Origin of the sequence: Streptomyces sp. NPDC018026, assembly GCF_044327745.1 — a bacterium.
Classification (GTDB): domain Bacteria; phylum Actinomycetota; class Actinomycetes; order Streptomycetales; family Streptomycetaceae; genus Streptomyces; species Streptomyces rubrogriseus.
Window position 1 is genome coordinate 449502 of the sequence record NZ_JBIRFY010000003.1, and the last position, 113385, is coordinate 562886.

Annotated in this window: 104 protein-coding genes (2 of these 104 running past the window's edge); 55 read left to right on the plus strand and 49 right to left on the minus strand. The window is 72.8% G+C overall.

All coding sequences use genetic code 11. The annotated features are described in order from the left end of the window. Positions 1-82, minus strand: partial view of an amidase gene (locus ACH4D3_RS12165; RefSeq protein WP_398320107.1) — the 5' end (the start) only. Its footprint begins 1400 nt before the window's first position; 82 of the gene's 1482 nt are visible here — the first part of the coding sequence; the start codon lies at positions 80-82; its stop codon lies beyond the left edge, outside the window. Between the two features lie 133 nt (positions 83-215). Here ACH4D3_RS12165 and ACH4D3_RS12170 point away from each other — a divergent pair, with 133 nt between their 5' ends. Then, positions 216-803, plus strand: coding sequence for a TetR/AcrR family transcriptional regulator (locus tag ACH4D3_RS12170; RefSeq protein WP_398320110.1), 588 nt, complete (start codon positions 216-218; stop codon positions 801-803). Positions 804-857: 54 nt separating this feature from the next. Here ACH4D3_RS12170 and ACH4D3_RS12175 read toward each other — a convergent pair whose 3' ends face one another. After that, complete coding sequence (locus ACH4D3_RS12175; RefSeq protein WP_398320113.1) at positions 858-1796, minus strand: LysR family transcriptional regulator; 939 nt, start codon at positions 1794-1796, stop codon at positions 858-860. A 56-nt stretch (positions 1797-1852) separates the two neighbouring features. Between ACH4D3_RS12175 and ACH4D3_RS12180 the strand changes: the two genes are divergently transcribed. Continuing rightward, positions 1853-2737, plus strand: coding sequence for an endonuclease/exonuclease/phosphatase family protein (locus tag ACH4D3_RS12180; protein ID WP_398320116.1), 885 nt, complete (start codon positions 1853-1855; stop codon positions 2735-2737). A gap of 7 nt (positions 2738-2744) precedes the next feature. Here ACH4D3_RS12180 and ACH4D3_RS12185 read toward each other — a convergent pair whose 3' ends face one another. Both ACH4D3_RS12185 and ACH4D3_RS12190 read right to left on the minus strand, forming a co-directional pair. After that, complete coding sequence (locus tag ACH4D3_RS12185) at positions 2745-4157, minus strand: M1 family metallopeptidase (protein WP_398320119.1); 1413 nt, start codon at positions 4155-4157, stop codon at positions 2745-2747. 53 nt (positions 4158-4210) lie between these two features. Next, positions 4211-5017 (minus strand): hypothetical protein, encoded by an 807-nt coding sequence (locus ACH4D3_RS12190; protein ID WP_398320122.1) that lies wholly within the window; start codon positions 5015-5017, stop codon positions 4211-4213. Positions 5018-5085: 68 nt separating this feature from the next. On the opposite strand from ACH4D3_RS12190, the gene ACH4D3_RS12195 reads away from it, so the two are divergent. Then, positions 5086-6207 carry an ABC transporter substrate-binding protein gene (locus ACH4D3_RS12195; RefSeq protein WP_398320125.1) on the plus strand — a complete coding sequence of 374 codons (1122 nt, stop codon included), beginning with the start codon at positions 5086-5088 and terminating at the stop codon, positions 6205-6207. Between the two features lie 23 nt (positions 6208-6230). Here ACH4D3_RS12195 and ACH4D3_RS12200 read toward each other — a convergent pair whose 3' ends face one another. Next, positions 6231-7349: a serine hydrolase domain-containing protein gene (locus ACH4D3_RS12200; RefSeq protein WP_398320128.1), complete on the minus strand. Its 1119-nt coding sequence runs from the start codon at positions 7347-7349 to the stop codon at positions 6231-6233. A gap of 205 nt (positions 7350-7554) precedes the next feature. Between ACH4D3_RS12200 and ACH4D3_RS12205 the strand changes: the two genes are divergently transcribed. Next, on the plus strand, positions 7555-7929 hold the full coding sequence (locus tag ACH4D3_RS12205; protein WP_398320131.1) for a VOC family protein: 375 nt from the start codon (positions 7555-7557) through the stop codon (positions 7927-7929). A 51-nt stretch (positions 7930-7980) separates the two neighbouring features. Here ACH4D3_RS12205 and ACH4D3_RS12210 read toward each other — a convergent pair whose 3' ends face one another. Continuing rightward, complete coding sequence (locus ACH4D3_RS12210; RefSeq protein ID WP_398320134.1) at positions 7981-8667, minus strand: alpha/beta fold hydrolase; 687 nt, start codon at positions 8665-8667, stop codon at positions 7981-7983. A 114-nt stretch (positions 8668-8781) separates the two neighbouring features. On the opposite strand from ACH4D3_RS12210, the gene ACH4D3_RS12215 reads away from it, so the two are divergent. Then, positions 8782-9768, plus strand: a complete 987-nt coding sequence (locus ACH4D3_RS12215; RefSeq protein WP_398320137.1) for a helix-turn-helix transcriptional regulator — start codon at positions 8782-8784, stop codon at positions 9766-9768. Between the two features lie 430 nt (positions 9769-10198). Here the strand turns inward: ACH4D3_RS12215 and ACH4D3_RS12220 are convergent, their stop codons facing one another. Next, on the minus strand, positions 10199-10609 hold the full coding sequence (locus tag ACH4D3_RS12220; RefSeq protein ID WP_356857506.1) for a cupin domain-containing protein: 411 nt from the start codon (positions 10607-10609) through the stop codon (positions 10199-10201). A gap of 82 nt (positions 10610-10691) precedes the next feature. Beyond that, the gene (locus tag ACH4D3_RS12225; RefSeq protein ID WP_398320140.1) at positions 10692-11186 is read right to left on the minus strand and encodes a cupin domain-containing protein; all 495 of its coding nucleotides are present in this window, start codon (positions 11184-11186) and stop codon (positions 10692-10694) included. Positions 11187-11319: 133 nt separating this feature from the next. Between ACH4D3_RS12225 and ACH4D3_RS12230 the strand changes: the two genes are divergently transcribed. Then, positions 11320-12006, plus strand: coding sequence for a 2-phosphosulfolactate phosphatase (locus ACH4D3_RS12230; protein ID WP_398320143.1), 687 nt, complete (start codon positions 11320-11322; stop codon positions 12004-12006). A 2-nt stretch (positions 12007-12008) separates the two neighbouring features. Here the strand turns inward: ACH4D3_RS12230 and ACH4D3_RS12235 are convergent, their stop codons facing one another. The 3 genes from ACH4D3_RS12235 to ACH4D3_RS12245 all read right to left on the minus strand — a co-directional run bounded on the left by ACH4D3_RS12235 (position 12009) and on the right by ACH4D3_RS12245 (position 15833). Further along, positions 12009-12659: a YceI family protein gene (locus ACH4D3_RS12235; RefSeq protein ID WP_398320146.1), complete on the minus strand. Its 651-nt coding sequence runs from the start codon at positions 12657-12659 to the stop codon at positions 12009-12011. Positions 12660-12811: 152 nt separating this feature from the next. Continuing rightward, the gene (locus ACH4D3_RS12240) at positions 12812-15226 is read right to left on the minus strand and encodes an SCO7613 C-terminal domain-containing membrane protein (protein ID WP_398320149.1); all 2415 of its coding nucleotides are present in this window, start codon (positions 15224-15226) and stop codon (positions 12812-12814) included. Positions 15227-15311: 85 nt separating this feature from the next. After that, positions 15312-15833: an ATP-binding protein gene (locus ACH4D3_RS12245; RefSeq protein ID WP_398320152.1), complete on the minus strand. Its 522-nt coding sequence runs from the start codon at positions 15831-15833 to the stop codon at positions 15312-15314. A 99-nt stretch (positions 15834-15932) separates the two neighbouring features. Here ACH4D3_RS12245 and ACH4D3_RS12250 point away from each other — a divergent pair, with 99 nt between their 5' ends. The 6 genes from ACH4D3_RS12250 (at position 15933) to ACH4D3_RS12275 (ending at position 19629) form a co-directional block, all read left to right on the plus strand. Beyond that, a complete protein-coding gene (locus tag ACH4D3_RS12250; protein ID WP_398320155.1) occupies positions 15933-16805 on the plus strand; it encodes a helix-turn-helix domain-containing protein in 873 nt (290 codons plus the stop codon). After that, positions 16802-17071, plus strand: a complete 270-nt coding sequence (locus ACH4D3_RS12255) for a DUF397 domain-containing protein (RefSeq protein ID WP_398320158.1) — start codon at positions 16802-16804, stop codon at positions 17069-17071. The genes ACH4D3_RS12250 and ACH4D3_RS12255 overlap by 4 nt, the downstream gene beginning before the upstream one ends. Next, the gene (locus tag ACH4D3_RS12260) at positions 17068-17883 is read left to right on the plus strand and encodes an SAM-dependent methyltransferase (RefSeq protein ID WP_398320161.1); all 816 of its coding nucleotides are present in this window, start codon (positions 17068-17070) and stop codon (positions 17881-17883) included. The genes ACH4D3_RS12255 and ACH4D3_RS12260 overlap by 4 nt, the downstream gene beginning before the upstream one ends. Before the next feature lie 41 nt (positions 17884-17924). Further along, positions 17925-18683: an IclR family transcriptional regulator gene (locus ACH4D3_RS12265; RefSeq protein WP_398320164.1), complete on the plus strand. Its 759-nt coding sequence runs from the start codon at positions 17925-17927 to the stop codon at positions 18681-18683. 88 nt (positions 18684-18771) lie between these two features. Then, on the plus strand, positions 18772-19176 hold the full coding sequence (locus ACH4D3_RS12270) for an STAS domain-containing protein (protein WP_398320167.1): 405 nt from the start codon (positions 18772-18774) through the stop codon (positions 19174-19176). 93 nt (positions 19177-19269) lie between these two features. Continuing rightward, positions 19270-19629, plus strand: a complete 360-nt coding sequence (locus tag ACH4D3_RS12275; protein ID WP_398320170.1) for a DUF488 domain-containing protein — start codon at positions 19270-19272, stop codon at positions 19627-19629. Between the two features lie 147 nt (positions 19630-19776). Here the strand turns inward: ACH4D3_RS12275 and pntB are convergent, their stop codons facing one another. From pntB to ACH4D3_RS12300, 5 genes are all read right to left on the minus strand, one after another. Next, entirely contained in the window at positions 19777-21237 is a 1461-nt protein-coding gene (gene pntB / locus ACH4D3_RS12280; protein ID WP_398320173.1) for a Re/Si-specific NAD(P)(+) transhydrogenase subunit beta, read from the minus strand. Beyond that, a complete protein-coding gene (locus ACH4D3_RS12285; protein ID WP_398320176.1) occupies positions 21234-22808 on the minus strand; it encodes a Re/Si-specific NAD(P)(+) transhydrogenase subunit alpha in 1575 nt (524 codons plus the stop codon). Before ACH4D3_RS12285 ends, pntB begins: the two co-directional genes overlap by 4 nt. Positions 22809-22902: 94 nt before the next feature. After that, complete coding sequence (locus tag ACH4D3_RS12290; RefSeq protein WP_398320179.1) at positions 22903-23466, minus strand: TetR/AcrR family transcriptional regulator; 564 nt, start codon at positions 23464-23466, stop codon at positions 22903-22905. A gap of 45 nt (positions 23467-23511) precedes the next feature. Then, positions 23512-24903, minus strand: a complete 1392-nt coding sequence (locus tag ACH4D3_RS12295) for an amidase (RefSeq protein WP_398320182.1) — start codon at positions 24901-24903, stop codon at positions 23512-23514. After that, on the minus strand, positions 24890-25099 hold the full coding sequence (locus ACH4D3_RS12300; protein ID WP_398320185.1) for a hypothetical protein: 210 nt from the start codon (positions 25097-25099) through the stop codon (positions 24890-24892). The genes ACH4D3_RS12295 and ACH4D3_RS12300 overlap by 14 nt, the downstream gene beginning before the upstream one ends. Before the next feature lie 168 nt (positions 25100-25267). On the opposite strand from ACH4D3_RS12300, the gene ACH4D3_RS12305 reads away from it, so the two are divergent. Then, entirely contained in the window at positions 25268-26245 is a 978-nt protein-coding gene (locus ACH4D3_RS12305; RefSeq protein WP_398320188.1) for an MBL fold metallo-hydrolase, read from the plus strand. Here the strand turns inward: ACH4D3_RS12305 and ACH4D3_RS12310 are convergent. Next, the gene (locus tag ACH4D3_RS12310; protein ID WP_398320191.1) at positions 26217-26912 is read right to left on the minus strand and encodes a TetR/AcrR family transcriptional regulator; all 696 of its coding nucleotides are present in this window, start codon (positions 26910-26912) and stop codon (positions 26217-26219) included. The two genes, ACH4D3_RS12305 and ACH4D3_RS12310, sit on opposite strands and share 29 nt — an antisense overlap. Positions 26913-26965: 53 nt before the next feature. Here ACH4D3_RS12310 and ACH4D3_RS12315 point away from each other — a divergent pair, with 53 nt between their 5' ends. Further along, positions 26966-28105 (plus strand): FAD-dependent oxidoreductase, encoded by a 1140-nt coding sequence (locus tag ACH4D3_RS12315; protein WP_398320194.1) that lies wholly within the window; start codon positions 26966-26968, stop codon positions 28103-28105. 39 nt (positions 28106-28144) lie between these two features. Here the strand turns inward: ACH4D3_RS12315 and ACH4D3_RS12320 are convergent, their stop codons facing one another. After that, positions 28145-29635 (minus strand): FAD-dependent monooxygenase, encoded by a 1491-nt coding sequence (locus ACH4D3_RS12320; RefSeq protein WP_398320197.1) that lies wholly within the window; start codon positions 29633-29635, stop codon positions 28145-28147. A gap of 281 nt (positions 29636-29916) precedes the next feature. Here ACH4D3_RS12320 and ACH4D3_RS12325 point away from each other — a divergent pair, with 281 nt between their 5' ends. The 4 genes from ACH4D3_RS12325 (at position 29917) to ACH4D3_RS12340 (ending at position 33832) form a co-directional block, all read left to right on the plus strand. Continuing rightward, positions 29917-30498, plus strand: coding sequence for a dihydrofolate reductase family protein (locus tag ACH4D3_RS12325; protein WP_398320200.1), 582 nt, complete (start codon positions 29917-29919; stop codon positions 30496-30498). Between the two features lie 153 nt (positions 30499-30651). Then, complete coding sequence (locus ACH4D3_RS12330) at positions 30652-31788, plus strand: PQQ-dependent sugar dehydrogenase (RefSeq protein WP_398321100.1); 1137 nt, start codon at positions 30652-30654, stop codon at positions 31786-31788. 52 nt (positions 31789-31840) lie between these two features. Next, positions 31841-33082 (plus strand): D-mannonate dehydratase ManD, encoded by a 1242-nt coding sequence (gene manD, locus ACH4D3_RS12335; protein WP_398320203.1) that lies wholly within the window; start codon positions 31841-31843, stop codon positions 33080-33082. Between the two features lie 75 nt (positions 33083-33157). Then, positions 33158-33832: a histidine phosphatase family protein gene (locus ACH4D3_RS12340; protein ID WP_398320206.1), complete on the plus strand. Its 675-nt coding sequence runs from the start codon at positions 33158-33160 to the stop codon at positions 33830-33832. Here ACH4D3_RS12340 and ACH4D3_RS12345 read toward each other — a convergent pair. Further along, positions 33816-35714 carry a LamG-like jellyroll fold domain-containing protein gene (locus tag ACH4D3_RS12345; protein WP_398320209.1) on the minus strand — a complete coding sequence of 633 codons (1899 nt, stop codon included), beginning with the start codon at positions 35712-35714 and terminating at the stop codon, positions 33816-33818. The two genes, ACH4D3_RS12340 and ACH4D3_RS12345, sit on opposite strands and share 17 nt — an antisense overlap. A 243-nt stretch (positions 35715-35957) precedes the next feature. On the opposite strand from ACH4D3_RS12345, the gene ACH4D3_RS12350 reads away from it, so the two are divergent. After that, positions 35958-36791: a PIG-L family deacetylase gene (locus tag ACH4D3_RS12350; protein ID WP_398320212.1), complete on the plus strand. Its 834-nt coding sequence runs from the start codon at positions 35958-35960 to the stop codon at positions 36789-36791. Between the two features lie 73 nt (positions 36792-36864). On the opposite strand, the gene ACH4D3_RS12355 is transcribed toward ACH4D3_RS12350, so the two are convergent. Then, a complete protein-coding gene (locus tag ACH4D3_RS12355) occupies positions 36865-37794 on the minus strand; it encodes an endo-beta-N-acetylglucosaminidase H (protein WP_398320215.1) in 930 nt (309 codons plus the stop codon). Positions 37795-37909: 115 nt separating this feature from the next. On the opposite strand from ACH4D3_RS12355, the gene ACH4D3_RS12360 reads away from it, so the two are divergent. Beyond that, positions 37910-39733: an SMI1/KNR4 family protein gene (locus ACH4D3_RS12360; protein ID WP_398320218.1), complete on the plus strand. Its 1824-nt coding sequence runs from the start codon at positions 37910-37912 to the stop codon at positions 39731-39733. A gap of 22 nt (positions 39734-39755) precedes the next feature. Here the strand turns inward: ACH4D3_RS12360 and ACH4D3_RS12365 are convergent, their stop codons facing one another. From ACH4D3_RS12365 to ACH4D3_RS12375, 3 genes are all read right to left on the minus strand, one after another. Further along, positions 39756-40307, minus strand: coding sequence for a snapalysin family zinc-dependent metalloprotease (locus ACH4D3_RS12365; RefSeq protein WP_398320221.1), 552 nt, complete (start codon positions 40305-40307; stop codon positions 39756-39758). Between the two features lie 170 nt (positions 40308-40477). Then, positions 40478-41863 (minus strand): cellulase family glycosylhydrolase, encoded by a 1386-nt coding sequence (locus ACH4D3_RS12370; RefSeq protein ID WP_398320224.1) that lies wholly within the window; start codon positions 41861-41863, stop codon positions 40478-40480. A gap of 149 nt (positions 41864-42012) precedes the next feature. Continuing rightward, positions 42013-42477, minus strand: coding sequence for an SRPBCC family protein (locus ACH4D3_RS12375; RefSeq protein ID WP_398320227.1), 465 nt, complete (start codon positions 42475-42477; stop codon positions 42013-42015). A gap of 46 nt (positions 42478-42523) precedes the next feature. On the opposite strand from ACH4D3_RS12375, the gene ACH4D3_RS12380 reads away from it, so the two are divergent. Beyond that, positions 42524-43162 carry a TetR/AcrR family transcriptional regulator gene (locus ACH4D3_RS12380; RefSeq protein WP_398320230.1) on the plus strand — a complete coding sequence of 213 codons (639 nt, stop codon included), beginning with the start codon at positions 42524-42526 and terminating at the stop codon, positions 43160-43162. 135 nt (positions 43163-43297) lie between these two features. Here ACH4D3_RS12380 and eno read toward each other — a convergent pair whose 3' ends face one another. After that, positions 43298-44602, minus strand: coding sequence for a phosphopyruvate hydratase (eno, locus tag ACH4D3_RS12385; protein ID WP_398320233.1), 1305 nt, complete (start codon positions 44600-44602; stop codon positions 43298-43300). A 187-nt stretch (positions 44603-44789) separates the two neighbouring features. On the opposite strand from eno, the gene ACH4D3_RS12390 reads away from it, so the two are divergent. Then, a complete protein-coding gene (locus ACH4D3_RS12390) occupies positions 44790-45212 on the plus strand; it encodes a MarR family winged helix-turn-helix transcriptional regulator (RefSeq protein ID WP_398320236.1) in 423 nt (140 codons plus the stop codon). 19 nt (positions 45213-45231) lie between these two features. Here the strand turns inward: ACH4D3_RS12390 and ACH4D3_RS12395 are convergent, their stop codons facing one another. Continuing rightward, positions 45232-46215, minus strand: coding sequence for a LysR family transcriptional regulator (locus ACH4D3_RS12395; RefSeq protein ID WP_398320239.1), 984 nt, complete (start codon positions 46213-46215; stop codon positions 45232-45234). Positions 46216-46309: 94 nt separating this feature from the next. Here ACH4D3_RS12395 and ACH4D3_RS12400 point away from each other — a divergent pair, with 94 nt between their 5' ends. Continuing rightward, entirely contained in the window at positions 46310-47539 is a 1230-nt protein-coding gene (locus ACH4D3_RS12400; protein ID WP_398320242.1) for a nuclear transport factor 2 family protein, read from the plus strand. Positions 47540-47744: 205 nt separating this feature from the next. Here ACH4D3_RS12400 and ACH4D3_RS12405 read toward each other — a convergent pair whose 3' ends face one another. Beyond that, positions 47745-49973 carry a 2Fe-2S iron-sulfur cluster-binding protein gene (locus tag ACH4D3_RS12405; RefSeq protein WP_398320245.1) on the minus strand — a complete coding sequence of 743 codons (2229 nt, stop codon included), beginning with the start codon at positions 49971-49973 and terminating at the stop codon, positions 47745-47747. Positions 49974-49984: 11 nt separating this feature from the next. Beyond that, a complete protein-coding gene (locus ACH4D3_RS12410) occupies positions 49985-50749 on the minus strand; it encodes a siderophore-interacting protein (RefSeq protein WP_398320248.1) in 765 nt (254 codons plus the stop codon). A gap of 147 nt (positions 50750-50896) precedes the next feature. On the opposite strand from ACH4D3_RS12410, the gene ACH4D3_RS12415 reads away from it, so the two are divergent. After that, positions 50897-51517 (plus strand): TetR/AcrR family transcriptional regulator, encoded by a 621-nt coding sequence (locus ACH4D3_RS12415; protein WP_398320251.1) that lies wholly within the window; start codon positions 50897-50899, stop codon positions 51515-51517. Here ACH4D3_RS12415 and ACH4D3_RS12420 read toward each other — a convergent pair. Beyond that, the gene (locus tag ACH4D3_RS12420) at positions 51489-52181 is read right to left on the minus strand and encodes a response regulator (protein WP_398321103.1); all 693 of its coding nucleotides are present in this window, start codon (positions 52179-52181) and stop codon (positions 51489-51491) included. The genes ACH4D3_RS12415 and ACH4D3_RS12420 overlap by 29 nt on opposite strands. A gap of 81 nt (positions 52182-52262) precedes the next feature. Next, on the minus strand, positions 52263-53456 hold the full coding sequence (locus ACH4D3_RS12425; RefSeq protein WP_398320254.1) for a sensor histidine kinase: 1194 nt from the start codon (positions 53454-53456) through the stop codon (positions 52263-52265). A 187-nt stretch (positions 53457-53643) separates the two neighbouring features. Between ACH4D3_RS12425 and ACH4D3_RS12430 the strand changes: the two genes are divergently transcribed. Then, positions 53644-55116, plus strand: coding sequence for an alpha/beta hydrolase (locus ACH4D3_RS12430; protein ID WP_398320257.1), 1473 nt, complete (start codon positions 53644-53646; stop codon positions 55114-55116). A gap of 155 nt (positions 55117-55271) precedes the next feature. On the opposite strand, the gene ACH4D3_RS12435 is transcribed toward ACH4D3_RS12430, so the two are convergent. Further along, positions 55272-55994 (minus strand): VOC family protein, encoded by a 723-nt coding sequence (locus tag ACH4D3_RS12435; RefSeq protein WP_398320260.1) that lies wholly within the window; start codon positions 55992-55994, stop codon positions 55272-55274. A gap of 287 nt (positions 55995-56281) precedes the next feature. On the opposite strand from ACH4D3_RS12435, the gene ACH4D3_RS12440 reads away from it, so the two are divergent. From ACH4D3_RS12440 to ACH4D3_RS12450, 3 genes are read left to right on the plus strand one after another with little or no spacing between them, the layout of a single operon-like run. Then, positions 56282-57139 (plus strand): aldo/keto reductase, encoded by an 858-nt coding sequence (locus tag ACH4D3_RS12440; protein ID WP_398320263.1) that lies wholly within the window; start codon positions 56282-56284, stop codon positions 57137-57139. 44 nt (positions 57140-57183) lie between these two features. Beyond that, on the plus strand, positions 57184-58116 hold the full coding sequence (locus ACH4D3_RS12445; protein WP_398320266.1) for an aldo/keto reductase family oxidoreductase: 933 nt from the start codon (positions 57184-57186) through the stop codon (positions 58114-58116). A gap of 46 nt (positions 58117-58162) precedes the next feature. Continuing rightward, complete coding sequence (locus tag ACH4D3_RS12450; protein WP_398320269.1) at positions 58163-58672, plus strand: 2'-5' RNA ligase family protein; 510 nt, start codon at positions 58163-58165, stop codon at positions 58670-58672. A 48-nt stretch (positions 58673-58720) separates the two neighbouring features. Here the strand turns inward: ACH4D3_RS12450 and ACH4D3_RS12455 are convergent, their stop codons facing one another. Further along, positions 58721-59155 (minus strand): VOC family protein, encoded by a 435-nt coding sequence (locus ACH4D3_RS12455; protein WP_398320272.1) that lies wholly within the window; start codon positions 59153-59155, stop codon positions 58721-58723. A gap of 173 nt (positions 59156-59328) precedes the next feature. On the opposite strand from ACH4D3_RS12455, the gene ACH4D3_RS12460 reads away from it, so the two are divergent. Together ACH4D3_RS12460 and ACH4D3_RS12465 are read left to right on the plus strand one after the other, a co-directional pair. Next, the gene (locus ACH4D3_RS12460) at positions 59329-61086 is read left to right on the plus strand and encodes a lysyl oxidase family protein (RefSeq protein ID WP_398320275.1); all 1758 of its coding nucleotides are present in this window, start codon (positions 59329-59331) and stop codon (positions 61084-61086) included. 53 nt (positions 61087-61139) lie between these two features. Then, positions 61140-61316, plus strand: a complete 177-nt coding sequence (locus ACH4D3_RS12465; protein WP_398320278.1) for a hypothetical protein — start codon at positions 61140-61142, stop codon at positions 61314-61316. A gap of 12 nt (positions 61317-61328) precedes the next feature. On the opposite strand, the gene ACH4D3_RS12470 is transcribed toward ACH4D3_RS12465, so the two are convergent. Together ACH4D3_RS12470 and ACH4D3_RS12475 are read right to left on the minus strand one after the other, a co-directional pair. Then, a complete protein-coding gene (locus ACH4D3_RS12470) occupies positions 61329-62450 on the minus strand; it encodes an FAD-dependent oxidoreductase (RefSeq protein ID WP_398320281.1) in 1122 nt (373 codons plus the stop codon). Positions 62451-62612: 162 nt separating this feature from the next. Continuing rightward, the gene (locus tag ACH4D3_RS12475; protein WP_398320284.1) at positions 62613-63596 is read right to left on the minus strand and encodes an alpha/beta fold hydrolase; all 984 of its coding nucleotides are present in this window, start codon (positions 63594-63596) and stop codon (positions 62613-62615) included. 241 nt (positions 63597-63837) lie between these two features. Between ACH4D3_RS12475 and ACH4D3_RS12480 the strand changes: the two genes are divergently transcribed. Both ACH4D3_RS12480 and ACH4D3_RS12485 read left to right on the plus strand, forming a co-directional pair. Further along, on the plus strand, positions 63838-64443 hold the full coding sequence (locus ACH4D3_RS12480) for a dihydrofolate reductase family protein (RefSeq protein WP_398320287.1): 606 nt from the start codon (positions 63838-63840) through the stop codon (positions 64441-64443). Between the two features lie 236 nt (positions 64444-64679). Next, positions 64680-65861 (plus strand): Cmx/CmrA family chloramphenicol efflux MFS transporter, encoded by a 1182-nt coding sequence (locus ACH4D3_RS12485; protein ID WP_398320290.1) that lies wholly within the window; start codon positions 64680-64682, stop codon positions 65859-65861. Between the two features lie 16 nt (positions 65862-65877). On the opposite strand, the gene ACH4D3_RS12490 is transcribed toward ACH4D3_RS12485, so the two are convergent. Both ACH4D3_RS12490 and ACH4D3_RS12495 read right to left on the minus strand, forming a co-directional pair. Next, entirely contained in the window at positions 65878-66162 is a 285-nt protein-coding gene (locus ACH4D3_RS12490; protein ID WP_398320293.1) for an MGMT family protein, read from the minus strand. Further along, complete coding sequence (locus ACH4D3_RS12495) at positions 66159-66695, minus strand: DUF488 family protein (protein ID WP_398320296.1); 537 nt, start codon at positions 66693-66695, stop codon at positions 66159-66161. Before ACH4D3_RS12495 ends, ACH4D3_RS12490 begins: the two co-directional genes overlap by 4 nt. A 307-nt stretch (positions 66696-67002) precedes the next feature. On the opposite strand from ACH4D3_RS12495, the gene ACH4D3_RS12500 reads away from it, so the two are divergent. Then, positions 67003-67950 (plus strand): NADP-dependent oxidoreductase, encoded by a 948-nt coding sequence (locus tag ACH4D3_RS12500; protein WP_398320299.1) that lies wholly within the window; start codon positions 67003-67005, stop codon positions 67948-67950. A gap of 5 nt (positions 67951-67955) precedes the next feature. Next, positions 67956-68552 (plus strand): HD domain-containing protein, encoded by a 597-nt coding sequence (locus ACH4D3_RS12505; protein WP_398320302.1) that lies wholly within the window; start codon positions 67956-67958, stop codon positions 68550-68552. A gap of 47 nt (positions 68553-68599) precedes the next feature. On the opposite strand, the gene ACH4D3_RS12510 is transcribed toward ACH4D3_RS12505, so the two are convergent. The 4 genes from ACH4D3_RS12510 to folE are packed head-to-tail and all read right to left on the minus strand — an operon-like array spanning position 68600 to position 72134. Continuing rightward, entirely contained in the window at positions 68600-69343 is a 744-nt protein-coding gene (locus ACH4D3_RS12510; RefSeq protein WP_398320305.1) for a pyrimidine reductase family protein, read from the minus strand. Continuing rightward, on the minus strand, positions 69343-70218 hold the full coding sequence (folP, locus tag ACH4D3_RS12515; RefSeq protein WP_398320308.1) for a dihydropteroate synthase: 876 nt from the start codon (positions 70216-70218) through the stop codon (positions 69343-69345). Before folP ends, ACH4D3_RS12510 begins: the two co-directional genes overlap by 1 nt. Before the next feature lie 38 nt (positions 70219-70256). After that, on the minus strand, positions 70257-71504 hold the full coding sequence (locus tag ACH4D3_RS12520; RefSeq protein WP_398320311.1) for an NAD(P)/FAD-dependent oxidoreductase: 1248 nt from the start codon (positions 71502-71504) through the stop codon (positions 70257-70259). A 33-nt stretch (positions 71505-71537) separates the two neighbouring features. After that, positions 71538-72134 (minus strand): GTP cyclohydrolase I FolE, encoded by a 597-nt coding sequence (gene folE, locus ACH4D3_RS12525; protein WP_398320314.1) that lies wholly within the window; start codon positions 72132-72134, stop codon positions 71538-71540. 119 nt (positions 72135-72253) lie between these two features. On the opposite strand from folE, the gene ACH4D3_RS12530 reads away from it, so the two are divergent. From ACH4D3_RS12530 to ACH4D3_RS12540, 3 genes are all read left to right on the plus strand, one after another. Further along, complete coding sequence (locus ACH4D3_RS12530; protein ID WP_398320317.1) at positions 72254-72919, plus strand: helix-turn-helix transcriptional regulator; 666 nt, start codon at positions 72254-72256, stop codon at positions 72917-72919. A gap of 139 nt (positions 72920-73058) precedes the next feature. Beyond that, positions 73059-73757 carry a DUF2249 domain-containing protein gene (locus ACH4D3_RS12535; protein WP_398320320.1) on the plus strand — a complete coding sequence of 233 codons (699 nt, stop codon included), beginning with the start codon at positions 73059-73061 and terminating at the stop codon, positions 73755-73757. 51 nt (positions 73758-73808) lie between these two features. After that, on the plus strand, positions 73809-74519 hold the full coding sequence (locus ACH4D3_RS12540) for a helix-turn-helix transcriptional regulator (protein ID WP_398320323.1): 711 nt from the start codon (positions 73809-73811) through the stop codon (positions 74517-74519). A gap of 65 nt (positions 74520-74584) precedes the next feature. Here the strand turns inward: ACH4D3_RS12540 and ACH4D3_RS12545 are convergent, their stop codons facing one another. The 4 genes from ACH4D3_RS12545 to ACH4D3_RS12560 form a co-directional block, all read right to left on the minus strand. After that, a complete protein-coding gene (locus ACH4D3_RS12545) occupies positions 74585-76300 on the minus strand; it encodes a SulP family inorganic anion transporter (RefSeq protein WP_398320326.1) in 1716 nt (571 codons plus the stop codon). A gap of 104 nt (positions 76301-76404) precedes the next feature. Beyond that, positions 76405-77436, minus strand: coding sequence for an NAD(P)/FAD-dependent oxidoreductase (locus ACH4D3_RS12550; RefSeq protein ID WP_398320329.1), 1032 nt, complete (start codon positions 77434-77436; stop codon positions 76405-76407). Next, entirely contained in the window at positions 77433-77948 is a 516-nt protein-coding gene (locus tag ACH4D3_RS12555) for an isoprenylcysteine carboxyl methyltransferase family protein (protein WP_398320332.1), read from the minus strand. Before ACH4D3_RS12555 ends, ACH4D3_RS12550 begins: the two co-directional genes overlap by 4 nt. Positions 77949-77957: 9 nt before the next feature. Further along, on the minus strand, positions 77958-79130 hold the full coding sequence (locus ACH4D3_RS12560) for a type III polyketide synthase (RefSeq protein WP_398320335.1): 1173 nt from the start codon (positions 79128-79130) through the stop codon (positions 77958-77960). 36 nt (positions 79131-79166) lie between these two features. Between ACH4D3_RS12560 and ACH4D3_RS12565 the strand changes: the two genes are divergently transcribed. Together ACH4D3_RS12565 and ACH4D3_RS12570 are read left to right on the plus strand one after the other, a co-directional pair. Beyond that, complete coding sequence (locus ACH4D3_RS12565) at positions 79167-80027, plus strand: UbiA family prenyltransferase (RefSeq protein WP_398320337.1); 861 nt, start codon at positions 79167-79169, stop codon at positions 80025-80027. Positions 80028-80136: 109 nt separating this feature from the next. Beyond that, positions 80137-80418, plus strand: a complete 282-nt coding sequence (locus ACH4D3_RS12570; protein WP_398320340.1) for a hypothetical protein — start codon at positions 80137-80139, stop codon at positions 80416-80418. Here ACH4D3_RS12570 and ACH4D3_RS12575 read toward each other — a convergent pair. The 4 genes from ACH4D3_RS12575 to ACH4D3_RS12590 are packed head-to-tail and all read right to left on the minus strand — an operon-like array spanning position 80409 to position 84244. Further along, entirely contained in the window at positions 80409-80867 is a 459-nt protein-coding gene (locus ACH4D3_RS12575; protein WP_398320343.1) for a MaoC family dehydratase, read from the minus strand. The two genes, ACH4D3_RS12570 and ACH4D3_RS12575, sit on opposite strands and share 10 nt — an antisense overlap. Continuing rightward, entirely contained in the window at positions 80864-82432 is a 1569-nt protein-coding gene (locus tag ACH4D3_RS12580) for a long-chain fatty acid--CoA ligase (protein ID WP_398320346.1), read from the minus strand. The genes ACH4D3_RS12575 and ACH4D3_RS12580 overlap by 4 nt, the downstream gene beginning before the upstream one ends. 11 nt (positions 82433-82443) lie before the next feature. Beyond that, a complete protein-coding gene (locus tag ACH4D3_RS12585; protein WP_398320349.1) occupies positions 82444-83331 on the minus strand; it encodes an amidohydrolase family protein in 888 nt (295 codons plus the stop codon). Position 83332: 1 nt separating this feature from the next. Then, positions 83333-84244, minus strand: coding sequence for an SDR family oxidoreductase (locus ACH4D3_RS12590; RefSeq protein ID WP_398320352.1), 912 nt, complete (start codon positions 84242-84244; stop codon positions 83333-83335). 184 nt (positions 84245-84428) lie between these two features. Between ACH4D3_RS12590 and ACH4D3_RS12595 the strand changes: the two genes are divergently transcribed. Then, the gene (locus ACH4D3_RS12595) at positions 84429-84899 is read left to right on the plus strand and encodes a MarR family winged helix-turn-helix transcriptional regulator (protein WP_398320354.1); all 471 of its coding nucleotides are present in this window, start codon (positions 84429-84431) and stop codon (positions 84897-84899) included. Between the two features lie 7 nt (positions 84900-84906). On the opposite strand, the gene ACH4D3_RS12600 is transcribed toward ACH4D3_RS12595, so the two are convergent. Further along, positions 84907-85911, minus strand: a complete 1005-nt coding sequence (locus ACH4D3_RS12600) for a PaaX family transcriptional regulator C-terminal domain-containing protein (protein WP_398320356.1) — start codon at positions 85909-85911, stop codon at positions 84907-84909. Between the two features lie 137 nt (positions 85912-86048). On the opposite strand from ACH4D3_RS12600, the gene ACH4D3_RS12605 reads away from it, so the two are divergent. From ACH4D3_RS12605 to ACH4D3_RS12660, 12 genes are all read left to right on the plus strand, one after another. Then, positions 86049-86972, plus strand: coding sequence for a transporter substrate-binding domain-containing protein (locus ACH4D3_RS12605; protein WP_398320359.1), 924 nt, complete (start codon positions 86049-86051; stop codon positions 86970-86972). 3 nt (positions 86973-86975) lie between these two features. Further along, positions 86976-87905, plus strand: a complete 930-nt coding sequence (locus tag ACH4D3_RS12610) for an amino acid ABC transporter permease (protein ID WP_398320362.1) — start codon at positions 86976-86978, stop codon at positions 87903-87905. Continuing rightward, complete coding sequence (locus ACH4D3_RS12615) at positions 87902-88702, plus strand: amino acid ABC transporter ATP-binding protein (RefSeq protein ID WP_398320365.1); 801 nt, start codon at positions 87902-87904, stop codon at positions 88700-88702. The genes ACH4D3_RS12610 and ACH4D3_RS12615 overlap by 4 nt, the downstream gene beginning before the upstream one ends. Then, on the plus strand, positions 88699-89841 hold the full coding sequence (locus ACH4D3_RS12620; RefSeq protein ID WP_398320368.1) for a CapA family protein: 1143 nt from the start codon (positions 88699-88701) through the stop codon (positions 89839-89841). Before ACH4D3_RS12615 ends, ACH4D3_RS12620 begins: the two co-directional genes overlap by 4 nt. Then, positions 89838-91076 (plus strand): CaiB/BaiF CoA transferase family protein, encoded by a 1239-nt coding sequence (locus ACH4D3_RS12625; RefSeq protein ID WP_398320371.1) that lies wholly within the window; start codon positions 89838-89840, stop codon positions 91074-91076. The genes ACH4D3_RS12620 and ACH4D3_RS12625 overlap by 4 nt, the downstream gene beginning before the upstream one ends. A gap of 59 nt (positions 91077-91135) precedes the next feature. Continuing rightward, complete coding sequence (locus ACH4D3_RS12630; protein ID WP_398320374.1) at positions 91136-92287, plus strand: 2-hydroxyacyl-CoA dehydratase subunit D; 1152 nt, start codon at positions 91136-91138, stop codon at positions 92285-92287. Beyond that, on the plus strand, positions 92284-93537 hold the full coding sequence (locus ACH4D3_RS12635) for a 2-hydroxyacyl-CoA dehydratase (protein ID WP_398320377.1): 1254 nt from the start codon (positions 92284-92286) through the stop codon (positions 93535-93537). Before ACH4D3_RS12630 ends, ACH4D3_RS12635 begins: the two co-directional genes overlap by 4 nt. Before the next feature lie 282 nt (positions 93538-93819). After that, positions 93820-94041: a ferredoxin gene (locus tag ACH4D3_RS12640; RefSeq protein WP_398320380.1), complete on the plus strand. Its 222-nt coding sequence runs from the start codon at positions 93820-93822 to the stop codon at positions 94039-94041. Between the two features lie 112 nt (positions 94042-94153). Continuing rightward, a complete protein-coding gene (locus ACH4D3_RS12645; protein ID WP_398320383.1) occupies positions 94154-95740 on the plus strand; it encodes an ABC transporter substrate-binding protein in 1587 nt (528 codons plus the stop codon). Then, entirely contained in the window at positions 95737-96687 is a 951-nt protein-coding gene (locus ACH4D3_RS12650; RefSeq protein WP_398320386.1) for an ABC transporter permease, read from the plus strand. Before ACH4D3_RS12645 ends, ACH4D3_RS12650 begins: the two co-directional genes overlap by 4 nt. Then, positions 96684-97538 carry an ABC transporter permease subunit gene (locus ACH4D3_RS12655; protein ID WP_398320389.1) on the plus strand — a complete coding sequence of 285 codons (855 nt, stop codon included), beginning with the start codon at positions 96684-96686 and terminating at the stop codon, positions 97536-97538. The genes ACH4D3_RS12650 and ACH4D3_RS12655 overlap by 4 nt, the downstream gene beginning before the upstream one ends. Then, the gene (locus tag ACH4D3_RS12660) at positions 97535-99145 is read left to right on the plus strand and encodes an ABC transporter ATP-binding protein (protein WP_398320392.1); all 1611 of its coding nucleotides are present in this window, start codon (positions 97535-97537) and stop codon (positions 99143-99145) included. Before ACH4D3_RS12655 ends, ACH4D3_RS12660 begins: the two co-directional genes overlap by 4 nt. A gap of 62 nt (positions 99146-99207) precedes the next feature. Here ACH4D3_RS12660 and ACH4D3_RS12665 read toward each other — a convergent pair whose 3' ends face one another. Continuing rightward, the gene (locus tag ACH4D3_RS12665) at positions 99208-100881 is read right to left on the minus strand and encodes a (2,3-dihydroxybenzoyl)adenylate synthase (RefSeq protein ID WP_398320395.1); all 1674 of its coding nucleotides are present in this window, start codon (positions 100879-100881) and stop codon (positions 99208-99210) included. Between the two features lie 127 nt (positions 100882-101008). On the opposite strand from ACH4D3_RS12665, the gene ACH4D3_RS12670 reads away from it, so the two are divergent. The 3 genes in view from ACH4D3_RS12670 to ACH4D3_RS12680 are tightly spaced (at most 32 nt apart) and all read left to right on the plus strand, a layout consistent with a single transcriptional unit that may run on beyond the window. Further along, positions 101009-107782: an amino acid adenylation domain-containing protein gene (locus ACH4D3_RS12670; protein ID WP_398320398.1), complete on the plus strand. Its 6774-nt coding sequence runs from the start codon at positions 101009-101011 to the stop codon at positions 107780-107782. After that, on the plus strand, positions 107779-113310 hold the full coding sequence (locus ACH4D3_RS12675) for an amino acid adenylation domain-containing protein (RefSeq protein ID WP_398320401.1): 5532 nt from the start codon (positions 107779-107781) through the stop codon (positions 113308-113310). Before ACH4D3_RS12670 ends, ACH4D3_RS12675 begins: the two co-directional genes overlap by 4 nt. Positions 113311-113342: 32 nt before the next feature. Continuing rightward, positions 113343-113385 carry the beginning of a saccharopine dehydrogenase NADP-binding domain-containing protein gene (locus tag ACH4D3_RS12680; RefSeq protein ID WP_398321106.1) on the plus strand. The gene runs 1109 nt beyond the window's last position, so only the first 43 of its 1152 coding nucleotides appear in the window; it begins with the start codon at positions 113343-113345; its stop codon lies off the right edge, out of view.

Sequence of the window (113385 nt, forward strand, 5' to 3'; positions counted from 1 at the left end):
CCTCGGCGGGGGTCACCTCGCCCCTGGCCACCAGTTCCGCGAGCCCCACCGCGTCGTGGCGCACGTACTCGGACACTCTCACTGTCACTCCTGGGAACGTGGGAATACCGTTGAGTCCCATGTGATACCGAGCGGTATCGAGTGGGACGGACTGGTACCGTAACAGAGGAGTGAAGGACCCCACCGACCGGAACACCGGACACCACGGAGCAGGCATGACATCGACCGCCGCCAGGCCGGGCAGAGTGGCGAAGCTGCCGCCCCGCGAGCGCATCCTCGACGCGGCCGAGGAGCTCTTCCAGAGCGAGGGCATCCGAGGCGTGGGAGTCCAGGCGATCGCCGAGCGGGCCGAGACCACCAAGATGGCGATCTACCGGCACTTCGAGACCAAGGACGCGCTCGTCGCCGAATGGCTGCGGATCCTGGCCGCCGAGTACCAGGCGGCCTTCGACCGCGTCGAGGCCGAACATCCCGGCCGCCCCCGGGAGCAGATCCTGGGCCTCGCCCGCTTCATCGCCGACGGGCTGCCGGGGCTCTCGCACCGGGGCTGCCCCTTCATCAACTCCCTCGCCGAACTGCCCGACCGCGCCCACCCCGCGCGACAGGTGGTCGAGGAGCACAAGGCCCGCCAGACCCGCAGGCTGGTCGGCATGTGTGCCGAGGCGGGGATGCCCGACCCCGAACAGGCCGCGGCCCAGATCACCTTCGTCCTCGAAGGGGCACAGGTCAGCACGCAGAACGGCAGCATCGACCGGGCGGGGGAGCGGTTGCTGCGCATCGTCGAGGCGATCGTCGGCCGGTAGTACGGGGCCCGGCCGGATCGCGTCGGTGCCGCGGGCGCCTCTGGCCGGTGGGCTCTACTCCGGCCGGCCCGTCGCCCAGGAGGGCAGCCAGGTGTCCTCGGGCAGCGGGGCCAGGTTCGCGAAGTGGTTGACGACCGCCCGGAGCCCCGGGTGCGGATTCTCCCGGGGAAGCAGGAGCGAGAGCGGGTAGGCGAGCGTCGGACCCGCGATCGGGATGCGGCGCAGATCGTGACCGGCCGGCCAGATGTACCGGTCGCGCGAGCCCACGAGGGTGGCCACGTCGTCGGAGTCGGCGAGGATGTCGAGGAGTACCTCGTTGCCGAAGTTGGGGCCCGCGGCGTCCACCCGGAGGCCGAACCCGGCGGTGAGCTGATCGTAGAAGTCCGCCCACTCGCTGCCCGGGGCGATACCGGGCACCCAGATCCGGTGCCCGCGCAGCCGGGCCGGCGTCACGGTGCGTGCGGAGGCGAGCGGGTGTCTCGGGCCGACGACGAGTTCCAGCGGGGAGTGGAACGCGTGGATCATCCGCACCTCGGGCGGCAGCGCCGCCGGGTCGGTGACCGAGCGGAAGGAGGCGTCGACGTCGCCCGCCCGCACGGCGGCCACCGCCAGCCGCGGGTCGTCGACCTTGAGCGTCACCACGTCGAGTGCGGTTCCGGGATGTGAGCGCCAGTAGTCGTGCAGGACGACGGCCTGCGCGGACCGCAGGCCGAGGACGTCGATCCGCAGCGCCCGCGAGCCTCGTCGGATCGCGGTGACGGCGCGGTCGGCGTTCGCGACGATGTTCCGGGCGTGCGGCAGGAAGGCCTGCCCGTCGAGCGTCAGCTCGACCCCTCGGGGCGTGCGGGTGAACAGCCGGACGTCCAGTGCCCGCTCCAGGGCCGCGATCCGTTTCGAGACGGCCTGCTGCGTCACACCGAGTTCGTCGGCCGCGTGCCGCAGCTGTCCCAGCTCGGCCGCGCGGACGAACGATCGCACCGCCTCGGTATCCATGGGGCGAGCATAGGGCTGCCCGCCGGGGCCCGCCCCGCCGTGCCATAACCTCGTCCGTGGGAACGGCGGTTGCCGTGTGTGTCCACACCGAGGAGGCGGCGGTGCTCAAATGGGGCGGCTCGCGATTGCTCGTCTGCGCGGTGGCGCTGGCCTGCGTCGCACTGGTGGGGCCCAGCGCCCCCGGCGGTGCCCTGTCCGGCAGGTCGCTGCCCGTCGAAGCCGTCAAGGACATCGTGCCCGACCGGGTCATGACGTGGAACCTGTGCAACCCCTGCGACGCGAGCAACCTCGACCGGGCCGCCGAGATAGCCGCGCAGGCGCCCCAGGTCATCGGCATGCAGGAAGCCTGCGCCCGTGACGTCGACAGGATCCGGGACTACCTGGAGGCCTTCCACGGGCTCGTCTACCACGTCGCACACGGATCGGTCCTGCAGAACTGGGGCCGCTGCGGGGGAGCACCGTGGAACCCCGGGGGCTTCGGCCAGGCCATCCTCTCGGCGGCACCGATCACGGACGCCGTCAACGTCGAGTACCCCGACGGCGGCTCCGAGGACCGCGGATACCTCGCGGTCACCACCGAGGTGGGCGGCCGGTCCGTCCGGGTGTTCAACACGCACCTCGCCCAGCGCCGTCAGGAGGAGTTCAGGACGGACCAGGTCCGCGTACTCGCCGAGGAGGTCGCCCGGCACGAACGCGCCATAGTCGTCGGCGACTTCAACGCCGTACCGGAAGCCTCCGAACTCGACCCGATGTGGTCCCTGGCCACGGACACCGACCCGGAGTGCCACCCCGCGCCCGTCGGCACCTGCGAGCCGACCACGGACTGGCAGAGCAAGTTCGACTACGTCTTCCTGCGCGGCATCGCCCCGCGCGAGCACCGCGTGGTCGGCACGGAGCACTCGGACCACGACATGCTCTACGCCGACCTGGACGTCACCTGAGGCCCCGTCACCGGATGCGGTGGCTCTCCCAGAAGGGGCCGAGGTCCTCGTCCGTCATGGACTGGGCGGCCCGCTTGAAGTCCTCGGTGGTGGAGACGCCGTACCAGTGGTCCCGGGCGTAGCGCTTGAGGAGCCGGGCCATGGTGTCGGCGCCGAGGGTGCGTTCCAGGTCGGCCAGCGCGCAGGGCCCGGCCGTGTAGAGAAGGTGGTACTCGCCGCGGTGCCGCGACCAGTAGTCCATTGAGGCGGTCAGTTCGGAGTTCTCGTCCGGCCAGTAGACGTCCGACCAGCAGTCGCGGGTCTCCAGTCCGTAGAAGCGGAAGTTGGCGTACTGGGCGAAGCTCTCGTCCAGCCACGGCGCGGCGTACTCGTCGTTGCCGACGATGCCGTACCACCACTGGTGCGCCAACTCGTGGACGACGGCGTTGCCCTCCTCGGTGGTGCCGAGCAGGACGAGGCCGGGATACTCCATACCGCCACCGAACCCGCCGGTCATCACGAGATCGACCTCGCCGTAGGGATAGCGGCCGAACTCGCGGCCGAACCGGTCGACGGCGGCGACGGCTTCCGCGCGGCCGAGGCGGACGCCCGCGGCAGGGGCGTCGGGCGCCCAGAACGACTTCACGCGCACACCCCCGGGCGTGGTTTGGGCCGCCGTGCGGAACGGTCCCGCGGCCCAGGCGAAGTCCCGGACGCGCTCCGCGAGACTGAGGGTCACCGAACGTCCCGGTGCTCCCGGGCGGGTCCTGGTGCGGCCCGTCGCGGGCACCGCCATGTCCGACGGGTGGTCGAGGCGCACCCTGAAGTCACCGGCGAGGGCGTAGAAGCTCTCGCCGACCGCCACGTACGGGTCGAGGTGCCATCCCTCGGCGTCGTGCACGGCGAGTACCGGCAGGGCGTTGCCGAGGAAGCGGAAGGCGCCCTCGCGGCCGAAGCGGGCATTGCGGTCCGGCACCGTAATGGACACGTCGAAGGCCACGGACGCCCGCTCTCCGTGCGCGAGGGGCTTCGGCAGAGCGATGCGCACAGCCGTGCAGCCCACCGTGAGCGGGTCCGCCGTGCCACCGCGCAGACCCGACACGACGACGGGCGAGGGCACACCGGGCACGCCGGGCGTGCCGCACCCGTCCTCGCCGTTGCCCCACAGGCGCAGGTACACCTCGCGCAGCGGCCGGTCGGACGCGTTGCGGAAGGACACCCGCTGCCGTCCCGTCCAGCGGCCGCCGTCCGCGTCGGAGCGCAGGTCCACGTCGTAGCGGGCGCGGTCGGGTGTCGCCGCGGACCCGTCGGCCCCGGCTGCCGCACCGGACTCACCCACCAGCGTGCCCACCGCCAGGAGGAGCACCAGCAACACCACGAACGGACGACGACCGGCCCGGTGCGACCACGGGGCGGGCAGGGACGTGCCAAGCGGTGACATGACAGCGGATACTGCCACAACTCCCCGTCGACCGACCCGACTTCGCCGAAGCCTCAGTCCCGCCGAGCCCCTTGGGCGAGACCGGCCCCGATGGCCATGGCGGTGAACGCTATCGTGTCCTCGGCCCGGCGTTCGGGCTCCGCGTCGTAGGCGGACGGAGCGCCGGTGGACTCGCGCACCCGCAGGGCCTCCCGGACGATCGGGTGCCAGCGCGCGTCGAACGCGGTCAGGGCGTACCGGCCCGCGCCGCTCTTGGAGGTGAGGGAACCCGTCGCGAGCAGGTGATGCAGGCGGCTGACCCCGAGCACGCACCACTCCACGGCGTCCGGCTCGGCGGCCTCCGCCGGACTCCCGACCAACTCCCGGTGCACGTGCGACCAGTAGCTCGACAGGTTGTCGTGGCTGAAGGCGCGCAGCGCGGCGTCGTCGACGTACACCTCGGACTCGGTGAGCACCGGGCCGCGGACCGTCACCCCGTGCCGGACCAGCTCGTGCCAGGTGACGGGGTTGATGCCGAACCGCCCGGCCTCCTCGTAGACCCCCATCCGGGTGCAGGGCAGGTCGGGACAGCGCTCCGGTGGTCCGGCCAGGTCCTCGCGCACCGCGTGGAAACCGTCGAAGAAGGGGCGGGGGTGCTCCCGTCGCACGGTCTCGTGTGCCGCCGCCAGCGCCGCCAGCGCGGCCCGGTCCGGGCGCCCGGCCAGCACGCTCACGAAGTCGACGTCACTTCGGTCGGGGAAGAACTCGCCGAAACCGAGCGAGCCGCACAGGTACAGCCCCCGGACCAGACCCGGCGCAGAGGCGTCGATCGCGGACAGGAACGCGGACGTGGTCCGGTGGACCTCCGGGGGCAGCGGCATGCCGGCCAACCTAACCAGGGGCTCGCGGAACGCATAATCGGTTGCCGTCGGCGCACGGGGTGGATGCAATGACCGCCATGGTCACCCAACACCCCCTGCCGGGGCGGGACGAGACGAACGGGCACGTCCGGATCGGCGCTCTCGTGCCGCTGACCCGGCCCGGCTGGGACGAGGCGGGCCGGCACCTGCTGGCCGGAATGGAACTGGCCGTACGCGAAGTCAACGACGCCGGCGGCATCATGGGCCGACCGGTGGAGCTGGTGGTGCGGGACACCGCGGCCGATCCCCGGCGGGCCGCGGCGGCCGTGGAGGAACTGGCCGGTCTCGGCGTGGCCGCGCTGGCCGGGGAGTACCACAGCGTCGTCGCGCGTGCCGCCGCCGCCAGGGCCGATGCCCTGGGCGTGCCGTTCCTGTGCGCGTCGGCCGTGCTCGACGCGCTCACCGAACAGCCGACGCCGTGGGTCGCGCGCCTCGCCCCGGCGCAGTCCCACGGCTGGCGGATCTACGCGGACTTCCTCCTCGCCGCGGGCCACCGCCGCATCGCCGTGGCCATCGACCCGAGCAGCGTCTACTGGGCGTGCGGCGCCCGCATCCTGCGGGACCATCTCGCGCCGCACGGCGCCACCGTCGTCGACATCGACGTGCGCGGGTCGACCGCCGCGTCCGTGTGCGACACACTCGTCGACCGGCACGCGACCGCGCTCCTCCTCCTGGTCGGTCACCCTGAGCCGGCCGTGTCGATCGTCCGCTCCGTGCGCCGGGACCGGCGCCTTGCCGGGATCACGATCGGTGCCCCGGCCGGGCAGCCGGAGTTCACCGGATGGGCGACGTCGCTGGGCGCGGACGGCGCCGCGGTTCCCTTCCTGCGCTACCTGCCCGACCGCCTGGGCCCGCTCGGCGAACGGGTCGGAACGGCCCTGCGCGAGCGGCTGGCCGAAGCGCCCTCCTTCGTCGCCTTCGAGGGCTACGACACGGTGGCGGTCCTCGCCGGCCTGCTGCGCTCGCACGGCCTGGACCGGGCGTGGACCCCCGAATCCTGGGCGAGCGTCTCGACCGAGGGCACCCGGGGGCGGATCCGGTTCTCCCGGACGCCGGACATCGGCGTGTGGCAATGGGTCTGGGCGCCGGTGCAGGTCGTGGACCGGGATCCGGCGGAACCCGGCCGCCTGCGGGTCCTGCACACGGGCTGACGCCCCGGACCGGCGTGCTCCGGTCAGCCGTACATCGCCACGCGGTGGAAGGCCGCGAGCGCGTCGTCGATGGGATGGGGCCGCGGCCTGCCCGCCGGGTCGAGGGCGTGCCACCGCTGGAGGTTCACCGCGAGGGCCATCCGCCGCCTGCCGTCGGCGCTGATCACGGCCAGCGCCCCGGCGCCCCAGGCCGTGCCGCCGTGGCCCCAGAAGGTGTCCCGACCGGGCTCCTGTGTCGGGTGCAGGCCGAGACCGTACTCGATCGTCCGCCCTTCCTGGGAGACGACCGGCACGGTACGCCGCATCTGCGCCAGCGACGACGGGCTCACGATCTCGCCGGCCAGCAGCATCCCGAAGAAGCGGTTGAGGTCCGAGACGGTGGATATCAGCGACGCCGAGGGCCCCACCCACGACATGTCGTAAACGCTGTAGTCGCGCGGCGGGTCGATCATGCCGAACCAGGACTCGTAGAGGCGCGAGTGCGGCTCGCCCACGTACGGCCCGGTGGGCAGCTCGGTGTCCCGGAGTCCGGCGCGCTCGATGACGTTCCGCGTGATGCAGCGCTCGGCGCTGGTGCCGGTCACCTCCTCCAGGAGCCTGCCCAGCAGCAGGTAGTTGGTGTTCGAGTACAGGCCCGGAGTGCCGCCCGGGGGGCCGACGGCGGGTGCGGCGACACCGAGTGCGATCAGTTCGGCGGGATCGAAACGGGTGAACCGGTGGTCGTCCAGGCTCTGCGGCCCGGTGTCCGCGACGGCGGGGAACGCCTTGAGGGACGGGTAGGCGTGGGGCAGGTACTCGGCGAGACCGCTGGTGTGGTTCATCAGCATGCGGACCGTGACGGCCTCGCCGCGTCCGTCGGGAAGGAGCCCCGGAAGGTACCGGCCGATCGGCGCGTCGAGGCCGATGCGCCCCTGCTCCACCTGCTGCAGGACCGCGGCGGCGGTGAAGGTCTTCGTGATGCTGCCGACCCGGTGGCGCATGCCTGCGGTGACCGGACGGCCGGTGTCGAGATCGGCGACTCCGGCGGCGCCCCGCCAGACCTGGTCGCCGTCCCGCACCTCGGCGAACAGGCCCGGCATGCCGGCGCGGTGGACGTTCTCGACGGCTGCGTTCAGTACCTCGGGATCCAGTGCGTCACTCATGGCAGGTGTCCTCTCCCCGGTTCCTCGGCGGCTCTTCGGCATGCCCTTGAACCCATTATGCACGCGGTGCGTGCAACACCGAGTGCACAGGTGAGGGAGAACGACTCGGTACGGCGCGCCGCCGCGCATGCCCGCCGCCGCCCCGGGTAGGACAATCCGGTACGAGCGCGTAACGCGAGGGCCCGAAGAGCGAGGAGTGTCGGACGTGATTCGAAAGCTGCAGGCGGTCGCGCTGGACTGCGCGGATCCGGTACGGCTCGCGTCGTTCTACGCGGAGCTGCTCGGCGGGCGGGTGGTCGCGGATCCGGACGACTCCGACTGGCTGGAGGTGCACGGCTTCGAGGGGACACCGCTGGCCTTCCAGCGGGCGGACGGCTACCGGGCGCCCGAATGGCCCGGCCAGGACCGTCCCCAGCAGCTCCATCTGGACTTCGACGTCGACGACCTCGAAGGCGAGGAGAAGCGGGCCCTCGCGCTCGGCGCGACCGTGCTGGAGCGGACCGACCAGCTCCGTCCGGGCGCCAACTGGCGGGTCTACGCGGATCCGGCCGGTCATCCGTTCTGCCTCTGCCTCCACTGAGCCCGGACCCTCGCCCGCCGGGGCGTGGCGGCCGTCGGCTCCCTTCGGCCGTCAGCTCCCCCCGGCCGCCGCGGCCAGGATCCGGGCCAGCTCGGCCGGCTTGGTGATCATGGGCCAGTGGCCCGAGTCGATGTCCGCGAAGTCGACGTGCTTGGCCCGGGCGAGTTCCGGAACGTCGCCCGCGCCGATCCACTCCCGCGCCTGCGCGGGCGTGAACTCGGGGCACACGACCACGACCGGCACGTCGTAGCGGCGCTCGTCGGACAGCCGCACCACGCCGCGGGCCACGGCCTCGGGCACCGGGATCGCTGCCGCCGCCAGCTCGCGCCGCGCCGCCTCGTCGAGGTCGGCGGCATCGGGCCCCTGGAAGGGCTCCCAGCCCGGAAAGGGCATCACACCGTCCCTGACCTCGAAGAAGTCCGCGTACGGCCGGCCGTCGGGGGTCGGGATGCCGCCGATGAGCGCGACCTTGGCCAGCCGCTCCGGCCGCCGGTCGGCCGCCAGCCAGGCCAGCGCACAGGCCGCGGAGTGCCCCACCACCATGGGCTTGCCGGGCGCCGCGTCCACCGCGGCCAGCACCGCTGCCACCTGATCGTCGAGCGTGGCGTTCGCCGCACCGTCTCCCTGCCCCGGGAGCGTGAGCGGCACCGGACGGTGGCCGAGCGACTCCAGCGTGGAGGCGACGCCCGCCCACACGGATCCGTTCAGCCACAGGCCGCCGATGAGCACGATGTCCATGATCGGTTCCCTTCGTGTGCGTGACCTCACCGTAGGAGGAGATCCGGACGTTCCACTGCCGGTTTCCTCAGCGTGCCCACTCCTGGCGTCCGCGGCGCGGACTAGCCTGTTCCCGTGCCCAACGACCCCGGTCCCACCGCGCGAGCGCTGCGTGCCCTGGAGATCCTCCGGACCCGCCCCACCACGACGGCCGGTGAACTCGCCGTGCGGCTGGGTGTGACGGAGCGAGCGGCGCGCCGGTACGTCGGGATCCTCAAGGAGGCGGGCATCCCCGTGGAGTCGGCCCGCGGACCGCACGGCGGATACCGGCTGGGACGCGGGACGAGGCTGCCGCCCGTGCACTTCACACAGGCCGAGGCCCTCGGCCTGGTCATGGCGGCACTCGGCGGCCGGCCCGCGGTGGCCGACGCCGACGACCTCGTCGGTACCGCGCTGGGCAAGGTCGTCAAGGCGCTGCCGGAGAGCGTCGGCCGGCAGGCGGCACTGCTGCGGGAGTACGCGGCCGCCGCCCCCGACCCGCTGGCGGCCCACCCGGATCCGGCCGTCACCAGTTCCCTCGTCGAGGCCGTCGCGCACCGGCGCCGCGTGCTGCTCGCCTACCGCAGCGAGGCCGGCAACGCATGGGAGGAGGAGGCGGACCCCTGGTCCCTGGTCGTCCGCCACGGGCGCTGGTACCTGCTGTGCCACTCCCACCGCGCCGACGCCGTCCGCACCTACCGGGTCGACCGGATCGGCGAGGTCCAAAGCACCGGCCACCGATTCGACGCCCCGGTGGACTTCGACCCGGTGGCGGTGCTGGAGGAGAACCTGGGCACCGGATGGCAGTTCGCCACCCGCGTGGTCTTCGACGCACCGCCGGCCGAGGTCGCCCCCTGGATCCGCCCGCCCATGGGACGGCTCGAACCCCTGGGAGACGGCTGCGTCCTGGTCGGCAGCACCCGCAACCCGGACATGTACGCGCAGGAGTGGCTCGCGAGAGTGCCGTTCGCCTTCCGCATCGAGGGCGGAGACGAACTGCGGGCCGCGGCCGCCGCCCTCGCGGCGCGCTTCAGCACCGCGGTGACGGACCACCGGCCCGGCTCCAGGCCGCCAACCGGATGAAGGCCGACGGGGCGGAGCCGGTATCCGGTCGCCGGACCGCATGCGGCTGAACCGCCGGTTTCAGGCGGTTGAACCTTCTCGGCCGACGCGAAGTGGGGGCACGGCGACGGAACGGCGGGCGACGATCTCCGGCTTCCTCATCACCTGGCTGCTCCTGCGGGAACTCGCCACCACCGGCCGGGTGCCGCTCCGTACCTTCCACGCCCGCCGGGCACCGCGGCCGCTCCCCGCCTCGTCCCCGGTCCACGACGCGCGGCCGGGCCGTGCGCGCCGCCGCATCCGCCACGGGCACCGCCGTCATCGACCGCACCCCCTGGGTCTGCGCCCCGCGCACCGGCAGTTGCCCCGTGGTGGTCGCCGACACCGCGGTCCACCGCGACGACAGCCACCCCTCGGAGGGGTACGCCGAGGCACTCGCCCAGGTCACCCATCACGGCCGGGCGACCCGCAGGTGCCGTCGGGCAGCCAGCTCCTCCTCGCCCACCACGGTCAGCACCGGGCTGCCCGGCGCCGCGAACATGGTCACCACCAGCTGCGACTGCGCGTCCGAGAGGTTGTTGGCGCCCTGGTAGTGGATCACGTCACCTCCGGGCTCGAAGACGGCGTCACCGGCCTTGAGCACGCGGGGCGCCTCCCCCTCCAGCTCGAAGAGGATCTCGCCCTCGGTCACGTAGCCGAAGAGCGGTCCCGGGTGCCGGTGCGGCGGCGCGCCCGGGTCTCCGGGCGCGAGCGTGACCCGGACGGTCCTGGCCTCGGCACCGGCCGGAATCCCGGCCGTCGCGTCCGGCAGGCTCGCGACGATCTCGACGCCCGGGGGCAAGTGGTTGTGCTGGGAGTCCATGCGATCCTCCTGAAGGGAACGGTTCACAGTCATGACCGGACAGCCGCCTCGTTGGTGACAGTCCCGCGCGGGCGGCCGGTCCCTATTCGACGAAGTACGAGTCGTGCCTGTCGAAGAACGCGGCACGCTCCTCCTCCGAGGAGTGCGCCAACTGCGACACCTGCTCGAAGTACTCCTCGCGCGGCGCACCGGGAGTGAACAGCAGGAGCATGTCCGCCGGGGCGTCCGAGTCGTTGCGGAAGGCGTGCAGGCCGCCCTGCGGAACGTGCAGGAAGTCGCCCTTGCGCGCGTCGACCCACCGCACGCCGTCGAAGACGCGCACCGTGCCGTCCAGGATGTAGAACGACTCCGAGATCCGCTTGTGGAAGTGCGTCTTCGGCCCGCCCGCCCGCGGCGCCATCTCCACCCGGTACAGCCCGAACTCGCCCCGGGTGGTCCCGGTGGTCGCCAGGTAGTGCGTGGCGTTTCCGCCGCTGCCGCTCTCCCCGAGGTTCGGCGGTGTGGTCGCCGGCCGGAAGACGGCACTGACCTCGCCGTCCTCTCCCCAGTACTTCTGCTCCGGATACGGGTAGGACATGGTGGTTCCTTTCCTGGGGCGGGCACACGGTGACGTCCCGGCACGGATGCCGGCGAACGGTCCTCCGTAGCATCAGACCGACCGGCTCCCGCGGGTGTGACAATGCTGCCGGGTCTGCGCGATCATGACCGGAATGGACACTCGTTTCGTTGGCATACCCGAGGTGGTCGAGACTCCGTCCGTGGCGGTCGTCGTCGACGTCATGCGCGCGTTCACCGTGGCCGCGTGGGCCTTCGCCCAAGGGGCGGAAAAGATCGTCCTCGCCGAGTCGCTGGACGAAGCCCTGGCCCTCAAGGAGCGCGACCCGGACCGGGTGGCACTCAGGGACGGGCCGCTCACACCCGGGTTCGACCTGGTCAACTCACCGGGCCTGTTGCGCTCCACCGACCTCGCGGGACGGACCGTGGTGCAGAAGACCACGGCGGGGACCGTCGGCGCCCTCGCGGTCAAAGACGCGTCGCTGGTGCTGTGCGCCGGCTTCGTGGTCGCGGAGGCGACGGCCCGGGTGCTCGGGGCACGCGGCGCCGAGCAGGTCACGTTCGTGGTCACCGGCGAGGACGGCCGGGCCGACGAGGACCTGGCGTGTGCCCAGTACATCGCGGGCAGGGCCACCGGAGACGGTGCGGACGCCGCCGGGTTCCTTCGCCGTGCCGCCCAGTCGCGCGCCGCCGCCGAACTGGCCGAGGGCGTGCGTCAGGGCGTCCATCCCGATGACGTCGCCCTCTGCCTCGAACTCGACCGGTTTCCGTTCGCCATGGTCGCGGCACCGGAGGACTCGCTCATGGTCCTGCGTCCGTGCGCCGCGCCCCGGCCGTCGTAGGTTCAGGAGGAGCGGATCGCGGAGATGTCGAACTGCAGACGGACCTTCTCGCTGACCATGCTGCCGCCCGCCTCGAGTCGCTGGTTGTAGACCAGGCCCCAGTCCCGGCGGTCGATGGTGGTGGTCCCGTCGAAACCCGCCCGCTCGTAGCCGAACGGATCAACGACCGAGCCGAGGTAGTCCAGTTGGAGCTCGACGGGGCGGGTGGTGTCCCGGATGGTGAGGTCTCCCGTCATGCGGAAGCTCTCCGCGGACTCCTGGGTGGTGGAGGTGGAGCGGAAGCTCATCTCGGGGTGGCGCCGGGCGTCGAAGAAGTCCTTGCCGACGAGGTGGGCGTCCCGTTGTTCCACGCCGGTGTCGACGCTGGCCACGCGGATGACGAGGTCGGCGCGGGACTCCTCGGGGCGGGCTCCGTCGAAGTAGAGCGTGCTGTCGTAGTCGGTGAACGCCCCGCGGACCGTGGTGACCATCGCGTGCCGCACGGAGAATCCGATCCGGCTGTGCGGGCGGTCGATGGTCCATCGCCCGGTCAGCGCGCGAAGGGCCGGGTCGAGCGTGGCGACCGCCGTCGCGGACCGCGCGGCGAACGGGTCCCGCCCGGCGGCCGCCGGCTGCTCGACGGTGGCGGTCTGGCGGCGGCTGAAGATACCCATGAGTCGGCCCTTTCGAATTCGATCACCTCGTGTTACCACGAAGCCGATCAATGGCCCACGGCGAGATGGGTGACCTCGTCCGGGTTCCATGACCCCGACCGCAAAGCTGCACGGGTTGGACACGTGGCCCCTCGCTCGTGCACACGCCGGGTCTAGCCGAGCCGCCCCAGTGCCTCCCTCAGGCGCCGGGCGTCCCGCAGCCGTTGCTCGTAGGTGGCGCCGAGGACCAGCAGCACGAGACCGGCGAGGGCGGGAGGGACCCAGCGGGGGAGCGCGCCGACGACCTGGGTGAGGTACGGGGCCAGTTCGTGCAGCGCCACCAGCGCGAGTACACCCGCGCCGAGAACCAGCGGCGCCTGGAGCCGGTACCGGGCGCCCGCCAGCGTCACCGCGAGCGCGGCGACGCCGAGCGCCAGCGGACGCAGCCAGTGCTGGTCGTTCCAGGCGGCGAGCAGACTCGGCACCAGGGTGACGGCCAGCCCGGAGCCGTACGCCGTCCACGACGACACCGCGACAGCACGGCGCCGCCGCAGAAGTCCGACCACCAGCACGGGTCCGGTCACCGGCAGGGTGTAGGCCTCCACAGTGGCGACGTCCCACGCCGCCAGGCGCACCCAGGTGGCCAGCAGGAACAGCGCCGCCGCCGCCCAACCGGCCGCCCGCCGCTCGGGGCGCAGCGCGGTGGCCGCCGTGATGGCACCGCACAGGGAGAGCACCAGGGCCAGCATCGGCGGCTCCGGCACGGCGAGCGCGACGGCGAGCAGCCCCGCGCCTGCACCCGCGGCCTCGACCGGGACGGTGGCGCGCGACCCGCCGGTTCGCGAAGCGACCAGGGCGGCGACGGCGGGTACGACGAGGACCAGCAGCGCCGTGTGGTGCGGCGGTCGGCCCGCGGACGCGCCGATCGCGCAGGCCAGCGCCGTGGCGTGGCAGAGGGCTGCGGGCGCGGTGAAGGGAGCGGTCCCCGGGCGGAGCCCGGCGGCGGCGAACAGGACCGTCAGCGTCCCGAGTACGGCGATCGTCGCGGGCTCGGAGGCCAGCGAGACGAGGGCGAGAGCGACCGAGGTGACGAGCGCCGACAGCAGGGCCGTCAGGGCCGGCGGCGACAGCCGCGTGCCGGTGCGGCCGGACCGCACCGCGAAGCCCAGGGCCGCCGCCACCACGACCGCGTGCACCGCCAGACCGGCCGCGTACGGCAGTCGGAGCACGACCGGTAGGACGAGGACGGCCGCCCAGCCGAGGACCAGCGCCACCACCGTGACCGCCGGGCGCCGGGCCGTGCGGCGCCCGGCCACCACCAGCACCGCGGCCACCACGGCGAGGACCAGCGGCGCGGTGCCCGCGTACGGCGGCCGGGGCAGGCCCGCGAACACGGCGTCCCGGAAATCCTGCGGCGCACCGGACCAGGGCCGCGCGTCCCGGACCGCCGGACCGAGCAGGCACCCGGCGACCAGGGGGAGCGTCCACAGCACCGCGAAGCCCTGAACCGCAGCCGAAGCACGCACCAGGCCCTGCCGCAAGGGCTGGTGAAGGGGAGTTCGCTCCACCGCCAGCAGGGCGATCGCGCAGGCCAGGCACCCCGGCACCGTCCATTCGCCGGGCACCGTCACCCGCAGCACCCCACCGGCCCCGGCGACCACGCACAGGCCGACCGCCAAGGCGGCGCCCCTGGAGATCTCCGGTCGGGGAGCGAAGCGGCCGGCCACCAGCGCGAGCACCGCCGCCACCAGCAGGAGCGCCGCCGCCCGTGCGGCCGGGCCCGGGCCGGACGCGCTCCAGCAGAGCCATCCCGCCGACAGCACACCGGCGGCGCCGGTGCCCAGTGCACCGGTGACGGCGACGATCCGCACCGGCAGCGGCGCGGCGCGCAGTGCGACGGCGGTGCCGCCGGCGGCGGTCGCCAGGGAAACCGCAGTGAGCGGGTACGGACCCGCTCCGACGGCGATCGCCCACAGGAGCAGGGGCAGATGGGCGGTCGCCACGGCGAGCGGAAGGGGATGCCGGAGCCCGAGGCGCACGCCGTACACGGCCCACAGCGCCGCCAGGGCGGCGGACGCGGTGGCCGTGTACCCGACACCGTCCGTGCCGGTGAACGCCACCTCGTGCAGCGCGTAGGCGTCGAGGACGGTCAGGGCGGTCCCGAGAGCGGCCACGGCCTCGGCCGTCGACCTCAGCCCGCGCCGCAGCAGCGCCACCGGCACACCGAGCGCCCCCACGGTCAGCGCACCGAGTACCAGAGCGCGTCCCGCGATCCCCAGATGACCCCAGCTGACGAGGGTGAACGCGATAGCCGCGATCGTCAGCAGTACGCCGCCGAGCACCAGCAGCACGTTCTGCACACCGGGCGCGGTGGCCTCCGGACGGCGTGCGGCGCCACCGGTGCCGACGGGCGGCGGTCCCACCGGCGCGGTCCCGGGACCGAGGGCGGGCTGCCGGGCGGCGGCCGCGCGCAGCGTGTGGACCAGCCACGCACGGCGCCGCAGCAGGGCGGCGCGGCGCAGGTCGAGTTGCCGCAGCTCGGCGTCCAGGAACCGCAGCTCCTCGGCCGGGGGCGGAAGGTTCGTCATACCTCGGAGTGTGGTCCTCGCCACGTTCCGGGACATGAGCGCGCATACTCAGCTCGTACTCAGGAGCGGAGCGCCCCGTCGGGGGTCAGAACTCGATCCGCAGAACCGCCCAGACGGTGTTGCCCCCGGTGCGATCGGACCGGGCCGTCCCCCACGAGTCGGCGAGCTGCTGCACGATCAGCAGCCCCCGGCCGCTCTCGTCCTGCGGGCCGGAGCCGCAGCCGGCCGGGCCGGACGAGGTCCGCCCGTCGTCGTGCATCTCGATCCGCAACTGCTCGTGCGAGGTCAGCGACAGGCCGCACAGCATGCGGTCGCTGCCCGAGTGGAGCACGGCGTTGGTCGCCAGTTCCGAGACGAGGAGCACCGCGTCGGTGCACACGTCGCCGGGAAGCCGCCAGGTGCGAAGCTGCCGGCGGGCCGTGTCGCGCGCCGTCCGCACGCTGACCCGGAGCGAGGGGAGGTCGAACCAGTGCTCCAGGTCGGGGCGCGCCGGTGGTAACAGTCCGGGTGAAGGGCTCGTGTGGGGGGTCACGGTGATCGCCTTCCAGTGAGGACGGGCGCGATGCTCACGACCGCAACTATGCTCGCCGCCGAGTTCAGCCTGCAACCGAATCCCTGATAATTTCAGAAAGACCCGTTCAGTCTGGTGTCGTCATCAAGTCGCTGTCACAATGGCGCCGGTGACAGCCCATCAGGAGGTGGGGGCGTGAGTGAAGCTCGGTCCGGCGCGGGCACCAGCGCCCCGACGGTGCTGCGCATGATCCTGGGGCGCCGGCTCCACGACATGCGGCAGAGCGCGGGTGCCTCACTGGCCGACGCCGCCAAGGCACTTCGGGTGACCCCCCTGACGATCCGCCGGCTGGAGAAGGCCGAAGTCGCCCTCAAACCCCTGTACGTCGAGAAGCTCCTGCAGACCTACGGCACCGGACAGCAGGAGATCGACGAGTTCGTCGCGCTCGCCGAGCAGGCCAACAAACCGGGCTGGTGGCACGCCTACCGCGACGTGCTGCCCAACTGGTTCACCGCGTACGTCAGTCTGGAGACCGGCGCCGGCACCCTGCGCACCTACGAACCCCACTACGTCACGGGGCTGCTCCAGACCCCCGCCTACGCCCGCGGCGTCCTGGGCGGAGGCTTTCCGAACGGCTCCGAGGAGGAGTTGGAACGCCGCGTCGGCCTGCGGCTGCGCCGGCAGAGCCTGCTGGAGCGGGAGAACGCGCCCACCCTCTGGGTGGTCATGGAGGAAGCGGTCCTGCACCGGGTCGTCGGCGGTCCGGAAGTGATGCGCGAGCAGATCGACCGGCTCCTGGAGGCGTCCGAGCTGGACCACGTCAGCATCGACATCCTGCCCTTCGCCGTCGGCGCCCACGTCGGGGCCTGCGCCCCCTTCACCTACTTCCGGTTCGAGGAGCCGGAGCTGCCCGACGTCGTCTACAGCGAGATCCTCTCCGCGTCGATGTACCTGGACGAACGGGCCGACGTCGTCGCGCACCTGGAGGCGCACAACAGGATGTCGCTGCTCACCTCGACCCGGGCCAGCACGGCACTCCTGAACCGCATGCGCAAGGAGTACTCATGAGCACCACCGACCTCCCCGTCTACAACGGGATGCCCGCCCGCGACCTCGGCGAAAGCGGCTGGGAACGCCCGTGGAGCGGCCCCAACGGCGGCCAGTGCGTGGAGACCAAGCAACTCGCCGACGGCCGCATCGCCGTGCGTCAGTCGACGGACCCGGCCGGCCCCGCGCTCATCTACACGCGCGAGGAGATCGGCGCGTTCGTCCGAGGAGTCAAGCAGGGCATGGCCGACCACCTCACGGCCGGCCGCACGAAGGGAACGGCATGAGCGACACCCGGGCCGCACGGGGCCTCGACACCAGCAGGCCGCACTCGGCCCGCATGTACGACTTCTACCTCGGCGGCAAGGACCACTTCCCGGTCGACAAGCAGGCGGCCGAAGCGGTCGCCGAGGCCTACCCGGGCATCTTCACCTGCGCGCGGGAGAACCGCGCCTTCATGCACCGTGCCACCCGGGTACTGGCCCAGGAGCACGGCATCCGGCAGTGGCTGGACATCGGCACCGGCATCCCCACCGAGCCGAACGTGCACCAGGTGGCACAGTCCGTGGTCCCCGCGGCCCGCGTGGTCTACGCCGACAACGACCCGCTCGTCCTGAAGTACGCCGAGCGCCTCATGCGCAGCACCCCGCAGGGCCGCACCACCTACATCGAGGCCGACGTCAACGACCCCGACGCCCTGCTGAACGCGCCGGAGCTGGCAGACATACTCGACCTGTCCCGGCCGGTCGCCCTGTCGCTGAACGCGCTGATGCACTTCATCACCGACGCCCGCGACCCGTATCGCACCGTCGGCCGGCTGATGGCGGCACTCCCGGCGGGCAGTGCGCTCGCGCTGAGCCACTGCACGCCCGACTTCGACCCTCCCACCTGGGAGAAGGTCACCGACATCTACACCGGCGCGGGCACGCCGGTGCAGTTCCGCTCGCGGCAGGACGTCGCCCGCTTCTTCGACGGGCTCGATCTCCTCACCCCCGGCGTCACCGTCGGTCACCGCTGGCGGCCGGACCTCCCCGCCGGTCCCGACGCCCCCACCGACGCGCAGGTCAGCCTGTGGGCCGGGGTCGGCATCAAGCCGTAGCCCGCTTGCCGGACCCCTTTGGCGGGGCGCAGGGTGGAGGGGTGAGCGGTCAGGAGGGCCCCACGCTCATCTCCTCGGTGCAGCGAGCCTTTCGCCTGATGGAAGCGGTGGGTGCCCACGAGAGCGGCGTACCGGCCAAGCAGCTGGCGCGCGAGACGGGGCTGGCCCTGGGCACCACCTACCACCTGCTGCGCACCATGGTCCACGACGGTTATGTGCGCAAGCTCGACGACGGCACGTTCGTGCTGGGCGAGAGGCTGGGCGCGCTGCACGCGGGAAGCCGCGACCAGACGGCGCTCAGCAGGGTCCGTCCCACGCTCACCGAGCTGCGGGACGACCTGTCGGCCGCGGCGTACCTGACCCTCTACGAGGACGGCGAGATCAGGGTCGCGGAGATCGTGGACGGCCCGAAGGCGCCCCGGGTGGATCTCTGGGTCGGCTTCGAGGATGCGGGACACGCCACGGCGCTCGGCAAGAGCGTGCTGCGCGAGCTGGACGCCGAGGCCCGCGCCGACTACCTCTCCCGCCACGCGATGAACGATCTCACCCCGCGCACCATCACCTACCGCGCCCAGCTGCTGCGGAGCCTGGACGCCTCGCCGCGCGGCCCGGCCGTGACCGACCTGGAGGAGTACCGCCTGGGCACCGCCTGCGTCGCGGTTCCCGTCCGCCGGGGCGACACCATCGGATCGCTCGGCATCTCCGTGGACATCAACCGCACGGCCTGCCTCGACGACGCCGTGACGACGCTGCTCGCCACCGCGGAACGGGTGTCCCGGGGGCTCTCGCTCACCATCTGAAAAGCGGGCTCTTGTGGCATCGCGGCCCCACCGCGTTTCCTGGATGAGACGGGCAAATCGGGCATGGTCGCGCAAGGAGAGCCGGAACGTGAGTGAGCAGGGCGTCGCAGGGCCGTACGGGCAGGTCGGCTGTCACGTGGCGAACGGCTGGACGGTCGTCCGGGCGGACGACGAGATCGACATCGCCTTCGCGCCGCTCGTCCGGGCCGAGGTGGGCCGGCGGCTCGCCGAGGGGCACCGGCACTTCGTCCTGGACCTGTGCGACACGCCCTTCATCGACTCCATGGGCCTCGGCATGATCGTGGCCGTGACCAAGCTCATCCGGACCCGTCACGGCTCGTTGCGGATCGCCTGTCCGGACCGGCGGCTCCTGCACGTCTTCGCGCTCGGCGGCCTGGGGGCGGTCTACTCCTTCCACGACTCCGTGGACAAGGCCGTCGCGCAGCCTCCCGGCACCGAGGGACTGGCCGGCTGGCCGCACGTGCGCGACTGACGCGGCCGTGACCGCCGGCCCCGTGTTTGGGTCCGCCCGCGGCGGTTCACTCGAACGGATGTCGCTGCTCAGGTCCTGTCCGGAAGGTGGCTCATGACGGCACGGGTCGGATACCGGAGAATCTACGAAAGCCCCACGCCCCAGGACGGCAAGCGCGTGCTCGTCGACCGCCTGTGGCCCCGCGGCATGAGCAAGGAGAAGGCCGGTCTGGACGAGTGGCTGCGCGACGTCGCCCCGTCGGCCGATCTGCGGCGCTGGTACCACCACGATCCACAGCGCTACGACGAGTTCCGGCGCCGCTACTTCGCCGAACTGGAGGACCCCGACCACGAGGCCGCGCTGGAGCACCTGCGCGACCTGGCGGGCCGGGCCAGGGTGACCCTGCTCACGGCCACCAAGGACGTGGACCACAGCGAGGCGGCCGCGCTCGCCCAGTGGCTGGACGGGTCCTGAGAGAGCCCCCGCCCGCCCTGCCGCGCAGGATCGGCGGGGGCGGCCCCGAGCACATCGCCGGGCCGTACGCCGAGCAGGGCGACGGGAGGCCTCCGCGCGGCGCCCACCGGCCCGGCACCGCCGTCACCGCACCGCACCGCATCGCCGTCATCCCACCGCCGTCACCCCCTGCGCGGCGGTCCGAGGGTCTCGTCCGGTTCCGGGCCCGAGTGCCTCCAGGATCGCCTCGACGCTCTGCTTGGCGTCGCCGAAGAGCATGCTGCTGTTGTCCCGGAAGAAGAGCGGGTTCTGCACGCCCGCGTAGCCGGAGGCCATCGAGCGCTTGAACACGACGACGTGTTCCGCCTCCCAGACCCGCAGCACGGGCATCCCCGCGATCGGACTGGCGGGGTCGTCGGTCGCCGAGGGATTGACCGTGTCGTTCGCGCCGATGACCAGCACGACCGAGGTGTCCGCGAAGTCGTCGTTGATCTCGTCCATCTCCAGCACGATGTCGTAGGGCACCTTGGCCTCGGCCAGCAGCACGTTCATGTGCCCGGGCAGCCGCCCCGCGACGGGGTGGACACCGAAGCGCACCTCGACGCCGCGCTCGCGCAGCCGCCGGGTCAGCTCCGCGACCGGGTGCTGGGCCTGCGCCACGGCCATGCCGTAACCGGGGGTGATCACCACGGACCGTGCCCGCGCGAGCAGTTCGGCCGCCTCGGGCGCCCGTACCTCACGGTGCTCGCCCTGCTCCCGCGCATCGCCCGGCGGAGCCTCGATGCCGAAGCCGCCCGCGATGACGGAGAGGAAGGAACGGTTCATCGCCTGGCACATGATGTAGCTCAGATACGCACCCGAGGATCCGACCAGTGCGCCGGTGACGATGAGCAGGTTGTTGTCGAGCAGGAAGCCGGCCGCCGCCGCGGCCCAGCCGGAGTAGCTGTTGAGCATCGAGACGACGACGGGCATGTCGCCGCCGCCGATGGAGGCCACCAGGTGCCAGCCCAGGGCGAGCGCCAGGACCGTGACCGCCACCATCAGGGGCAGGCCGGGGCTGACGGTGAACCAGACGGTCAGCACCGCGAACAGGGCCAGCGCACCCAGATTGAGGGCGTTCTTGCCGGGCAGCGTCAGCGGCCGGGACTTGATCCGCGCGGACAGCTTCAGGTACGCGACCACGGAGCCGGTGAAGGTGACCGCGCCGATGAAGACGCCGATGAACACCTCGGCGTGGTGGATGCCGATCAGGTCGGCGGCGATCCGGCCCCGCGAGCCGTGCGCCTCGACCTCGAGATAGCTGTTCCAGCCGACCAGGACGGCCGCGAGACCGACGAAGCTGTGCAGCACCGCGATCAGCTCGGGCATCTGCGTCATCTCCACGCGCCGGGCCCGCCACAGCCCGATCGCGGCGCCGATCACCATGGCGAGCAGGATCAGCGCGACGGGGCCGGCGGACACGCTCCGCGCCGAGACCACGACGGTGGCCGCCAGGGCGAGGGCCATCCCCGCGATGCCGTACACGACACCGGCGCGTGACGTCCGGTGCTGGGACAGACCGGCGAGGCTCAGGACGAACAGCAGGGCCGCCACCAGGTCGGCGGCGCGGGAGGCGGTCATGGACGTCATCGGGTCTCGCCTCTCGAGAACATGGACAGCATGCGGCGGGTGACGGCGAAACCGCCGAATATGTTCACGCTCGTCAGCAGGATCGCCACGAAGGACAGCACGGTGACGAGCGTGCTCTCGTGCCCGATCTGCACGAGGGCACCGATCACCACAATCCCCGAGATGGCGTTGGTCACCGACATCAGCGGGGTGTGCAGGGAGTGGTGGACCTTGCCGATCACGTAGTAGCCGATGACCACGGCCAGCGCGAACACCGTGAAGTTCTGGGCGAGTTGGGCCGGAGCGAAGGCGACCAGCAGGAAGGTCGCCAGCATGCCGAGGCCGATCAGGCCGAAGCGCCCCGCCGGGGTGAGCCGGCGCGGTTTCCCACCCGTCGGTGCGGCGGGCGCCGCCGCCGGGGGAGCGGTGGAGGGCGGGGCCGCCGACACGGCGACCGGCGGGGGAGGCCAGGTGACCGTGCCCGCGCGGACCACGGTCACGGTCCGCTGCACCACGTCGTCGAAGTCGATGACGATCCGGCCGTCCTTGCCGGGGGTGAGCAGCCGGAGCAGGTTGACCAGATTGGTGCCGAACAGCTGCGACGCCTGGGCGGGCAGCCGGGCCGCCAGGTCCGTGTAGCCGATCAGGGTCACACCGTTGCCGGTCACCACGGTCCGGCCCGCGACGGTCCCCTCGACGTTGCCGCCCTGGGCGGCGGCCATGTCGACGACGACACTGCCGGGCCGCATCGCCGCCACGTCGTCGGCGGTCAGCAGGCGCGGGGCGGGCCGTCCGGGGATCAGCGCGGTGGTGATGACGACGTCCACGTCACGGGCCTGCTCGTGGTAGAGCAGGGCCGCGGCCCGGTCGTAGTCGGCCGACGTGGCCTTCGCGTAGCCGTCGGCGCTCTCCTCCTGGGCCACGTCCACCGCGAGGTACTCGCCGCCCAGGGACCGCACCTGGTCCGCGACTTCCGGCCTCGGGTCGGTGGCGCGGACGATCGCACCGAGGCTGGAGGCGGCCCCGACGGCGGCGAGCCCGGCGACCCCGGCCCCGGCGACGAGGACCTTCGCCGGTGGTACCTTGCCCGCGGCGGTGACCTGCCCGGTGAAGAAGCGGCCGAAGACGTGCGCGGCCTCGATCACGGCCCGGTACCCGGCGATGTTCGCCATGGAGCTGAGCACGTCCATCGACTGCGCCCGCGATATGCGCGGCACCGCGTCCAGGGCGAGCGCCGTGACGCCCCGCGCGCAGAGCGCCTCGAGCAGCTCGGGCCGCTGCGCCGGTGCCAGGAGGGCCACCAGCGTCGTTCCTTCGCGCAGTGCGGCGGTCTCGTCGGCGGTCGGCGCGTTGACCTTGAGTACGAGGTCCGCGGCCCAGGCCTCGCCGATGCCCGCCCCCGCCTCGGCGTAGGCGTCGTCGCCGAAGCCGGAGGCCGCGCCGGCCCCCGACTCGACGACGACCTCGTAACCGAGGCCGAGGAGCTGGCGAACCGTCGAAGGCGTCGCGGCGACGCGCGTCTCCCCGGGCAGGGACTCGGCGACGACGCCGACGCGCCGAGGCGGGTGGTGAGCGGATTGGTGTCCAGTCATGTCCAGTCTCTCGTGGAGGCGTTGTTGACCGGTTCCGTACCCACGGGAGGGCGACGCGGCACGAGAGACGGCCGTCGTTCTTGGACGCGGCCGGTCAGGGACCGGTCGGCCCGAGGACCTCCGCGACCAGCCGGCGCGCGTATGCCGCGTTGAGTCCGTCCGGGCGGAAGAGGATGCGGTACATCAGGGGGGCGACGACGCGGTCCATGACCGTCTCGACGTCGGGCACGTCGTCCCCGCGTCCGGCCGCGCGGGTGAGGACCACGCCGAGCTGGTCGGCGGCGTAGGCGGAGCACCGGCCGGCGTTGCCGCCGTCCGGGTCGCCGAGCAGCGCGTCGCGGATGTAGGCACGGCCGGTGGGGGAGGCCATCTCGTCGAGGAACTGCTCGGCCCACGCCGTCAGGTCGGAGCCCAGCCCGCCGTGGTCCTCGGGGGCGGTGTCGGGCCGCAGGCGCTCGACCGCGACGTCCGACAGCAGTTCCTGCAGGTCTCCCCAGCGGCGGTAGACCGTCGACGGCGTCACGCCCGCCCGCCGGGCGACCAGCGGTACGGTCAGCGCGTCCCGCCCCACCTCGGAGGCGAGCTCGCGCACGGCGGTGTGCACCGCCGCCTGGACCCGGGCGCTGCGCCCGCCGGGGCGCACCATCTGCCTGCTCATGGCACCAGCTTAAAGCAAACACGTTGCGTCAAGAGGGGCGTTCCTTCAGGCCACGCGCGCGAGTCCGTGAGCGGGCCGGGTCTGCTCGTAGGCGTGACCGGCCCGCAGGAGCACACTCTCGCCCAGCGGTCGCCCGAGCAGCTGCATGCCGATGGGCAGCCCCGCGGTGTCGTGGCCGACCGGCAGGGACAGGGACGGCACCCCGGTGATGTTGGCGGGGGCCGACAGGCGGACATAGGCGTCGGAGACCGCCTCCGAAGTGCCGTCCGGCCAGGTGACCGTCTCCTGGCCGGCCCCGACGGCGGTCGCCGGGACGGCGGGGGCGGCGATCAGGTCGACCTCCCGCAGCAGGCGCGCCCACTCCCGCCGCATCAGGGTGCGGGAGCGCTGGGCGCGCAGGTAGTCCCCGGCGGACATCAGTTCGCCGGCCTCCAGCAGGACGCGGACGTCGGCCTGGTAGAGCTCGGGGACGGTGCGCAGGGTGCGCTCGTGGTAGGCGGTGGCCTCGGGCACCATCAGGCCCCACTGGGTGGCCCGGATGTAGCGGGTCAGGGGGATCTCGACCTCGACGAGCCGTGCGCCGAGCGCCTGGAGCTGGTCGATCGCGCGCCGGACGGCGGCTTCCACCTCCGGGTCGACGTGGTCGAAGTAGTAGGTGCGCGGCACGCCGACGCGCAGACCGGTGAGGTCGGCGCCCGCGGTCGGCCGGTACTGCGTGGCGGGTGCGGCCAGGGAGGCGGGGTCGCGGGGGTCGTGCCCGGTCAGGGCCCCCAGGACCAGGGCGGCGTCCGCGACGGTACGGGTGATCGGGCCGACGTGGTCCAGCGACCAGGACAGGGAGGTGACGCCGTGGCGGGGGACGAGGCCGTACGTCGGCTTGAGGCCGACCACCCCGTTCAGGGCGGCGGGCACCCGGATCGAACCGCCCGTGTCGGTGCCGAGGGCGAAGGTCGCGGAGCCCGCGGCGACGGCGACGGCCGATCCGCCGCTGGACCCTCCGGCCACCCGGCCGGTGTCCCAGGCGTTGCGGGTCTGCGGGGTGGTCAGTCCGTAGGCGAACTCGTGGGTGTGGGTCTTGCCCACCAGGACCGCGCCGGCGGCCGCCAGCCGGGCGGCGACCGTGCTGCTCGCCCCGGCCCGGTGGCCGGTGCGGACCCGGGAACTGGCGGACGTCGGCACGCCGGCGACGTCGATCAGGTCCTTCAGCGCCATCGGGATGCCGTGCAGCGGGCCGCGGTGGCGGCCGGCCGCGATGTCGTCCGCGGCCTCCCGCGCCGCCCGGCGGGCGTGCTCCTCGGTGACGGTGACGTAGGCGCAGAGGTGCGGCTCCGTCCGTCCGACGCGTTCCAGGACGGAGTCCAGCAGCTCGACGGGTGACAGGCGCCGGGCCCGGACGGCGTCGGCGGCCGCGCCGAGGGTCAGTTCACAGGGCTGCATCGGGGGACTCCTGTTCCGCGCGGTAGGCGGGGGCGGGCGGGGTGTCGGCGAAGTCCAGCTCCCGCAGGACGGCGACGACGGAGTGGATGTGGTCGGCGGTGGCGGCGAGGGCGGCATGGCGGTCCGCGGGCAGCGGGAGTCCGGCACGGGCGGCCCAGCGGGCGGCTTCGGGCGGGGTGAGTTCGGAGGCGGACATGGGGTTCTCTCCCGGGGCTGGAGCGGCGGAGCGGACTCCGTGACTCAAAAGCTAAGTGTTTGCGTTTGGTGGACTGTAGGTCCTACCGTGGACTTAAAGCAAACAGATTGCATTAGCGCGAAGGATCCGCTCCCGGGTCCACCGCCCGCCACCCGGAGGAAACCGATCATGAGCACCGCACCGGCCGCCCACCGGACCGCCGTCCCTTCCTGGACCGTGGGCGACGTCCTCGTGCACCGCGTCGACGAGGTCCCCCTGCCCGCCGCCACCGGAGCATGGCTGCTCCCCGCCGCCACACCGGACCTCGTCGCCGGACAGCACTGGCTGCGCCCCCACTTCGCCGATCACGAGGGCACCCTGCGCATCGACAGCCACAGCTTCGCCTTCGCCGTCGGCGGGCTGCGGGTGCTGGTGGACACCGGCATCGGCAACGGCAAGGAGCGGGCCAACCCCGCCTGGCACGACCTGCGCACCGACTTCCTCCGGCGGCTGACCGCCGCCGGATTCCCCCCGGACTCCGTCGACCTGGTGATCCTCACCCACCTGCACGCCGACCACGTCGGCTGGAACACCCGTGAGGCGAACGGGGAGTGGGTGCCCACCTTCCGCAACGCCCGCTACCTGACCTCGCGCACCGAGCGCGAGTTCTGGGCCGGGTACGACATGGAGGAGGCACGCAGGCAGATGTTCCGCGACTCCGTGATCCCGGTGGAGGAGGCGGGACTGCTCGACCTCGTCGACGTCCCCGCCGCAGGGGTGGAGGCGGCCCCGGGGCTGCGCCTGATCCCCACCCCGGGGCACACGCCCGGCCACCTCGCCGTCGAGCTGACCAGCCGCGGCCGAAAGGCCCTGGTCACCGGCGACTGCGTCCACCACCCCGTCCAGCTCGCCCACCCCGCCGTCGGGGCCTGCGTCGACATCGACCCGCGACGGTCCGAGGCGACCCGCCGCGAGCTGCTCGGCTCACTCGCCGGCACGGACACCCTCGTCCTGGGCACCCACTTCGCACCGCCCACCGCGGGCCGCGTCGTCGCCCACGAGGACGCCTACCGGCTCGAACCCGTCCCCGCCCGGGAATCCCGCGGTGCCCGCCACCCGCGCCGAGCAGGCGCGGACGTCAACTCCCTGGCGGCCGGGCGAGCCTGACGGCCACGGCGTCGAGGACCCAGTCCAGGCCGGCCGTGAAGGACTCCTCGGCACCCACGTGCGTGCCGTCGTGCACCGCCCTGGCCAGCGCCGGGTAGCGGCCCGTGGCCAGCATCCGGGTCAGGTGCGGGCCGTGGGCGCGCTGCCACTCGGGCTTGGACAGGCCCGTCGCGCGCTCCGCCCGCAGGTCCGCGATCTCGCGCCGGACGGCTCCGGTGAAGTAGGCGCTGACCGTCTCCACGGCGCGCATGGCGGTGTCGACGTCGGCCAGGCCGTCGAGCGCGGCCAGGGTCGCCTCGGCCACGGCGAGACCGTTCGGCCCCAGGGCCGGGCGGCCGCCGAGCAGGTCGGCCAGCCATGGGTGCCGCAGAGCGGCCTGCCGGGTCCGGTGGGCCAGGGCGCCCAGTGCCTCGCGCCAGTCACCGGCCCGTTCCTCGGGGAGGATCTCCGCGTACACCGCGTCCACCATGAGGTCGAACAGCTCGTCCTTGGTGGAGATGAACCCGTACAGCCGCATCGGCCCGGCGTCCAGCCGGGCCGCCACCTTGCGCACGGACACCGCCGCCAGGCCGCCCTCGTCGGCGAGCGCGATCGCGGCGGCGACGATCCGCCCGCGGTCGAGCGGCACGGGGCGATGCGGCGGCTCCGGCCGGTCCCAGACAGTCATGCCCCCACCGTACTGTTGCGATACGCCGTAGATGGAAAATACACTGTATCGACATGAGACATCGTAAACGAGATAGACAACGTATCGCGGTGGTCGGCGGCGGTCCCGCGGGACTCGCCTTCGCCCGTGTCATGCACCGCCACGACCGCCCCGTCGCCGTCCTCGAACGCGATCCCGCTCCCGACGCCCGCCCCCCGGGCGGCACCCTGGACCTGCACGAAGGGCTGGGCCAGCTCGCCATGGACAAGGCGGGACTGCTGGCCGAGTTCCAGGCGCTGTCCCGGCCCGAGGGCCAGGCCATGCGCATCCTGGACCCGGACGGGACCGTACTGCGCGACTGGCGGCCGGATCCGGCGGAACGGGCCAATCCGGAGATCGACCGCGGGCAACTCCGTGACCTGCTGCTCGGCCCGCTCGACGTCCGGTGGGGCCAGGGCGTGACGCAGGTGGTGCCGGGGGCCCGGGACGGTGTACTGGTCCATTTCGAGGACGGGCACCAGGAGACGTTCGATCTGGTGGTCGGCGCGGACGGTGCGTGGTCCCGCACCCGCCCGGCGGTCTCCCCGGTGACGCCGCACTACACCGGCGTCACCTCGGTCGAGACGTCACTGGACGACGTCGACACCCGTCACCCCGACCTCGCCCAGCTGGTCGGCGACGGCTCGGTGGCCGTGTACGGCGTGAACCGGGCGCTCGTCGCCCAGCGCAACAGCGGCGGCCACGTCAAGGTTCACGCCCAGTTCCGCGCGCCACTGGACTGGCACGCGCACCTCGACCTCGGGGACGCGGAGGCCGTGCGGTCGCGTCTTCTGCCGCTGTTCGACGGCTGGACCCCTCCCGTCCTCGACCTCCTTCGCCACGGCACCGCGTTCGTCCACCGGCCGCTGCACGTCCTGCCCGTGTCCCACACCTGGACCCACGTCCCCGGAGTGACGCTCCTGGGCGACGCCGCCCATCTGATGCCTCCCCTGGGGGCGGGCGCCAACCTCGCGCTGCTGGAAGGCGCCGAACTCGCCGAGACACTCGCCGAGGGCCCCGCGGATCCGGACGACGCGGTCCGCGCCTTCGAGGAACGGATGTGGGCACGGGCCGGACGGTGGGCGAAGATCACGACGGCCGGTCTGGAACGCCTCGTGAGCCCGGATCCCGCCGCGGCCCTCGCCGTCTTCGACCGGGTCCAGCCGTCCCGTTGAACGGCCGCCCCGGCCGCCCCGTGGGCCGCCGGCGCCGGGTCAGCCGACGGGCTCGCCGAACCAGCGGGCGAGGTGCTCGTCCAGGTCCCGCTGATCGTCGCCGATCCAGGCGACGTGGCCGTCCGGACGGAGCAGGACGCACGGGACGTCCAGCGCCGCGGTGGGGTCCGCGAGCCGGTCGACCCGGTCCGACCAGCCGCCGACGGTCAGGCGTTCGGTGCGGTCCAGCAGCAGGCCGCGTCCGCGACGCAGCAGACCGTAGAGGTTGCCCTGTCCGACGCCGATGTCCCGCATCCGGCGGCCGAGCAGGTCGGGGCCCGCACCGAAGTCGTAGCGGATGCCGGTCGCGGTGACCTTCTCGATGAGCCGGCGGTTGACCTCGTCGAAGTCCATCAGTTCGGTGAGCAGCCTGCGCACGGCCCGCGCGCCCGGTTCGGTGGAGTGCAGTTCCATCTGCGCGCGGGTGTTGTCCAGTACGTCCTCGGCGACCGGACGGCGCTCGGCCTGGTAGGTGTCCAGCAGTGTGTCCGGCGCCCAGCCGCCAATCCGCGCGGCCAGCTTCCAGCCGAGGTTGAACGCGTCCTGAAGGCCCAGGTTGAGTCCCTGCCCGCCGGTGGGCGGATGGATGTGTGCCGCGTCACCGGCCAGCAGCACCCGCCCGACCCGGTAGCGCTCGGCCAGCCGGGTGGCGTCCCCGAAGCTGGACAGCCAGCGCGGCGAGTGCACGCCGAAGTCGGTTCCGGCGACGGCGCGCAACTGCCGCCGGAAGTCCTCCAGAGCGGGCGGTTGTGAGCGGCCGCCGCCGTCCGCGGGGGGGACCACGACGGGGACCACGACGCTGTAGACCCCCGCGCCGAAGGGCCGCAGCCAGAACCGCTGCTGGGTCTCACGGACCCGCGCCACCTCGGCGGAGACCTCCTCCGGAGGCACCCCCACTTCCATCTCGCCCATCAGCGTCTCGTTCCGCGAGGGCTCGCCGGGAAACGGGACGCCCAGCAGTTTGCGCACCGTGCTGCGGCCGCCGTCGCAGCCGACGAGGTAGCGCGAACGCAGCCGTCGCCCGTCGGCCAACTCCACGGTCACCCCCTCGCCGTCCTGCTCGAAACCGGCGACCGCGCCCCCGTGCAGGATCCGCGCGCCCAGGTAGGCCGCGTGTTCCTCGAGGAGCCGGACGACGACCGGCTGCGGGATGCCCAGCAGATACGCGTACTCGGAATCCAGGCCCTCGGGCGCGGGCTTGGGGATGGCGGCGAAGACTCCGCCGACCGGACGCTGCCTGCCGTGCCGGAGGAGGCGGTCCAGCAGTCCGCGCATGGCCATCAACTCGATGCTGCGCATGTGCAGGGCGACGATCCGGACGAACGACGCGGGCTCGGTCTCCTTCTCCAGAACGAGTACCCGCACATCGTGCAGCCGCAGCTCGGCGGCCAGCATCGCACCGGTCGGCCCGCATCCGGCGATGATCACGTCGAAGTCGCGCTCCACCGTGTCCTCGGACGACGGCTCGGCGGTGAACTGCCCAGAGTTCATGGGTGTTGCCTTTCGGGAGTGCCTTGTGGTCGAGGCGCTCCCGGCGACACCCGTGTCAGTCGCCGGCCATGACGGGAAGGGGGAGCACCCACGTCGATACAGCGTTCATGGGTCTCACCTCCTCGGGCGGCGTCACGGTCGCGTGCAGGCTACAAGTGCGGAGTTCGGCCCGTCCAATGCTTTCCGGCGATGACTTTCGGGCCCGGCAGCGGTCGTATCCGGTAGACAGATCCGGCTGATCCGGCATACCTGGCAGACCCACCGCAGGGAGGAACGGACCCATGGCAAGTCTCATGGTCGACTTCATCATCTCGCTCGACGGATACGCGGCCGCGGACGGCTGGCCCGGCTTCTGGGGCATGGAGGGCCCCGAGTACCTCGCCTGGCTCGACGGGGACGCCGAGAAGCGGCACACGAGCCTCATGGGGGCCACGACGTACCGGCTGATGTCCGGCTTCGCCCGCGAGATGCCCGACGATCCCGGCTTCAAGGAGATCACCGCGATGCCCAAGGTGGTGTTCTCCTCGACCCTCCGAACCCCGCTGTCCTGGGACAACACGGAGCTGGTCCAGGGGGACCCGGTCCCGGCCGTGTGGGACATGAAGCGGAACGGGACGCGGCCCCTGCGCACCCTGGGAAGCCTCACCCTGTGCCGTTCGCTGCTCCGGGCCGGTCTGGTCGACCGCTTCCGTGTGGTCGTCTTCCCGGTCATCACCGGGGCGACGGGCAGGGAACGGATCTTCGACCAGTACCCGGACGTCACCCTCGACCTCGTCGGGAGCCGCACCTTCGACGGCCGGCTCCAGCTGCTGGAGTACGTTCCCACGGTCCTGGACGGACCGCCCGGGGCCGCCCAGAAGTAGCGCGTATTGGCCTGGGCCTGCAACGCCCGACGCCCTATTCTCGGCGGTGGCCGACGACACCCCCACCCCAGTCGTCGGCCGGCCCGGGCGACCCCAGGTCCGGCCCGGGCAGTCAGGTGCACTCCCCCCACTCACCGCCTCCGGGAGGCCATGGTGAACATGCGCACCAGAATGTCGGCGATCGTCGCAACAGCGGGTCTCGTAGGATCCCTGGCCCTGGCCACGGCGTCCGCCGACGAGTCCCGCACACCCCGGGCCGCGGCGCAGGTCGCACTGACCGAGGTGGCCCGGGCACAGAACCCGACGGCCGGTGCCGCGGGCCCGCAGGACACGGTCTGGATCGCCGAACGCGCCGGCACCGTCCGGGTCTTTAACGACGACGGACTCGGCGAACCCGTGCTCGACATCTCCGACGAGACCACCACCGACGGCGAACGCGGCCTGCTCGGCCTGGCCTTCGACGAGCGGTTCGCGCACCTCTACGTCTCCTACACCGACCTCGAAGGCACCAGCACCGTCGACGAGTTCGCCGTCCAGGACGGCACGGTCCAGGAGGACACCCGGCGCACCGTCCTGACCCAGGAGCAGCCCGAGTCCAACCACAACGGCGGCGCCATCACGTTCGGACCCGACGGCTACCTCTACATCGCGCTCGGGGACGGAGGGGGCGGCGGCGACCCCCAGGGCAACGGCCAGAAGCTCGACACCCTGCTCGGCAAGCTGCTGCGGATCGACCCGCAGGGCGGCGACCCGTACGCCATCCCGGAGGACAACCCCTTCGCCGACGACCCGGACGCCAGGGGCGAGATCTGGTCGTACGGGCTGCGCAACCCCTGGCGGTTCTCCTTCGACGCCGCCTCGGGCGACCTGCTCATCGGCGACGTCGGCCAGAGCGAGTGGGAGGAGATCGACTGGGCGCCCGCGAGCAGCCCGGGCGGCGAGAACTACGGCTGGTCGCAGATGGAGGGCACGCACCCCTTCCGCGGCGGCACCGAGCCCGCTAACCACGTTCCGCCGATCCACGAGTACGACCGCACCGGCCTCGGCTGCTCCGTCACCGGCGGCTACGTGTACCGGGGCCAGGCGGTCCCCGGCCTCGCGGGACAGTACGTCTACAGCGACTACTGCGACGGCACACTGCGCTCCCTGGAGATCGAGGACGGCCGGGTGACCGCCGAGCACGACCTCGGGGTGAACGGCGGCGAGGTCGTGTCCTTCGCCCAGGACGGCGACGGGGAGCTGTACGTCCTCGCCATCGGAGGTACGGTTTCCCGCGTCGACCCCGCGTGACCCCGGCACGGGCCTGACCACCGGGCGCGCGTCGCCGAGGAGGAACGCCCCTGTGAAGATCACCGCCGCCGACGTCGTCGTCACCAGCCCGGGACGCAACTTCGTCACCCTGCGCATCACCACCGAGGACGGGCTCACCGGCCTCGGCGACGCCACCCTCAACGGGCGCGAACTGGCCGTCGAGGCCTACCTGCGTGAGCACGTGGCCCCGCTGCTGCTCGGGCGGGACGCGCACGCCGTCGAGGACACCTGGCAGTACCTGTACCGCGGCGCCTACTGGCGCCGGGGCCCGGTCACCATGGCGGCCGTCGCCGCGGTGGACATGGCGCTGTGGGACATCAAGGGCAAGGCGGCGGGCATGCCGGTGTACCAACTCCTCGGCGGCGCCTGCCGCACGGGCGCCCTGGCCTACGGCCACGCCTCGGGCCGGGACATACCCGAACTGCTCGGCTCGGTGCGCGAACACCTGGCGGACGGCTTCCGGGCCGTCCGCATCCAGAGCGGCATCCCCGGTCTGGACTCCGTGTACGGCGTCGCCGCCTCCGCCGCCGGCGACGGGGACCGCTACGACTACGAACCCGCCCGCCGCACCGGTGCCGCGCACCCGCGCCCCACCGAAGAGACCTGGGACACCCGCGCCTACCTGCGCCACATGCCCAAGGTCTTCGAAGCCGTACGGCACACCTTCGGCCCCGAAATCCCCCTGCTGCACGACGGGCACCACCGCATGACGCCCATCCAGGCGGCGCGGCTCGGCAAGGACCTCGAACCCTACGACCTCTTCTGGCTGGAGGACGCGACCCCGGGCGAGGACCAGGGGGCACTGCGGCTGATCCGGGAGCACACCACCACGCCGCTGGCCATCGGGGAGGTCTTCAACTCCGTCCACGACTACACCACGCTGCTCCAGGAACGGCTGATCGACTACGTCCGCTCGGCGGTGACGCACACCGGCGGCATCACCGCCGTACGCAAGCTGCTCGACATGGCCGCCGTGTACGGCATCAAGTCCGGCATGCACGGTCCGACCGACATCTCACCGGTGGGCATGGCGGCCGCCCTGCACCTCGACCTCGCCGTGCACAACTTCGGCATCCAGGAGTACATGCGCCACGCCCCGGACACCCTTGAGGTGTTCCGCACCTCCTACCGCTTCGAGGACGGCCTCCTGCACCCCGGCGAGAGCCCCGGCCTCGGCGTCGAACTCGACGACGCGGCCGCGGCCCGCTTCCCCTACGAGCCCGCCTACCTGCCCGTGAACCGCCTCGGCGACGGCACCGTCCACGACTGGTGAGGCCCGGGACACCGGCGGCGCGTGGCACAGTGGAGATGCCCTGCCCCCCGTCGTCCCGCAGAAAGTCCCCGTCGCATGCGTCTCCTGCTCATCAGGCACGGCCAGACCCCGTCCAATCTCAAGCACCTCCTGGACACGGCCGAGCCGGGCCCCGGCCTGACCGCCCTCGGCCAGGAACAGGCGGCGGCGCTGCCCGAGGCCCTGGCGTCGGAGAAGATCGACGCCCTGTACGCGTCGACGCTGGTGCGCACGCAGCTGACCGCCGCGCCCCTGGCCTCGGCGAGGGGACTGGAGGTCCGGGTCCGGGCCGGGATCCGGGAGCTGACCGCGGGCGACCTGGAAATGCGCGGCGACGAGGAGGCGGCACACACCTACATGCACACCGCCTTCGCCTGGTCCGCGGGTGACGTGCGGCTCCGTATGCCCGGCGGCGAGAACGGGGTGGAGGCGCTGGCCCGCTTCGACGCCGTGGTGGCCGAGGCGCACCGGGGCGGCGCCGAGACCGCGGCCATGGTCAGCCACGGCGCCGCCATCCGCATGTGGGTGGCGGCGCGGGCCGACAACGTGGACGTCGCCCACGCCGCGGGGCACCCCCTGGCGAACACCGGAATCGTCATCCTCTCCGGTTCGCCCGGTCAGGGATGGCGAGCGCTGCTCTGGGAGGGCGAGTCCCTGGGCCCCCTTCCCCTCACGCCGGGCCCGAACGACCCCACGGGTGCCACCGTGACGCCGTTCAGTCCACCGGAGTGAGGAACTCCCGTACCGGCAGGGGGCGCCCGACGATCCGGGTGTCGCCCAGCCAGCCGTAGAAGCCCTGCCCGAACCGTTCGTCGAACTGCGTGCCGCCGAGGACGAAGGGCTTGCCGAGGGTGGCGATCCCGGTCGACGGCTGTGCGGGATTGCGCGCGATCCTCGATCCGTCCACGTACATCACCGTACGGCGGCCGTCGTTGACGACGGCGATGTGCATCCAGCGCCCGACCGGGACGGCATGGCTCCACGACGTGGGGTCGGCGTCCTGCCGGTGCGGGTAGACGACGAACTGGAGAAACCGCTCGGGGGACAGGTTCAGGCTGCACGTCGGTTCCAGCGGGGACCAGCCCGTCGTCTTGCCCGCGTCGCCGTTGCGGCCCTCCCAGCTGAGGATGCCCATCCAGTCGTGGTTGCCCTCGAACGGCTCGGGCAGCCGGACGAAGGTCTCGATGGTGTACCCGCGCAGGAACTTCTCACTGTTCAGGGCCGCCCCGTCCGCGGTGGTGAGGACGGCACCGCGGTCGGGGCCCTGACCGCCGTCGAAGCGGAGGCTGGCGTGCGCGGGCTGGCCGCGGTGGTGGTCCCGCGACCACGTGAGCGCGTCGGCGCCGGAGGCGTGCAGCCGGCGCACCGTCAGGTCGTTTCCCCGGCCGGTGAGGTCCCTGACCACGGTGCCGTCGGGCAGGGGCGCACCGGGCTGCTGGGCCGCCTCGGTTCCGGACCCGTCGAAGCGCCAGTAGGCGAGGGTGCCGCGGGGCATCACGGCCCGGGCCGGCCGGGGCTTCGGCGTGGGTACGGGGGCGAAACCGGCGAACCGCTGGTCGAAGTCGATGCCGAGCGTGAACCGGTCGGTGGGGCCGGTGAGTTCCAGCGTCTCGGCCGCCAGCGGGGAGCGCGCCGCGGGGTCCCGGGCGAGGAACCAGGGCGCGAACGTCTCCACGTCGACGACCCCGCGCACCAGGTCGAAGCCGTAGGTGCGGATCATGCCCGCGCCGCCGTAGTAGCGGTCCTGGTAGTTGGTGATGTGGACGTGGACGTCGTGCCCGGCGTCGTTGGTCAGCACGGTGCGGCCGGGCGGCCAGTAGTGCCCGCCCAGCGCCAGGAAGATCTGGTCGCTCCCCTTGATCAGGCCGTCCCACAGACGTTGGCCGTGGTCGGACAGACGGGCCTCGCCGTCGTCGCCGGACCAGGCGATGTCGTGCGTGGTCAGCACCGCCGGCAGGGTGGGATGCCGGGCGAGCACCTGCCGCGCCCACGCCAGCCCCTGGTCGGAGACCCGCCAGTCCAGGGCGAGGACGAGCCACTGCCGCCCGCCGGCCCGCAGGACGTGGTAGCTGTTGTAGCCGTCGGGCGAGGCACCGCCGAACGTCGGCATGGATTGGTAGCGGTCGGGACCGAACGCGGAGAGGTAGGCGGAGTCGCCCCGCTGGTCGTCCGTGGACGAGCGGATGTCGTGGTTGCCCGCCAGAACGCTGTACGGGACCCGGCCGTGCAGGACGCGGAAGGTGTCGGCCGCGAGACGGATCTCGGCCTCGGTGCCGTGCTCGGTGACGTCGCCGAGGTGCGTCATGAACGCGATGTTGGCCGCGGCCCGCTCGGTGACGAGGTGGCGGAACGTCGCCCGCAGCGGGGTCGGATCGGCGCTGTCGGCGTCGAACAGGTACTGGGTGTCGGGCAGCACCGCCAGGGCGAACCGCGGACTGTCGGCATCGAAGCGGCCGCCGGACCGGCCGGCCGCGTCGGCCGAGTCGGCCGCCCGTGCCGGGACGGCGGCCGTGCCGGCGACCGCGGCACCGGCCGCCGGTACGGCCACCGCCGCACGCAACAGCACGCGTCTGTCGGGGTGACGGCGGCCACTGCTCTGTTCCTCTGTGCTCATCTGGGCTCCACTGACCGGGTGACGGATGGCGATCAGTGCGCATGCTGCTCACCCGCGCCGACCGTCCGGTGGCGCCGAGCTGAACACCGCCCGCCCGGCCGACGACGGCCCGTGGCGGTAACCTGCGGCGGCGGGCCGGGAACAGGGGAGCCGTCACACGCTGTTGCATCGGCGGAGGGACCGGCGCCGCATCCGCGCCCGCCGTGTCCGGAGCAAGACGTATCCCAGCAGGAGGACTGCTTCATGACCGACCGACCCTTGACGCTCATGGCCGTGCACGCCCACCCCGACGACGAGGCCACGAGCACCGGCGGGGTCCTGGCGCGGTACGCGGCGGAGGGCATCCGCACGGTCCTCGTGACATGTACCGACGGCGGTTGCGGTGACGGACCGGGAGGCGTCAAGCCGGGCGATCCCGGGCACGATCCGGCGGCCGTCGCCCGGATGCGCCGACGGGAACTGGAGGAGAGCCGTGACGTCCTGAAGATCAGCGATCTGGAGACCCTCGACTACGCCGACTCCGGAATGATGGGCTGGCCGAGCAACGACGCCCCCGGTTCCTTCTGGCGGACCCCGGTGGAGGAAGGCGCCGCCCGCCTCGCGGAACTCATGCGGCACTACCGGCCCGACGTGGTCGTCACCTACGACGAGAACGGCTTCTACGGCCACCCCGACCACATCCAGGCCCACCGCATCACCATGGCGGCGCTGGAGATGACGACGCCGGCGCCGAAGGTGTACTGGACCACGGCGCCCCGCTCGATGACGCAGCGGTTCGGCGAGATCATGCGCGAGTTCCAACCGGACATGCCGGAGCCGGACCCCGCCGAGGCCGCCGCGATGGCCGAGATCGGCCTCCCCGACGAAGAGATCACCACCTGGGTGGACACCACCGCGTTCAGTGGCCAGAAGTATGACGCCCTGGCCGCCCACGCCAGCCAGGGCGAGAACATCTTCTTCCTCGGGATGGGCAAGGAGAGGTTCGGCGAGCTGATGGGCATGGAGACCTTCGTACGCGTCCGGGACACCACCGGCGCGGCGGTGCCGGAGAACGACCTCTTCGCCGGACTGCGCTGACCCGCCGCCCTGCGGCCCGCGGGCCGCAGGGTATCCATGACATCGTTGTCCGGCCGCAGTGCGGCGCGGCGCCCTACGGCGTGTACACGGCCTCGCTGCCGTACAGCTCCCTGGTGAACGCGGAGACGTCGGCGCTGCGGTCGCCGCCGTCGAGGTTGTACGTCAGATAGACGCCGTATCCCTCGGCGACGGTGCGCCGGGCGAGGTCGGCGGACGTGCTCCGCGAGGTCCGGCCGATCTCCACGGCGGCCGGTGACAGCTTCGACTTGGGCAGCGCGATCCGGGGCACCTGCCAGGTGCCGTAGTACGGGTTCCAGGCGTAGTCGAAGTCGGTGGAGACGTCGACGCCGCCGTAGGAGAGGCGCGAGGCGGCCGGACCGATGTTGTACAGGCTGATGATCTTGTCCGGCATGTTCGCGCGCAGGGCCGTCACCAGGTGGACGAACGAGCTGTCGTTGGGCTGCCCGGTGCCGTTGGTGCCGTACTCGGCGTACTCGTCGTCGAAGTCGATGCCGTCGAGGCCGTACTCGGCGACGGCGTCCGAGAGTTGCTTCGCGAACGCCGAAGCCGCCTGCTGGGACGGGAAGTTGGCGAACCCCGCGCCCTGGTGGTTGCCGAGTACAGAGAGGACGACCTTGATGCCCTGCTGCTGCAACGGCCGTATCTGCGTGGCGGCGTTGTCGAGGACGCGCTGCACGTTCTCGTTGAAGTGCAGGTACGCCGACTTGGTGCCCGTGTCGTAGTTGATGTTCGCCGCGAAGATCACGGCGACGTCGAAGACGTTCCCGCCGCCGTCGGCGAGGGTGTACTTGCCCGCGTTGAGCATGCTGTTGTTGTTCACCTCGATGTAGGCCACCGAGGTCGGCCCCTGCTTCGCGGGAGCGGGAGCCGCCGCCGCGCCGTTCGTGGTGGCCGTCGCGGTCGTGCCGAGGGTGAGGGCCGCGACGGCCGAGAGCGCGAGCGCGGCCCTGCGCACCCTGCTCCGTACCGGAGTGGACTTCATTGATCGTTCTCCCATCTCGTGATCGGCGCCGGCCGGTTCACCGGCGGCCGAGTGAAGCCGTCCGGGTCTTCCGGACCCGGGCGGCATTGTCAGTGGCTGATGACAGCCTGGACCCATGACGGACACAACGACGTTCGACTGGCGGCCCTTCCTTGCCGAGTGGAGCGGGGAGTGGGCGGACTGCCTGCCCGAAGGGGAGACACAAAGCGCGGACGACGCGGCCGCCCGGCGGTCTCGTTGGCTGGGCTTCCCGCCCGCCGACGAGGCGCGGGTCGCGGCGGCCGAGGCACGCCTGGGCCTGCGCCTGCCCCCGTCGTACCGGGAGTTCCTGATGGTCAGTGACGGGTGGCGGCACGCGGGCGGATTCGTGTGGCTGCTCGCGGGCACCGCGGACGCGCGCTGGCACGACGACGCCTCGGGCCTGGCGGACATGTTCGAGGAGTACCTGGACGACGACGCCGGGCCGCAGGAGCGGCGGGAGGCAGGCATCTGGCGGCGCGGACTGCAGCTCGACGTCGCGTCCGACGCCACCTACGTCCTCATGGACCCGCAGGACGTGGACGAGGACGGTGAATGGGCCGTGTACACCTGGGCGGGCTGGCGGGCCGCACCGCCCGAGCGGCATGCGAACTTCCATGCGTTCATGCGGGAGATGCACCGCGAGTTCCACTGCCTGCGCGCCCGCCCGGGGGAAGGAGAGCCGGAGTTCGTCAATGACACGACGCGCAGACTCGACGCACTCGTCGAGGAGGCCCGGTTGGCGGCGCTGCGCGGCGACTGGGAGGGAGCCCTGCGACTCCTGGACGAGGCCAGGGCGTACGGCAGACCGCGAGCCGCCGGACTCGGCGACCAGATACGCCGTCTGCTCGGCCAGACCTACATGGTGGACTTCGGCGGCCTGGCCGCGGACCCGCGGTACGCGCCCGAGCTGTTGCCCCTGCTCACCGCCGAGATGCCCGGCCGGATGACGAAGGGCACGTACGCGTACACGGCGACCGGAGCGTTCGGAGAGGCGGTGGAGCGGGCGAGGGAGCTGGCCCGGTGGGGGGACACGGACGCGGCCTGGCGGGAGCTGACGTGTGCCCTGCCCTCGTGGGAGCCGCTGGGGCCGGACCATCTGGCACCGGTGGGCTGGATCGCGGACCCGCTGCTCGGGTCGCTGCTGACCGCGGAGCGGGGGCGCGAGCTGCTGTCCACGCCCAGGGGCGGTCAGGCCGGTCAGGCACCCGGGCCGACGCCGCCGCTGGACCCGCCCGGCCTGGCATGGCTCGCCGAGCCGGACCCGGGCAACCGCCGCACGTGCTACCGGTTCGTACTCGTCGAAGGGGTCGAGCCCGAGGAGTTGGCGGCGCGGCTCGCGGACGGGGGCGGCGCCGTGCTCGACGACCCCATGACCTCCTGGCAGGCGCGGCAGGGCTGGTCGCGCCGCCGCGGGGAGTTCCCGTCGTACGAGGACCGGGCGCTCCTCGCGGTCGGCCGGGCGGGCGACGGCTGGAGTTTCGCCTTCGACGGCGACCCCGCCCCCTTCGACCGGCAGCGGTTCGTCTCCCCCGCGGCCGGGGCCTGCGCGGGCACTCGGGCGGTGGTGGTGTGGAGCGGGCTGAGAACGCGGCACGGAGAACCCTTCTTCCACCTCTCGGTGGCCCGGGACGGCGTCGAGCGGTACGCCTTCACGTACGACGAGGGGGAGATCCGCGAGAGCGGGGAGAGCGGGGAGATACCGAGGACGCTGCGCCCGGACCAGTACTTCGGTGACCCGGGCGACGGCGCCGACGACGCGGAACGGGCGCTGCTGGCGGCGGTGGGCGGGGAGTTCGGTGTCCACCTGCCCCGGCAGGCGCTCGTGCACGGGAGGCTGCACACCTGCACCAGCCGCTCCTGGACCCGGCCACCGAGGGACGGGGAGAGCTACCTGGAAGTCCGTGTGTACATGCGTTGACCGTGCTGATCGTCGCCGAGGCTCAGTCCTCGACCAGGACGGGCACCGGCCCCGTGACCGCCGACGGAGAACCGGCCGCACCGGCGAAGTTGTTCTCGACCTCCGTCTTCTCCGCGGCGTTAGGGTACGGATTGGTGCACGGGACGCCCGCGCTCGATCCCGACATCAGACTGGAGCACGGCCCGGGTTTGCGGTCCGGCAGCCCCAGGATGTGCCCGAGTTCGTGGGACGAGATGCGTACCGTGTTGTAGCCCTCGTTCACCGCCTGACGTCCGATCCAGACGGTGCCCTTGCCCAGGGACGTGGGGAGGGCGCGCGGCCAGCCGTCGTCGGCCAGGATCCGGATGTCGGCCCGCTGTCCGGCCGAAACCGGACGCAGCTCGGCACCCTCGACGCTCTCGTTCCAGATGGCCGCGCCCCGGTCGACGGCGGACCGGAACTCCGCGGAGCCGCTGGCGTCGTAGGTGAGGACCCGGGCCGCGGCCGGTGAGCCCGCGGCCACGGCCTGGCCGCTCAGCAGCGGCAGCGACATCAGCGCCGCCGCGAGACATCCGGTCAGTGTGCGGACGTGCATGCTCGACCTCCTTGTGGGGGAGAGGAGTCGTGCTCATGACATCACCTGGCTCCCTGCCCACGCGGCGGCCCGGTCAATCAGTCAATTCGTGAGCAGGGGGCGGTCCGTGGGACGCGGAGCGGAGCCGCGTCCCACGTCGTCGCGCGTCTGCTCCTCCTGTCTCGCCGGAGTCAGCTCGTCGGGAAGTTGTCGCTGGTGCTGATGCGGCTCTTCAGCAGAGCGCCGGACTCGGTCAGCACGCCGCTGCTGCTGTAGTCGGTGCCCTCACAGGTGCCCGGCCTGAACGCGGCGCTGCCCTCGTCGGCGTCGGAGTACGTCCAGTTCGCATAACTGATCTTGAGCTGGTCGAGCAGATCCAGCCAGGCGATGCTGCTCGACCGGTCCACCGCACCACCGCCGGTGGCACTCACCGTGCCGAACTCCGACACGAACAGGGGGAGTCGGGTGGCCGCTCGGCTCACCGCCGCCCGGTAGGTGTCCTTGTGGCTGGCGGCGTAGAAGTGGAACGCGTACATGATGTTGGTCGCGTTCACCGGGTTGTTGACCACCTCGCTCTCGTTCGCGCCGTCCGAGACGCCCAGCGAGGACCAGCCGCGGGTGCCGACGATCACGACGGCGTCCGGGTCGGCGGCCCGGATCACCGGGATGACCTGCTCGGCGTAGCTCTTCACGGCCGTCCAGCTCACCCCGTTGGGCTCGTTGGCGATCTCGTAGATCACGTTCTCCTTGTCCGCGTTGCGGGCGGCGACGGAGGAGAAGAACGTCTTGGCGCGGTCCAGGTTGTAGTTCGGGTCGCCCGGCGTCAGCGTGTGGAAGTCGATCACCGCGTACATGCCCCGGGCCTCGGCCATGTCGACCAGGCCGTTCACCCGGCTGGTGAAGCCCGCCGGGTCGGTTTCGTAGCCCTCCTCCTGCACGTACATGGCGACGCGGAGCAGGTCCGACTTCCAGTCCTGCGCCAGGGCGTCCAGGGAGGCGTCGCCGTAGCACGGGCCGAACCACTGGATGCCGTGCGTGCTCATGCCGCGCAGCTGTATCGGGCGGTCGTACTGATTGCACAGATGCACACCGCAGACGTGCAGTTGGCCGTTGACGGCAGCCGGTGTCCCGGTCGCGGGCGGATCGGTGGGCGGGTTGGTCGGCGGATCGGTGACGGATCCGCTGCAGGTCACGCCATTGAGTGTGAAGGACGTGGGCGCGGGATTGGCGCCCGTGAAGGACCCCACGAACCCCAGGTCGGCCGACGCGCCGGTGGACAGGGTGCGGTTCCAGTCGACGCCGTCGGCGGTGACCGCGGAGCCGGACTGCGACCAGGTCGCGTTCCAGCCCTGGACGACCCGCTGCCCGGCGTCCGGCATCGTGAACCCGAGCGTCCAGCCACTGACGGGATCACCCAGGTTGGTGATCTTCACCCCGGCCTGGAAGCCGCCCTCCCACTGGCTGGTGATCGTGTACTCGGCCTCGCAGCCGGTTGCGGCCTGCGCCGGTGGGCCGGCGAGCGCCGTCAGGCCGACGATCGATACGCCGGTCGCGAGCAGGGCCAAAAGGCGTTTCAAAGCGTTCCTCCTCGTGCGAAGCGGACACAACGCGATGGGAGCGCTCCCAAAGTCCATCGGCCCGAGACCGTACACCCGCACGCCGGTGCGCGACAGGTGTCGGAACGCCGAACTCCTCGCCCGTGAGGCGCAATCGGCCCCTGCTGCCGTCAGGTCCCGGTGGCGGACGTGTGACGGGCCAGCTCGGCGGCCAGGCGCCGCATGACCGTGCGGTTGGCGCGCCGCATCGTCGTCCGAACTACGGGTGCGAGCAGCCGGTCGGAGAGCGGGGCGCGTACCCAGGAGTAGGTGAACGAGACGCGGGCCCCGCCGGTTCGCGGCGCTTCGACATCGTAGGTTCCGTGGGCCACACGCCGGCCCGCGGCGCTGACGTTCCGTTCCACGATGCGCCGTGGCGCCTCGGCCTCGACGACCTCGATGACGACGTCGGTCTTCCTGCCGCCCAGCGCGGCGGTGACGGCGGCGCGCGAACCGACGCCGCGGGCAGGGCCGCTGCAGTGCCAGTCGGAGAGGTAGTGATTCGTGAATCGCTCGTGGTGCGCCATGACGTCGAGGAAGTCGTAGACCTGCTCGGGCGTCTGGGGCACGGCGATAGACACAGTGACAGGCTTCATGTACCACACGGTACACGCGGGATGTACCACTTGGTACACTCGCGCCGTGGTGACAAGGGACGATCCGCAGCCGGCCTCGGGCCCCGGCCGGGAGGCGCCGGGCGACCGGCGCGCGCGGCTGGTGGAGGCCGCCGTCGACCACGTCGCGGAGCACGGGATCACCGACCTCAGCCTGCGTCGGCTCGGTTCCGCGATCGGCGTCAGCCATCGCATGCTGATCCACCACTTCGGCTCCAAGGAACAACTGCTCGTCGAGATCGTCCGGGCGTCGGAGCGCCGCCAGCGTGCGTTGCTGTCGCGGCTTCGCGCCGAGCCCGGTGTCTCGCCCGCCGATGTCGCGCGGCAGCTGTGGCGGCAGTTGACGGATCCCGGAGCGGCCGGTCAGGAGCGGCTGTTCTTCGAGATCTGCGGGCAGGCGCTGCGCGGCCGGCCCGAGGCCGCCCCGGTCCTCGAAGGGCTCGTGGGGGACTGGCTGGAGCCGCTCGCGCGTGCCGAGGCAGCGGCCGGTGCGTCGCCCGACGAGGCCCGCGATCGTGCCAGGCTGGGGCTCGCCACCGTCCGCGGCCTGCTGTTCGACCTGCTCGCCACCGGTGACCGCGCCGGGGTCGACTCGGCGATGGAGGAGTTCCTCCGGCTGTACTACGGTCCCGGGGCCAGCGGGCAGGCGCTCTCCAACGGTCGCTGACGGCCGGGCACTACGACGCCGCGGACGGCCCGCAACCCGACCCCTTTGCCCGTCGCGGGAGTGGTCTCGGGCGGATCGAGACCGGCGAGGATCCGGCCCGCCGGGCTGCCGGGAGCGCGGCGGGCCGGGTGCGGCTCACATCCCGCGCAGCGCGGAGCGGCCCGCGAACCGTGCCGAGGCGCCCAGTTCCTCCTCGATCCGGATGAGCCGGTTGTACTTGGCCGTGCGGTCGGACCGGGAGAGCGATCCGGTCTTGATCTGACCGCAGCCGGTCGCCACCGCGAGATCCGCGATCGTGGTGTCCTCCGTCTCGCCCGAGCGGTGCGACATGACAACGGTCCAGCCCGCCTCGTGCGCCGTGGTCACCGTCGCCAGTGCCTCGGTGAGCGTTCCGATCTGATTGACCTTGACCAGGACCGAGTTGCCGACGCCGGTACGGATGCCCTCCCGCACGAGTGCCTCGTCGGTGCAGAACACATCGTCGCCGGTGAGCTGGCACCGGTCGCCGACGCGGGCGGTCAGCTCGCGCCAGCCGTCCAGGTCGTCCTCGGCCATCGGGTCCTCGACGGAGACGACCGGGTAGGCGTCGATGAGCCCGGCCAGGTGGTCGGCGTGCTCGGCGGGGGACCGGCGCACCCCCTCGCCCGCGTAGTCGTACACGCCGTCGCGGAAGAACTCCGACGACGCCGGGTCCATGACCAGGCCGATGTCCGGTCCGGCGCGGTACCCGGTGCGTTCGATGGCGGTCACCACGAAGTCGAGGGCCTCCTCGGCGGTGCGCAGCGCGGGTGCGAAGCCGCCCTCGTCGCCCACGCCGGTGGAGTGCCCGGCGGCCAGCAGATCGCGGCGCAGGGTGTGGAAGACCTCGCTGCCCATGCGGACGGCTTCGGCGAACGTGTCCGCGCCCACGGGCACGATCATGAACTCCTGGAAGTCCAGCGGATTGTCGGCGTGGGCGCCGCCGTTGACGATGTTCATCATCGGCAGCGGCAGAAGGTGCGCGCCGGAGCCGCCGAGGTAACGGTAGAGGGGCTGGCGGCGGGCCGCGGCCGCGGCCTTGGCGGCGGCGAGCGAGACGCCGAGGAGTGCGTTGGCGCCGAGCCGGGACTTCGTGGCGGTGCCGTCGAGGGCGATCAGTGCGGCGTCGAGACCCGCCTGGTCCGCCGCGTCGCGGCCGTGCACCGTCGCCGCGATCTCCCCGTTCACATGGGCCACCGCGCGGTCGACGCCCTTGCCGTGCCAGCGGGTGGGGTCATCGTCGCGCAGCTCCACCGCTTCCCGGGCGCCGGTGGAGGCGCCGGAGGGGACGGCTGCCCGACCCAGGGACCCGTCTTCCAGGACGACGTCCACCTCGACCGTGGGGTTGCCGCGGCTGTCGATGATCCGGCGGGCGGTGACGGACTCGATCGCCGCGGCGGGTTCGACTGCTGTTGCGGACATGGGAGTTCCTTCCCGTTGTCGGTGCCGTGACCCGGCTGCGGCAACGCTGGCGCGGGGCCCGGCGGACCAGACTCTACAGCAATGCTGCTCAGTTTGGCTGAGCAGCATTGCTGCGCAGGCTGTCTGTTTAGCTTGGCTGTGCAGGTCAGGTGAACAGCTTTGCTGGTCAGCGGGGGTAAAATGCCCCATGCCCACCCCGGAAGCCGCCGCCATCGCCGCCGAACTGCGCACCGCGATGAGCAAGCTCACCCGACGCGTCAAGCACGAGGACCGCATCCCGTTGGGTCAGGTCGCCGTGCTCGGCGCACTCGACCGCGACGGTGCCATGACCACCAGCGAACTCGCCGCCGACCAGCGCGTACGCCCCCAGTCGATGGCGCGGGCGGTGGGCCTTCTCATGGAACAGAACCTGGTCACCCGACGGGCGCACCCCACGGACGGCCGCAAGTCGCTGGTCGAGCTGTCGGACGCGGGCCGCACCGCGCTGGACGCGGAGCGCGGCCGCAGGGTGGGCTGGCTCGCGCAGGCCATCGAGGACGAACTCACGGACAGGGAGCGGGCGTTGCTGGCGGAGAGCGCCGCCCTGCTCGACCGGCTGGCCACTCGCTGACACCGTCGCGGTGACCGGGTCACCGCCCTCGTACTCTCAGCGCCTGTTGCGCCTCTGCGCTCTCCCTGGCGGCGACCGCCTCTCGGGCCGCCGCCGGTGACGTGTCCGTCGGGCCCCCGGCGGCGGCGAACGCAGTGGTCAGCTCGTCGTGAAGAGCGGCCGCACAAGGGTGGGGCTCGCGATGCGGGGTGATCGTGTAGACGCCGCGAGTCGGAGCGTCGACGAGGCCCACCGTGACGACGTCGGCCCGCAGCGCACGCCTCAGCACCCCCGGCACCAGCGCGATGGCGTGACCGGTGGCGACCAGGGCCAGCTTGCCGGGCAGATCGGCCGCACCGAGGTCGATGCGGACACCGACTCCGGCGCGGGCGGCGTGCCGGCGCAGGAGCGCCGCCGATCCGTCGTTGTCCTCGGCCCAGGTCTCGTCGGCCAGCGTCCGGATGTGCACCGGGCCGGTCCCGGCCCGCGGATGGCCGACGGGCAGGACGACGACCATGCGGTCCAGCCCCAGGAACCGTTGTTCGACCTGTGGCGCATGGGGCAGGCCGGGTGGTGCGTCGGTGACGACAGCCAGGTCGATGTCGCCGCCGATCACCCGCCGGTGCAGCTCCCCGCTCAGGCCCGGCACCAGGCTCCACCGGATGGGTCCGGCCCTGTCCAGCAGACCGCGGACGGCTTCCGGAACGATCCCGGAAGCCAGGGAGGGGACGGCGCCGACGGCCAACGGCCGACCGGATCCCCCGTCGCGGACGTCCCGTGCGGCGCGGACGGCGCGGTCGGCCTCGCCGAGCGTGGTCAGGGCGTGCCGGCGGAACACTTCGCCGGCCTGCGTGGGACGCACGCCCCGCGCATGGCGCTCGACCAGCGGCACGCCCAACTGCCGCTCCAGTCCCGCGATCTGGCGGGAGACCGCCGACTGGGTGTGGTTCAGCTCGTCGGCGGCCGCCGACAGCGACCCGAGACGGCACACGGTCACGAAGGTCCGCCACACGGTGAGATCCATCGCGCCAGTATCCACGCAGACATGCGGGCAACGCAGAGGAGGCCTGCGAAACCTGCGCTTGTCGCAGCCCCCCGAGTGCACCACTGTGGCGGTCATGACCGCACCACACGCGCCATGCACCATCGCCGTTCTCGGCCTGGGACGTATGGGAGAAGCGATCGCCGCCCGGCTCACCGCCCAGGGCCGGGACGTCGTCGGCTGGACCCGCTCCGGCCGCGCCTCGGGCACCGTCGAGGTGGCCCCCGATCCGGGCACCGCCGTGGCGAAGGCGGACCTGGTGCTCCTGTCGCTGTTCGACGGACCCGCCTGTCTCCAGGTCCTCGGCGACATCCGGGACTCGCTGCGCCCGGACACCGTCGTGCTGAACACCAGCACCGTCGCCCCCGCCGAGGCGGCGGAGTTCGCGCGGCACCTCGGCCGGTCCTACGTCCACGCGCCGGTGATCGGCTCCGTTCCGGCGGTGGCCGGTGGAACGCTCCGGATCCTCGCCGCCGCCGAGCAGGGCACACTCGAAGGCGTCCGGCCGGTGCTGGAATCGCTGGGTACCGTGCGACGCGTCGACGACGCCGCCACCGCCGCGGCGCTCAAGCTCGTCGCCAACAGCAGCCTTGCCGGTGCCCTTCTGGCGCTGCGCGACTCACTGGGGCAAGGGGACGCGCTCGGCCTGCCGCGCACTCAGGTGCTGGACGTCCTCGAACTCGGCCAGCTCGGCGGGCTCGTCGCCCGCAAGCGTCCCTTCCTCACCGGTGAGCGGGCCCCGCACACGGCAGATTTCACCATCGGCGCGCTGGCCAAGGACATGGCGCTGCTCGCCGATGCCTCGACCTCGCCCATGCGGAGCGCGGACGCCCTGGCAGGTCCCGTGGCCGACCCCGCGGCCGACGTGGCCGTCGCCGCCGTGCCCACGGTGGAGGGCGATGTGGCGGGCGCCGTACTCGATCCGCTCCGCGCCTACATCCGCGGACACGCCACCGGCGACCCCGGCCACTTCCGTGACGCGTTCCTGCCCACCGCCCACATCGAGGGCGTCCGGGACGGCGCCTTCGTCTCCTGGGGCCTGGACGAGTACTGCGCCCTCTTCCGGGGCCGGCCGGCAGCGGACGAGGCGACCCGGACCCGCCGTATCGACGCCGTCGAGGTCCATGGCACCGTCGCGACCGCCACCATGACACTGCGCCACGGTGCGGACCGGTTCACGGACGTCTTCCTGCTGGTGCGTGCCGCAGACGGCTGGCGCATCGCGAACAAGGCCTACCACCGGCACGTCGGCCGGTCCTCGGGGTCACCGATGAGTTTTCCCGCCCGCCTCCGTCCCACCTGGTGACCGAAGGCCGACGAGTACTTCGGCACCCGCGGCCTGGTGAAGGTTGGGCGCCCAGCGCTTCCTGGCACATCGGCTGACGCCCCTCGACCGGCCGTTCACCGCGGTGCCCGGGCAACAAGGCGGCCGTGCCCGCCGGTATCCCCGGCGACCACTTGGCCGCCGGCCTCTCCGGCCGACCGGCGGCGGGGGCCGGACGGCCGGGGTCTCAGGCGTCCCCGCCGTGCCGTTCCGGCCGTCCGATTCCATCGGGGACGGCCGGGTCCGAGATGTCGAGCGCCACCGCCGACACCGGGCAGCCGACGCACGTCAGCACCCAACCCCCGGCCTTCTGCTCCGGAGTGAGACAGGTGTGTTCGGGCTGCGTGACCTCGCCGTCGCGCACGCGCGCCATGCAGTCGCCGCAGTTGCCGACGGTGCACGAGTACGGCATGGGCAGACCCGCGGCGAGCCCGGCGTCGAGCAGTGTCTGGCCGGGTTCGACCACGGTCGCGCCGAGGAGGTTCCCGTCCGTCTCGACGCTCAACTCCTGGGGCGCCTCGGCGGTGAGAGCGGTGGTGGCGGCGCCGGTGAAGCGCTCCCGGTGCGTGCGTTCGTCCGGCACTCCGAGACGTCGCAGGACGTCCTGGACGGTGTCCATCAGGGCTTCGGGACCGCAGACGAAGTGACGGGTGCCCTCGGACGGGGGCAGCCCGGTCACCCACCGGTGGATGCCGTCGGCGTCGAGTCGGCCGTCGCGGGTGGTGAGGACGTGCGTGACCGACAGCCGGTCCGGACAGTCCTTCTCCATACGGGTCAACTCGGCGCCGAAGATGATGTCTTCGGGGCGACGGCTGCTGTAGAGGAGGTCGATCCGGCCGGCCGGTGCGGGATCGGACAGACGGGTCCTGATCATGCTCATCATGGGCGTGATGCCGCTGCCGGCCGCGACGAGCACCAGATGCTCTGGCGTCCTTGCCCGGGCATGGAAGGTGCCCGAGGGGCCGCGTACCGCGAGTCGGTCCCCGGGGCGCAGGCGGCGGTGGGCGTGCGGGGAGAAGAGACCGCCCTCCACCAGTTTGACGGTGAGTTCCAGCCGGGTCGTGCCCGGGACCGAAGAGGCCGAGTAGGCACGCCGCACCGGGCTGCCACCCACATCCGTGACCAGGGTGAAGAACTGGCCGGGCCGAAAGTCGAACGGCTCGGCCGCTCCGTCCGCGTCCTCGAGCACCAGGGTCCGGACGGAGGGCGTCTCCTCGCGTATCTCGTGTACGCGCACGGGCCGCAGGGGACTCCCCACCGCCTCGCCCCCGGGTGCGTCGCCGCGAGCGGCGGCCACGGGGACGCGCACGCCGTCGTAGCCCTCCTTGCGCAGGCCGGACACGTACGCGCGGTCAATGACGTTCCGCATCAGCCGGCTCACCCCCGGGACCGCGGTGATCAGCCTGATCAGCCGTGCCGACGCTCGTCCGGACTCCGCCGCGTCGGCGGCCAGGTGGGCACTGCCCAGGGCCATCATGTCGGGGGCCCGACCGCGGGCGGCCCGTCCGTCAACGGCCCCTCCGTCGGGCGTCCACAGCCGCGCACCGGCCACCGCGTCGTTCCCGTGCACCTCGGCGTACTCCACGTCGATGAGGAGGGCGAGATGCGGTGGGACGCCGCGCAGCGCCATCGTCCGCAGCAGCGCGGCGTCGTCGGTGATCGCGGCGCGCCCGTGGACGTGCAGCACACCGCTGCGGCCGGGGACGAGTGCGGCCAGGGAGAGCCGGTCGTCCCGCAGCAGATTGCGCAGGGTGTCCGCGCGTCTGTTGCCCTTGCGGTCGGCCAGCACCAGGGTGCGGCCGTCCAGGATGCGGGCCACCGGCCGCCGCTCCCCGCGCGGGCTGGTGTCGCTGCCGCCGTCCGCGTCCCACGTGGAGAGGGCCAGGAAGGGGGACGCGGCAAGGAAGTCGCCCACACCGGGGCCGGACAAGGGTCCCTCGTCCGGTGCCGACTCGGCCGACCGGCACGGAGCGGGCGGCTCCCACAGCCCGGCGCGGATGACGGCCTGCGCGCAGTGCACGTAGGCCTCGGTGACGTCCACGGCGGTCTCGCCCCTGAGGGCGGACGCGGTGCCGTTGACGCGCAGCACCTCGCCCACACCGGGCAGCAGGAAGAAGAGCGAGACCGGGCCCGGTACGACGCCCGGCGCGGGGGCGGTGAAGGAGAAGCGCCGCGGGGAGTGCACGCGCGCGAACCCGGGCCTGCCGCCGACGAAGGTGGTCCGGGCGGTGCCGTCGCCGTCCCGGTGGCCGAAGGCGGCGACCGGACTGTGGGCCAGGACGGCGCGACAGCCCGCGTCGAGGCTGCCGATCTGCTTGCGCATGATCATCGCGGCCGGGCGGCCGACGACCGCTTCGACCTGGTCCAGGGAGGTGAGCCGGTGCAGCGAGCCCGGCCGGAATGTGTGCTGGTGCATGACAGTCCTGTTCAGCCGGGGGTCGACCGGCCCAGTCGCCAGTACCCGTAGAAGGAGACGTCCCGCTTGGGTACGCCACGGTCGTCGACCAGGTGCCGCCGGACGCCGGTGGCCAGCCGGGACTCGCCCGCCACCCACGCGTAGAGGGGGCCTTCGGGCAGTTCGGCCTTCCGGACCGCCGCCAGCGCGAGGGTGCCGGGCCGGATGCTCGCGTCGTCGCGGCTGAGCCAGTGGAGGCGCACCCCGGCCGGGGTCGGGACGGGCCGGACGTCGGCCGCCGTCGCCACTTCCGCGAAGACCTCGGTGGGCGGCGGGTCCGGATCGTCCTCCAGGATCGACAGGATGGCCGGCAGTGCGGTCTCGTCGCCCACCAGCAGCCGCCCCCGGGCGTGTCCAGGCAGCCGGTACATGGTCCCCAGGTCGAAGATCCCGGCCGGGTCGCCCGGCCGGACCCGGCGCACCCACGACGACAGGGGCGAGTCGCCGTGCAGGGCGAACTCGATGTCGATCTCCTGCTCGGCGGGCCGCAGACGCCGGACGGTCAGGTTGCGCACCCACGGGCGGGCCGCTTTGGCCATGAGCATGACCTGCACCATCCACGCCTCGTTCGAGGCGGTCGGCATCCTCAGCCCGCTCTGCCCTTCTCTGGTGAAGAAGAGCCGGACGGCCTGGTCGGCGCCGCCTGGGACGAGGTCGCGCACGCCGGGTCCGCCCAGGGTGACGCGGGCGAAGCCGGGAGTGAGGGGCTCGCACCGCCGCACCTCCAAAGTGATCATCCTGCGCTCCCGCGGGACGCTCACCGGGGGGATCACGTCCGTACCCCTGGATAATTCTCCGTCTTGTTTTCGCAGCTCATGCCACTATTCTGAGCAAAAGCTCAACTCTTTGGCTACTCGCTTTTCGCCGCCCGGAAGGATCAACGGATGCCGTCCTCCGACCGCCGACTCACCCCACGTCGCAAGCCTCGACAGGTGCGGGCCGAACTCACCCGGGAGCGCGTCCTGACGGCCGCAGCTCAGGTTTTCGGCGAGTACGGCTACGCCGCCGGCACGACCAACCGGATCGCCGAACGCGCCCGCATGTCCATCGGCTCGCTGTACCAGTACTTCCCGAACAAGGACGCGATCCTCGCCGAGCTGCTGGTCCGGCACATCGACCGCGGCGCCTGGACGGGCACGGAGGAACTGGACACGACCCCCGGCAGCCTGTCGGAGACCGTGCGCGCCCTGGTCCGCGACGCGATCGACCACCACCGCGACGACCCGCAGCTCCTGCGGATGATGATCGAGGAAGCGCCGGTCTCCGACGAACTGCTCGAAGCGATCGACCGGCACGGCAAGGCGCGGGTGGGGCAGGTGCGCGAGGTGTTCGCCCGCCACCCGGACGTCCGGGTGGGGGATCTCGACATGGCCGCCGAACTCGTCGTGGGAACGGTGGAGATGAACACCCACAAGCTCATGGCAGGCCCGCAGCCCGTCCAGGTCGAGAGACTGGAGACGGAGCTGGTCGCCATGATCACCCGATATCTGACGGGCGACCGGTAGCTCGCCGACAGGTCGAATCCCCCGCGTCGCGGACCAGGAGCGCGATCTGGACCCGGTTCTCGACCCCCAGCTTGGCGAACAGACTGCCGGTGTGCGCCTTGACCGTCGCGACGGTGATGCGCAGCCGCTCGGCGATCTCCGCGTTGCCCAGCCCGTCCGCGACGGCCCGGGCGGTCTCCCGCTCCCGCTCCGTCAGCACGGACAGCCGTTCGCGCGCGGCCTCGCGGGTGCGGTCACGGCTGTGCGAGGAGTCCGGGCCCGTGGCCGCGGCGATCACTCGTGCCGTCGCCGCCGGGGACAGCACCGGATGGCCGTCCGCGACGGTCCGCACCGCGTCGAGGATGCGCGGGGGAGGGGTGTCCTTGAGGACGAAGCCGAGCGCCCCGGCACGCAGCGCCCCGAGCACGAGGTCGTCGGAGTCGAAGGTGGTCAGCATCAGCACCCGCGGCGGCGCGGGCCGGGCGAGCAGCGCCCGGGTCGTGTCCAGACCGTCCCGGCCCGGCATGCGTACGTCCATCAGCACCACGTCGGGCCGCTGTTCGTCCACCACGGCGAGGGCGGCGTTCCCGTCGGCCGCCTCCGCCACGACGGTCAGGTCCGGTTCGCCGTCGATGACCAGCCGCAGGGCCATGCGCACCAGTTGCTCGTCGTCGACGATGACGATCCGTACGGGAACGGGAACGGGAACGGGACCGGGACCGGGACCGGGTTCGGAAGCGGAAGCGGGGTCGTGTCGGCCGTCCACTCATGCGCCCCTTTCATGGCGGTGGGCGGGGCCGTCCGGCCAGGGCAGCCGTGCGGTGAGGGCGTACCCGCCGTCGGGCGTGGGGCGGTGGCCGAGTTCGCCGCCCGCGACGGCGATGCGTTCGCCGAGGCCCAGCAGGCCGAAGCCGGAGGCCGGCGGCCGGGCGGGGCGCAGGGGAGCCGGTCCGTTGCGGACGCCGATGTCGAGCGTGCCGCCCGCGGCGCCGTCGAGGGTGACCCGCACGACCGCGCCCGGGGCGTGCTTGGCGGCGTTGGTCAGCGCTTCCTGGACGATCCGATAGCAGGTCCGTCCGACGCCGTCGGGCGGAGCCGCCGTCACGGTGCTGGTGAGACTGACGTCGAGCCCCGAGGCGCGGGTGTCGGCCACCAGCTCGGGAACGCGGTCGAGGGAGGGCTGCGGGGGTTCCGGGCGGCCGGGGTCCGAGCGGAGCACGCCGAGGACCTCCCGCAGTTCCTCCAGCGCCTGGTGGGCCCCGTCGGCGATACCGCGGACCAGGACGCGGTTCTCGTCGGCCGAGAGGTCACCGCGGTGGTCGAGAACCCCGGCCTGCATGGCCACCAGCGAGATGCGGTGGGCGAGGACGTCGTGCATCTCGCGGGCGATCCGGTTGCGTTCCTGGGCTCGCACCTGCGCCGCCCGCGCGCTCTGCTCCCGTTCCGCGCTCTCCGCCCGCTCGCGCAGGGACCGTACTTCGGCCCGCCGGGCCCCGACCGCCATGCCCGCGGCCACGGCGATCCCCGCGGTCAGCGCCGGTACCACGACCTGGACCCACCACATCGAGTCGGTCGCACCCTGCACCGCGTAGACCTCGCCGGCGAGCCGTGACGCGGTCACGTAGGCCACGACGACGATCCCGATCTCCGCCGGACGGCGGCGGGTGGCGACCGAGCACAGCGCCAACAGCGCGGCGCCCGTGGCGAACGCCGACACGGACGAGGCGACCGTGACGGTCACGGCGACCGCGACGGGCCACCGCCGCCGCCACCGGAGCACCGTCAGGCAGCCCAGGGCCACCAGCGGATCGCCGACGAGGACCCAGGAGTCCGGCTCGCCGGACCGGGTCCGCACCAGCGCGAGGGTCGAGAGCCAGACCGGCAGGCTCACGACCGCGGCCACCGTCAGCCGCCATGCGTGCTGCCACGCCCCGAGCCGCGGCACATCGTCCGTGTTCACCACGCCATTGTCGCCACACCGTGCGGCCGGTGGATCAGACCGGGGACCGATGCGCCTTGGACCCAGGTCCAACCGGCACCTCTCCCAGGGTCGGAGACGGAGCCGGTCCGCCGGGTCGATGTACCGGTCGCCGCCGCCCAACAGACTCGATCCCGTGCCGGACAAGCCCCCCACAGGAGGACACCCCATGCGCAGAAGCCTGTCACTCGCCCTCACCGCCACCGCGTTGGCGGTGACCGCGCTGCCCGCTTCGACAGCCCCGCCGGCGGCCGCGACGACCACGCCGGCGCCGGGCGCCCTGCGGTGGGGTCCGTGCCCCGAGGGCGCCGCCGCACCCCGTCTGCAGTGCTCGACTCTCCGCGTCCCGCTGGACTACCGCGATCCGGACGGCCGTCGAATAGAGATCGCCGTCTCCCGGCTGGCGAGCGAGAAGCCGGCGCGGCGGCGTGGCGTCCTGTTGACCAATCCGGGCGGCCCGGGCGGATCGGGCCTCCTCTACCCGGCCGTGCTGGCCGCCTCGGGGCTGCCGCAGGAGGTGCTCGACTCCTACGACATCATCGGCTTCGACCCACGCGGTGTCGGCCGCAGTACGCCGGTGACCTGCGACCTGACACAGGAGCAGCAGTGGCGGGGCAACTTCCCGCCGTACGCGCACACCGCGGCCGACGTCACGCGGGAGGCGGCGAACGCGCGGAAGATCGCCGAACAGTGCGACACCTCGCGGACGGCGTGGATGCTGCCGCACACCACCACCGCCAACACGGCACGCGACATGGACCGCCTCCGGACGGCCCTGGGCGAGCCGAAGGTGTCGTACCTCGGCGCCTCCTACGGCAGTTACCTCGGCGCGGTCTACGCGACGCTGTTCCCGCGGCGCGGTGACCGGATCGTGCTCGACAGCAACATGGGTCCCGGCGGCTACGACGTCACCGCCATGCGGCTGTTCGCCCGAGGGCTGGAGGACCGCTTCCCCGACTTCGCCGCGTTCGCCGTCGCCCACCCCGAGTACGGCCTGGGTTCGACGCGGGAGGAGGTCACCGACAAGTACTTCGAGCTCGCGGAGCGGCTGGATGCGAAGCCGTACCAGGGCGTGGACGGGACCGCGTTCCGCGGATACACCTTCGACAGCCTCTACGCCGATGCCTCCATGCCCCGGCTCGCGGAGTTCTGGCAGGCCGTCGACACGGGCGGGTCACTGGCGCTGCCGGAGCCGCCCGCGGGCCTGGAGAACCTGATGGCCGCGCGTTTCGCCGTGGTGTGCGGTGACTCGCGCTGGCCGCAGACAATCCGGGAGTACCAGCGCAACGTCGCCGTGGACCGGCTCAGGTACCCCATGCTGGGCGGCTCCACGGCGAGCATCAACCCCTGTGCGTTCTGGCCGCGGGAACGGACCGAACCGCCGGTGCGCATCACCGGCAGGGGGCCGTCGAACGTGCTGATGCTGCAGAACGAACGCGACCCGGGCACGCCCCTGGCCGGGGCCAGGGAACTACGGCGCGCCTTCGGCGGGCGGGCCACGATGGTGACCGCCGACCAGGGCGGCCACGGTGTCTATCCGTACGGTCGCAACACCTGCGCCAACGATGCGGCGACCAGGTTCCTCACCACCGGGGAACACCCCGCGCGGGACCTCGCCTGCGCGGCGCAACCGGGCGAGTGAACCACCGCGCCCCGGGGCCAGGGCGTTCGCCGCGTTCCTGCGCCGCGACCACCCGGTCGCGCAGCCGTCCACGGCTCTGCGCGTACTCGCGGACGGGCGGCGGCGGGCGACTGTGCGAAGCCGCCCGCGCTGTATGGGGCTGGACACACGGTCCTTCAGCCGACGTGGGTCACCGTGAACTCGTTGCCGTCCGGGTCGAGCAGGAACGCCCGGCCGCGGGCCCCCGCACCGGCCGCGGAGCGGGTCGCGCCGAGCGAGAGCAGGCGGGCGGTCTCCGCCTCGAAGTCGGCGTCGGCGGGCAGCGCGAGCTCGAGGTGGAGCCGGTTGGTGCCGGACTTCGGCGCCACCGGGGGACCGCCCCAGGTGATCTTCGTGCCGCCGGCCGGGGACTGGATCGCCGTCTCCTGGTCCTGGTCCCAGACCAGCGGCCACCGCAGCGCCTCACTCCAGAAGTAGCCGACCTCCTGTGTGCCGTCGCAGGCCAGCGCTCCGACGGCGCCGGTGCCGGCGAGGAAGTCGTTGCCCGCCTCGATGACGCAGAACTCGTTCCCGTCCGGGTCGGCGAGCACCACGTGCCCCTCTTCCGGCAGCTGGCCCACGTCGATGTGTTCGCCGCCCAGTCGCAGCGCCCTGGCCACCGTCGCCCGCTGCTCCTCGGGGGACGCACTCGTGAGGTCGAAGTGCGCCCGGTTCTGTCCGGTCTTCGGTTCCGGGCTCGGCAGGAACCGGATGCGGTACCCGGCGCCGTCGGGGGGCAGGACCGCGAGGTCGTCGTCCGCCCCGGCGGACAGCTCCCAGCCCAGGACCCCGGACCAGAATCGCGCCAGGTCCGAGGGCACGGAGGTGTTGAAGCAGATCGCGTACAGCTGACTGGTCATACGCCGTGCAACCTCGATCCATGACGTGGTTCGCCGGTCCCGTGGCCGAAGTCCGGGAGCGGCCGAAGCCCAGGGTTGGCCGCAGCCTAGAGGCGGCCGCTCCGGCCCCGCACCCGAGTTTCCGGCCCGGCAGCGGGAGAGGGTGCGACGTGCCCCTCACTCACATCGCGTACTTCTGAATCCAAGAAACCACAGCTGTTGGATTTCTGGATCAGCGCTTCCTAGAGTGAGCGCGGGGGACTCGCGCGGCACCCGCGCTCACGAGAGCGTCCAGGACGAGGAGAGCCATGCAGCAGCGCACCATCGGCGACCGGTCCGTCTCCGCGATCGGCCTCGGCGGGATGCCGATGTCGATCGAAGGGCGCCCGGACCCGGAGCGGTCGATCGCCACCGTCCACGCCGCGCTCGACGCCGGCGTCACCCTCATCGACACGGCCGACTCCTACCACCGCGACGCCAACGAGGTGGGCCACAACGAGGAACTCGTCGCCCGCGCGCTGCGCGAGTACGGTGCGGACGCCGCCGACGTCCTCGTTGCCACCAAGGGCGGCCACCTGCGTCCCGGTGACGGCACATGGACGCGCAACGGGGACCCCGAGTACCTCAAGCGTGCGGCCAAGGAGTCCGCCCGTCGGCTCGGCGTCGACGCGATCGGCCTCTACCAGTTCCACCGCCCCGACCCCGCCGTCCCGTACGCCGACTCGGTCGGTGCCCTCCGTGAACTGCTCGACGAGGGCGTCATCCTGATGGCCGGGATCTCGAACGCCGACATCGCGCAGATCGACGAGGCCCGTGAAGTCCTCGGCGGCCGGCTCGTGTCGGTGCAGAACCAGTTCTCGCCCGCCTTCCGCTCCAGCCGGTCCGAACTCGAACACTGCGCCGGACTCGGTATCGCGTTCCTGCCCTGGAGCCCGCTCGGCGGTATCGCCAACGCCAAGGACCTGGCGGCGCGGCACGGCGCGTTCCAGCAGGTCGCCGACGAGATCGGCACCAGTGTCCACCAGGTCGCACTCGCCTGGCAGCTCGCACTCGCGCCGGTGGTGATCCCGATCCCCGGCGCCTCGCGCCCCGCGAGCATCCGCGACTCCGCCGCCGCGGCCGACCTCGAACTCACCACCGACCAGGTCGCGCTCCTGTCTGCCTGACCCCTCTCCCGATCCCCCCCCCCGAGCCCCAGCGAAAGAGCGGTATGAAGACCTTCACCCTGCCCGGCACCGACATGGTCGTGCCCAACGTCGTCCTCGGCCTGATGCGCATCCAGGACATGAACGACGACGAAGTACGCACGCTCGTGCACACGGCACGCGACGCCGGCATCACCTTCCTCGACCACGCGGACGTGTACGGCACGGGCAGTCACGGCTGCGAGCGCCGTTTCGCGCAGGCCCTGAAACTCAGCCCTTCGGAGCGCGAGCAGTTCGTCATCCAGACCAAGGCCGGCATCGTCAAGGACGGCCCGTACTTCGACTTCTCCTACGAGCACATCGTGGAGTCGGTGAACGGCTCGCTCGAGGCACTGGGCACGGAGTACCTCGACATCCTGCTGCTGCACCGCCCCGACGCGCTGGTCGAACCGGAGGAAGTGGCCCGCGCCTTCGACGAGTTGTCCGCATCGGGCAAGGTGCGTGCCTTCGGCGTCTCCAACCAGACGCCGCGCCAGCTCGACCTGCTGCGCGCATACGTGACGCAACCGATCGTCGCGAACCAGCTCCAGCTCTCGGTCACCCACGCGCCGATGATCGCCCAGGGCATCGCCGCCAACATGCAGGGCCTCGACCAGTCGGTCGTGCGCGACGACGGAATCGTCGACTACTGCCGCCTGCACGACATCACCGTCCAGGCCTGGTCGCCCTTCCAGGCCGGGTTCTTCGACGGTCCGTTCCTCGGCTCACCCCGCTACCCCGAGCTGAACGCCGTGATCGACCGGCTGAGCGAGAAGTACGGCGTGCCGGCCGAGGCGATCGCGGTCGCCTGGATCACCCGCCACCCCGCCCGGATGCAGGTCGTGCTCGGCACCACCACGCCGGAGCGTGTCGCGGCGGCCGCGCTCGGCTCGGACCTCCCGCTCACCCGGCCCGAGTGGTACGAACTGTTCCGCGCCGCCGGCTACACGGTGCCGTAACCGACGGCGCGGCCACGGAGGAGGACGAGACGCGGGGAGGAACGAGGTGGCCCGGACGGGAACGACGGCGGTGCTGGCGCTGTTGCCGGACGCCGAGCCGTTGCTGGGGGCGGCCGCCGCGGTGGACGGGTCGGCGGTGCGGCCGGGCCTGCCCGCACACGCCGCCCTGCTCTATCCCTGGTTGCCCGCCGACGAGGTGGGAGAGCCGGAGCTGCGGCGGCTGCGGGCCGCCCTGCCGGTCGGGCCGGTCCCCCTCAGGCTGGCCACGGTCGAACGAACCGGCGGGTTCGTCGGTGTCCCGGTGCCCGGACTGAGTCAGGTGGCCGATGCCGTTCGTACGGCGTTCCCGGCGCAGGTGCCCTACGGCGGCCGGTTCGGCCCGCGCCCCCAGGTGCACGTCACCGTGGCCCTGGACGCGGCACCGCAGGCCGCCGCCGACATCGCCCGCCGTACCGCCGCCGCCCTGCCGATCACCACGTCGGTCACCACCTTGCACGTGGTCACCCTCGCCACGGCGGGGTGGCAGGGCCTCGCGGAACTGCCACTCGGTCACTAGCGCGACAAGCGGCAAGCGGCGACGGCGCCATCGGCCTGCGGGCCTGCTTCAGTCGAGACAGAACTCGTTGCCCTCGACATCCCGCATCACGATGCACGACTCGTTCTCCTCGTCGGCCGGCAGGAGCCGCTCGCGCACCGCGCCGAGCGCGACCAGCCGCGTGCACTCGGCCTCGAGCGTGGCGAGACGCTCCGCGCCCACCAGGCCGGTTCCCACCCGCACGTCGAGGTGCACCCGGTTCTTGACCACCTTGCCTTCGGGAACGCGCTGGAAGAACAGCCGCGGACCCGCACCAGAGGGGTCACCGCACGCGAACCAGGCGTCCCGGTCCTCGGGAGGCAGGGAGGCGTTGTAGTCGTCCCACGTACCGAATCCCTCCGGCGGCGACGGTGCGACGTACCCCAGCACCTCGCACCAGAAGCGGGCGACGCGCTCGGGTTCGGCGCAGTCGAAGGTGACCTGTACCTGCCTGATCGATGACATCCGCGCACCCTAGCAGGGCCCTTCGAAAGCGCCGCGATCCGGCCAACCTCCGACCGTTTCCCACCTTTTGGACAACCGGGCATCCGACCGCTCCCTCTCACAGCGCGGGCACAGCAAGTGCCCGCCTGCTTCCTTCCCACCGCACCCCCCAGCACCTGAAGGACGAGGGATCGATGACCAGAACGCGCACCACCCGGCTGCGGCGTCCACTGCTCACAGGCACCACGGTGGTCGCCGCGATGGCCGTGACCGCCGGACTCGTGGCCGCCACCGCGGAGCCGGCGAAAGCGGCGACGGGGCCCAAGCTGAGCCTCGTCGCCGCGACCACCTCACTCACGCTCACCTCCTGGAAGGAGGACCCGGGCGTCTACCTCGACCTCGGTACCTACCTCACCGCCGAGGGCAGGCCGCTGGAGCTGAAGGTGACCCGGAAGTCCTACAAGGACCCGGTGACCATCACCCAGACCGTGTACGAGGGCGGCAAGGCCAAGGCCAGGACGCTGCCCAAGGGCACGGTGAAGGACTTCTCCGGACTGCCCGGCTTCGCGGAGATCACGATCACCGACAAGGCGGGCAGGAAGGTCCTGAACCGGACCGAGGACTTCTGCCCGAACAACGCCAGCGGCCGGGTCCGCCCCGACGCACCCGCCACCTCCAAGTATCCGGAGAGCTGCCCCACCAACCCCTTCACCCTCGGTTCGGTGTGGGGCGTCGAGCAGGGCTGGGCGGCCAACACCTACGCGGGTTCCTACACCGAGCCGGTCGCACTGGCGGCCGGGACCTACACCGCCAAGGTCGGAGTCGCCAAGAAGTACCGCGACCTCTTCGGCATCGCGAACAAGCCGGCCACCGTCAAGGTGACGGTGGTGGAACGGAGTTACGAGGACGACCAGGGTGCCGCCGGGGCGGCCGCGTCCCGGTCCGCGACGGCGGGCGAGCACGCCGGTCACGGGGCCACCCACCGGGCTCCCGCCGCGCACGCGGGCCACGGGCCGGGGCACGCGCCGACACCCGCGCAGGCCGCCGCGCCGGTCACGAGCGGTGCGGGTGCCTCGTACAACCTGGGCCACGGGCCGCTCAGGGCCGCGCCGCCCGCCCTGCCGTGGGCGCTGAAGAAGCAGCAGGCCTCGCGTTCCATGCCGGTCGGCGACAAGGGAGGCCAGACCGACGGCTCGCGCAGGGCCCCGGCGCTCCAGCCGCTGGCGCAGCGACCCGCGGGCAAGGCCTCCGTGCCGGACGTCCCCAAGCCCGACCTGCGCTCGCTGCCGGCCTACGGCATCGTCGTCAGCGACGGGGAGGAGGACGTCCCCGGCAAGGACTACCTGGCCTTCAGCGCCAACGTGTGGAACGCCGGTCCGGCCCAGTTGGTGGTGGACGGCTTCCGGTCGCCCGGCAAGGCCAAGATGGACGCCTACCAGTACTTCTACGACGCCAAGGGCAAGCAGGTCGGCTACGCCCCGACCGGCACCATGGAGTGGGATCCGCGCCCGGGGCACGTGCACTGGCACTTCACCGACTTCGCCAGCTACCGGCTGCTGAAGGCGGACAAGAAGGAGGCCGTGCGCAGCGGCAAGGAGGCCTTCTGCCTGGCCAACACCGACGCGATCGACTACACGGTGAAGAACGCCAACTGGCACCCGTTCAACACCGATCTGGCCACCGCCTGCGGTGAGGAGAACTCCATCTCCGTCCGCGAGGTGCTCGACGTCGGCTCCGGCGACACCTACTCCCAGGACCTGCCGGGCCAGTCCTTCGACATCACGGACGTGCCCAACGGCACGTACTACATCCAGGTACTGGCCAACCCCGAGAAGCGGCTCAAGGAGACCGACCTCGGCAACAACAGCGCGCTGCGGAAGATCGTGCTCGGCGGCAAGCCGGACGCCCGGACCGTGACCGTACCGGCACACGACCTGGTCAACGCGAACTGACCCGACCCCGGGGCCGTCGGTGCCCCGGGCCGAAGAGCCGACGGCCGCCACCCGTGGCGGCCGTCGGACGAGATCCGCCGGACGAGCGGCTGGGCCCCGACACGACGTGCGCCCTCACTCCCACGGACGTAAGGTCGCCAACCATCGACCACGACATGGACGCCCTGCGCGGCCTGCGCGACGTGGACTACGGCCAGCACAGCGCGCTCCCCGTCTACGGCGGCAAGTGACCTCCCGGCGACTCACACGCCGTTCCCGGTGACCAGGTCGATCAGGCCCTGGGCCGTGTTGTCGGGGGAGTCCATGCCGACCATGTCGTCGCTCGCCGCCTCGGCGCTGCGGGGGAACATGGCCCGCTCGTACTCGGCCAGCGCCGCCTCGACGTCGCCCGGGTGTGCGGCGAGGGCCGTACCCAGTTCCGCCCCGTCGAGCATCGCGAGGTTGGCGCCCTCCCCGTTGGGCGCGGTGAGGTGGGCCGCATCGCCCAGCAGGGTCACCTCCGGCACCCGCTCCCACCGGTGTCCGGTCGGCAGGGCGTGCAGGGCGCGCAGGACCGGCGCGACATCGCTGTCGGTGATCAGCGCGGTCAGCTCCGGCGCCCAGCCGTCGAATTCCCGGGCGATGCGTGCGGTTGCCGCGGCGCCGTCGGTGAAGTCGATCCCGGTGAACCAGTCCAGCGGCCGGGACAGCCCCACGTAGGCGTGCAGGGTGTCGTCCTTCTCCCGGTGGGCGAAGATCTCCCGGCCCGGTGCGGGAGCGATCAGCATCCCGCCACCGACCGTCTTCGCGGCCACCGGGTGGCGGGTGCCGGCGTCGAACAGGTAGGTCTCGACCACCGACTTGCCGACGTACTCGGGTGTGGCGGAGGACAGCAGCGGCCGGACACGTGACCACGCGCCGTCCGCCCCGACCAGCAGGCTGGTGACGACCGTGCCACCGTCGGCGAACGTCACCTCGTGGCGGCCGCCGCCGAGCGAACGGGCACCGCTGACCTTGTGACCCCACCGCACGGTGCCGGCCGGGAGCGAGTCGAGCAGAATCTGCCGCAGGTCGCCGCGCTGCACCTCCGGGCGTCCACCGGTCCCGTCGTCGGCCTGGTCGAGCCGCACGGTGCCGTCCTGGTCGAGCACCCGCAGCGCCTGGCGGCCCTCCAGAACAATGGCCCGGAACTCGTCCGTCAGCCCGGCCGCCTCGACCGCGAGCTGCCCGTTGTAGTCGTGGATGTCCAGCAGTCCGCCCTGGGCACGCGCCGAAGGGGACGAGTCGGCCTCGTAGACGGTGACCGGGATCGCGTGGACGTGCAGGACGCGGGCCAGGGTGAGTCCGCCGAGCCCGGCGCCGATGATCGTGACAGGGGTGTGCATGCTGGCTCCTTCGGGATCGGGCCGTCCGGTTCCTCTCCGTCCGGCCACCTCCCGAAAGGTGTCAGCTGCCGCCGACGAGCCACCGACATCCGACCGACAGCCACCGGCATCACTCCTACGCGGTGCCGACATGACACCGACACCGCAGGTCGGACGAAGGGCTCAGGCGCGACGGGCGCGGATCACGGCGGCCGTACCCGCCGCGACGGCGAGCACCGCCGCGCCGCCGAGGAACGCGGTCCGTCCGCTCGTGCCGGTGCTGGCGAGGCTGGGCCGCGCGTCGCCCGCGGCCCGCAGGATCAGTTCGGTGACGTCCCGCGGGTTGGTCTCCATGACGGCATGCGGCGCGTCGACCTCGACGGTGGTGGCGTCGGCCCGCTTCGCCATGAAACGCAGGTTGTCGGTGCCGATGGTGCGGTCGTCGGTGGGGACGAGGTACCAGGACGGGATGGTCTTCCACGCGACGGCCCGCGTCGGTTCGTTGCCGGAGGCGGCGGTCGCGGGCCGCTGGGTGGCGGCCAGCACCTTCGCGCGGCTCGCGTCGAGCCGGTCGCTCAGGAAGACGTCGCTGAACTTCTCCGGCTTGAGGTACAGGTCCACGTTGGTGGCGTCGCCGCCGAGCGGTACGGCGTTCAGCGCGGTGGGGACGGGCGCGTTCGGGTCGTCCGTCACGCGGCTGCCGGGGAACTTGGCCGCGAGCTGGAAGGCGGACTCACCCTTGTCGGGCGCGAACCCGGCGATGTAGACGAGGGACTTGACGTTGGGGTTGCCAGCGGCGGCGTTGGTGATGACGGCTCCGCCGTAGGAGTGCCCGACGAGCACGATGGGGCCCTCGATGGCCTTGAGCCGCGCGGCGAGGTAGTCGGCGTCGCCGGAGAGGCTGCGCAGCGGATTCGCGGTGGCCACCACCGGATAGCCCTGGGCCTGCAGGTGCTCCACGATGCGGTCCCAGCCGGAGGCGTCCGCCCAGTATCCGTGCACCAGTACGACGGTCGGCTTGTCGCCTCCGGACGTCGCGCCGGGGGGTGTGGCACCGCCTCCGCCCTCGGACGCCAGACAGGGACCCGCGGCCATCAGGGCGGCCGTGGGGAGGAGGACGGCCAGGGGTAGCGCCCGCCGAGTGGCGGCGCGTCGTATGTGCTCCATGACCCTGCTTTCTCTGAGGGGAGGGACTGCTGACCACACTGCGTTCGGGTGAGGGACGCGGCACCACGGATATGGCCGAAGGAGTGAAGATCGGTCACGGAGCGTGACGGAGTGCCGCGCGCACCGGCTACGGCGACCTGTATCCCGTGACCCTGTGGGGCCGGCTCGTGGCCCGCCCGGAGGCCGCACCGATGAGTTCGCGGCGGTCGTGCGGTCTACCCGTCGACGAAGGGAGCGCACCATGCGCGAGATCATCGTTTGCACGTTCCTGACCCTGGACGGCGTCATGCAGGCGCCGGGCGCCCCGGACGAGGACGCCGAGAGCGGCTTCGAGCACGGCGGCTGGCAGAAGCCGGTGGACGACGACGAGGTCGGCACGGCCATCGCCGGTTGGTACGAGGACTCCGACGCCATGCTCCTCGGCCGCAAGACCTACGACATCTTCGCCTCGTACTGGCCGACCGCCGACCCCGACAACCCGTTCACCCCTCGGATGAACGGCATGCACAAGTACGTGGCGTCCCGGACCCTGACGTCCCTCGAATGGCAGAACTCGACCCTGCTGGAGGGCGACACCGTCGACGCAGTGCGCAGGCTGAAGGCGTCCGACGGCGGGAACGTCAACGTCGTCGGCAGCGGCGACCTCGCCCAGACCCTCATGCGGCACGGCCTCGTCGACGAGTACCGGCTGACCATCCACCCGGTGATCATCGGGACCGGCAAGCGGCTGTTCGCCGACGGAGCGATTCCCACCGCGCTGGAGCCGGTCAGCGTCTCGACGACGAAGGGCGGCACCGTCGTCGGCGTCTACCGGCCCAGCGGTGCGCCCGGCTACGACAGCTACTAGGACGCCGGAAAAACCGAGGTGCCCCGACGGGCCGGGGTCCGGTACCGTGCGGCTCATGTCGAGTCCCGAGTCAGACAGGGTGGGGGCTTTCGGTCACCCCGGCAGCCCCCTGAATCACTGAGTTCGCAGCCCTGCGCCGTCGTGCCGCTTCGCCGGTCGGACGAGCGCGCGCACGGGGGCCGGCCGTGGTGACGAGATGACCCTTCTCGTGCTTCTCCTCGCCTCGGAGCCACTCGATGCCTCTCCCGCTGTACCTGCTCGCCGTGGCCGTTTGCGCCATGGGCACCTCGGAGTTCATGCTCGCCGGCCTAGTACCGGACATCGCCTCGGATCTCGACGTCACCGTCGGGACCGCGGGCACCCTCACCTCGGCCTATGCGACCGGCATGGTCGTCGGCGCTCCCCTTGTGGCGGCGCTGGCCCGCACCTGGTCCAGGCGCGCCGGCCTCCTCGGGTTCATCCTCGCCTTCGCCGCCGCACACGCCGTGGGAGCCGGCACCACGAGCTTCCCCGTCCTGGTGGCCTGCCGGGTGGTGGCCGCGCTCGCGAACGCGGGATTCCTCGCGGTCGCACTGACGACCGCCGCCGCACTGGTCCCCGCCCACAAGAAGGGTCGCGCGCTGGCCGTGCTGCTGTCCGGCACGACGGTGGCCACGATCGCCGGTGTCCCCGGCGGGTCACTCCTGGGCACCTGGCTCGGCTGGCGGGCCACGTTCTGGGCCGTCGCCGTCTTCTGCCTGCCCGCGGCGCTCGGCGTGCTGAAGGGAATCCCCGCGGGACGTGCGACGGCGGCGGCGACCGGTGGGCCGTCGCTGCGAGCCGAGCTCGCCCGGCTCAAGACCCCCCGGCTGCTGCTGGCCATGCTGCTGGGCGCGCTGGTGAACGCGGCGACCTTCGCGAGCTTCACCTTCCTGGCCCCCGTCGTGACCGGGACCGCGGGGCTGGGCGAACTGTGGATCTCCGTCACCCTGGTGCTCTTCGGCGCCGGTTCCTTCGTCGGCGTCACCGTCGCCGGACGGCTGTCCGACCATCGCCCCGCCCAGGTCCTCGCCGTAGGCGGTCCGCTGCTGCTCGCCGGCTGGCCCGCGCTGGCGATGCTGGCCGACCGGCCCCTCGCCCTGCTGATCCTCGTGTTCGTCCAAGGAGCACTGTCGTTCGCGCTGGGCAGCACGCTGATCACGCGGGTCCTCTACGAGGCCGCGGGCGCACCCACCATGGCCGGTTCGTACGCGACCGCCGCCCTCAACGCGGGCGCCGCGGTGGGACCACTCCTCGCCGCGACCACCCTCGGCACCACGACCGGCAACCTCGGGCCGCTGTGGGTGAGCGGGCTCCTGGTCGCCGTCGCGCTGCTCGTCGCGTTGCCCTTCCGCAGGGTGATCACGACCGTCGCACGCGCCGGCGTGCCGTCGGGCTGATCACCGGGCGCGGACGTCACGGCGTCCAGTGGTGGCGGGCACGGGCCATGTCCACGCGCACTTGGCGCATCGGCGTTCCCTCGTCCCGCAGCAGGACCGGCGCCCGCCCGCCGTGGCAGGAGGGCGGCGTCCCGTCCGCGTACACGACACGCCACCAGGGCACGCCCTCGTCGAGCAGGCTCATGGCCCGACCCACCTGCCGCGCACCGGCACCGACCCGTTCACCGACGTCGCCGTAGGAGGCCACGGCACCCGCGGGGATCGAGCACACCGCGTCCCGGACCTCGTCGACGAAGGTCACGGCACCTCCGAGCCGGGCGGCGGGTAGGTGAGGCGGCCGTCGCGGACCCGTGCGTGCTCGTTCAGGACCGCCGGCTTCACGGCCGTCCGCGACATGATGTGCACGACCTCCACCCCGGCGACCAGCAGCGCGTCAGTGATCAGCCGGCGGTGGCACCGCCATGGCACCGCCTCACTGCACATGATCGCGGGCCGCTCGTGCCGCGCCAGCCGGATCAGCTCGTCCAGGCCCTCCGCGAATTCGTCCCCCGCCATGTAGTCGGCGTAGTCGCGGAACGCCTTTACTCGCCACGCACCGTTTTCACTTCGGACCCCCTTGGGCGTGTGCCGCCGACCGCCGAGCCGGGGGAACCAGCGGTACTCGATGTCGGACGGCAGATTCTCCACGACGGCGGACCGGTTCCACTGGGGATGCTTCCTCGACGACGGGTAGGAGCGCACATCGGCCAGGCAGGTGATGTCATGGCTGCGCAGCATGTCCAGCACCTCGTCGAAGGCACGCGTCGAATGCCCGATCGTGTGGACCCGGCTCACCTCGGCCCCTATGCCTTCTTCAGCGCTCCACCCCTGTGCATGGCGACATGGTCGGTCCTGTCGCTCCTGCCCCGGAGTTCCAGCGCACGCGGTTTCCCACGGAAAAGTCGTCCGCCATGCCGTCCAGAATCTCATGTGCGCAGGGTGGCGGCCATCCGGTGAATGGCTCAGTCCGCCGGGGGCGAAGTGGCCCACCCGGGCGGAGTGGCGGGAGCATACGGTCGAGGGAACGGCGCATCGCGTGCCGCGGGACCGCGCGCGGGGCACCGTGTGCGTGACGACCGCCGCTCGACCCCGAGGATCCGCTATGCAAGCCATCTCCGTCCATGACCGTGACGCGGGCGCCGAAGGGCTCGCCCTGACGGAACTGCCCTACCCGCACGCTGCCGAGAACGACGTCGTCGTGTGTGTGCACGCCGCCGGTTTCACCCGCGGGGAGCTCACCTGGCCGGGTACGTGGACCGACCGTGCCGGGCGCGACCGCACACCGAGTGTGCCCGGGCACGAACTGTCGGGCGTGGTCGAGGAACTGGGGTACGGCACCACCGGCCTCACCGTCGGCCAGCGGGTGTTCGGCCTGGCCGACTGGACGCGCAACGGTTCGCTGGCCGAGTACACCGCGGTGGAGGCACGCAACCTGGTCCCGCTTCCCGCCGATGTCGACCACACCGTGGCCGCCGCGCTGCCCGTCTCGGGGCTGACCGCGTGGCAGGGGCTGTTCGACCACGGCCGGCTCGCGACGGGGCAGACGGTCGTGATCCACGGCGCTGCCGGCAGCGTGGGTTCGATCGCGGTCCAACTCGCCCGCGAGGCGGGTGCCCGGGTGATCGGCACCGGTCGTGCCGCCGACCGGGACACCGCTCTCGGCCTGGGCGCCGACGTCTTCCTGGACCTGCAGTCGGACCGGCTGGAGGACGCGGGAGAGGCCGACGTCGTGTTCGACGTCATCGGCGGCGAGATCCTGGAGCGCTCGGCCGCCCTGGTGCGTCCCGGCGGAACCCTCGTCACGATCGCCGAGCCCCCTGTCGTCGGGCCGGAGAACGGGCGGGCGGTCTTCTTCGTCGTCGAATCCGACCGGGTCAGGCTCGCCGACCTCGCGCAGCGGGTGAGGGACGGGCGGCTCAAGGTGTCCGTCGCCCAGGTGCGCCCGCTCGCCGAGGCACCCGCCGCGTTCGCGTCCGGCCCGGGCAGGCACGGCAGGACGATCATCCGCGTCGCGACCGGGGGACCTGACGAGGCGGCGGGCCGGCGGTGACCCGTATGTCGCTCGACGCCCTGCCCGTGCCCGGCAGCGCGGCTTCGGCCGCCGCCCTGGACGTCGCGACCGCCTACCTGCCGCCCGCGCTGCTCAACCACTCGCTGCGCGCCTACGTGTGGGCGGCCGCCCGCGGCACGGCGGACGGCCTCTCGTTCGACCCGGAACTCCTCTACGTCGCAGCCCTCCACCACGACATCGGGCTGGTCCCGGCGTTCGACAGCCACACCGTCGCGTTCGAGGAGGCGAGCGGCCACGTCGCCCGCGTCTTCGCGGCGGGCGCCGGATGGCCGGCGCAGCGCCGCGAGCGCCTGGCGGACGTGATCGTCCGTCATATGGCGCCGCAGGTGGATGCCGCCACGGACCCCGAGGGGCACCTGCTGGCCCGCGCCACCGCGACCGAGATCACCGGCAAGGACGCGGACGACTACCCGCCGCACTTCCGCGACGAGGTGCTGGCACGCTACCCCAGGCTGGACCTCACCGAGCGGTTCCTGGCGTGCTTCGAGGCCCAGGCCGCGCGCAAACCCGGCAGTTCCGCGGGCGGTGCGGTGCGGTCCGGGCTCGCCGACAGGATGGCCGCCAACCCGCTCGGCCCCTGAGCCCGGCTCATGTTCCCCGAACCGGGCTCCTGGGCGGCCGTGCCGGTTCAGCGCACCGGCGTGAGGTAGCGCAGCAGCAGGGTGTCGTCCTCGGCGAGTGCGGTGGCCAGGCGCAGGCCGGTGGGTGGGGTGGGCGGCCCGGTGGCGATCCGGCCGGCCGGGCCCGCGGCCAGCAACGGGGACACGGTCAGCCGGAGTTCGTCGACCAGTCCGGCGGCGGTCAGTGCCCCGAACAGGTGGGGTCCGCCTTCGCAGTCGATGCGCCGCAGCCCTCGCCGGGTGAGTGCGGAGACCGCCGCGGCCAGGTCGACGCCGTCCTCGCCCGCGACGACCACGTCCGCCCCGGCCTCCTGCCAGGCCCGACGCGTCGGCTCGGGTGCCGAAGCGCAGGTGAGGACGATGGTCGGGACGCGCGCCCGGGTGATGACGGGGGCGTCGGCGGGCAGTGTTCTGCCGGTGCTCACGACGGCCGTCGGCGGAACGTCGGCCAGGCCGTGGCGGCGCCGGCGGGCGAGGGTGTGCCGGTCGGGGTGGACGCCGCGGAAGCCCTCGACCATGGCCGTGGTGGCGCCGATCAGCAGGACGTCGGCGAGGTCGCTGCCGAGCTGCAGCACCTTGCGGTCGGGCGGGGTCGACAGGGGCCTGGCCAGGCCGCCGACTTCCACGGCCCCGTCGGCGCTGGCGACGAAGTTGACGGCGAGCCAGCGCTCACGGTCCGGGTACGTGTAGAGGCGTTCCAGTTCGTCGTCGTCGACGGGCCGGGCGTGTTCGGCGGGCCAGATCAGGTGCATCAGGCGATCCAGGTACTCGTACGGGCGGGGGGACGGCTGCCGTTGATGCCCGCGGCCATTTCGACGACGTGCCGGGTGGGCAGGACCTGGTGGGCCCGGAAGACGGCGGCGCCGTCCCTGGCGGCGATGGCGGTCGCCGCGAGGGTGCCGGCCAGCCGGTCCCCCAGTTCCACATCCAGCATCTCGCCCACGAACGTCTTGTTGGACAGGGCCATCAGGACCGGCCACCCGGTCCGGGTGAACTCGGGGAGGCTGCGGAGCAGGAGGAGGTGGTCGGCGGTGTTCTTGCCGTAGCCGGTGGCGTCGATCAGGATGCCGCCGCGGGGCACCCCGGCGGCTTCGGCCCGCTCCGCCAGCTCGACGACGGAGGTGCGGACGGCGGCCACCACGTCGGGGTAGTCGGGCCGGTAGGGTTCGGCGCGGGGAGTGCGGCCGCCGGTGTGCGTGCACACGTAGCCGGCCCCGTGGTCGGCGGCCACCTCGATGAGTTTCGGGTCGGCGGCGGCCCAGGCGTCGTTGAGGATGTCCGCTCCGGCCCGGCAGGCGGCGTCGCCGACTTCGTGGCGCCAGGTGTCGATGCTGATCAGCAGGTCCGGGTAGCGGTCGCGGGCCCATTCCACCAGCGGAACGACGCGGGAGACTTCCTCGGCGGCCGTGACCTCCTCTCCCGGACTGGCCGCGACTCCGCCGAGGTCGATCATGTCGGCGCCCTCGGCGACGGCCCGGGCGATGGCGGATTGCGCCGCCTCGGCGGCGAAGGTGGCACCCCGGTCGTAGAAGGAGTCCGGTGTGCGATTGACGATCGCCATCACCAGGGGGCGGTCGCCGACTATGCGGCGGCCGCGGAACTCCAGGTCGACTGCTGTGGTGGTCATGGTGTGCGGGGCTCCTGTCGTCGGCCGGTCGAGGGCGCTCATCGCCGGGGCGATGCGTCGCCGGTGGCGAGTGTGTCGAGCTCTGCCTCGGTGAGCTGCTGGGCGGAGACCCGTGCACGGGTACCGACCAGGGCGGCGAGTGCGTCGCCATGGTCCCAGGAGTTGACGTTGAGGGCGGCGGAGATCCGCCCGTCGCGCAGCCAGAAGGCGAGGAACTCGCGGGTGGCCGGGTCGCCGCGCAGGACCAGTTCGTCGCGGGCGGGGTCGGCGAGGCCGCGGTACTCGCAGCCGAGGTCGTACTGGTCGGAGAAGAAGTACGGGTCGGCGCCGTACGCGTCGTGGCCGCCGAGGAGGTTGCCCGCCACGTGGGCGCCCTGCTCCTTGGCGTTGGACCAGTGCTCGACGCGTACGCGTCCCTCGTGGCGCGGGTGGTCGTGGGCGGCGATGTCGCCGGCCGCGTAGACGTCGGGGGCGGAGGTGCGCAGTGCGGCGTCGGTGGCGACCGCCCCCGCCGCGAGGTCCAGACCGGCGGCCTCGGCGAGTTCGGTGCGGGGCAGCGCGCCGACCCCGACGACCACCACGTCGGCGGGCAGTTCGCTGCCGTCGTCCAGCAGTACCGTCCGGCCGTCGGGGCGGACCGCGGTGCCGGTCGCCCCGACGCCCAGGCGCAGGGCGACGCCGTGGTCGGCGTGCAGGTCGCGGAAGACCGCTCCGACCTGGTCGCCGAGGGCGTGCCGCAGCGGCAGCGGCACGGGGTCGACCATGGTCACCCGTGCGCCGTGGGCGCGGGCCGCCGAAGCGACCTCGCAGCCGATCCAGCCGGCACCGACGATCACCACGCGGGCTCCGTCGGTCAGCTTCTCGCGCAGGGCCAGGGCGTCGTCGAGGGTGCGCAGCGTGTACACGCCGGGGCCCTCGAAGCCCTTCGGGACTCGGGGGCGCGACCCGGTGGCCAGCAGGAGCCGGTCGTACGCGTGCGTCTCGCCGTCGGCGCCGACGATCACGTGCTCGGCCGGCTTCAGCGCGGCGACGGTGGTCTCCCGGCGCAGGGTGATGTCGTGGTCGCCGTAGTAGCCGGCTCCGCGGACCCAGTCCGGCTCGTCCCGCTCGCCCAGCAGAACGCCCTTGGACAGCGGCGGGAGTTCGTACGGGTCGTGGGACTGCTCTCCGAACACGGTGATGTCTCCGTCGAATCCCTGTTCGCGCAGGGCGACGGCGGCCGACGCGCCGGCCAGGCCGGCGCCCACGATCAGGATCCGCCGGGGCGGGTGCTGCGGTGTGCTCATGACTGCCTCCCAATGGCCTGGTGCGTTGTCGTGCTACCGCTGGATGCCGGTGAGGGCGAGGAACTCCTGCCGGGACGCCGCGTCCTCGCGCAGCGTTCCGAGCAGGGTGGAGGTGACGGTTCTCGATCCGGTGGCCCGCACTCCGCGCAGGGTCATGCAGGTGTGTTCGGCTTCGACGACGACCCCGACTCCCCGGGGCCGCAACTGCTCGGCGAGGTGGTCGGCGACCTGCTTGGTCAGCCGTTCCTGCACCTGGGGCCGACAGGCGTAGTGCTCCACCACCCGGGCCAGCTTCGACAGCCCGAGGATCCGGGCGCCGGGCAGATAGCCGACGTGTGCCACCCCCACGAAGGGCAGCATGTGGTGCTGGCACACCGAACGCAGGGGAATGTCGCGGGCCAGGACGAGTTCGTCGTAGCCCTCGTCGTTGGGGAACGTGGTCATCCGGAAGGGGCGCGCGTTGAGCAGTTCGGCGTAGCCGCGGGCCATCCGGCCGGGTGTGTCCCGTGCTCCCTCGCTGTCCACCACGACCCCGAGCGCCTGAAGGAACTCCCGGGCGGCACGCTCGGCGGCCGCCAGGTCGGGCCCGGTGACGTCCTCGATCACCTGCAGTGCGGCTGTGGCGGTCATATCTACGGACCCTCCTGTGACATGTGCACGGCCCCTGTGTATCGACAAGTTCTGTTGTTTTTACAGGCTGGCCATGTGGTCCAAGGTTTGTCAAATCTCATTGGTGTTACATTGGGAATGTGGGTACGAACGAGGACCGTGACAGGGATGCCATCAGCGGACTGAGCAGCCTGGACGATCCGGTGCGGCGTCGGCTGTACGACTACGTGCGGACCTGCGACGAGGCCGTCAGCAGGGAGGACGCCGCGAAGGCGGCCGGGATCAGCCGCACGCTGGCGGCCTATCACCTGGACAAGCTGGCCGAGGCGGGCCTGCTGACCGTGGGCTACGCGCGGGCGGCCGGGCGCGGTGGTCCGGGAGCGGGCCGCCCCGCCAAGCGCTACACGCGAACGGACCAGGAGCTGTCGGTCAGCGTGCCGCCCCGCGACTACGGTCTGCTGGCCGGGGTGCTGGCCGAGGCCGTCGCCGCGGACGGCTCCGGGGCGGTCCGGGAGGCCGTGGCCGCAGCCGCGCACGCGGCGGGCAGATCGGCCGGTGGCGAGGACCTGACGGCGGCGCTGCGCGACTGCGGCTATGAGCCCGCGACGACCGCCGGGGGAAGCATCGACCTGCGCAACTGCCCCTTCCACCGGCTCGCTCGCGAGCACACGGAACTGGTGTGCTGGCTGAACCTGCACCTGGTGCGGGGCGTGCTCGAAGCCGGCGGACAACAGCCCGGCCGTGCGGTGCTCGCACCCCGCCCCGGCCGCTGCTGCGTGGTCGTCGACCCGCCCGAGCAGCCCTGACGAAGCGCTGACGCTGCCCTTTCTCCTCCCTTCTCGCTTCTGGCTTCTGGTCCAGCAATTTTTACGACAGTGCATGTAATAATTGGCGGCGGTATCCGCGGGGGCAGACCGCCCCGGCCGGGACGAAGAGGGATCACGCATGGCACCCGCTGCAGACGTGTACATCCAGGCGACCGACACCGACCCGGACCTCCGGGCACAGGCCGTCATCGAGGAAGCCCACCGGAAGGTCCTGGAACGGCTGGGCGCGCTCACCGGGGCCGGGGCCGCCGCGGAGCCCGCCGCCGCGTTCGCCGGACAGCTGCGCGTTCTCGTGGCCGCCACCGACCGGACGCTGTACGCCGCCGCCTCCGGCGCTGCCGAGACGCGGCTCCTGGTCCGGGCGCTGCGTGCCGCGGCCGACGCGATCGGCCGGCACGCCGACTCCCTGACCGCAGCCACCGACGAGGGCGAACGTTCCGGCACGGCCCGCGTCCTCGAAGGGATGCTCACCGTGCACGCCGGCATCGAGCGTGCCGTGCTGCTGCCCGCTCTGGCGTCCCTGCCCGGAGTCGACCTGTCCGCCCTCGTCGGCGACTTCACCACCGTCCTGGCGGGCGGCCGACTGGAGGACCCGGCGGTCGTCGACGTGCGCGAGATCCCGCACGGCCAACGTCACCCGCGCATCTTCACCCGCTTCGCCCGTCTGGCGGCCGAAGAGAGCTTCGTCCTGGTCAACAACCACGACCCCAAGCCGCTGCGCCGCGAGTTCGAGGCCACCCACCCCGGCCGCTTCACCTGGGAGTACGTCGAGTCCGGGCCCGAGCGGTGGCAGGTGCGCATCACCCGGGTGGCATAGACGGCGGCCCTTTCCTCGTTTCTACGATGAGGGCCGGGTAAAATCCACGAAATGAGCGAACGGACGCTGCACGACCCGCCGGGCCCTCCCGCCGTGGGGGAGAGCCGCGCCCAGGTGCTCGACGTACTGCGCGCCGCACACGACGCGGTCGGTGTACGGGAGATCGCCGAGCGGACGGGACTGCACTCCAACACCGCGCGCTTCCACCTCGACACCCTGGTCAAGGAGGGGTTCGCCGAGCGCACCACCGAGGGAAGCGGCCGCCCCGGCAGACCCCGCGTCGTCTACCGCCCCGCCGCCTCCTCCGCGGAACCGACCGGCCCCCGCAGCTATCGGCTGCTCGCCCGGATGCTCACCGGCCTCATCACCGAAGCCCTGTCCCAACCGGCGCAGGCCGCCGTCGGCGCCGGGGAGGCGTGGGGCCGCTACCTCGTCGACACCCCCTCGCCCGCCCGGCGCATCGACGCCGAGGAGGCCGTCCGGCGGCTGACCCGGGTGCTCACGGACGTCGGCTTCGCCCCCGGCCCCGTCGAACACCGTCCGGATCCGGTCGTCCCGCTGCGCCACTGCCCCTTCCTGGAGGTCGCCGTGGAACACCGCGACACGGTGTGCTCCCTGCACCTGGGCCTCATGCGCGGCGCCCTGAAGGAAGTGCGCGCCCCGTTCGGCGTCGACCGGCTCGACCCCTTCGTCGAGCCGTCGCTGTGCCTGGCCCATCTCTCACCCGCGGACGAGCACCGGACGCCGGACCGCGCCGCCTGAGTGCCCACGATCCGATCCGACGCGTCCTCGACGTCGTGGCGCCGGCCGTTCCCGGCCCGCGCCCGTCACACCGCTTGTTCCGTCTCCGTGGCAACGGCCCCGGGCGCCTGGGCGGGTCGCGGCAGCAACAGCCCGGCGCCCTCCAGATACGTACGCGCACCCCGGATCGCCTCCGGCGTGGAGGCGTACTCGCGCCCCGCCGGGCGGAGGAGATCCAGCGCGCCGACCGATTCGAGCACGCGGCGCTGGCCGGGACGGATGCCGGAGGCCATGACGACGATGCCGCGCCGGTTCAGCTTTTCCACGACGTCCTTCAGGACCAGGGCGCCGGTGGCGTCGACGGTGGTCACCCTCGACATGCGCAGGATGACCACCTGGACGTCGGAGGCCTCGGCCAGCTCCAGCAGGAAGCGGTGGGCCGCGGCGAAGAAGAGGGGCCCGTCGATGCGGTAGGCCACGATGTGCTCGGCGAGCAGGGCGTGCTCCTCGGCACTGTGGTCCCCGTGGTCGAGCGGCACCTGATCCAGACGGGCCTGCTTGGCGACCGCCCGCAGCGCCAGCGCTCCCGCGACCACGAGGCCGATGACCACCGCGTAGACGAGGTCCAGCGCGAGCGTGGCCACGGCGGTGAGCACCAGGATCAGCGCGTCCGAGCGGGTGGCCCGGGCCATGGCCCGGAGCGAGCCGACCTCGACCATGCGGACCGCGGTGGCCAGCAGGACCCCGGCGAGCGCGGCGAGCGGAATCCGGGACACGAGGGGCGCCAGGGTGAAGACGATCACCGCCAGAACGACGGCGTGGGTGAACGACGAGAGCCGGGAGCTCGCGCCCGTACGCACGTTGACGGCGGTGCGGGCGATGGCTCCGGTCGCGGGAACTCCGCCGAACAGGGGGGCGGCGATGTTCGCCAGCCCCTGCCCGAACAACTCGCGGTCGGGGTCGTGCCGCTGGCCGACCGTCATGCCGTCGGCGACGGAGGCCGACAGCAGCGACTCCAGGGCGGCCAGCGCCGCCACCGCCACCGCGGGAGTGAGCAGCGAACCCAGTGCGGACAGGTCCAGGAAGGACAGTGAGGGCGCCGGCAGACCGGACGGGAGGTCGCCGATCGGCCGGGCGCCGTCCAGACCGGCGAACTGGGCGACCGCCGTGGCGGCGATCACCGCGAGGATCGAGAAGGGGACCTTCGGCCACCGGCGGGCACCGAGCAGCATGACGACGGCGACCGAGAGGGCGAGCGCGACCGCGGTCCAGTTCGGGTGCTGCGCGAACTCCCGCAGGGCGCGCCAGGCGACGACCAGCACCCGCTCGCCCTCCGGCTTGGCCACGCCCAGCGCGTCCGGAACCTGTTGCAGGGCGATCACGCAGGCGATGCCGAGGGTGAACCCCTCCACCACCGGCGCGGGCACGTACCGCATGTACTTGCCGGCCCGGAGCGCCGCCAGCGCGACGAGCAGCACGCCCGCCATCAGCCCCACGGCGAGAACCCCGGACGGCCCGTGCTCGGCCACGATGGGCACCAGGACCACCGTCATGGCGCCCGTCGGCCCGGAGACCTGGAGGTTCGAACCGCCGAACACGGCGGCCACGGCGCCCGCGACCACCGCGGTCGCCAGCCCCGCCTCGGCGCCGAGTCCGGAGGAGACCCCGAAGCCCAGCGCGAGTGGCAGTGCCACGATCGCCACCGTCAGCCCGGCCAGCAGATCCCTGCGCGGGCTTCGGCGCAGCTGCGCCACATCGGTACGCCTGGGCAGCAGCTCCCAGAGCCGAGCGCCTGCCGACACGAACGCCTCCCTCGTCGGGGCCCGCGACTATCAGCGGGCCCAGCCAATGAAGGATCTAATGAATTGCAAAGTTTCGCAATTCTGCATGTCGGGGCCGGGGCGGCTCAGGCCAGCGCGTTCACCGCGGCCGAGAACACGCGGGGCAGACGAGCGGCGGTGGGCATGATGCGGGGGGCGAGCGCCGGCTGCAGGCGGGCTCGCAGCAGGAGTTCGGTCAGCAGCCGGTGCCTGCGGGTCGCCCTGCGCCAGTCCGCCTCGTAGCGGTCGGGTGTGCCCCGGCGCAGGTTGGCGACCAGGGCCTCGGCGCCGACGAGGGCGAGGGCGACGCCCTCACCGGTCAGGGCGTCGACGTATCCGGCGGCGTCCCCGACGAACAGGATTTTGCCGTGGGCCCGGGTGCGGGCCCGCTGCCGCAGGGGCCCGGCGCCCCGCACCGAGGTGACCGCCCGGTCCGGCGGCAGCCGGGCCGCCAGACCGGGAAAGCCCTCCAGGTGGGTGCTGAAGGAGGCGCGCCGGGTGGTCAGCACGGCGATGCCGACGAGCCGCGGGCCGATCGGGGTGACGTACGCCTCCGCGTCGCTGCCCCAGTGCACTTCGACGTACGGCGACCAGGGCGCCACCGCGTAGTGCCGGCGCAGCCCGTAGCGGGGTGCGCCACGGGTGGGCACCTCCAGGCCGAGGGAACGGCGCACACGGGAGTGCAAGCCGTCCGCCGCGACCAGCCACCGGGAGCGCAGCCCCGCGCCGGGCACGCTCACGCCCGCACGGTCCTGCCGCACCTCTTCCACGCGCAGCGGCAGCACCGGCACCCCGGCCGCCAGCACGGCACGGTGCAGCACGCCGTGCAGGTCGGTGCGGCGCACGCCCATGCCGGGGCCGTGGCGGAACGCGGCCTGGACCCCGCGGGCACCCTGGACGTAACGGATGCCGCTGACGGGGACGCCGGGGACCGTCAGGCCGAGCGCGGCGAGCGAGCGGACCGCGCCGGGCATCAGCCCTTCGCCGCAGGCCTTGTCGACCGGCGCCGGGCGGGGCTCGACGACGACCGTGTCGAGACCGGCGCGCGCCGCGTGCAGGGCGGTGGCGAGACCGGCGGGTCCGCCCCCGACGATCACCAGGTCGTGGCGGGTGCTCACGCGGGCGCTGCTTGGGCGAGGGCCGTGTTCTCACAGCGCAGGCGGACGGTGAGCAGCATCGCGTTGCCAGCGGTGAAAGCGGCCGCGGTCAGCCACGCCGAGTGCACCAGGGGCAGGGCGGCCACCTCCACCACGACCGCGACGTAGTTGGGATGCCGCAGGAAGCGGTAGGGTCCGGCGCCGACCAGGCGCGCTCCCGGAACGACGATCACCCGGGTGTTCCAGTAGGGCCCGAGCGTCGCGATGCACCACCAGCGCAGGGCCTGCGCCAGGAGCGCGAGGGCCAGCATGGGCCAGCCCAGGGCGGGCAGGAACGGGCGGTCGGCGAGCAGGGGTTCGAGCAGACAGCACGCGAGCAGCCCGGTGTGCAGGGCGACCATCACGGGATAGTGGCCGCGGCCGTGCTCGACTCCGGCGCGGCCGAGCGTCCACGCCGCGTTGCGGCGGGCGACGACGAGTTCGGCCACGCGTTCGGCGGCGACGGCGAGGACGAGCAGCGCGTACCACGGCATGAGAGCACCTCACCAGCGCAGCAGGACGAGTTCGGAGCAGAACCCGGGGCCCATCGCCAGGAGCAGGCCCCAGCTGCCGGGCTCCGGTGCACGACGTGCCCGGATGTCCTCCAGGATGTGCAGCACGGACACGGACGACATGTTCCCCACCGCCGCGAGGGAGCGCCGCGAGCAGTCCAGGGCGTCCTCGGACAGGCCGAGTGTCTCGCTCACCGCCGCCATGATCCGCGGGCCCCCGGGGTGGCAGATCCAGGTTCCGATGTCGTCGACGGTCAGCTCGTGCTCGGCCAGGAACGCGCGCAGATGCCGGCCGAAGTGGCCCCGGACGATGTCGGGGACACCGGCGTCGATCACGACGCGGAAGCCGGCGGCGCCGATCTCCCATCCGAGCAGCCGCTCGGTACCCGGGTACAGGTGACTGCGCGTGGCGACCACGCGGGGACCGGCCGCGGGTGCGACCGTGCTGCTGCTGCCGTCGGTGTCGCCGCCGCGGGCGACGAGTGCGGCGGCGCCGTCGCCGAAGAGCGCCCCGGCGACGAGGTTGGCGCGCGAGGAGTCACCGCGCTGGAGCGTGAGCGAGCACAGCTCCACGGTGAGCAGTACCGCGGTGTCGTCGGGGTGCCCGCGGAGGTGGTCGTGCACCCGGGCGAGACCGGCGGCGCCCGCGACGCAGCCGAGCCCGAACAGCGGAAGCCGCTTGACGTCGGGCCGCAGCCCCATGCGCCCGGCCAGCCGGGCGTCGAGCGACGGCGCGGCCACGCCGGTGATCGAGGCGAACACCAGCAGGTCGACGTCGGCCGGTGCCAGCCCCGCCTCGCGCAGCGCACCCGAAAGGGCCTCCTCGCCCAGTTCGAGACCCGTCTCCAGCCACGTGTCGTTGCTGCGCCCGAAGTCACCGAGCCGGGCGTACCGCTCGATCGGCAGGGCGAGGTGACGCGTACGCACCCCCGCGGACGCGTGCACACGGTGCAGCAGGGCGCGGTCCGCCCCGGAGGGCAGGCACAGGTCGCCGATGGGCCCGGTGAGCTCGTGCTGGGCGTACCGGTGCCGGGGCATCGCGCACCGCACGGCGGCGATGCGGGGACCCGCCGCGGGCGGTGGCGTCGGGCGCCGCGCGGGGGAAGCGGAAGCGGACGGGGAGGGAGCATGCTCGACGAGCACGGGGACACGCATGTCGTTCATGCCTTCCTCGGCCGCCGGTCCCACTACCGTGCGTACGTGTCACTCCACCCGTCCGGGGTTCTCCCGCGCTCGTCCGGCAGAGTCGTGGCACTGCTGCGCGCCTGCCATCCGGAACCGACCATCGCCGTCACCGTCCTCGCGACGGTCCTGGCGGTCGGAGCCGGCCGCGGGCCGGCCGGGTCGGTGGCCGTGGCCCTCGCCGTACTGGCCGGCCAGCTCTCGGTCGGCTGGTGCAACGACGCGGTCGACGCACGGCGGGACTCCGCCTGCCGACGCGGTGACAAGCCGGTGGGTACCGGGGAGCTTCCGTGTGCCGCCGCTGCCGCGGCGGCGGGCACCGCCCTGGCCCTGTGCGTACCTCTGTCGCTGGTCTGCGGGCTCGCCGCGGGAGCGGTCCACCTGGTGGGGGTGGCCGCCGGCTGGGCGTACAACCTGCGGCTGAAGCGGACGGTCCTCTCGCCACTGCCGTACGCGGTGGGCTTCGCCTCCCTGCCGGCCTTCGTCACCCTCGGTCCGCCCCTGTCTGCCTGGCCCGCATGGTGGGCCGCGACCGCCGGGGCCCTGCTGGGCGTGGGTGCCCACCTGGCGAACGTGCTTCCGGACATCGAGGACGACCTGGCCACGGGGGTGCGCGGGCTGCCACAGCGGCTGCACCGCTCGGCCTGCCGCAGGCTGGCGCCGGTCGTGATGTCGGCCGCCGTGGGAGTGCTCGCCGTGGGACCGCCCGGCGCGAGCGGAGTGATGGACCGGGTGCTGACGGGGGCAGCCGTGGTCGCCGCCGTGGCGGGCACGGCCGTGCGGTGGGGAACCTGCAGCAGGTGGCCGTTCCGCACGGCCATCGTGGTGGCCGGCATCGCGGTGGCGCAACTGCTGCTGCACGCTTCCGACATGAGCTGAGCGCGGGCTCCGAACCCGGACCGGCGCTCCAGAACGGGCCGGCGGCACCGTGCGCGGTCGGCCGCACTCCGAACAGACGCGGTGCGTTGGTCGGTTCGCGGGTCCTGGGGTGCACTGGGTCCGACAGCCGGGTGTTCGTACGGAGACCCGCAACGCCGCGGACGCGCCGGACACCGACGTCGTACCGGCCGCGACCTCGTCGGGCGCCCCCGCGGTCGACGTCAAGGACGGCACCTACGGCAAGTCGCTCGTCGACGAGAAGGGCCGGACCCTCTACCTCTTCGGTTCGTCGTCGACCTCGACGGCGACAAGATCACCACCAAGCCCAAGGCCGGCGACGGCGGCTACTGACCGCCCTGTCCGGTACGGCCAGAAGGCTGCTCAGGCGTAGTGCCGGTACACCGCCCGTGCCACGCAGGCCGGCTTCTCGCTGCCCGCCACCTCCACGGTGAAGGTCAGCGCCATCTGCACCCCGTTGCCCTTGACCGCGTCGACCGAGTCGACCGCACCGTGCAGGCGGATCTTCGCTCCGACCGGAACGGGGCTCGGGAAGCGCACCTTCTCCAGGCCGTAGTTGACGCTCATGGAGATGCCGGAGATCTCCAGCAGGTCGCCGAACATCGGGATGATCAGGGACAGGGTGAGGTAGCCGTGGGCGATGGGGCCGCCGAAGGGGCCGTGCTGGGCCTTCTCCGGGTCGGTGTGGATCCACTGGTGGTCGTCGGTGGCGTCGGCGAAGGTGTTCACGCGATCCTGCGTGATCTCGAGCCAGTCGGTACGGCCGAGGTCGCGGCCGGCGAGGGAGACGAGGCCTTCGAGGCCCTGGGCGGTGGTGGTCACGGGGTGCTGCCTTTCCACGGGGTCCGGTTGGTGGGTTCGAGGGAGGGGGCCGGATGAGCCTCGCGCACGGCCGATTTGATGATCTTGCCGGAGGCCGTCCGGGGCAGTTCCCCGGCGAAGGCGACGGTCTTCGGGATCTTGTACTTGGCCAGCCGGCCCCGCAGGTGGGCGAGGATCCCGGGCCCGTCGGCGAGGCGGCCGGCCTCCAGGACGACGACGGCGTGACCGACCTCGCCCCAGACCTCGTCCGGCACGCCGACGACGGCGCACTCGCGCACCGCCGGGTGACCCATCAGGGCATCCTCCACTTCGGCCGGGTACACGTTCTCCCCGCCGGAGACGAACATGTCCTTGACCCGGTCGACGATGTAGGCGTAGCCGTCCTCGTCCGTGCGGGCGACGTCGCCCGTGCGCAGCCATCCGTCGTCGGTGAAGGCCGCCGCGGTGTCCTCGGGGCGGCCCCAGTAGCCGGACATCACGTGGGGTCCCTGGACGAGGACCTCGCCGCGCTGCCCGGGCCCTGCGGGACTGCCGTCGGCGAGGGCCACCCGGGTGTCGGTGAAGAAGTGCGGGACGCCCGCCGAACCCGCCTTGGCCGAGGTCTGTTCCCGGTCCAGGAAGAGCACGCCGGGGGATGCCTCGGTCATGCCGTATCCCTGGCTGAAGGCCAGTCCGCGGGCGAGGTACCGCTCGATGGTGCGTGCCGGGACGGGTGACCCGCCGCAGGTCACGGTGCGCAGGCTGGACAGGTCGGTCGTCCGCCAGCGCGGATGGGCGGCCATCGCGTCGTACATCGTGGGCACGCCGAACATGTACGTCACGCGCCTGCGCTCGACGACGTCCAGCACCGTCCCCGGGTCGAAGGCCTCCAGCAGTACGACCCGGCCCCCCTTGAGCAGGGTCGGCAGGCAGGTCATGTTGAGCCCGGCGGTGTGGAACAGGGGGGCGACGACCAGGGTGACCTCGTCACCGGTCAGGTCGGTGTCGACGAGGACGTTGACGCTGTTCCAGGTGATGTTGGCGTGCGAGAGCACCGCGCCCTTGGGGCGGCCCGTCGTCCCGGAGGTGTACATGATGAGGCAGGGATCGTCCGGGGCGACCGGCTCGTCCAGCGGACCGACGTCACTGCCCGCCAGCAGGTCCTCGTAGCCGCGGGCCTCACCGTCCGGTGCGCCGAGGGTGATGCGGTGCCGGACTCCGCCGTCCGCGGCGGCCGAGGCGGCCGCGGCGGCCTGCGCGGCGCCGTGGACCAGCACCGTACTGCCCGAGTCCCGGAGACCGTACGCCAGCTCCGTTGCCGTGAGGCGGATGTTGAGCGGCACGAACACGGCACCGAGGGCACCCGCCGCGAACAGGGTCTCCAGGAAGGCCGGGTGGTTGGGGCCCAGGTGGGCGACCCGGTCGCCGCGGGCGACGCCGAGGTCGCGCAGCCCGTGCGCCAGACGCAGGATCCGTTCGTGCAGCAGCCGGTAGGTGATCTCGGTGCCCCCGTGGACCAGGGCCGTGCGCCGGGGGGTCTTGCGTGCCCGGCGGGCGGGCCAGGAGCCGATGCCTTGGTTCAGCACGGTGTCCTCCCTCAGTCCTTGACCAGGCCGAGCAGGCGGGCGGCGTTGTCCTTGAGGATCCTGGGCCGGACCTCGGGCTTGATGTCGAGCTTCTCGAAGTCGGCGAGCCAGCGGTCCGGGGTGATGACCGGGTAGTCGGAGCCGAACAGCACCTTGTCCTTGAGCAGCGTGTTGGCGTACCGCACCAGCTGCGGAGGGAAGTACTTCGGTGACCAGCCCGACAGGTCGATGTGGACGTAGGGCTTGTGCGTGGCGACGGCCAGCGCCTCGTCCTGCCAGGGGAAGGACGGGTGAGCCAGGATGATCCGCAGTTCCGGGAAGTCCACGGCCACGTCGTCGACGAGCATGGGGTCGGAGTACTTCAGCCGGATGCCGCCGCCCCCGGGCACTCCGGCGCCGATCCCGGTCTGCCCGGTGTGGAACAGGGCGGGCACACCGAGTTCCTCGATGACCTCGTAGAGCGGGTACGCCATCCGGTCGTTCGGGGCGAACGCCTGGATGCTGGGGTGGAACTTGAAGCCGCGTACCCCGTACCGCTCGACCAGGCGGCGTGCCTCCCGTACGCCCGCGCGGCCCTTGTGCGGGTCGACACTGGCGAACGGGACGAGCACGTCGCAGTGGGCGGCGCAGCTCTCGGCGACCTCCTCGTTGGCGATGCGCGGATGACCGGTGGCGTGTTCGGCGTCCACGGTGAACACCACGGCGGCCATGTGCCGTTCCCGGTAGTGGGCGGCCATCTCGTCGATGGTCGGCTGCCGGTGGCCGTGCGCCTTGAAGTACTCCTCGGAGGCCCCGAAGAGCTCGGGACTCAGGGCGCCGTGACCGGCACGGGAGATCTCCGCGTGGGTGTGGACGTCGATGGCGGTCAGGGCGTCGACATCGATGACCGGATCGCTCATGTCAGGCCTCCGGTGCCTTGGGAGCGGGGATGCCGAACGTCTCGGGGGCGGCGCCGACGCCGTCGTGCCAGCGCTCGCCGATCGCGTCGGCGCTCCAGCCGCCGTCGGCGAAGGCGACCGCCGCCTCCTTGGGGTGGGCCCACAGGGCCAGCCGGTCGCCGCCGATGCCGATGGCCTGTCCGGTGACGTCCTTGGCGGTGTCCGAGGCGAGGAAGGTGATCAGACCGGCCACGTCCTCGACGGTGCCGAGTCCCTCGTCCTTGCGCAGCCAGTCCGGCAGGGGCGCGCCGGTGCGCTCGGCCTCCTCGATGACCGGGGCGAAGGCCGGGATGGTCTTGGTCATCTCGGTGGCGGCGACGGGGACGACCGCGTTGACGGTGATGCCCGCCCGGGCCAGCTCCAGTGCCCAGGTCCGGGCCATCGCCACGATGCCGGCCTTGGCGGCGGCGTAGTTGGTCTGGCCGAAGTTGCCGCGCTGGCCGGCGGGGGAGGAGATCAGGATCAGCCGTCCGCCGTCACCCTGCTCGCGCATCCGCACCGCCGCGGCCCGGGCGCAGGTGAAGGTGCCGCGCAGGTGGACCTTGACCACGGAGTCGAAGTCGTCGTCCGTCATCTTCCACAGCACCCGGTCGCGGAGGATGCCGGCGTTGGTGACGAGGACGTCCAGCCGGCCGAACTCGCGCACCGCCGCCTCGGTGAGCCGTTCGGCGGCCTCGCTGTCGCCCACGGCGGCCACGACGCCGGTGGCCCGGCCGCCGGCCGCGGTGATGGCGCCGACCGCCTCGTCGACCACGTGGGCGTCGGTGTCGTTGACCACGACGGCGGCGCCGGCGGCGGCCAGGGCCCGGGCGTAGGCGAGTCCCAGTCCGCGTCCGCTCCCGGTGACGACGGCGACCTTGCCCTGCAGATCCATGACTGTGCCTCTTCCTGATGGCGGTGGGATTCCCGTGGAGCGGTGCGGCGGGCCGGGCCGGCACCCACGATAGATCGACAGGAATCCTGTCGGTTGGCTCAGTGTTCTCTTTCAACAGGAATCCTGTCAATGGCTTAGGGTGGTCCACCGTGAGACACGGATCTGCAGTCGGTGGAGGCACACGATGACGCGCACGCGAACGCCGGACCGGCCCGCGGGGGACGCCGGGTCCGAGACCGGAGCGGGGCCGTCGCTGCTCTACCTGCTCAAGCGGACCGAGCTGGTGGTCCGCGCGCGCCTGGAGGAGGTGCTCAAGCCCGCCGGCGTCACCGCCCTGCAGTACACGGCGCTGACCGTGCTGGAGCGCCACGACGGCATCTCCGCCGCGCAGTTGGCCCGCGACTCGTTCGTGACGGCGCAGTCGATGGCGGACATGGTGCGCGCGCTGGAGAGCCGGGGTCTGGTGCGACGCGAGCCGAACCCGTCGAACCGGCGGGAGAAGGTGATCCTGCTCGCGGACGCCGGGCGACGGCTGCTCGCGGACTACGCCGAACCGGCCCGGCTCCTGGAGCGGCGCATGGTGGCGGAGCTCGGCCCCGCCGACGTCCAGCGCTTCCGTGACGCCCTGAAGAGCGCGCACCGCGCGCTGTCCTGACCCGGGTTCAGGACTTCGAGCGCGTCACCTCGTCCAGCCGCCGTGCCGCCGCGGCCTGCTCGAACGGGGTGTCCCCGTGCGCCCTGCGGTCGCCCAGTGAGGCGTACAGGTCGGCTATGGCCGCGGAGTCGTGATGGGAGGCCAGTTCTGCCAGTGCGGGTGAGACCGTGCCGAGGATCTGCCGGAACCGCAGTTCGGCCAGGGGGCCCAGGCGGTCGTAGATCTCCAGGAAGACCTGCTGGGCGCGCGGCCGGTCCCAGTCGGACGGCAGCAGCTCGGCCGGCAGGTCCGGGTCGGTCTCGGGGAACCGCCGCCAGGCCACCCGGAGTTCGGTGCGGGTGCGCAGTGCCTCGGCCGGGCTGATCAGGCCCGCCGCGAGGCTTTGCAGCACCGGCTCGTAGCGTTCGGTGAAGGCGCGGTACTCCTTGCTCAGCGACGTCAGGTCGAACGCCGAGGCCGGGTCGCCCCGGCGGGTGCCGGGCACCGCCGCGCAGCGCAGTACGGTCGCCGTCTCGATGCCGAGTTCCCGCAGCAGTGCCTGCGCGTCGGCGCCGAGGTCGTGGGGTGACACCCATACGCCGTCGTACAGCGCGGCGAACCGCAGCAGCCGCAGGCGGGAGCGGAGCGCGGTGCGAAGACCGCGGGCCTGCTCGGGGACGGAAAACGCGACGACCGTCCACCGTCCGTCCCACTCGGGCGCGGTCGTGCCGAAGGTCAGCATCCGGTGGGTGCGTTCGACGATGACCTCGGAGGTGCGCGCCGGGATCCCGTACGCCGTGGTGCGTCCGCTGCGGGAGGTGTCCAGGAGCCCGCGGGCCGCCAGCCGGCGCATCGCGGCCCTGGCGCCGTCGGACGTCACGTCGAAGTCGGCGAGCAGTCTCACCAGGGCTGTGGCGGGGATGTGTTCGTCGCGCCAGTACCAGAAGTCGCCCAGCAGGGACGTCAGCAGGAGTTGGGGCTCCGCCCCGTTCTGAGCCCGGGGCAGCTCGGCCTTCGGCAGGTCCTTCCCCATGGCACCTCAGTTCCCTCAGGGGTCTTCGCGTCGCGTCGAAGTATCGCACGACTCTTGTCATAGGCGACACCTCATGCGACGCTCGGCATCGATACCGACAATGACGCGGATCTCCTCCCATGCAAGGGAACACCTTCATGAGTAACTTTCGAGGCCACCATCGGTGGCGAACATGTTGCACCCTCACAACCGCGCTGGTCTCCGCCATGGCACTCGCCGGCTGCGCCGCGGACGAGGAGGACGGGGTTTCCAAGCCCTCCATTCCCGAGGTGACCGCCCTTCACGACGCACTGCCGCAGTCGGTCAGGGACTCCGGTGTCCTGCGGTTCGCGGGTGACTCGCACCCGCCCTTCCGCTCGGTCGGCGCCGACGGCTCCGTGACGGGCATCGACCAGGACCTGCAGGAAGCGCTCGGGCAGGTACTCGGAGTACGCACCGAGATCAAGATCGTGAACAACCTCCCCGCCGCGCTCCAGGGCATGCTCAGCGGACGCTACAACGGCTTCAACGGGCCCGTGCAGGCCACCGCCGAGCGCGAGCGCCAGTTCGACACCATCACCTGGATGACCAGCCGCACGTCCTACGTCGTGCCCAAGGCCGGCAGGACCCGGATCTCCTCCGCCGCCGACCTGTGCGGAAAGCAGGTCGCCGTGGTGAAGTCGAGCATCGTCGAGAGTCAGCTGGCCAAGCTGTCCGCGTACTGCACCGACCAGGGCAAGCAGGCCACCAGGTCGATCGGACTGGACGACACCAACGCCACCCTCCTCGCCGCCCAGTCCGGCCGTGCCGACGCCGCCGGGATGACCCAGGCCGCCGCCATCGACGTCACCGGCTCCCAGTCGGACAAGTACGACTACGTCACCCAGACCGAGGAGCAGGGGGCCACCACCGACAACCTCGCCCTCCTCGTGCCCAGGGAGAGCAAGCTCGGCCCGGTGATCCAGAAGGCCTTCCAGAAGCTCGTCGACGACGGTGAGTACCGACGCGTCATGGAGCACTGGGGACTGAAGGACGTGATGGTCGACGAACCCGTCCTCAACATCGCCAGCAAAGAGAGCTGAACCGTGGCCGGACCCATCCCACTGACGGAGAGCAGGATCCCCACCGACCCGAAGACCGACGACGTCGCCCTGTCCAGGCGGCGCGTGCGGCCCTGGCGGGTGGTGGCCGGCGTGGTACTCGCGCTCGTCGCCGTGCTCCTCGTCCATTTCCTGGTGACCAATCCGCGCCTGGAGTGGGGCGTCGTCGCGGAGTACCTCTTCGAACCCTCGGTGCTCTCCGGGCTCGGCACCACCGTGTGGCTCGCCGTCGCGGCCACCGTCGTCGGCGCCGCCGTCGGCGCGGTGCTCGCCGCGGCGCAGATGTCCCAGTTCCCGCCGGTCCGTTGGGCGGCCACGCTCTACATCGGCGTGTTCCGCGGCATCCCGCCCCTGGTGCAGCTCATCTTCTGGTTCAACCTCGCCTACCTCCTGCCGCGCATCTCCCTCGGCATCCCGTTCGGCCCGGAGTTCGCCTCCTGGGACGCCAACGAGGTGATCACGCCGGTCACGGCCGCCGTCATCGGCCTGTCACTGGTCGAGTCCGCGTACCTGGCGGAGATCATCCGCGGTGGACTGCTGGGCGTGGAGCAGGGACAGCGCGACGCGGCCCGGGCGATGGGCTTCACCCCTGCCCAGACCTTCTTCCGGGTGGTGATCCCGCAGGCGATGCGCGTGATCATCCCGCCGGCCGGCAGCCAGTTCATCAGCGTGCTCAAGGGGACGGCGCTGGTCTCGGTGATCGCCATGTCCGACCTGCTGCACTCGGTCCAGGTCGTCTACAACCGCACCTACGAGATCGTCCCCATGCTCATCGTGGCCTGTCTCTGGTACCTCGCCGTGGTCACCCTGTTCACCGTCGGACAGCGCTGGCTGGAACGGCACTTCTCCCGGGGCCACACCGTCGGCGGCCCGGCCCGCCGCCCGAAGAAGACCACGGACGGAGCGTCCGCATGACCACTGGACCCGCCCTGCGCGTGCGGGGCATACGCAAGAACTTCGGCGACCACGCCGCCCTCGACGGAGTCGACCTCGACGTCGCCGACGGAGAGGTCGTCACGATCATCGGGCCCTCCGGCTCCGGCAAGTCCACCCTCATCCGGTGCGTGCACCAACTGGAGACCATCGACTCCGGCGCGATCCACCTGGACGGCGAACTGCTCGGCCACGAACACCACCGCGGCGCCCTGCGCCCCCTCGGCGCCCGCCGGGTCGCCGCCCAGCGCGGCCGGATGAGCATGGTCTTCCAGCAGTTCCACCTCATCCCGCACTTCACCGTGCTCCGCAACATCACCGAGGCCCCGGTCCGCGTCCACGGCAGGTCCCGGGAGGAGGCCGAGGCCGAGGGACGTGACCTGCTCGCACGCGTCGGACTCGCCGACCGCGCCGCCCACTACCCGCGTCAGCTCTCGGGAGGCCAGCAGCAGCGGGTGGCGATCGCGCGGGCCGTCGCGGCCCGGCCGCGCGTGATGCTCTTCGACGAACCCACCAGTGCCCTCGATCCCGAACTCGTCGACGAGGTACTCGCCGTCATGCGGAAGCTGGCCACCGAGGGCATGACGATGGTCGTGGTGACCCACGAGATCGCCTTCGCCCGCGAGGTCGCCGACCGCTGCGTCTTCATGGAGGCGGGCCGCATCGTCGAGAGCGGAACGCCCGCCGAGATGCTCACCAACCCCCGTACCGCGCGCCTGCGTTCGTTCCTCGCCCGGCACCGCCACAGCAACGACTCACCTCAGGAGCCCGTCTCGTGATCACCGTCGCCTCGGTCGGGGACCTCATCCTCGACGAGCCCGATCCCGCCTCGTTCCTGGCCCCCTCGGCACCCCTGCTGAGCGCCGCGGACGTCACCGTCGGGCACGTCGAGGTCCCGCACTCGACCACCACCGTCCAGCAGAGCACCGACGTCCCCGCACCCCCGGCCGACCCCGCCGCCCTCACGGCGCTCGCCCAGGCCGGCTTCGACGTCGTCACACTCGCCGGGAACCACATCTACGACGCGGGCGACACCGGCGTCGCCGACACCGTCGCACACGCCCGTCGGGCCGGCCTGGCCACCGTCGGCGCCGGAGCGAACCTCGACGAGGCGAGCACCCCCGCCCTGGTCGAGCGCGGCGGGCTGCGGATCGGTGTCCTCTCCTACAACTGCGTGGGCCCGCGCGAATCCTGGGCCACCTCGCGCAAGGCGGGCTGCGCCTACGTCCACGTCCTCACCCACTACGAACTCGACCACGCCAGCCCCGGCGGCCCGCCGAAGACCTACACCTTCGCCGACCCGGACAGCCTGACCCGCCTCCAGACCGACGTGGCGGCCCTGCGCGAGCGCGCCGACGTCGTCCTCGTCGGTCTCCACAAGGGTGTCGGCCACACCCCGGCCGCCGTCGCCATGTACGAGTCACCGGTGGCCCGCGCCGCCATCGACGCCGGCGCCGACGCCGTCTTCGGCCACCACGCCCACATCATGCGGGGCATCGAGACCTACCGGGGCCGCCCCATCTTCCACGGCCTCGGCAACTTCGTCACCGTCACCCGTGCGCTGACACCGGACGCGAGCAGCCGCTCCAGCGCGGAACTGACCGCATGGGCCCGCCGCCGCAAGGAGCTGTACGGCTTCGCCCCGGATCCCGGCATGCCCGCCTACCCCTTCCACCCGGAGAGCCGCAACACCGCGATCGCCGTGTGCCGTTTCGACGGCGAAGGCCTCGTCGAGGCGGGCTTCGAACCCTGCCGGATCGACGACCTGGGGCGCCCGGTGCCCTGCGGCGGCACCGACGAGGGCCGACGGGTCACCGACTACATCGAGCACATCACCCGCACCGCGGGCCTGAACGGCCGGTTCGTCCGCGAGGACGGCCGCGTCGTGATCGAGCTGAACACCGAGAGGGCATCATGAGCGACCAGCCACTGGCCGGACGGACCGTCATCGACCTGACCACCGCGCTGGCCGGCCCCTACGCCACCCTGCTCCTGGCCGGGCTCGGAGCCACCGTCATCAAGGTCGAGAACCCGGCCACCGGCGGTGACTCCTCGCGCAACAACGCCCCCTACGTCGGCGGCGACGGCCTCTCCGTGTCCCGGCGGAGCCCCGACGACATGTCCGTCTCGATGCTCGCCCGCGGCCGCAACAAGCTCAGCGTCACCCTCAACCTCAAGGACACGCGCTCCCGGCGGGTCTTCGAGGACCTCGTACGCGACGCCGACGTCCTCGTGGAGAACTACAGCCCCGGCGTCACCGGCCGTCTCGGCATCGACTACGCCGCCGTCCACGAGCTCAACCCGCGGCTCGTCTACACGTCCATCACCGGCTTCGGCAGCCAGGGCGGCCCCGGCTCCGGCAAGGCAATGGACTCCATCATCCAGGCGCTGTCCGGCGTCATGCTCACCGCGGGCGAGCCGGAGGAGGGACCGGTGCGCTTCGGACTGCCCGTCGGCGACATGCTCGCCCCGCTGTTCGCGGTCATCGGCACCCTGTCGGCGCTCATGCAGGCCGACCAGAGCGGCGAGGGACAGCACGTCGACGTCTCCATGCTCGGGGCGCTCACCTCTCTGGTGGCGTGCGAGCCCTTCGACGCCTTCGCGGCGGTCGGCATGCCGCAGCGCACCGGCGCGATGGTCCCGCGCCTCGCCCCCTTCGGCATCCTGCCCACCGCTGACGGACACATAGCCCTGTCCGCGCCCACCGACGCCTTCGCCCACGGTGCCCTGCGTGCCGTCGGCCGGCCCGACCTGATCGACGACGCCCGCTTCCACAGCCGCGACCAGCGGGTCCGCCACGCCGACGAGATCCACGCCCTGATCCGGGAGTGGAGCAGCGCCCGCCCCACGGCCGAGGCCCTCGACGCGTTCACCGAGCACGGCGTGCCGGCCGCCGAGGTGCGCGACCCCAGGGACGCCGTACGGGACCCGCTCGTGCGGCAGCGCGAGGAGGTCGTTCCCGTCACCCACCCCACCCTCGGCCCCGTCGAGGGTCTGGCCACCACCGGAGTCCCCATCAGGTTCTCCGCCGCCCGAGCGGGCTTCGACCGGCCCGCCCCGGCGCTCGGCGAGCACAACGACGCGGTGTACCGCGAGCGGCTCGGCTACAGCCCCGAGGAACTCGCCGAGCTGGCCGCCGAGTCGGTGATCTGAACCCGCCGCACCCGGGTCGCCGCTCCACCGCACACCCGCACCACCTGGAGGAACTCCCCATGTCCGCTGCCCTCGCGCGGCTCACCTCCCACGGCACCGACCGCCGCGCGGCCGCCGACGAGTTCAGAGCACGCCACCACGGCGGGGTGATCGGCTACGTCGGCGCCGACGTCCCCGTCGAGTACATCACCGCCGCCGGACTGCTGCCCCTGCGCCTGTCCGGCAGCCCCGGCACCCCGAGCACGGCCGGCGACCGCTACCTCGGCACCGGCCTGGACCCGGCGGCCCGCTCCGTCCTCACCCGCCTGCTCGCAGGCGACTTCGGCCCACTGGACGGAATCGTCGTCTCCCGCGACTGCGAGGCGTCACTGCGGTTGTTCTACGCACTGCGCGAACTGCGCCGCGTGGACCCCGCCCTGGCCCTGCCGCCGGTGCACCTGGTCGACGTACTGCACCTGCCGCACCGCACCACCACGCGCTACGTGCGTGCCAAGCTCGGCCAGTTGCGCGCCACAGTAGAGACCTGGGCCGGCCGGCCTATCGACGACCGTGCACTCGCCGACGCCATCACCGCCCACGACCGGCTCCGCGAGCTGCTCACCCGGGTCGCCGCCCTGCGCCGGTCGCGGCCGGCCCGCCTCACCGGTACCCAGACGCTCGCCGTCGTGGCCGCGACCACCGCACTGCCCGTCGGGCGTGCCACCGCACTCCTCGAAGGACTGCTCGCCGAGGCGGACCACCTGCCCGAGCACGAAGGACTCAGAGTGTTCCTCACCGGAAGCCCGCACGACACGGGACACGTCTACACCGCCCTGGAGGACGGCGGCCTGCTCGTCGTCGGCGAGGACCACGACTGGGGGGACCTGCTCTCCCTGCGCCGGACCGCCGCCCCCACCGAGGCCGCGCTCGCCGAGCGCTACCAGTACAACGGGCCCGCGGCCCCCCGCGCCTCGATCCGCGCCCGAGCCGGACACACCCGGCGTGCCGCGCGGGAGTGCGGTGCGCAGGCACTCGTCTGTTACGCCCGGGTGCGCGACGACGCCCCGGGCTGGGACTACCCGGCCCAGCGGGAGGCGACCGGACTGCCGGCCGTGCTGCTGAACCGGCAGCCGTACGGCGCGCTCGGCGCCGAGGCGGCCGAGGAACTGGCGGGGCTGAGGAGGACGATGCGACCGACCGGGCCGCGTGCCCGCGCGGAGGCCGCCCGATGAGCGCCGACCGACTGGCCTCCGCGTCGGCGGCGACCGCCCACCAGCGGCAGTGGTTCGCCGACCTCAGGAAGGAGGTCGCGGACGGCGGGCACCTCGCGCTGGTCAACGCCGACGCCCCCCAGGAGATCTTCCGCGCCATGGGCATCCCGTACGTCGTCAACCAGTGGTGGTCCTCGATCGTCACGGCCAAACGACGCGCCCAGGACTACCTAGGGCTGCTGCGCGAGCGGGGCTACCCCGACGACAGCGAGCAGTACAGTTCCATCCCCCTGGCCTCGGCCTTCGACCCGGACCCGGCGAACGCGCCCTGGGGCGGACTGCCCCGGCCCTCCATCGTCCTCGCGGAGACCACGGGCGACGCCTCCCGGAAGATCTTCGACATCTGGGACACCCAACCCGGCGTCTCCTTCTACCCCCTGGAGAGCGCCGCCGAGAACGACGTCCCCACGCGCTGGTGGGAACTGATGCCGCGGGACTGGGAACGGGCTGTCGGCAGCGACCGCCTGGACCTCATGACCGGCGAACTCGAAGGCCTGATCAGGTTCCTGGAGCAGACCACCGGCCGAGTCTTCTCCGAGACCCGCTTCGCCGAGGTCATGACCCTCGTCAACGAGCAGCAGGAGTGGAACCGCCGCACCCGCGACCTGATCGCCCGGGCACGTCCCTGCCCGCTGCCCGTCAACGACAGCATCCCCAGCGTGATGATCCCGCAGTGGCACCGCGGCACCACCTGGGCGCGCGACGCCGCCCGCGCCTTCCACGACGAGGTCGCCGAGCGTGTGTCCACCGCGACGTCCGTCTGCCCGGACGAACGGGCCAGGCTCATGTGGATCGGCCGCGGGCTCTGGTTCGACCTCGACTTCTACCGGCGCTTCGAGGAGAGCCACGGCGCGGTGTTCGTCTGGTCCATGTACCTCGCGATCGCCGCCGACGGCTACCTGCGCTACGGCGGCGACCCGCTGCGCGCCCTCGCCGCCCGCTTCGCGGCCTTCTCCGACCAGCTCTACACGCCGCCCTGGTCGGCCGAGTGGTACGTGAAGGAGGCCCGCCACCACGGCGTCGACGGCGTGGTGCACCTGGTCTCCGAGGACGCCCGCGGGAGCTACTTCACCACACGTGCCCTCGAGGCCGCCGGCATCCCGGTGCTCGAACTGCACGCCGACAACGTGGACGCCCGCGGCGCCGACGGCGATGCCCTCACCCGCACCGTCGGCGGCTGGCTGGACCGGCACGTCCTCGCCGGTGACTGAACCGGCGCCGGCCCTGCGGAGGGCGCTTTCCCTCGCCGGCGTACTCCTGGTCCGCCGGACGCCGCTCGACGCGCGCGGGTGGTCTTCCGGACCCCGAAGGCCCCGCCGGACGACTCCCCGGCCCGGCCGGCCAACCGGTTCGGGCCGCCCGGGGTGACCGAGCCGGACCAGTGCCCGGTCCTCAGCCGCTCCGCCATCGATGGTTGAAGATGAATGTCGTTTTCGATTAATGTCTGGTCATCGCGTGTCGGCCGCGCCCGCGGCCGCAGGGGAGGGGCCCTCATGTCCTTGGCAGATCAGGCGTTCGGAGCCGGGAGAGTCGGCGTCGAGCGGGACCGGTGTGTCGGGGCGGGGCAGTGCGTCCTCGCCGCGCCGGGTGTCTTCGACCAGGACGAGGACGACGGGCTCGTGCGCGTGCTCGCCGAGAGGCCCGCCGCGGCCGAGTCGGACGCCGTGCGTGCGGCCGTGCGGGCCTGCCCGTCCGGAGCGCTCACCCTTCGGTAGCCCGTGCGGGCCGCCCGTCCTCCGGCCTCCCGCCTCGCCCCACCTCGTCACCTCACGCGCCGCAGGGGTCTCGCGGCGCCCGGTTCAGCTCAGCAGAACGTCAAGGAGAAGCATGTCCAGACAGATCGATCGCCGTGCCTTCCTCCGTCGCGGCGCGGCCGGCGCCGCGGCTCTCGCGGTGGGACCCGGCCTGCTGGCGGCGTGCTCCACCGACGAGCCCGGCTCCGCCGGAAAGCCCGGACCGGGGTCCTCGTCCCGCTCCGGCGGCACGCTCCGCGCCGCCTTCGTCGGCGGCGGCGCCTCCGAGACCCTCGACTTCTTCAACGGCCCCTCCGCACTGGACCTCGTACGGGCCCGGGCCTGGCACGGCACGCTGGGCAACCTCGATCCCAGCGGTCCCGACGGGGTGCGGTACGGCGTGCTCAAGGGGATCGACATCGCCGACGACCTGTCGGCCTACACCCTGCACGTGCGGCCCGGCGTCCGCTTCACCGACGGCTCCCGGCTGACCTCCGCCGACATCCTGCACTCGCTCAGCAGGCTCGCGGCCCGGAGCAAACTGCCCGTGTACCGGCTCGCCGCCGCCAACTTCGACCTCGCGCGCGCCAAGGCCGACGGCGACCTGAAGGTCGTACTGCCCACCCTGCGGCCCATAGCCGACGGCCGCCTGATCCTCTGCCAGGGAAACTTCCTCGTCGTCAAGGACGGCACCAAGGACTTCCGCAAGGGCATGCCCAGCTGCGGCCCCTTCCGGCTGACCGGATTCACGCCCGGCCAGGGCTCGGCGTTCGAGCGCTACGACGACCACTACGGCCACGTGCCCCACCTCGACGGCCTGGAGCTGCGGTCCATCGCGGACTCGACGGCCAGGGCGGGGGCGCTCACCGGCGGCGCGGTCGACTTCGCCCACGACCTCTCACCCGTCACCGCGCGCACCCTCGCGGACGACGCCAAGGTCGAACTGGCGCCCACGAAGAGTCCCTACCTGGTCGGTCTCTCCTTCCAGCTGAACATGGGCGCCGAGCCCTTCGACGACCCGCGGGTCAGGGAGGCGTTCAAACTCGCGGTCGACCGCGAGGCCATGGTGAAGACCGTGTTCTACGGCAACGCCGAGATCGGCAACGACCTGCCCTCCCTCGGCTTCCCCGACTACGCCGACACCATCCCCCAGCGCGCCCACGACCCCGGGCGGGCCCGCGCCCTCCTCAAGGAGGCCGGTGCCGACGGGGTGAAGGTCCGGCTGACCACCGGCCCCGAGACGCCGGGCATGGTGGAGATGGCCACCCTCTTCGTCGAGGACCTGAAGAAGATCGGCGTGCGGGCGTCCGTCCGCGAGCTGCCCCCGGGCCAGCTCTACGCCGACTTCCCCGCGTACTCGGCACTGCCGCTGGCCGGCTCGTACCAGATGCCCATTCCCGCGCTGTCGACCTACCAGATGAACACGGCGGGCGGATCGCCGTCCGCGTTCGGCTGGAAGAAGTCCGAGACCGATGCCCTGGTGGCCGAGGCGCGCGCCGAGCGCGACCCGGAGCGCGCGCGGGAACTGGGCACGCGGGCCCAGCGCACGCGTTGGGACGAGGGCAACCAGGTGGTGCCGGTCTTCAAGCCGAACCTGAACGCCCGGGCCAAGGGGGTCGACGGGATCGCCGACGACCTCTTCGAACAGTTCCCCGGCTTCTCCCGGGCGTCGCTGGCGTGAACCTGCTCGCCTTCGCGGCCCGTCGCCTCGCGGGGGCGGCCGTCCTGCTCGTCCTGCTGTCGGCCGCCGTCTTCGCGGCCACGGCGGTCCTCCCCGGAGACGCCGTCAGCGCGGTCGCCGGCGTGGACGCCTCCGAGGCGCAACGCGCCGAGGTCCGGACCGAACTCGGGCTGGACCGGCCCGCCGTCCAGCGGTACGCCGACTGGGCGGCGGGCGCGGTCCGGGGGGATCTGGGGCGCGGCTTCGTGGGGGAGCGGCCGGTCGCCGACGTGCTCGCCACCCGCCTGCCCAACAGCCTGCTCCTAGCCGCACTGACACTCGCGGTCACCGCACCGCTCGCCACGCTGCTCGGCCTGTGGACGGGGCTGCGCGGCGGCGTCGCCGACCGGGTCGTCTCGACGTCCGCCCAGATCCTGGCCGCCGTACCGGAGTTCGTCGTCGCCGCACTGCTCGTCGCGGTACTGGCGGTGTGGCTGGAGGTGCTGCCGCGGGTCTCCGTCATCCCCCTGGGAGGCACCCCGCTCGACGTCCCGGACGCTCTGGTGCTGCCCGTGCTGACGCTCAGCGCGGTCGGCCTGGCGGTGGCCACCAGACTGCTGCGGGCCTCCGTCGCGGACACCGCGGCCACCCCGTACTGCGAAGCCGCACGGCTCAACGGCGTGCGCGGCGTGCGACTCGCGGTACGCCACATCCTGCCCAACGCGGCGGGACCGGCCGTACAGGCGCTCACCCTCACCACGGGGGCCCTGGTCGGCTCCGCGGTGGTGGTGGAGAACGTCTTCGACTACCCGGGCATCGGCCGGGAGCTGCAACTGGCCGTCGCGGCACGGGACGTGCCGATGGTGCAGGGCATCGCCACCGCCCTGGTCGCGGTGATGCTCGCGGTGCTGCTCCTGGGCGACGTCTGCGCGCGGCTGCTGGGGGCACGGGAGGGACACGGCCGATGACGACGGTACTGACACCACCGCGGCGGCGGGCACGCACGGTCCGCACCGCAGGACGCCGGCGGCCGCCGCTGCTCACCGGGGCCCTCACGCTGCTCGTACTCCTCCTCGCCCTGCTGGGTCCGCTGGTCGCGCCGCACAGCCCCACCGCGCAGCTCGCCGCGCCCTTCCAGCAGCCGGACGGGCGGTTCCTCCTCGGCACCGACGTGCTGGGCAGGGACGTGGCGAGCCGGGTGCTGGGCGGCGGCCGCACCATCGTCCTCACCGCGCTGGCGGGAACGGCGGCGGCCGGCGCCGTCGGCATGACCGCCGGAGTCCTGGCGGCCATGGTCTCCCGCCGGCTCGGCGACCTGACGGTCCGCTGTGTGGACGCCCTCGCCGTGCTCCCCGCCCTCCTGGTCGTCCTCGTGCTGGCCGCCGGTTTCCCCGGCAGCGACGCCGCCCTCGTGACAGCCGTCGCCCTGGCCACCGCGCCCTTCTCCACCCGGGTGCTGCGCGCCGCGGCGGACACGGTGCTGCACAGCGGGTACGTCGAGGCGGCCCTGGCCCGGGGCGACACCCGCAGGGCGGTGCTGCGCCACGACGTGCTGCCCAACATCGCCGGACCGGCCCTCATGGACACCGCCCTGCGCCTGGTCGCCTCCCTGCACCTCACCGCCACCGCGGGCTTTCTCGGCCTGGGACGGGGAGGAGCGGCGCCCGACTGGGGACGCATGGTGAGCGAGAACGCCCCCGGGGCGACACTGGCCGCCGCGCCCCTCCTCGCGCCCGCCCTGCTGCTCGTACTGCTGTCCGTCTGCGTCGGTCTGCTGGCCGGACGACTGGCGGACACGATGGGGAAGGGAGCCGCATGACGGGGGACGTGACCGCGCGCCCGTCGGGGCCGGACCCGCTGGCCGAGATCAGCGGGCTGACCCTCGGCCCGGCGCGGGGCGGCGCGCCAGTCCTGCACGACGCCCGCCTCACGGTGCCGCGCGGACGGGTGCTGGGGGTGGTCGGCCGGTCCGGATCGGGCAAGAGCAGCCTGGCGTACAGCCTGCTCGGGCATGTCCGCCCGGGCCTGGAGGTGCGTTCCGGAACCGTCCGCGTGGCTGGTCTCGACCCGTTCGACCGCGCGGACGCCCGCCGACTGCGGGGCCGCGTGGTGTCGTTCCTGGGGCAGGACCCCGCCTCCTCGCTCAACCCCGCCCTCCGGATCGGCACGCAGATCGCCGAAGCGGTCAGGCTGCGCTCGCCCGCGAGGCGTGCGCACGAGGTCCGTGCGCAGGTCGAGGAACTGCTGCTGTCCGTGCGGCTGCCGGCCGACCGGGCGTTCCGGCGGCGGCTGCCGCGCCAGGTGTCGGGAGGGCAGGCGCAACGGGTCGCCCTCGCCCTCGCCCTGGCGGGTTCGCCCGCTCTCCTGGTCCTCGACGAGCCCACCAGCGGTCTGGACACGGTGCTGGCGGACCGGATGCGCGGTCTGTTGGCCGAGGTCCTGTCCGACGGGGACCGTGCCGCGTTGCTGGTCAGCCACGACCCGGCGTGGATCGCGTCCGTGGCGCACGACGTCGTCCGCCTTGAGGGAGGCCGGATCGCCGGTGCCGGGAAGCCCGACGCGCCGGTGCCCGCCCCGCGGTCGTCCGCGGGCTTCCCGGGCTTCCCGACCGGCGGCGGCCCCGGGCCGGGCGGTGCGCCGCGCAGCGGGTCCGGCGGCGGGCCGCGTACCGGCTCCGGCGGCGCGCTGTCCGTGCGCGGGCTGGACGCGGCCCACGGGCGTGAGTCCGTGCTGCGCGACATCTCCCTCACCGTCCCGGCAGGTTCCTGCACCGCCGTCGTGGGTCCCTCGGGCTCCGGCAAGACCACCCTCGCCCGCTGCCTCGCGGGGCTGCACCGGCCCGTGCGGGGGAGCGTCGAGTGGCGGGAGTACGGTGCGGAGGGAGGGCGCGGCGCCCCGGTACAGCTCGTCGCGCAGGACGCGCGCGGCGCCCTCAACCCGAGGGAGTCCGTGCGCGCCGCGCTCATGCGCCCCCTCGGGCGGCGCCATTCCGCCGCCGACGCCGCCCGCGAAGCCGTACGGCTGCTCGACCTGGTCTCGCTGGACGCCGACGTGCTGGCCCGCCGGCCGGGCGAGCTGTCGGGAGGTCAGCGCCAACGCGTCGCGCTGGCCCGGACGCTGGCCGCGCAGCCGCGTGTCCTGGTCTGTGACGAGATCACCTCCGCGCTGGACCGGGGGACGGCGAGCGGGATCCTGGACCTGCTGGACTCGCTGCGCCGGACGCTGGGAGTGACGGTCGTGATGGTGACGCACGACCTGACGGCCGCCGCCCAGCACGCGGAGCGGGTCGTCGTCCTGGACGCGGGCCGGGTGGCCGAGTCCGGTCCCGTGCACCGGGTGCTCACCGCCCCCGAGCACGCCGTCACCAGGGCGTTGCTCGCCCACGCCGACGGTGCCGTCGTCGCCGTACCGGATCGGCGGCGGTGAAGGACGTCCTACGGCAGGCGGGAGGAGCGCCCAGGGCACCGGGCGCTCCTCCGCGCCGGGCCTCACGGCCGGGGCAACTGCCGTGCCAGTGCCGCCTTGTCGACCTTCCCGACCGCGGTGAGCGGAAGCCGGGCAACCCGCACCAACTCGTCCGGAGCCTTGTACCCGGCCAGTCCGCGCTCCTTCAGATGGGCGGCGACCGCCCGGACGCCGGGAGCCGCGCCCGTACACACGACGAAGGCGACCGACCGCTCACCCCACCGCTCGTCCGGCACACCGACCAGCGCCGCCGCCGTGATCGCGGGATGCGTCAGCAGCTGTTCCTCCACCTCCACCGCGGCGACCTTCTCGCCGCCACGGTTGATCTGGTCCTTGATCCGCCCCACCACCACGAGGTGACCGGACGGCAGACGCCGCACCACGTCCCCGGAGCGGTAGTAGCCGTCCGGCGTGAACGCCGTGCGGTTGTGCTCCTCGGCGCGGTAGTAGCCACGCAACGTGTACGGCCCCCGGGTGAGCAGCTCACCCGCGGTACCGTCCGGCACGGGCCTGCCGTCGGCGTCCACCACGAGCACCTCGTCGTCCGGCGAGATGGGCCGGCCCTGGGTGGCGCAGACCAGGTCCTCGGGGTCGTCGAGGCGGGTGAGGTTGATCAGGCCCTCCGCCATGCCGAAGACCTGTTGCACGGTCACCCCGAGCGCCGGTCCGAGCCTGCGGGCGTGGTCCTCGGGCAGCCGCGCCCCGCCGACCTGCACCACCGAGAGGCTGCCGAGGTCCCAGGAGCCGGACGCGGCCTCGTCCGTCCAGTGGGGGACGAGCGGGGGCGTCAGCGAGGTCAGGGTCACGCCCTCCCGCTCGACGAGGGCGAACGCCGTCTGCGGGCTGGGGTCGGGCGCCACGACGACGGTTCCCCCGGCCATGAGCGTGCCCAGCACACCGGGGCAGGCGAAGGCGAAGTTGAACCCGAGGGGCAGTACCGCCAGGTACACGGTGCGCGTGTCGAGTGCGCAGACCTCCGCGCAGGCGCGCGCGTTGTAGGAGTAGTCGTCGTGGGTGCGCGGGATGAGTTTGGGAAGTCCCGTGGTGCCGCCGGACAGCAGCAGGAGGGCGACATCGGCGGCGTCCGCCGCGTCCTCGCCCGGCACGCGTCCGGATACGGCGCCGGATGCGGGACCGGACCCGGAGCCCGACGCGGACGGTGTGTCCGACCGCAGCGCCTCGAAGGGGACGAAGCCTTCTCCGGTCCCGGGATCGCCGACCACCACGACGTGCCGCAGCGAGCCGCCCGGTCCTTGCTCCGCCCGTACCTCGCGCATCAGTTCGCGGTGGTCGAACCGGGCGTGCCGGTCGGGCACCACGCAGGCCACGGCGCCCGCCACGCGCACCAGGTGGCCGATCTCCAGGCGCCGGTGGCCCGGCATGGCGTGCACCGGAACGGCACCGACGCGCTGCAGTGCGAACCACACGAGTACGAACTCCGCGCAATTGGGGAGCTGGACCACGACGCGGTCGCCCCGTCCGATCCCGAGTCCCCGCAGCCCGCGGGCGACACGGTCCGCCTCGGCGTCCAGCTCCGCGTAGGTCCACCGCCGGTCGCCGTCGACCAGGGCGACATGCCCTCCATGGCCCGCCGCGCTCTCCCGCAGCCGGGCGGCGAAGGTCACCCCCTCCCAGTGCCCGGCGGCTCGGTAGCGCGCCGATTCGGCTTCGGACCAGGTCCGTTGAGTCTCGCTCACGGGGCAACGCCTCTCATTTTTGCCGGGCCTCCGGCTCTGGCGCCGAGTCCCGTCGTGTGATTACGATGTGAACTATAGAAATGATAATCATTTCTATCTAGCTCCGGTCGACGGGAAGGCAGCACCAGTGAGCGATGAAGCAGTCGTCCAGGCGCGGACAGCGGAAGGAGACGTCGGCAGCCGCCACCGCCACGACCCCGCCGCGGTGCGTGAAGCCGTGGCAGGCGCGCTGGAGATCGCACCCGAGGAGCTGGACGACGACCGCGACCTCTTCGAACTCGGCCTCGACTCACTGGCCTTGATGTCCCTGGTCGGCACCTGGCGGCGCCAGGGCAGCAGGGTCACCTTCCAGGACCTGACGAGCAGGCCGACCCTGCGGGACTGGACGACCCTGCTCGCACACGCCGCGCCGGACGACACGGTCATCACCGCCCCGCCCGCGCCGGCGACCGGGGCGGAGCCGGACTCGAACCCGGACTCCTTCCCGCTGGCCACGATGCAGCACGCCTACTGGGTCGGACGCCAGGACGGACAGCCCCTCGGCGGCGTCGCCGCGCACTTCTACGTCGAACTCGACGGCCACGGCGTCGACCCGGCCCGACTGGACGCCGCCCTGCGGGCGCTCGTGCTGCGGCACGGCATGCTCAGGGCCGTCTTCGACGAGGACGGCCGCCAGCGCTTCGGTGCCGCCGGTGTGCCGCTCACCGTCCACGACCTGCGGGAGCATGCCCCCGTCGACGCCGAGTCCGCACTGGAACTGCTCCGCGAGCGCAACACCCACACCCGCCCGGACATCGGCGCCGGTGACGTCTTCCGCGCGGCCCTGTGCCTGCTCCCCGACGGCAGGACCCGCCTCCAGATCAACCTGGACATGATGGCCGGTGACGCGCTGAGCCTGCGGGTCCTCCTGTCCGACCTGCGCCGCTTCTACGAGTGTCCCGGCGAACCGCCGCGCGAACTCGGGCTCGACTGCCGGCGCTACCTCGCGGAGCACGAGGCCCGGCGACGGACCGATCGTGAGCGGGACGCCGCCTGGTGGCGCGAGCGCCTGCCGGAACTGCCGCGGGCGCCGCGACTGCCGACGACCGTCGACCCCCTGACCCCGGTCACCGCGGACGACGGCCCGCTGACCCACTCCCGCCGCCTGCACCATTGGCTCGGCCCCGCCGACAAGGCCGCCCTCCTCGGCGCCGCCCGTCGGCACGCCGTCACCCCCGCCGCCGCCCTCGCCACCGCCTTCGCCGAGGTGATCGCCGCCTGGAGCGACAGCCGGCGCTTCCTCCTCAACCTGCCGCTGTTCGACCGGGAGATGTTCGCACCCGAAGTCGCCGGACTCGTCGGCGACTTCAGCAGCTCGGTGCTGCTCGACGCGGACCTGAGCGCGCCCCTTCCCTTCTCCCGGCAGGCCCGCGGCCTCCAGGAGCGGCTGCAGGCGGGAATCTCCCACGGCGCGTACGGCGGGGTCGAGGTGCTGCGCGACCTCGCCCGCGCCGAGGGAGCCCCGGTACTGGCTCCCGTCGTGTACACGAGCGCCATCGGACTGGGGGAGATCTTCGAGCAGGATGTCCAGAAGTCCTTCGGCCACCCCTCCTGGATCATCTCGCAGGGCCCGCAGGTGTATCTGGACGCCCAGGTCACCGAACTCGACGGCGGTCTCCTCCTCAACTGGGACGTGCGGGACGGCGTGTTCGAGTCCGGTGTGCCCGACGCCGCGTTCGACGCCTACCGCCGCCTCGTCACCCGCCTGGTGACCGACCCCGACGCCTGGGCCCGGCCCGTGGACGGCCTGCTCGCCCCCGACGTCCTGCCCCGGCGCGCGGTGGCGGCCCTGCCCGCCACGCCCGTTGCCGACCGGGCCCTGCACACCCGCTTCTTCCGGCTGGCCGAGACCGAGCCGGGCCGCACCGCGGTGGTCCGCACGACCGGCGACACCCTCACCTACGGCGAACTCGCCCACGCCGCACGGCGGATCGCGACGCTGCTGCACGACCGGGGCGTGCGGGAGGGCGACACCGTCGCCGTCACCCTGCCCAAGGGCGACGACCAGATCACCGCGGTCCTCGGCGTCCTGGCCGCGGGCGCGGCCTACGCCCCCGTCGGCGTGGAACAGCCCGCGGTGCGCCGGCAACGCATCCACGCGGTGGCCGACGCCGCCGCGATACTCACCGACCGAAACCACGCCCACCTGTGCGAGGACGTCTCCCCGGCCCCGGTGGTGCTCCTGGAGGACGCCTCAGCCTCCGGGCTCCGGCCCGCGCCGGTCGTCCGGCCGGACCCCGGCCTGGCCGCCTACGTGCTGTTCACGTCCGGCTCTACGGGACGGCCCAAGGCCGTCGAGGTGTCGCACCGGGCGGTCGTCAACACCGTCGAGGCGATGGAGGCGCAGCTCGGGCTCGGCCCGGCGGACCGCACGCTCGCCATCTCCGCGCTGGACTTCGACCTCGCCACCTGGGACGTCTTCGCCCCGCTGTCCCTCGGCGGTCAGGTGGTGGCCGTCGGACAGGAGCATCGCCGCGACGCCCACCACTGGGCGCGGCTGGTGCGCACGCACGGGGTGACGCTGGTCCAGTGCGTGCCCGCCCTGCTGGACCTGCTGATGGCCGCGGGGGAGGACGAGGGCCTCGGGGACTCGCTGCGCATGGTGCTGCTCGGCGGCGACTGGATCGGGCTCGACCAGCCCCGCAGACTCCGCGCGCTGGTCCCCGCCTGCCGTTTCGTGGCGCTCGGCGGCATGACCGAGGCCGCCGTCCACTCCACGGTGTTCGAGGTGGAGGAGACCGACCCCGCCTGGAAGTCCGTCCCCTACGGCGTTCCGCTGCGCAACATGCGGGCCCGTGTCGTGGACGGACGCGGACGCGACTGCCCCGATCTCGTCCCGGGCGAGCTGTGGATCGGCGGCCCCGGCGTCGCCAACGGCTACCGCGCCGACCCCGAACGCACGGCGGAACGCTTCGTCGACCACGACGGCGAACGCTGGTACCGCAGCGGCGACCTGGCCCGCTACCGGCCCGACGGCGTGCTGGAGTTCCTCGGCCGCGCCGACCACCAGGTGAAGATCGGCGGCCACCGCATCGAACTGGGCGAGGTCGAATCCGCGCTGGAGGACGACCCCGCCGTCCTGCACGCGGTCGCGACCGTCCTCGACACGCCCGTACGCCACCTCGCCGCGGCCGTCTCCGCCCCCGGCGGGGCACCCGACCCGGACGAGATCCGCCTGCGGGCGGCGGAACGCCTCCCCGCCCACATGGTCCCCGAGCGCGTCCTCGTCCTGCGCGACCTGCCGCTGACCGCCAACGGCAAGCTCGACCGGACGGCCGTCCGGCAGGCGCTGACCGAGGCCGCCGGGCAGCAAGGACCCGTCACGTCGGCACCGGCCGGCCCGGTGGAGACCGCCGTGGCGGCCGAATGGGCCGACCTGCTCGGTGTGGCCGAAGTGGGACGCGAGAGCGGCTTCTTCCTGCTGGGCGGCGACTCACTGGTCGCGACGCGCATGATCGGGCGGCTGCGCGCCGCGGGCTTCCCGGGCGCCCGCGTGGCCGACCTCTTCGCCCGCCCCGTACTCCGGCACTTCTGCGAGACGCTGCACCCCGCGACGACCAGCGGCGAGGAACCGGCCGCGGCCACCGCTGCCGTCCTGGTGCCCGATCCGGACCACGCGCACGAGCCGTTCCCGCTGACCGACGTCCAGGCCGCCTACCACACCGGCCGCGACCCCCGATTCACCCTCGGCGGCGTGGGCACCTGGCACTACACGGAGTTCGACGGTGCCGATGTCGACCTGGACCGGCTGGAGCGCGCCTGGAACACCCTGGTGCGACGGCACGGCATGCTCCGCGCGGTCGTCAAGGACGGGCACCAGCGCGTCCTGCCCGACGTACCACCCGTGCGCATACCCGTGCACGACGCCCGAGCTGGTGGCGCGGCCGAGGCGCTGGCCGGCCTGCGCGCCCGCCTGTCCCAGCAGGTCCGCGACCCCGCCCGCTGGCCGCTCTTCGCCATCGAGGCGGTGCGCCACCGGGCGGACGAGGACGCCGACGAGGACGCCGACGAGAAGGGCGGCGAGAAGGGCGACGAGAAGGGCGGCGCGAAGGGCGGCGAGACACGGACCCGGATCGGCATCGGCCTGGACTACCTCGTGCTCGACGCGCTCTCCATCACGACGCTCTACGCCGAACTGAACGCGCTCTACGCCGACCCGGAACACCAACTTCCCCCCGTCGGCGTGTCGTTCCGCGACTACCTGACCCGCCTCCCGGCCGACCCCGGGTCGACCGCGCGGGCCCGCGCCCACTGGCAGGCCCGCCTGCCGCAACTGCCGCCGCCGCCCGCCCTGCCCTTCGACCGGGACCCGGCGACGCTCGACGCCCCCGTCTTCACCCGGCGCCGGCTGAGCCTGCCCGCCGGAGACTGGCAGGCCGTCAAGCGGGACGCCGCCCGGCACGGCCTGACCCCGTCCACCGTCCTGCTCGCCCTGTACGCGGAGGTCCTGGCGGCCTGGAGCGGGACCGACGCCGTGACCGTCACGCTCACCCTCTTCAACCGGCGTGACGTCCACCCCCACATCCACCGGGTACTGGGCGACTTCACCTCCCTGTCCCTCGCCGGCTACCGGCGCGAGGGTGCCGGCTGGCGGGCGGCGGCCGCCGCGCTGCAACGCCGTCAGGCCGAGGACCTCGACCACGCCGACGTACCGATCGACTGGCTGCTGCGGGAGTTCGGCCGGCGCACGGGCACGGTGGACGCCGCCGCACCCGTGGTGTTCACCAGCGCCATCGGCGTCGGGGACGCGACGCTGGCCGGACCGGGCACCGGGCTCCCCCCGAAGGTCTGGGGCATCTCCCAGTCCCCGCAGGTCTGCCTGGACAACCAGGTCACCGAGGAGTCCGGGAACCTGGTCGTCACCTGGGACGCCGTCGAGGAACTGTTCGCCGAGGGTGTGCTGGACGCGATGTTCTCCGCCTACGAGCGGCTGCTGCGGCACCTCGTGGACGGTGACCGGGAGGCACCGCTCCCCGACCTGGTGCCCGCCTCCCAGTACGAACGGCGGGAGGCCGCGGCACGGGAGGCCGCCCTGGAACCGGCGACGCCGCGCCCGCTGCACGAGATGTTCTTCACCCACGCGGCGGCCACCCCCGACCGCACCGCCCTCGTCACGACGGCCGGGGAGGAGGTGACCTACGGAACCCTCGCCGCACAGGCCCTGCGCACCGCCGCCGCGCTCGACGGCGCCGGGGTGCGGCCCGGCGAACTGGTCGCGGTCACCCTGCCCAAGGGCCCGGAACAGGTCGCGGCGGTCCTCGGCACCCTCGCGGCGGGCGCCGCCTACGTCCCCCTGAGCCTCGAACAACCCGCCGCACGGCTGGAGCGGGTGCGTGCCACGGCCGGTTTCGACGTGGTCCTGGGCGGCTGGCCCGCCACGGACGGCGACGGCCCCCGCACCCTGTCCCCGGCCGACACGCAGGGCGGCGAGCCGCTGCCCAAGCCGGTCGGAACGGCTCCCGACGCGCTCGCCTACGTGATCTTCACATCGGGCTCCACGGGCGAGCCCAAGGGCGTCGAGATCACCCACGCCGCCGCCTGGAACACGATCGCGGACATCAACGCCCGCCACGGCATCCGCGGCGACGACCGCGTCTTCGCCCTGTCGGCACTGGACTTCGACCTGTCCGTGTACGACGTCTTCGGCCTGCTCGCCGCGGGCGGCTCCCTCCTGCTGCCCACCGAGGACCAACGCCGTGCACCGGCCCGCTGGCCGGACCTGCTGGACCGGTACGGCGTGACCGTCTGGAACACCGTCCCCGCCCTGCTCGACCTGCTGCTCGACGCCGACGGACAGGAGGGACGGGAAGGGCGCCGGATCGCGGGGCTGCGGACCGCCCTGGTCTCCGGCGACTGGATCGGTCTCGACCTGCCCGCCCGGCTGCGAGCCAGGACCGAGGGGCTCTGCGTGTTCGTCGCCATGGGCGGAGCCACGGAGGCCGCCATCTGGTCCAACACCCTCACCGTCACGGAACCCGACCCCCGGTGGGTGTCCATCCCCTACGGACGCCCCCTGACCGGCCAGCACTACCGGGTGGTCGACCGGGACGGCCGGGACTGCCCCGACTGGGCGCCGGGCGAACTGTGGATCGGCGGCAAGGGACTGGCCCGCGGCTACCTGGCCGACCCGGTCCGCACCGCCGAGAAGTTCGTCGAACGGGACGGGCGGCGCTGGTACCGGACCGGAGACCTGGGCCGGTTCCGGGCCGACGGACTGCTGGAGTTCCTCGGCCGGCTCGACAGCCAGCTGAAGATCGCCGGCCACCGCATCGAGGCGGGCGAGGTCGAGGCCGCGCTGGAGGCCCACCCCGCCGTCGCGCGCGCCGCCGTCCTGGCCGTGGGGGAGCGCACCGCCAGGCGCCTGGTGGCGTTCGCCGTACCGCACGAGCCACCGCTCGGCGACCACACGGAGCCGGTCGAGAACCCCGAACTCACCGAGGGCCTCCTCGCCCTGCTGGCCGAGCGGGTACCGGCCTACGCCGTCCCGTCCCGCATCCTGGTGCTGCCCGCCCTGCCCCTCACCGCGAACGGCAAGGTCGACCGGGCCGCCCTGACCGGCCTGGCGGGACCCGAGGCAGGCTCCGCCGTCGCCGAGCCGCCACGGGGCGACACCGAGACGGCCCTGGCCGCGCTCTGGCAGGCATGCCTGCCGCACGGGTCGCCGGACCGCAACGCCAACTTCTTCACCGCCGGCGGCGACAGCCTCACCGCGCTGCGCCTGCTCACGGCGATCGAGCGCCGCTTCGGGGCCGTTGTGCCCGCCCGCCGCTTCTTCGCCGCACCGACGATCGCCGCGCTCGCCGCGGACATCACCCGAACGCTCGCGGCCCACGGGACCGCCTACGAGACCGGAGAGCTGTGAACATCGCTGAACTGCTGGGCCGTTACGCCGACGAGGGCGTGGTGCTCTGGGCCCAGGACGGACAACTGCGCTTCCGGGCCCCGCAGGGCACCCTCACCGACACGCACCGCGCCGAACTGCGCACGCACAAGGAAGCCATCCTGCGTCACCTGGAGGCGCCGGGACCGGTACTGCGGGCCGACCCCGACCACCGCCACGACCCCTTCCCCCTGACGGACATCCAGGCCGCCTACCTCATAGGCCGCACCGACGCCTACGCCTACGGCGGCGTCGGCTGCCACGCCTACGTGGAGCTGGCCTACCCCGACCTCGACGTCGACCGCGTCACCTCCGTGTGGCGGCACCTGGTCCAGCGGCACGACATGCTCCGGGCCGTCATCCACCAGGACGGCCACCAGCGGGTCCTGCCCGAGGTGCCCCCGCTGCCCGTCGGGGCCGACGACCTGACCGCGCTGCCGGACGACGCCGCCGAGGCACGGGTGCGGCACACCCGAGCGCGGCTGTCCGCCCGCGAGGCGCCCACCGACCAGTGGCCCCTCTTCGACGTGCACGTGACCCGGACCGGCCGGCGGGCCGTACTGCACCTCTCCTTCGACATGCTCGTCGTCGACCACGCCGGCCTGCGCATCCTGCTCGCCGAGTTCCAGCGGAGCTACGGCGGCGCCGCCCTCGCCGACGCGCCGCGGATCACCTTCCGCGACTACGTCCTGGCCCGCCGCGCCCTCGCCGACACCGACGGCCACGCCCGCGACCGCGCCTACTGGACCGAACGGCTCGACACCCTGCCGCCCGCCCCCGAACTGCCCCTCGCCGAAGCCTGGCAGGCCGCGGTGGGCGAGCCGGGAGAAGCGGGCCGCGGCCCGGCGTCCGACGGCGAGGCGGTGGCGTTCCGCCGACTGGAGGTCCTGCTGCCCGCGGCCGACCGGGACCGGTTCACCGAACGGGCCGCGCGCCGCGGCCTGACCGTGTCGACGGCCCTGCTCGCCGCCTACGCCGAGACGGTCGGCGCCTGGTCGCGGACCAGCCGGTTCACGCTCAACGTGCCCACCGTCGACCGGCCCGCCCTGCACGAGGACATCGACCGCCTCATCGGCGACTTCACCTCGCTCGAACTCCTCGCCGTCGACCTCGACACCCCGGCCACCTTCGCCGAACGGACCGGGGCCGTGGGCGAACAGCTCCTCGAAGACCTGGCACACCCGCTGTTCACCGGCTCGGAGGTGCTCGCCGAACTCTCCCGCAGGGCCGGCGGACCGGTCCTCATGCCGGTTGTCTTCACCAGCGCCCTCGGCGCGGGCGCCACGTCCGAAGGCGTGCCCCCCGAGGTGGAGTACGCCGTGACCCGGACACCGCAGGTGTGGCTGGACTGCCAGGTCATGCACCGCGGCGACACCCTCAGCCTGTCCTGGGACATCCGGGAGGGCGCGCTCGCCCACGGGGCGGCCGACGCCATGTTCGAGGCGTACACGGCACTCGTACGGTCGCTCTCGGCCGAGGGCGAGGCAGGGGAGGACGCCTGGGACGCGCCCGTCCGCATCCCGCTGCCCCCGGCGCAGGCGGAGCGCCGCAGCGCGGTCAACGCGACCGAGGGCCCCCTCCCGGACGCCCTGCTCCACGAACCCGTACTCGCCCGGGCACGGACCGCACCGGACGCGATCGCGGTCCGCACCCCCGAACTGACCCTCTCCTACCGGCAGCTCGTCGCCCGCGCCACGGGACTCGCCCAGCGGCTGACGGCCTCCGGACTGCGCCCCGGGGAACCGGTGGCCATCTGGATGGACAAGGGCTGGGAACAGGTCGTCGCCGTCTTCGGCATCCTCATGGCGGGCGGCGCCTACCTGCCCGTCGACACGGCCCAGCCGGCGGCCCGCCGCGACACGATCGTCGCCGACGCGGGCGTCCGCACCGTCCTCACCCAGTCCTGGCTCGCCGAACTCGAGGACCTCCCGTCGACCGTGTCGCCCGTCGCCGTGGACCTCGTCGGGGAGGCCGCCGCGGACCGCACGCCCGTCGCCGCCCGCCGGGATCCGGACGACCTCGCCTACGTCATCTACACCTCGGGCTCCACCGGCACGCCCAAGGGCGTGATGATCAGCCACCGGGCCGCCCTGAACACCGTCGAGGACATCAACCGCCGCTTCGCCGTCGACGAGCGCGACCGCGTCCTCGGCATCGCCGGACTCGGCTTCGACCTGTCCGTCTACGACCTGTTCGGACCGCTCGCCGTGGGCGCCACCCTCGTCCTGCCCCGGTCCGACCGGCGCGGCGACCCCTCCCACTGGGCGGAACTCGTCCGCGACTTCGGCGTCACGGTGTGGAACTCCGTGCCGGGCCAGCTCCACATGCTGTGCGACTGGCTCCGCTCCGAGCCCCCCACCGACGACGGCTCACTGCGCCTGGCCCTGATATCGGGCGACTGGATACCGGTCTCGCTGCCCGACCAGGCCCGTGAGCTCCTGCCCGGACTGGAGATCGTCTCCCTCGGCGGAGCCACCGAGGGCTCCATCTGGTCCATCGCCCACCCGATCGGCGAGGTCGACACCACCCGCCCCAGCATCCCGTACGGCAAGCCCCTGACCAACCAGACCTTCGCCGTGCTCGACCGGCACCTGCGGCCGCGGCCCGAATGGGTCCCGGGCGAGCTGTACATCGGCGGTGCCGGTGTCGCCCTCGGTTACCTCGGCGACGACGAGCGCACGGCACAACGGTTCCGCACCGACTCCGCCACCGGAGAGCGGCTCTACCGCACAGGCGACCTCGGCCGCTACCTGCCCGACGGGACCATCGAGTTCCTGGGCCGGGAGGACGCCCAGATCAAGATCCGCGGCTACCGGGTCGAACTCGCCGAGGTGGAGGCCGCCGTACAGACCCACCCCGCGGTCGCGGCGGGCGCGGTCGTCGTGGACGACTCGGCGGCGGGTGGGCGGCGCCTGGCCGCCTTCGTCGAGACAGCACGCAAGGACGGCGGGCCCGCCGTGACGAGCCGCGAACAGGCGCGCACGGCAGCCGCCGAGGCGGTACGCGAAGCGGGCGCGGCCGTCGACGCCGCACGGCTCACCGACTTCCTCGCCGCCCTCGACGACGTGGCCGTCGCGGAGATGACCCGGGTCCTCGCCGCCTCCGGAGTGTTCGACGGGTCCGCGGCACGCACGGCGGAGGAGGTGGGCACGGCACTGCGCGCCACACCGCGCCACCGGCACATCGTGCGCCGCTGGCTGCGCGCCCTCGCCGCCCGGGACCTGCTCACCCACCGGGACGCCGACGCGACCTACACCGGCCTGCGCCCCGTCCCCGCACAAGAGACCGAGCGCCGGTGGCGGCGGGCCGCCGACCTGGAGCACGAGATCGGGTGGAGCACCGAACTGCTCACCGTCATGCGCACCTGCGCCGAGCGGCTGCCCGAGCTGGTCTCCGGAGACGTCGGCATCCGGGACCTGCTCTTCCCGGGGGCGGCGACGGAGGCCGCGGACGCCGCCTACCGGGACAACCTCGCCATCCGGCACCTCAACCGCGCCGTGGTCGCCGCGCTGCGCGAGATCGCCGCGGGCCACACCGGCGAGGAGCGGCTGCGGGTGCTGGAGGTCGGCGGCGGCGTCGGCGGCACCACCGGCGAACTGGTGCCCGCCCTCGCCGAGTACGGCGTCGACTACCTGTTCACCGATCCCTCGGCGTTCTTCCTGAACGAAGCCCGCGAGCGCTTCGCCGACCACGCCTGGGTCCGCTACCAGCGCTTCGACGTCGACGAGGACCCGCGCGCCCAGCACCTGCTGCCCAACACCTTCGACGTCGTGGTCTGCGCCAACACCCTGCACGCCGCCGCCGACGCGGACGCCGCCGTGGGCAGGCTGCGGGAACTGCTCGTGCCGGGCGGACAGCTCGTGTTCGTGGAGAACACCCGCGACGAGAACCTCCCCCTGCTGGTCTCCATGGAGTTCCTGGAGGTCGCCGGCCGGACCTGGACCGACGTGCGCGAGCACACCGGGCAGTCCTTCCTCACCCACACCCAGTGGCGTGACCTCCTCGACGGGCACGACGCGTCGGGGGTCACCTCGCTGCCCGCCGCCGGGGACGCCCTGGCACGCACCGGGCAGGAGGTGTTCATCGCCACGATGAAGGACGACCGGCACCACGTGCCGGTGGGAGAACTGGCCCGAACGGCGGCCACCCGGCTCCCGGAGTACATGCTCCCCGCGGTCTGGCAGGTCGTCGACACCCTGCCCCGCACGGCCAACGGCAAGACCGACCGCGCGCGCCTGCGGTCCTGGCTGCCCCGGGAGAGCGCACCGGTCGTCGTGGCCGAGCAGCCGAAGGACGAACTGGAGAACGGCCTGGCCGAGCTGTGGACGGAACTCCTCGCGGTCGAACGCGTCACCCGCAACGACGACTTCTTCGACCTGGGCGGCGACTCGCTCCTGGTGGCCCGGATGGTGGGCCGGCTGCGGGAACGCGTACCGCAGGCGGCGGACCTGGAGTGGGAGGTCGTCCTGCGCCACATGCTGCGCCGCCCCACGGTCGCGGGCCTCGCCGGGTTCCTGCGCGGCCTGGCCGGTCCCGAGGACACGCCCGCGTCCGGCGCCGTACGCACGGACCCGGTGATCCACCTGCACGGCTCCCGCTCCGAGGACGAGCCGACGACCGTGCTGGTGCACGCCGGAACCGCCACGATCATGCCGTACCGGGCGCTGGTCACCGAGATCAGGCGCCGCTCGCCGGGCCTCGCCGAGGTCGTCGGGGTGGAGGTCCCGGACCTGAGCGGATTCCTCGCCGCACCGCCGGACGGACTCATCGAGCGGATGGCGGCCGACTACGCGCGGGCGCTGACGGCTGACGGCCGCGGCCGCTTCCACGTCGTCGGCTACTGCCTGGGCGGCCTGATCGCCACCGAAGTGGCCCGCAACCTGGCCGAGTCGGGAGCGGAGGTGGAGAGCCTCACCGTCATCAGCAGCCACAGCCCCCGCTTCCGCCTGGACGACGAACTCCTCGCCGAGTACTCCTTCGCCGTCATGATGGGCATCGACCCGGCCGACCTCGGGTTCCCGGACGACCAGTACCGGGTGGCCGCCGCGGCCGACGCCGTCCTGGCCGCCAGTCCCGGCGTCCTGCCGGACGGCGGACTCGCCGCACTGGGGGAGGAGTTCGAGGACGTCGCGAGCTGCTTCCGGCGACTCGCCGACGTCCCCCGCGCCACCCGAATCGCCCGGATGTGCGAGGCGGTGCCCGCGTCGGCCGGCACCTACGAACCCGACCACATGACACGGCTCTTCCTCGCCTTCCGCCAGAGCGTCTTCGCCATCACGCGCTACCACGCGGAGCCCTACGCGGGTGACATCACCTTCCTGCGCCACGACGGCGCCTACCCCTTCCCCGGCAGCAAGGACGCCGTCACCGCCTACTGGGAGGAACTGACCCTGGGCGACCTGGACATCGTCGACATCGGCGGAGACCACTACAGCTGCCTGTCCGTCGAACACGCCCCCGGAATCCTCAAGACCCTCGGCGAGCTGACCCAGGGGGCGATCACCCGATGACCAAGCCCGTGACCAATCCTGTGACCAAGTCCGTGCCCAAGCCCGTGATCGGAGTCCTGGGCGCCTCCGGAGCGG

Coding starts and splice junctions, on each gene's coding strand:
- ACH4D3_RS12590 (WP_398320352.1), bottom strand. CDS start 84,244: ATGGATCTGCAGGGCAAGGTCGCCGTCGTCACCGGGAGCGGACGCGGA.
- ACH4D3_RS12560 (WP_398320335.1), bottom strand. CDS start 79,130: ATGAACGACATGCGTGTCCCCGTGCTCGTCGAGCATGCTCCCTCCCCG.
- ACH4D3_RS12645 (WP_398320383.1), top strand. CDS start 94,154: ATGTCCAGACAGATCGATCGCCGTGCCTTCCTCCGTCGCGGCGCGGCC.
- ACH4D3_RS12345 (WP_398320209.1), bottom strand. CDS start 35,714: ATGAGCACAGAGGAACAGAGCAGTGGCCGCCGTCACCCCGACAGACGC.
- ACH4D3_RS12460 (WP_398320275.1), top strand. CDS start 59,329: ATGACCAGAACGCGCACCACCCGGCTGCGGCGTCCACTGCTCACAGGC.
- ACH4D3_RS12505 (WP_398320302.1), top strand. CDS start 67,956: ATGTCGCTCGACGCCCTGCCCGTGCCCGGCAGCGCGGCTTCGGCCGCC.
- ACH4D3_RS12295 (WP_398320182.1), bottom strand. CDS start 24,903: ATGCAGCCCTGTGAACTGACCCTCGGCGCGGCCGCCGACGCCGTCCGG.
- ACH4D3_RS12555 (WP_398320332.1), bottom strand. CDS start 77,948: ATGCCGTGGTACGCGCTGCTCGTCCTCGCCGTCGCCGCCGAACGCGTG.
- ACH4D3_RS12195 (WP_398320125.1), top strand. CDS start 5,086: ATGACCGCCATGGTCACCCAACACCCCCTGCCGGGGCGGGACGAGACG.
- ACH4D3_RS12475 (WP_398320284.1), bottom strand. CDS start 63,596: ATGGAGCACATACGACGCGCCGCCACTCGGCGGGCGCTACCCCTGGCC.
- ACH4D3_RS12595 (WP_398320354.1), top strand. CDS start 84,429: ATGACGCGCACGCGAACGCCGGACCGGCCCGCGGGGGACGCCGGGTCC.
- folP (WP_398320308.1), bottom strand. CDS start 70,218: ATGACCACCACAGCAGTCGACCTGGAGTTCCGCGGCCGCCGCATAGTC.
- ACH4D3_RS12290 (WP_398320179.1), bottom strand. CDS start 23,466: ATGAGCAGGCAGATGGTGCGCCCCGGCGGGCGCAGCGCCCGGGTCCAG.
- ACH4D3_RS12400 (WP_398320242.1), top strand. CDS start 46,310: ATGACCGCACCACACGCGCCATGCACCATCGCCGTTCTCGGCCTGGGA.
- ACH4D3_RS12520 (WP_398320311.1), bottom strand. CDS start 71,504: ATGAGCACACCGCAGCACCCGCCCCGGCGGATCCTGATCGTGGGCGCC.
- ACH4D3_RS12235 (WP_398320146.1), bottom strand. CDS start 12,659: ATGGGTATCTTCAGCCGCCGCCAGACCGCCACCGTCGAGCAGCCGGCG.
- ACH4D3_RS12355 (WP_398320215.1), bottom strand. CDS start 37,794: ATGAAGTCCACTCCGGTACGGAGCAGGGTGCGCAGGGCCGCGCTCGCG.
- ACH4D3_RS12340 (WP_398320206.1), top strand. CDS start 33,158: ATGCGTCTCCTGCTCATCAGGCACGGCCAGACCCCGTCCAATCTCAAG.
- ACH4D3_RS12455 (WP_398320272.1), bottom strand. CDS start 59,155: ATGTCATCGATCAGGCAGGTACAGGTCACCTTCGACTGCGCCGAACCC.
- ACH4D3_RS12585 (WP_398320349.1), bottom strand. CDS start 83,331: ATGAGCGATCCGGTCATCGATGTCGACGCCCTGACCGCCATCGACGTC.
- ACH4D3_RS12240 (WP_398320149.1), bottom strand. CDS start 15,226: ATGACGAACCTTCCGCCCCCGGCCGAGGAGCTGCGGTTCCTGGACGCC.
- ACH4D3_RS12635 (WP_398320377.1), top strand. CDS start 92,284: ATGAGCGCCGACCGACTGGCCTCCGCGTCGGCGGCGACCGCCCACCAG.
- ACH4D3_RS12220 (WP_356857506.1), bottom strand. CDS start 10,609: ATGGACTCCCAGCACAACCACTTGCCCCCGGGCGTCGAGATCGTCGCG.
- ACH4D3_RS12615 (WP_398320365.1), top strand. CDS start 87,902: ATGACCACTGGACCCGCCCTGCGCGTGCGGGGCATACGCAAGAACTTC.
- ACH4D3_RS12510 (WP_398320305.1), bottom strand. CDS start 69,343: ATGCACCTGATCTGGCCCGCCGAACACGCCCGGCCCGTCGACGACGAC.
- folE (WP_398320314.1), bottom strand. CDS start 72,134: ATGACCGCCACAGCCGCACTGCAGGTGATCGAGGACGTCACCGGGCCC.
- ACH4D3_RS12435 (WP_398320260.1), bottom strand. CDS start 55,994: ATGACCAGTCAGCTGTACGCGATCTGCTTCAACACCTCCGTGCCCTCG.
- ACH4D3_RS12175 (WP_398320113.1), bottom strand. CDS start 1,796: ATGGATACCGAGGCGGTGCGATCGTTCGTCCGCGCGGCCGAGCTGGGA.
- pntB (WP_398320173.1), bottom strand. CDS start 21,237: ATGACGTCCATGACCGCCTCCCGCGCCGCCGACCTGGTGGCGGCCCTG.
- ACH4D3_RS12200 (WP_398320128.1), bottom strand. CDS start 7,349: ATGAGTGACGCACTGGATCCCGAGGTACTGAACGCAGCCGTCGAGAAC.
- ACH4D3_RS12535 (WP_398320320.1), top strand. CDS start 73,059: ATGGCACCCGCTGCAGACGTGTACATCCAGGCGACCGACACCGACCCG.
- ACH4D3_RS12325 (WP_398320200.1), top strand. CDS start 29,917: ATGGCAAGTCTCATGGTCGACTTCATCATCTCGCTCGACGGATACGCG.
- eno (WP_398320233.1), bottom strand. CDS start 44,602: ATGTCCGCAACAGCAGTCGAACCCGCCGCGGCGATCGAGTCCGTCACC.
- ACH4D3_RS12375 (WP_398320227.1), bottom strand. CDS start 42,477: ATGAAGCCTGTCACTGTGTCTATCGCCGTGCCCCAGACGCCCGAGCAG.
- ACH4D3_RS12600 (WP_398320356.1), bottom strand. CDS start 85,911: ATGGGGAAGGACCTGCCGAAGGCCGAGCTGCCCCGGGCTCAGAACGGG.
- ACH4D3_RS12640 (WP_398320380.1), top strand. CDS start 93,820: ATGTCCTTGGCAGATCAGGCGTTCGGAGCCGGGAGAGTCGGCGTCGAG.
- ACH4D3_RS12415 (WP_398320251.1), top strand. CDS start 50,897: ATGCCGTCCTCCGACCGCCGACTCACCCCACGTCGCAAGCCTCGACAG.
- ACH4D3_RS12210 (WP_398320134.1), bottom strand. CDS start 8,667: ATGGACATCGTGCTCATCGGCGGCCTGTGGCTGAACGGATCCGTGTGG.
- ACH4D3_RS12285 (WP_398320176.1), bottom strand. CDS start 22,808: ATGACTGGACACCAATCCGCTCACCACCCGCCTCGGCGCGTCGGCGTC.
- ACH4D3_RS12305 (WP_398320188.1), top strand. CDS start 25,268: ATGAGCACCGCACCGGCCGCCCACCGGACCGCCGTCCCTTCCTGGACC.
- ACH4D3_RS12315 (WP_398320194.1), top strand. CDS start 26,966: ATGAGACATCGTAAACGAGATAGACAACGTATCGCGGTGGTCGGCGGC.
- ACH4D3_RS12225 (WP_398320140.1), bottom strand. CDS start 11,186: ATGTCCTACCCGTATCCGGAGCAGAAGTACTGGGGAGAGGACGGCGAG.
- ACH4D3_RS12445 (WP_398320266.1), top strand. CDS start 57,184: ATGAAGACCTTCACCCTGCCCGGCACCGACATGGTCGTGCCCAACGTC.
- ACH4D3_RS12480 (WP_398320287.1), top strand. CDS start 63,838: ATGCGCGAGATCATCGTTTGCACGTTCCTGACCCTGGACGGCGTCATG.
- ACH4D3_RS12170 (WP_398320110.1), top strand. CDS start 216: ATGACATCGACCGCCGCCAGGCCGGGCAGAGTGGCGAAGCTGCCGCCC.
- ACH4D3_RS12190 (WP_398320122.1), bottom strand. CDS start 5,017: ATGCCGCTGCCCCCGGAGGTCCACCGGACCACGTCCGCGTTCCTGTCC.
- ACH4D3_RS12395 (WP_398320239.1), bottom strand. CDS start 46,215: ATGGATCTCACCGTGTGGCGGACCTTCGTGACCGTGTGCCGTCTCGGG.
- ACH4D3_RS12360 (WP_398320218.1), top strand. CDS start 37,910: ATGACGGACACAACGACGTTCGACTGGCGGCCCTTCCTTGCCGAGTGG.
- ACH4D3_RS12230 (WP_398320143.1), top strand. CDS start 11,320: ATGGACACTCGTTTCGTTGGCATACCCGAGGTGGTCGAGACTCCGTCC.
- ACH4D3_RS12625 (WP_398320371.1), top strand. CDS start 89,838: ATGAGCGACCAGCCACTGGCCGGACGGACCGTCATCGACCTGACCACC.
- ACH4D3_RS12485 (WP_398320290.1), top strand. CDS start 64,680: ATGCCTCTCCCGCTGTACCTGCTCGCCGTGGCCGTTTGCGCCATGGGC.
- ACH4D3_RS12440 (WP_398320263.1), top strand. CDS start 56,282: ATGCAGCAGCGCACCATCGGCGACCGGTCCGTCTCCGCGATCGGCCTC.
- ACH4D3_RS12405 (WP_398320245.1), bottom strand. CDS start 49,973: ATGCACCAGCACACATTCCGGCCGGGCTCGCTGCACCGGCTCACCTCC.
- ACH4D3_RS12255 (WP_398320158.1), top strand. CDS start 16,802: ATGAGCACCACCGACCTCCCCGTCTACAACGGGATGCCCGCCCGCGAC.
- ACH4D3_RS12660 (WP_398320392.1), top strand. CDS start 97,535: ATGACGGGGGACGTGACCGCGCGCCCGTCGGGGCCGGACCCGCTGGCC.
- ACH4D3_RS12630 (WP_398320374.1), top strand. CDS start 91,136: ATGTCCGCTGCCCTCGCGCGGCTCACCTCCCACGGCACCGACCGCCGC.
- ACH4D3_RS12310 (WP_398320191.1), bottom strand. CDS start 26,912: ATGACTGTCTGGGACCGGCCGGAGCCGCCGCATCGCCCCGTGCCGCTC.
- ACH4D3_RS12320 (WP_398320197.1), bottom strand. CDS start 29,635: ATGAACTCTGGGCAGTTCACCGCCGAGCCGTCGTCCGAGGACACGGTG.
- ACH4D3_RS12260 (WP_398320161.1), top strand. CDS start 17,068: ATGAGCGACACCCGGGCCGCACGGGGCCTCGACACCAGCAGGCCGCAC.
- ACH4D3_RS12185 (WP_398320119.1), bottom strand. CDS start 4,157: ATGTCACCGCTTGGCACGTCCCTGCCCGCCCCGTGGTCGCACCGGGCC.
- ACH4D3_RS12365 (WP_398320221.1), bottom strand. CDS start 40,307: ATGCACGTCCGCACACTGACCGGATGTCTCGCGGCGGCGCTGATGTCG.
- ACH4D3_RS12410 (WP_398320248.1), bottom strand. CDS start 50,749: ATGATCACTTTGGAGGTGCGGCGGTGCGAGCCCCTCACTCCCGGCTTC.
- ACH4D3_RS12350 (WP_398320212.1), top strand. CDS start 35,958: ATGACCGACCGACCCTTGACGCTCATGGCCGTGCACGCCCACCCCGAC.
- ACH4D3_RS12605 (WP_398320359.1), top strand. CDS start 86,049: ATGAGTAACTTTCGAGGCCACCATCGGTGGCGAACATGTTGCACCCTC.
- ACH4D3_RS12300 (WP_398320185.1), bottom strand. CDS start 25,099: ATGTCCGCCTCCGAACTCACCCCGCCCGAAGCCGCCCGCTGGGCCGCC.
- ACH4D3_RS12500 (WP_398320299.1), top strand. CDS start 67,003: ATGCAAGCCATCTCCGTCCATGACCGTGACGCGGGCGCCGAAGGGCTC.
- ACH4D3_RS12470 (WP_398320281.1), bottom strand. CDS start 62,450: ATGCACACCCCTGTCACGATCATCGGCGCCGGGCTCGGCGGACTCACC.
- ACH4D3_RS12430 (WP_398320257.1), top strand. CDS start 53,644: ATGCGCAGAAGCCTGTCACTCGCCCTCACCGCCACCGCGTTGGCGGTG.
- ACH4D3_RS12540 (WP_398320323.1), top strand. CDS start 73,809: ATGAGCGAACGGACGCTGCACGACCCGCCGGGCCCTCCCGCCGTGGGG.
- ACH4D3_RS12390 (WP_398320236.1), top strand. CDS start 44,790: ATGCCCACCCCGGAAGCCGCCGCCATCGCCGCCGAACTGCGCACCGCG.
- ACH4D3_RS12275 (WP_398320170.1), top strand. CDS start 19,270: ATGACGGCACGGGTCGGATACCGGAGAATCTACGAAAGCCCCACGCCC.
- ACH4D3_RS12655 (WP_398320389.1), top strand. CDS start 96,684: ATGACGACGGTACTGACACCACCGCGGCGGCGGGCACGCACGGTCCGC.